The following is a 115,343-nucleotide window of genomic DNA, read 5'->3' as shown; positions in this document are numbered from 1 at the left end:
ACACCATGCCGTCGGCCAGCCCCTCCTCGACCATCAGGGTGCCGAAGTAGTTCACGTCCGAGACCACGTCGTACGCCAGCTCCACGGACACACCTCGGTGGGCGCGGAGCGCGGCGTACCGCTCGGCGAAACGCTCGCGCAGCTCGGAGGTCGCCGGGTCGATGAGCTGGGCCTTGACGAGATCGATGCCGAGGTCCGCCGCCTTCTTGCGGATCTGGTCCACCGGGCCGAGCAACGTCAGCTCGCAGACACCGCGCCGCAGCAGCACCTCGGCGGCGTGCAGTACGCGCTCCTCGGTGCCCTCGGGCAGCACGACGCGACGCTTGTCCGAGCGGGCCTGCTCCAGGAGCTTGTGCTCGAACATCATCGGCGTGACGCGGTCGCTGCTCGGTGCCGAGACCCGGCTGAGGAGGCCGCCGGTGTCCACGTACCGCTCGAAGAGGCCGAGGGCGGTCTCCGCCTTACGGGGCGTCGCCGCGCTCAACTTGCCTTCCATGCCGAAGAGTTCGGCCGCCGTCGGAAAGCTGTTGCCGGCCACCGAGACGACCGGGGTACCGGGCGCGAGCCGCGCGGCCAGGGTGAGGACGTCGTCGCTGGGGCGCTCGTCCAGGGTGAGCAGGACGCCCGCGATGGGCGGGGTGCCGGCGCTGTGCGCCGCGAGGGCGCCCACGACGAGGTCGGCGCGGTCTCCGGGGGTGACGACCAGGCAGCCCGGGGTCAGGGCGCCGAGGAAGTTCGGCAGCATCGCGCCGCCGAACACGAAGTTCAGCGCGTCGCGCGCGAGCCCCGAGTCGTCGCCGAGCAGGACCCTGCCGCCGAGCGCGTGGGTGATCTGGGCGACCGTCGGCGCGGCCAGCGCGGGCTCGTCCGGCAGCACGTAACAGGGCACCGGGAGGCGGGAGTCGAGGCCCGCGTGGATCTCCGCGCGGTCCAGCGGGGCCACCCGGTTCACCACCATCGCGAGGACGTCGCAGCCCAGATGGTCGTACGCCCGGAACGCGTTACGGGTCTCCGCCTGCACCGACTCCGCGGTCTGCTCACGGCCGCCCACGACGGGGATGACCGAGGCGCCGAACTCGTTCGCCAGCCGGGCGTTGAGGGACAGCTCGTCCGGGAACTGCGTGTCCGCGTAATCAGTGCCGAGGACCAGGACCACGTCGTAGTCGCGCGCCACCCGGTGGAAGCGGTCCACCAGCTCCGAGACCAGCTCGTCGGTGCCCTGCTCGGCCTGGAGCGCGGACGCCTCGTGGTAGTCCATGCCGTAGACCGTCGCCGGGTCCTGGGCGAGCCGGTAGCGGGCCCGCAGGAGTTCGAAGAGGCGGTCGGGATTGTCATGGACCAGCGGGCGGAACACCCCCACCCGGTCGACCTGTCGGGTCAGGAGTTCCATCACTCCCAGCTCGACGACCTGGCGCCCGTCGCCCCGGTCGATCCCGGTCACGTACACGCTGCGCGTCACGTGTGCTCTCCGTTTCCTCACTGGTCAAAATCAGCCGCTATCGTGGGCGTGGTGCGTGCCCTCTTGACAATACCTCTGAGCATGGTTAGGGCACCCGTCCCGGCGGGGCGGGAAATCGCTGTCCGGGAACCGGTCGGCAAGGGCCACTCAGATCCCTCGTGAAACAATCGGACCGGCTCACACGTACCGACAGCGCACGACAGTTCACAAGTACCGACAGCCCTTACGTACCAAGCAGCGAGCAGGAGAAACAGCACGATGCGTATCGGAGTTCTCACCGCAGGCGGCGACTGCCCGGGGCTGAACGCAGTGATCCGGTCGGTCGTGCACCGAGCCGTCGCGCACTACGGCGACGAGGTGATCGGCTTCGAGGACGGCTACGCGGGACTGCTCGACGGCCGCTTCCGCAACCTCGACCTGGACGCGGTCAGCGGCATCCTCGCCCGCGGCGGCACCATCCTCGGCTCCTCCCGCCTCCAGCGCGACCGGCTGCGCGAGGCCTGCGAGGGGGCCGAGGACGAGATGCGCGAGTTCGGCATCGACGCGCTCATCCCGATCGGCGGCGAGGGCACGCTCACGGCCGCCCGGATGCTCTCGGACGTCGGCCTGCCGGTCGTCGGCGTACCGAAGACCATCGACAACGACATCTCGTCCACCGACCGCACCTTCGGCTTCGACACCGCGGTCGGCGTCGCCACGGAGGCGATGGACCGGCTCAAGACCACCGCCGAGTCGCACCAGCGCGTCATGGTCGTCGAGGTCATGGGCCGCCACGCCGGCTGGATCGCCCTCGAGTCCGGCATGGCCGCCGGCGCCCACGGCATCTGCCTGCCCGAGCGCGCCTTCGACCCCGGCGACCTGGTCAAGATGGTCGAGGAGCGCTTCGCCCGCGGCAAGAAGTTCGCGGTCCTGTGCGTGGCCGAGGGCGCGCATCCCGCCGAGGGCACCATGGACTACGGCCACGGCGAGATCGACCAGTTCGGCCACGAGCGCTTCCAGGGCATCGGCACGGCGCTCGCGTACGAACTGGAGCGGCGGCTCGGCAAGGAAGCCAAGCCGGTCATTCTCGGCCACGTCCAGCGCGGCGGCACCCCGACGGCGTACGACCGCGTGCTCGCCACCCGCTTCGGCTGGCACGCCGTCGAAGCCGCCCACCGGGGCGAGTTCGGGCGGATGACGGCGCTTCGGGGCACGGAGATCGAGATGGTGCCGCTCGCGGAAGCGGTCACGGAGCTGAAGAGGGTGCCGAAGGACCGGATGGACGAGGCGGAGTCGGTGTTCTAGAGCGGGGTTCTGGAGCGGGCTCTGCTCATGGGGCGTGGCGCTGGACGGTGGACCAGAAGTGGTCGACGACCTGGTCCAGGTAGTTCCGGGCCGCGCCCGCTTCGACCGCGACGGTTCCGTTGCCCCAGCTCATGGTGGGCGCCATCTGCAGCTGGTACTCCGTGTACAGCGACTCGAGCACGTCCTCCACGAGCCGCCGGTCCAGCGGTAACAGCTTGCTGACGGGACGTACGTACGCCTGCCAGCGTGTGGAGCACGCGTTGCGCAGCAACTCGGCGAGCTTCGGGCGGCGTCCGCTGACGGTGACGAGATCCGGCAGCGCGAGGCCGAGCATCTCGGCGAGGGCCGCGGACGCACGCTCGTTGCCGCGCCACTCGTTTCTCTCCTCCATCCGCAGATACACGGCGAGTTCGAGCCCGACGGCCTGCGCGACATCCTCCGCCGGGATACCGCGCGCGAGCCGGAACTCCCGCAACGTCTGTGGCGCGCCGATGAGTTCGGCAGGCGAGCACCACAACACGCCCGCGAGCGCCACGAGTTCGGCGTTGCCGGGCGCCGCGACGCCTCTCTCCCAGGCGGCGACGAGGTCGGGTGTCACATAGGGCAGTCCGTACGAGGTCTGCATCCCGTACGCGACGTGTTCTGGTCCCATACCGAGCGCGGTGCGGAGTCTGCGGGCGGCGGGAGCGTTGAAGGGAGGGATGGGCTCAGGGGAGGGGGGTGGCGACTGGTGCACATGCACAACGTAGGGGTGCGGGACGGTGGTGACTACGGTCTGTTCGGCCAGGCTCACGGATTGTCGGATTCTACGGTTTCGGAAGTCCGTCCGATCCTGTCCGATACGTGTCCGAGCTGGCCGAAGATCATCTGGCGAGCGCTCGCTCCCGGCCAGGAGGATGGCGTCGTACGTGCCCGTGCTCGCGGGCAGCACAAGGGTGGAAGGGCGGCACCGGTATGAGCAGCATCGACGGCCACATTCGCGAGCGGCTCCTGGCGCCGAACTTCTGGCATCTGGCCACGGTCGCCCCGGACGGCACACCGCAGGTTTCGCCCATGTGGGCGGACATCGAGGACTCGTACGTCATGGTCAACACGTCGATCGGCCGCGTAAAGATCGACAACTTGCGGCGCAATCCGAACGTTTCGCTGTCCCACCATGACGCCGAGAACCCTTACGACCGCGTGGAGATCCGGGGCCGGGTCGTACGTTTCGTCGAGGGCGAGGTGGCTGAGCGGGCCATGGACCGGCTGGCGCAGAAGTACATCGGCGAGGACCGGTATCCGTGGCTGCTGCCCGGGGAGCAGCGGGTGATGCTGCTGATCGAACCGACGCGGGTGCGGCATGTGGTGGGGGTGGAGAAGTTCCGGCCTGGGGTGCTGCCGGAGGGGTCCGCCTGAGGGCTGCTCGACTCCCGAACCACCGACGACGAACCACTGATGGCAGATTCAGGCCGGGGCGCCCTACTCACGGCGGGAGGCGCCGAGCCGGGCGCGCAGGGTGGCGGCGAAGTTTTCGGCGCGGGCCAGTTGGATGGGCAGGCCCCCAATTGCGCGGTGGGTGTTGGGGTTGACGACCGGTATGTCGACAGAAACTCATCGGCTGCCCGGGCGAGGTCGACGTCGCCGCCGCGCAGGGCCGAGACCTTCCGGCCGGCTGCCGTCATGCGAGCGACTTCGCGGTGATGTACCGGATGACGTGCCGGAGTCGCGCTTCGGTCGGAGCGCTGGATCTCGTGTGCTCGGCCTTGATCGTCTCCGGTTCATGTAGGAGCCCGGTCGTCTTCGGGAGTTGCCGCCGACGGATCCACCGCGATGATCTCCCGCCACACCTCCCGTAGCTCCACCAGCCCGGCGACCGGCTCCGGATGAGCCAGCAGGTCATACAGCGGCCTTGCGAACCGGTCCGACGGTCGGCGCTCACCCATCGCCGCCCGCAGCGTGCGCACCGCCTCGTCCGCGTCACCGCAGCCAGCCAGAGCCAGCGCCCTGACCTCGGCCAATCGGAACACCGACGGTCTCGCAACGTCAGGCGACAAGGGCTGTTCCAGAGCCGCTAGGGCCGATTCTGGAGACCCACCTAAGCGCTCACCTGGCGCTGTCTCCGCGCGGTCAGCGATCCATCGCAGCAACTCAACCTCCGGCAGTGCCCCGCCCTGACGCAGCTCTGCACGCGCTTCCTCCCACGACCCCCGGAACAACAACGCCCTCCCCAGCGAGAAATGGGCCACGGCGAAGTCGGGGTTGATCTCGATCGCCCGCCGCAAGGCGGCCTCAGCCTCGACGAACCGCCCCACCTCATACAGCGCGCTCCCCAGCCAACGAAGCGCTTGGGTATAGGCGGGGTTGATCTCGATCGCCCGCCGCAAGGCTGCCTCGGCCTCGACGAACCGCCCCAACTGGAACAGCGTGACCCCGAGGTTGTTGTGGGCCACGGCGTAGTCGGCGTTGATCTCGATCGCCCGCCGCAAGGCTGCCTCGGCCTCGGCGAACCGCCCCAACTGGAACAGCGTGAACCCGAGGTTGTTGTGGGTGGTGGCGTCGTCGGGGTTGATCTCGATCGCCCGCCGCAAGGCTGCCTCGGCCTCGGCGAACCGCCCCAACTTGCATAGCGAGTCCCCGAGGCTGTTGTGGGTGGTGGCGTCGTCGGGGTTGAGGCGAGCCGCTTCGCGGTAGGAGAGGACGGCTTCCTCATGATCCCCGCGCCCGGCCTCTCTAGCGCCTTGTCGTCTGCTGGCCAGGCTTTTGAGTCGGTTCGCTTCGCAATAGGCGCTTTGAGCCTCTCCATGGCGACCCAGGCTGGTGAGTATATCGCCGACATCTTGGTGGATTTGTGGATCATTGGAGCCCAGGCGGATCACGTCACGGTAGGCAGTGATGGCCGCCTCGTGTCGGCCGAGTTGACGAAAGAGATTCCCCAGCCCTTCATGCGCTTCGGCATAGTCGGGGTTGAGGCGGATCGCTTCTTGGTAGCTGGTGATGGCCTCTTCATGGTGGTGGGAGGAGGCGAGTTTGTGTGCTTGCTCGGTCAGCGCGCGGGCGTACAGGAATGCCTGCTGCTGGTGCTCATGTTGGGTGGTGCGAGTTGCGGGGTGATCGGCTCCCACAGTCTGTGTCTGGTCGGCGAGTAGCTCCTCTAGGTCGGCCAATGCTGCAGCGGTGTCACCTACCGCGACTCGCCGTCGTGCCAGTTCATGTCGGGTCGAGAAGCTGTCAGGGTGGCGAGGCCCCAGGATCCGTAGTTCATCAGTCCGGAGATGTTCGAGGGCCGCGATCACCTCTGCGTCGCTCTCATGGAGGAGTGCCAGCGTGTAGCGGTCGGTCAGGACATGTGGGTGGTCTGGTCCCAGGACTCTGATGTCATCGGCCAGCAGTTCCTCGAACATGGCGACCGCGGCGGCGCGATCTCCAGCTGCCTGCAGTGCCTGCGCCAGCCCAAAGCGTGTTGAGAGTGTCTCGTGGTGTAGGGCGCCCATGACTCGCGTGTTGTCCGCCAGCAGGCTCTTGAGCTCAGCTACAGCCCGGTCTGTGTCCCCAGCATGCACCCGGCAATTAGCTAGTTCGTAACGAGTAACCAAGGTATCAAGGTGATCTGGCCCGAGTACTCGCAGCATGTCGGTCAGCAACTCCTCGAAAGCTGCCACCGCTCCAGCCTCGTCTCCCGATCGGCCTCGCCAGTACGTCGCCCTCAGCCGAAGCTCAAGAGTGCTGTGATGGTCAGGACCGAAAATCTCTTCGGTTGTGATGTGGAGCTGAGTGAATTCAGCAACGGCGGATGCGGGTTGCAGAGCCTCACCGATGCTGTTTGCACCCTTGAATAGAAGGGTGTGGATTTTGTTGTTGCGTTGCCAGAGGGCGGTGCCGGTGGTTTCACGTAGGGCGGTGGTGTTGGCGCGGAGGATGGCACCGAGTTCATCGCTTTCGATGTCTGGCCATGCCTCCCGGAGTGCGTCGGCGGCAAGGTAGGCGGTGTCGAGTTGTTGATCGGGGGTGAGGGCTTCGTAGGTGGCGCGTTGGATGAGTTGGTGCACGCGGATCTCGCGATGGGTGGCCTCGTCGTTATGGGTGATGAGGTTGAATCCGTGCAGCACCCGTAGCCCTCTCCGAACCAGGTCAGGAGTGTCGACGGCCAGGCGGACCAGGACAGGCGGGCTGGTGAGGACGCTATAGGAGATGCCGTTGGGGTCCAGGACCGACAGCAGTTCCAGGAGCGGCCGCGCCATCCCGGCGGGGTGGGCGGTGTCGGCACGGTCGATGGACAGCGCCCAGGTTCTGGCGACGATCTGTTCGTGGTCGTCGGGAAGGCTGCCAGGCTTCACGCCCTCGAGCGTCTGCTCGGCGAGCAAGGCCCGGTAGGCGGCGATCGCGATCCCGTCGTCAATGAGGTAGGCGGCAGCCTGCGCAAGAGCCAGCGGCAGAAACCCCAGATCAGCCGCGAGGCCGTCGATCTGCTCAGTTGGCTCGGCCCGGTGGTGGGAGGTGAGCCGGTCGGTGAGGTAGGCGCGGGCTTCTGCCGGGGTGTAGGTGTCGATCGAGACGAGACGCCGGCCTTGTCCGGCTAGGGCGGCGTCGCGGCGGCGGGTGGTGGCCAGCACTCGCCCCCGCGCATCGGTGGGCGGCCACAGCTTCGACACGTCCTTGGGGTCCTGGATGTCGTCGAGGACCACCAGCCAGGAGCGTCCGGTGGTGGTGGTCCAGGTCAGGAAGTGGGAAGCGTCGGCCGGTGGGTCGGTGCCAGCGCATCCGGGAAGACCCAGAGTGGTGGCGGCCTGGGCGTAGGCGTCGATGATTGCTTGGCGGGAGGAGGCTGTCACCCACACCACGACCGCCGCCGTTCGGCTGGCTAGGGCGCGGCGGGCGTGGGCGGCGGCCAGCTGAGTTTTTCCGACCCCGCCCATTCCCGACAGCACTCCCGACCCCCCACTGTGGTGGGTGCTGCCGGTGAGAACGGCTGTCTGCCCGGCGGCCAGAGCGGTCTCCAGCCTGCGGGAGACCTCGCGTTCCTGGAAGCAGTCCGCTGCCAGCGGCAGTACTCCCACCAGCACTGGTTCATCCTTGTCTACGGCCTGGTGAACTCCGGATCCGGTCGAGCCGGTAACGGATCCGGCTACGAAGGGTGTGGCAGCACCAATCTGACAGCGGACGGATCCACCGCCGGATCATGGGCCAGGACCGGGAGATCAGCGTCCGCTACAGAGCTGGAAGAGCTGGCCATCTGGACTTTGGCCAGACGGTAGGAGGCCAGGACAGACTGCCCGTCAGTGAGCGAGGCGTAGAAGCGGGCGGCGAACGCGAGTGCGGCCGCATCACCGATGCTGTCGGTCATCCCCACCGCCAACGGGACCACCCGCACCAACTCCTGCAGGTGCGCCAGGGACTTGCACGCGTTCAACACCACCAACTGCGGCGGGTCATCGACCGCCTGCATCGCCTGGGCGAACACCTCTGCCGCCAGCAGGTGGCCGCCGCCGCGCCGGTCCGCGCCGGTCTCGAACTCCAGGAACCCCTCATCGGCGTGCCCGGAGAAACTAACTACTTGCGGCACCACCCGGGTCAGCCCGTCCAGCAGATCCCCAAACGTCGCCGCCGGCAGGTGCTCGATCGTCACCGCATCGCGATGTAGCGCCGCCCTCACCCCCGCGCGTACCCGCCGGACCTCCTCACCCACCCGGAGATCCCCATACGAGGACGCCGTCAGATACAGCACCCGCAAACCCTTAAAACTCACACCAGCCCCCCATCCCGGACCGCCCCCGGCCTTTCTCGACCACCGGTCAGGAGCCGGAACCCCGTTCTGCCTCCCTCATACCCACATACGCCACCGTTGAGCAGGCCACTTCCCCGTCCAGGTCCCTGCCGGGGGACGTCTGGGGAGGAAATTTCAGCTTCATTCCGGGCGGAAGCTGGTCGACGTCCCTCGTTAAAGCTGGGGAACTGCCTCGCGACCGGGCCAGCGCGCGGCTTGCCCCGGAGAGCTCTACTGCCCGGCCACCTCCGGAAGGCTGGTCGTCTCGTGCACGGTGCCGACTTCGACTTCACCGGGTGAGGCTTTCGGCCGTACACGCCCCAATCCCTCAGACGGCTGTGGTCGGCTCTCTGAGCTGAGCTGAGCTGAGCTGAGCTGAGCTGAGCTGAGCAGGTTCGGGGACTGGAAACGGGGCGCAAGTCACCGCGCCAGCCCTGACCCTGCTCACAGTAGGTGGTCGGCTTTTCCAGCCTTGATGTCCCGGATGAGGGTGCGGAGGGCTTCGCGGGTGTCGGTGAGGTAGTGGTCTTCTTGGCCGGCCAGGGCTATGTAGGCGTTGCCTTGGGGGTCGGTGCCTATGCGGAAGCAGTTGTTTCCTTCGGCGCAGAAGGGCTCTTCCCAGGTGATCTCGGGCATGGTGGCTCTCCTCAGAGCTGGCGGACGATGGTCTGGATGAGGTCGCGCGAGTCCTTCGGGCTCAGCGTGTGGGCATGCCACCAGTCCATGTGAGCCCGGTACTTGGCGAGTTGGGCCTCGGAGTGGGTGAACTCGCCGCCATGCGCGGAGTCCAGGTGGACGGTGTCCAGCTGGGGTACGGCGCCCTCGGCGTACAGCACCGCGTGCCCAGCACCGGGGAACGCCCCGGCCTCGACGGGAAGTACGCGCACCTCGACGTTCTCCCGCTCGGATGCCTCGCACACGTGCAGCAACTGCTCGCGGGCCGCGCGGCGCCCGCCGAATTGCATGCGCAGGGCCCACTCGTGGACGTAAGCGACGTACTCGACGGGCTGATCGTTGTCGAGTACCTGCTGCCGTCGCATGCGCTGTACTACGCGGAGCTCGACCTCTGACTTGGGCAGCGGCGGTAGCGCGGCGGCGAAGATGGCGCGGGCGTACTCGCCGAGTTGCAGCAGGCCGGGGATGTGCACGGTCTGATAGCTCCGCAGTCGCGAGGCGAACCACTCCAACTCGGCGACGTCCAGAAGCCCTTGGGGCAGGGAACCCCTGAACTGCTCCCACCAGCCCCGCTTGCGTACGTCGGCCATGGCGACCAGTGCGTCGACATACCCCTCGTCCGCGCAGTCGTAGTTGCTGGCGAGCATCCGGATCCGTTCGGGCGAGGTGGCACGGATACCCGACTCCATGTTGGACACCTTCGTGCGGTCCAGCCCGAGCAGCCCTGCAGCGTACTCCGTGGTCCGGCCGGCCGCGAGCCGCATCTTGCGCAGCTCAGCGCCCAGCCGCTTCTGACGTTCCGTCGGCGCTGGCCGTGTCGGCATCGACACCTTCTTCCCCGATTGATCGGGCTCAGTCTGCACCTTGCGCTGCGCACCGGTCCACCTCATGAGGGGCAATGCTTCGAAGTCAGTGGCACGCGTGCCACTGAAAGCTCTACAGTCGGTGACGAGTCGCTTACGGCCCGACGTAGTCGGAAGCGCGTCGCGCGAGCCTGCCCAGGTTCTCCTTCCCTGGGGGGGGGCTCGCGTTAGGGAGACGTGCCGCCGGTCGGGTCGAGACGTCGAGGTCCGTCAATTCACCGAGTTCTCAAGGGAGTTCCGTATGTCCGCAACAGCCGTCTCCGTCTGCTCCGTCGTCGACGACGTGTCGGTGGCAACCCCGTCACCGTCACCCGACACCCTCGCGTACAGCCTCACGCTTCCCGCCGATCTGACCAGCCCTCGCATCGCTCGGGCGACGACCAGGGCGGTCCTCCAGTTGCATCGGCTGGAGGACGTGACGGATGCGGCGGTGCAGGTGGTGGGTGAACTGGCCGCGTGTGCTTGCCGGTTCACGTCGGGGGCCGAGGTGTATCTGTCGCTGCGTTGTCGGGAGGAGGCATTGCGGGTGATCTTCTACGACGGGCATCCGCGGCATACGCATCATCGGCTGGCGGCGGCTTGTGATGCGCGGCGGCGGGCGGCGTTGCGGGTGTTGGGGTGCGTGGTGCGGGCTTGTGAGGGGGAGTGGGGGTTCGGGGAAGCTCGGGAGCCTGGGGGTGGGACTCGGATGTGGGCGGTTTTGCCTTGGCGGGGGGCTCGGGGGTATGCGGGGGTGGGGGATGAGGTGGGGTGAGATGCGAGCCGGGGGCTATTCCTGTTCTTCGGCCCAGATGCGGGCTTGGGTGGCTTCGGTGGGGGCGTTGGCTCGGGTGAAGGCTTCGGCGGCCTGGAGCCAGCAGGCGCGGGCGTCGGAGGGACGGTGGGCAACCTCGTGGGCGAAGGCCAGGTTGTGGAGGGTCTGGCCTGCCCCGTACCAGTCCTCGAACTCCCGGAAGATCTCCAGGGCTTTGTCGTACGCCTCGACCGCCTCCTCCACCCGGCCCGCCTCCCGCAGGGCAATGCCGAGGTTGGTCCACGCGGCGCCCTCGCCGTGGCGGTCCCCGGCCGCCTGGAACAGGTCGCGGGCGTGGGTGTGGGCGTCGATCGCCTCCTCCGCCCGGCCCGCCTTCTGCAGGGCGAGGCCGAGGTTGGTCCACGCGTCGGCCTCGCGGTGGCGGTCCCCGGCCACCTGGTACAGATCGCGGGCGTGGGTGTGGGCGTCGACCGCCTCCTCCGCCCGGCCCGCCTCCTGCAGGGCGAGGCCGAGGTTGTTCCACGCACTGCCCTCGCCGTGGCGGTCCCCGACCGCCCGGAACAGGTCGCGGGCGCGGGTGTGGGCGTCGAGCGCCTCCTCCGCTCGGCCCGTCTGCCGCAGGGCGATGCCGAGGTTGGTCCACGCGATGCCCTCGCCGAGGCGGTCCCCGGCGCGGTGGGCGGCCTCCCGGGCGGCCCGGCCGACGGTGATCCAGTCGTCGAAGGACCGCCGCCAGGACAGGTACCGCGCCAGGCATTCGGCCAGCCACACCGCCGCATCCGCGTGCCGCTCCTCTCCGGCCCACTGCGCCGCCGCCACCAGCCCGGCCCGCTCCCCGTCCAGCCACCCCAGCGCCTGCGCCCGGTCGGTGAACCGCTCCGGCACCGGCATCCCGGGCAGCCACCGCAACCGGTCATCGGCGGCATCCGCCCACCGGTAGTAGAACTCCAGCACCCGCCCCCGCGCTGCCTCCCCCTCCTCCCTGAAGCCCGCATCCCCCGCCACCACACCCACCCCGAACGCCCGCACCAAGTCATGCAACCGCCACCGCACACCGGAAGCCGAGCCCTCGCCGCCCTGGACCGGCGTAACCAGATGGGTGGCAGCGAGGTCCTCCAGAAGGCCCAGGGCGGCCCCCATGTCGAGGCCGGCCAGGGCAGCCACGGCCTCGGCGCCCGTTTCCGTACCGGGGGCGAGGGCGAGCAGGCGCAGCAGTCGGGCCTGGTCGGGTGGGAGACGGCGGTATGAGGTCTCCAGGACCGGGCGGAGCACGAGCGAGCGGCCGTACAGGTCGGTGCCGCGGCTGCCGTTGTCGAGTACGGCGGTGGGGTCGGCGGCCTCCTTGATCTCGGTCACCAGCGAGGCGATGTCGCGATGGCGGCGTCGGCGCAGCATGGCGGCGGCGATCTGGAGGGCGAGGGGCAAGTGGCCGCAGAGGGAGGCCAGTTCGTGGAGGGCGTCCTGTTCCCGGGACGGGCGGTCGTCGCGTTCGTCGGCATCGTGGAGGGCGCGGGTCACGAGGGCGGCGGAGTCGTCCGGGGCGAGTGTTTCGAGGTCGATGAGGCGTACGGGGAGGGAGTCCGGGCGGTCTCGGGAGGTGATCAACACCCGGTGGTGGTCCGTCCCGGGCAGCAGAGGGAGGAACTGGGACGGGTCCGAGGTGTTGTCCAGGATCAGCAGCGTCCGATCCTGCCGCTCGGCGAGGAGGGCGCGGTACGTGTCGTACTGACGCGCCGTCGTCTGTGGCAGATCCGGGCCACGTACGCCGACGGCGTCGAGGAGGGCGAGGACGGCCTGGTCGGCGGTGACGGGGGCGTCGTCGTAGCCGCGCAGGTCGACGAAGAGCGTGCCGCCGGGGAACCAGCCCTTCGCGCAGGCCTGGTGGGCGGCCTCCACCGCCAGTGCCGTCTTGCCGATGCCACCCATGCCGGTGACGGCGAAGATGAGGAGAGGGAGCGCGGCGGCTCCGTCCGGGGCGGGTTCGAGGTGGGGGAGCAGGCGGTCCATTTCCGCCGATCGGCCGGTGAAGCCGAGGGGGCGGGGCGGGAGGGTGGTGGTCGCGGTGGGTACCGGGCCGTGGGACTGCTGCGGCGTACTGGTTCCGTGGTACGGGCCTTCGCCTGGGCTACTGTCCGTCGCCTTGCGGTGGTTGGCCGACCGACTTGGCGGTGAAGGGGCCGGGGAAGGTGCTCCCCCGGAAGTCGATGTGGTCTCCGCCGTACGTGGGGGCGTCCGTGGAGCTGCGAAAAGGACGCTCCCGGGGGTCGGAGTCACGAGGCTGCGAGGCAGTCGCCTTCGGTTGCAGCTCGTGGAGTACAGCGACTGCCGCCCTGGCCGCGTTCGCGGCGGCCCGGGGCTGTGAACCCCCGGCGTCTTCAGTCGACTTGTCTGGGTTGGCCTTGTCGCTGATGCCTCGGATGATCAGGGCGCTCTCGCCCGCGAGATGCGCGGCGTGGGCGACTCCGGCTCCCTCCATCTCGATGGCGACGGCGTCGTTGTAGCTCGTCCGGATGTGTCGGGCGAACTCGGATTCGCTGTCTGCGAGGACGACGTCCCCGACGGCGATCGGCTTGAAGTGGGCCTTGTCGCCGAGCGCGTCCTTGGCCGCCTGCTCCAGGCGGTGCGGCGCGCGCCATGCCTCTGGGCGGTACAGGAAGCCGTCAGGAGTCTGCTTGCCTCCGTGGATGGCGTACACCTTGCTCGCGACCACCACGTCGCCGATCTGAATGTCGTCCTTCAAACCGCCTGCAACGCCGACGAAGAACACGGCTTCGGGTTCGAGCCACGACAGCACGCGCTCGGTGAGCGAGGCAGCGGTGAGCGTCCCTTCACCCATGTTGACCAGGGCGATCCGCCAGGGCGTACCGGGGAGCCGGCCGAGCCTGGCGCGTGTTCCCCGCCGGTGTTCCCGCTTCTCGACATCCGTGAGGTGCTTGAGTACGGCTTCGTATTCGAGGGACAGCGCGGTGAGGATCGCCACGGTGGGCATTGTCTCTGGCACGCTCTCAACGGTACTGCCAAGTTGCCTGTCCAGAGCGTGTGTTGGGCGAGGTGAGTGCGGCGTACCGTGATGTCACGCGATGTTCGGAGGCGGCACGGGGGACGGCGCGATGACGAACGAGTACGACGGGGACCACCTCGACTTCCGGGGAGTCAAGGTCACCGGTCCCTTCACCGCTAAGGCGGAGTACCACAAGCACGGGCCCGCGCCCACCGCACTGGACGCCCTGCCCGCGAGGGCGGTCGGTTTCACCGGCCGGGACGACGAACTGCGTGCGCTGCTGGACGCGTTCGACCCGTCCGCGCCCGAGAGACCGACCGCCGTGTTGGTCGCGGCGGTGTCCGGGCTCGGCGGCATCGGCAAGACGGCGCTCGCGGTGGAGGCGGCGCACGAGGCGTGCGGGAGGGGCTGGTTCACGGGCGGGGTGCTCTTCATGGACCTGCACGGGTACGACGACGATCCCGTCACGGCGGACCAGGCGCTGGAGGCCTTGCTGCGTGCGCTGGGTACGGCTCCGGAGCACATCCCGGCCACCGCGGACGAACGGGCCGCGCTCTACCGTTCGACCCTTGCCGAGCGTGCCCGGAAGCGGGGCGCGGTGCTGATCCTGGCGGACAACGCGTCCTCACCGGAGCAGGTGCGCCCCCTGCTTCCCGGCGACAAACGGCACCGTCTACTCGTCACCTCTCGCCACAAGTTGCCCCAACTGGGCGCGCGGCTCCTGCCGTTGGACGAGCTGACGCCGGAGGAGGCGTACGCCCTGCTCGACCGCGCCCTGCGGACCGCTGACCCGTCCGACAGCCGAGTCGCCGACGGGGCCGAGGCAGCCGCGGAACTCGCCTCCCGCTGCGGGCATCTGCCGCTGGCCCTCCAGATCGCGGCTGCTCTGCTGGTGCTGGCCCGGGACAAGCCCGTAGCCGAACTCGTCGCCGAACTCACCGAGTTCCGCGACCGTCTCACCCACCTCGACGATGGCGAGCGGAGTGTCCGCGCCGCCTTCGACCTGTCATACCGACGTCTGCCACCCGAGCAGGCCCGCCTGCTCCGCCTGCTGTCCCTTGCCCCGGGGCCTGACGTGAGCACCGAGGTCGTCACCGTCCTGGCCGAGGCAGACGCGCCGCCGAGCCGTGCCTTGGACGCGCTGACGCGGACCCATCTCGTCGAGCGGGGGAACGGGCGGGGGAGGTGGCGGTTGCATGACTTGGTGCGGGCGTTCGGGGCGGGTGTGGCGGCGGGGGATACGGGCTTCAGGGAGGAGGGAGAGGCGGCGCGGGACCGGGTGCTGGAGTTCTACTACCGGTGGGCGGAGGCCGCCGATGACCGGTTGCGGTGGCTGCCGGGGATGCCGGAGCCGGAGCGGTTCACGGACCGGGCGCAAGCGCTGGAGTGGCTGGACGGGGAGCGGGCCGGGCTGGTGGCGGCGGTGCAGTGGGCAGGGGAGGAGCGGTACGCGGACACGGCGGTGCGGCTGGCCGAATGCCTGGCGGAGTACCTGTCCTGGCGGCGGTCCTTCGACGACTGGATCACCGTGAGCCGGGCCGCCCGGGAGGCTGCCCACCGCGCCGGGGACCGCCACCGCGAGGCCGGGGCGTGGACCAACCTCGGCAGCGCCCTGCGGCAGGCGGGCCGGGCGGAGGAGGCGATCGACGCCCTCACCCGCGCCCGCGACCTGTTCCGGGCGGCCGGGGACCGCCTCCGCGAGGGCGTCGCGTGGGCCAGCCTCGGCCTCGCGCTGCGGGAGGTGGGCTGGGTGGGGGAGGCGGTCGAGGCCCTCACCCGCACCCGCGACCTGTTCCGGGCGGCCGGGGACCGCCTCCGCGAGGGCGACGCGTGGACCAGCCTCGGCGTCGCGCTGTGGGAGGTGGACCGGGTGGGGGAGGCGGTCGAGGCCCACACCCGCGCCCGCGACCTGTTCCAGGCGGCCGGGGACCGCTACCGCGAGGGCATGGCGTGGACCAACCTCGGCGTCGCGCTGCGGAAGGCGGGCCGGGCGGGGGAGGCGGTCGAGGCGTTCGGCAAGGCCCTGGAGATCTTCCGGGAGTTCGAGGACTGGTACGGGGCAGGCCAGACCCTCCACAGCCTGGCCCTCGCCCACGAGGTTGCCCACCGCCCCTCTAACGCCCGAGCCTGCTGGCTCCAGGCCGCCGAAGCCTTCACCCGGGCCAACGCCCCCGACCGAGCCACCCAAGCCCGCAACTCCGCCGACAGAACGGACAAGGATCCGGACCCCACCCCCATCACCCCTTAACAGCCCCACCCAAAGCAAACCCCCCACCCAACCGCCGCGCCACCAGCACATACAACAAAATCACCGGCGTCGAGTAAATAACCGAGAACGCAGCCAACTGCCCATAAACCACCGTCCCCCGATTCCCGAAGAAGTCATTGATGCTCACCGAAGCCGGCATCTGATCCGGACTCAGCAGCAGCATGAACGGCACAAAGAAGTTCCCCCACATCATCACGAACGAGAAGACCGTCACCACCCCCACACCCGGCCCCATAAGCGGCAGCACAATCCGCAGCAACGACTGGAAGCTGGACGCCCCGTCCGTCCAGGCCGCCTCTTCCAGCTCCTTCGGCACCCCGTCCATAAAATTCTTCATCAGCCAAATGGCAAAAGGCAATTGAGAAGCCGCGAAGAAGAAGATCGTGCCCTGCATGGTGTCGATCAGTTCCACCTGCACGAACAAGGCGTACACCGGAACCATGATCGCCGTGATCGGCAGACTCGTCGCGAAGAGAATCGTCAGCAGGAACGGCCGGTTGAGCCGGGACCGAAACCGTGACAGCGGGTAGGCCGCCAGAGCCGCGCAGACGACCGTCAGCAGGGTCGCCCCGCCGCACAGGATCAGGCTGTTGAGCAGGGGCGTGAAGGTGATGTCGGGTTCGAGTACGGCGTCGAAGTTGTCCAGGGTGACGCCGTCGGGGATCTTCACCTGCAGTCCGGCGTCCGGGTCCAGGGCGGAGAGGACCACCCAGGCCAGCGGCAGGACGAAGGCGGCCGCTACGACGAGGAGGCCGACGTCGGCGGCGTAACGGCGGTTGGCGCGGCGGGACTTGAGGGTCGGAGCCACGGGCATCTCAGACCTCCGTCCGCAGCAGTCGCAGATAGACGACCGAGAACAGCGAACCGACCACGAGAAGCAAGAGCGCCACGGCAGTCCCGTACCCGATCATGCTTTTCTGGAAGGCCTGTTCGTACATGAAGAGGGGGAGGGTCTGGCTGCGGTTTCCCGGTCCGCCTCTCGTCATGACCCAGATCAGGCCGAAGACCGACAGCGTCTGGAGCGTGTTGAGCATCAGGTTCGTACCGATGGAACGTCTGATCATCGGGAGCGTGATGTGCCACATGCGGCGCCAGCCGCCCGCCCCGTCGACCTCCGCGGCTTCCGTGATCTCCTTCGGGATCTCATTCAGCGCCGCCGAGTACACCAGCATCGAGAAAGCCGTGCCCCGCCATACGTTGGCGAAGGAGACGGCCAGGATCGGAAGCGTGAAAAGCCAGTTCTGGGACGGGAGATGCAGCCAGTCCAGAATGGCGTTCAACGTGCCTTCGCGGCGGAAGAAGGCGTACAGGAGGAAGCCTGCCACGACTTCCGGCAGTACCCAGGCCGTGATCACGATGCCGCCCGTGAGCGTACGAACGGGCTTTGACGCGCGCTGCATGAGCGAGGCGAGAGCCAGCCCCAGCGTGTTCTGGCCGATCAGGGAACTCAGGACCGTGAACACCAGCGTCAGCCATACGGCGTTGATGAATGCCTCGTCCTGGAATGCCTCACGGAAGTTGTCGAAGCCTACGAACGACGACTCCGCCTGGCCGGTGAGCTGGAGGTCCGTGAAGGCGATGTAGGCGCAGTACGCGATGGGGCCCGCGAGGAAGAGGGCCAGGAGGACGACGGCGGGGGAGACGGGGAGGGCGCGGGTGAGTGCGCGGCGCAGGGAGCGGCTCTTCGGCGTGGGCGGTGGGGCGGCCGGTCCCGGCGCGGTTTTGGCGACGCCGGGACCGGCCGGGGGCGCGGCGGTCATGAACGGCTGCTCACTTCTCGCTCAACCTCCTCGCTCAACTCCCGCTTCTCGCTCACTTCTTGATCACTTGGTTGTCCGTGGCCGACTTGAGCTCCTCGTCGTAGGCTTTCGCCGCCTCCTCCACCGAACTGTCGCCCGTCGTCACGCCCTCCATGGCTTCCTGGATCGCCGTCGAGACCTTCGGATACGCGGGGTAGGCGGGCCGGTAGTGCGTGACCGAGACGAGGTCGGTGAAGAACTTGATGCCGGGCTGCGCCTTCACGTACTCCGGGTCCTCGGCGACGTCCTTCCGCACCGAGATGCCGGAGTTGGAGATGTACCACTTCTGGGCGTTCGCCTTCGTCTGCATCGTCTCGATGAACTTGAAGGCGAGGTCGGGGTTGGCCGCCTTGGACGGGATCGACCAGGTCCAGCCGCCCGACATGCTCACCTTGCCGGGGGCCTGGCCGTGCTGGGTCGGCATGGCCGCGAGGCCCAACTTCTCCGACCACTCCGGCCATTCGTGGCCGCTGCCCTCCAGCCAGTCCTGCGGGAGCCAGGAGCCGTCGAGGTTGATGCCGAGCTTGCCCTCGGGGAGGAACTCGCCGCGGACCCGGGTCGCGATGTTCGGGTCGAGGGCGTCCGACACGTCGGGGCCGAGCTTCTCCTTGTAGACGGTCTCCACGAAGGTGAGGGCGTCCTTGAAGGCCTGGCTGCCGGTGATCCACTTCTTGGAGGCGGTGTCGTAGAGGGGGTCTTCGTCTTCGCTCGCCGAGTTGCCCGTCCCGTACAGGAGCATTTCGAAGCCCTGCATGGCGGAGGCTTCGCCTGCCGGCTTGCCCGTGTAGACGTTGAGCGGGATGACGCCGGGGACCTTCTGCTTGATGGTCCGGGCGGCTTCGAGGACGTCGTCCCACGTCTTCGGCTGCCAGTTCTCCGGCAGGCCCGCCTTCTTGAAGATTCCCTTGTCGAACCAGAGGCCCCGGGTGTCGGTCCCGTCCGGTACGCCGTACGTCTTGCCGTCCTCGGCCTTGGCCGCCGCCTTGGCCGTGTCGATGAACTGGTCCCAGTCCTTCCACTTCTCCAGGTACGGGTCGAGGGGCTTCAAGTACCCGCTCGTGATGTCCGAGTTGATGAGGAACGTGTCCTCGTACACCAGGTCCGGGGCCGTCTTGGGGGAGCGGAGCATCTGCTGGAGCTTCGTGTAGTACTCCGAGTCCGGCGCCTTGATCGGGACGAGCTTGACCTTCTTGCCCGGGTTCGCCTTCTCGAACTGCTTCTTCATGTCGGCTAAGTAGGTGTCCAGGACCTTGATCGAGTTGTCCGTGGACTGTTTGAAGGAGACCTCGATGGTGTCCGGATCGCTTCCAGAGCCGCCGCCGCAGGCAGAGAGAGCGGTGGCGGCGAGCAGAGTTGCGAGGAGGAGAGGAGCGGCGGTGGGGCGCACGGGCACGACCTCCTACTGGCCGACGTCGTTGTGGCCGAGTTTGGCTGCATCGTGAACGTAAGAGCGGTGGTCTGGTCAGGTCAATGACCTTGCAGCGGCTTGGACTTGGGCTTGGCACGGACATCCCCGCGGTGTCTCCAGCCTGCGGCGCACGCTTAAGGTACTGCCGAGTCGCCTGACCAGCAGGGACGTCGGGTGCCGAGAAGGGGGACAGAGACGTGCCGGGACAAGACATCACCACAGGCCAGTTGCTGATCGCCGAGTACGAGAGCGTGAAGGACGAGCAGAAGGCGCGGATCGGGTTCCGCGACAACCTGCTGTACGTCACCCTCGCGGTCGTCGCCGCCGTCATCGCCGCGGCCGCCCAGGCCAAGCAGGCGTCGATGCTGCTCGCGCTGCCGCCGGTGTGTGTCGTTCTCGGGTGGACCTACCTCGTGAACGACGAGAAGATCTCGGCGATCGGAGCCTACGTACGGGGCGAGTTGGGGCCTCGGCTGGCCCAACTCGCCGGTGCTGAAGGCGCCTTCGGCTGGGAGACCGCCCACCGCGTTGACTCTCGTAGGGCCTCCCGCAAAGCCATCCAGTGCGGGATCGATCTACTCGCCTTCTGCGTCGTGCCGTTGGCGGGGCTCGTCGTGTATTGGGCCGGTGGTCAGGTCACCGGGGGCCTGCTGGCGGTGTCCGTGCTGGAGGCGCTCGCTGTCGCGGGGCTGGGTTCCCAGTTCCTGGTGTACGCAGGGGTGTTCACCTCTGCATGACGGTACGCCGATAGCCGTCGAGCGATCCGGGAGCGATCCGGACCGGAGGCCGCCGCCGTGCCAACCGCCACTCGCCGCCTACCCCTTGATCCACCGATACTGCAACTCCGGCCTCCCCACCTGCCCGTACTGAGGATTCCGTCCCGCCCGCCCCGCATCCACCAGATGCTCCAGATACCGCCGGGCAGTGATCCGGGATATCCCGACCGCCTCCGCCACGCCCGCCGCGGTCAGCCCCTCCGTGGAGTCCCGCAGCGCCCGGGTCACCCGCTCCAGCGTTGGCCCGCTCAGCCCTTTCGGGAGCTCCGCGGGCCCCGGTGCGCGGAGGGTCGCGAGCGCCCGGTCCACCTCGTCCTGGCCGCTGGCCTCGCCGGCCGCCGCGTGGAACTCCGCGTACCGCACGAGTCGGTCCCGCAGGGTGGCGAAGGTGAACGGCTTCAGGACGTACTGCACGACGCCCAGCGAGACGCCCTCCCGTACGACCGTGAGGTCCCGCGCGGAGGTGACCGCGATGACGTCCGCGTGATAGCCGGCGGCGCGGAGGGAGCGTGCGAGCTGCAGTCCGTGCGCGTCCGGGAGATGGAGATCGAGGAGCAGCAGATCCACCGGCATCCGGTCCAGCGCCCGCCGCGCCTCCGCCCCGGTGTGCGCCTTGCCCACCGCGATGAAACCGGGCACGCGTCCCACGTACATGACATGCGCGTCGGCCGCGACAGGGTCGTCCTCGACGACCAGGACGCGGATGTCCTTGGAGGGCGTGCTCATGCGGTGCCTCCGTGGCTCATACGGTGCCTCCGTGCGGGGTGGGCTGGGGAATCGGCTCTTACTCGGCGTGGACCTTATCCCCCTTGTCCGAAATTCGCCCCTCGGGAGCCTGCCCCAATTCCGCCGTCGGCAGCGGCAGCCGCACCTCGAACTCCGCCCCGCCCCCCTCCGCATCCGCCACGGTCAGCGTCCCGTCATGACGGCTGACGGCCTGCCGTACGAGCGCCAGTCCGAGCCCTCGGCCGCCCGGACCCGCCGGTTTCGTGGACCAGCCGCGCTCGAAGACCGCCTCCGCGTGGGCCGGGTCCACGCCGTCCCCGGTGTCGGTGACCCGCAGGACAAGAACCGCCTCGTCGGCGAGCGCGGTGACCGTGACACGGGCGCCGACCGAGCCCTGTGCCGCGTCCACCGCGTTGTCGATCAGGTTGCCGAGCACCGTGACCAGGTCACGGGCGGGGAGCGAGTCCGGGAGCAGGCCGTCGTCGATGCTGCTGTCCTCGGAGACGACCAGCTCGACGCCCCGCTCGTTCGCCTGGGCCGCCTTGCCCAGCAGCAGGGCCGCGAGTACCGGCTCGCTCACCGCCGCGACCACCTGGTCCGTCAGCGCCTGGGCCAGTTCCAGCTCGGCCGTGGCGAAGTCGACGGCCTCCTCCGCGCGGCCCAGCTCGATCAGGGAGACCACCGTGTGCAGCCGGTTCGCTGCCTCGTGCGCCTGCGAGCGGAGCGCCTGAGTGAAGCCGCGCTCCGAGTCCAACTCTCCCATCAGGGACTGGAGTTCGGTCACATCGCGAAGGGTTACGACCGTGCCGCGGCGTTCGCCGCCCGACACCGGCGAGGTGTTCATCACGAGCACCCGCGAGGCGGTGAGATGCACTTCGTCCACGCGCGGCTCCGTCGACAGCAGCGCCCCCGTCAGCTGGGCGGGCAGCCCGAGGTCCGCCACCGAGCGGCCGACCACATCGCCGGTCACCCCGAGCAGTTCGCGCCCGCCGTCGTTGATCAACGCCACCTTGAACTGCCCGTCGAGCATCAGCAGCCCCTCGCGCACGGCATGCAGCGCGGCCTGGTGATAGTCGTGCATCCGGCTGAGCTCGCCCGCGTTCATCCCGTGCGTGGAGCGCCGCAGCCGGGCATTGATCACGTACGTACCCACGGCGCCCAGCGCCAGCGCGCCCACAGCGACGCCGAACAGCGCCGTCACCTGGTCCTGCACCCGCTCGCTTATGGCGTCGACCCGGATGCCCGCGCTGACCAGGCCGACGATGCGGCCGTTGTCGTAGATCGGCGTGACGGCCCGTACGGACGGGCCGAGCGTGCCCGTGTACACCTCCGTGAACGGCTCGCCCCTGAGGGCAAGCTCCGTGTGGCCGAGGAAGGGCCGGCCGATCTGGTCCGGGTCGGGGTGCGTCCAGCGGATGGCCTTCGTGTTCATGATCGTGACGAAGTCGACCTGCGCATGGCGCCGCACCTCGTTCGCATACGGCTGGAGAGTCGCCGACGGATCGGGAGTGCGGATGGCCTCCCGTACGGAAGGCGAGTCCGATACGGAACTGGCCACGCCCAGGGCCTGACGGCGCGCCGCGTCCTCGGCCTGGCGGCGGTCGCTGACGTACGTGAACAGGGCGCAACCGGCCACCACGACGGCGACGAGGACTGCCTGCATGGCGAAGAGCTGGCCCGCCAGGCTGCGGGGCCGGGGGATACGCATGGAATCAGTCTGCCTTGTGTCATCCACGTGAACTCAATGAACGGAAGGGTGACCGGCCTCACAGCCCACGGGATAGTCACCGCAACCCCCGGACGTGAGCCGCACGCCGGTGATGCGACGATGACGTCAAGGAGGCAGCCGTGACGAGTACGGCAGCTACCAAGCCCGCTGGCAAGCGGGACCGCACCCACTATCTCTACATCGCGGTGATCATCTCGGTGGTGCTCGGCATCACCGTCGGACTGGTCACCCCCGACTTCGCGGTCCAGCTGAAGCCGATCGGCACCGGCTTCGTGAACCTGATCAAGATGATGATCTCGCCGATCATCTTCTGCACCATCGTGCTGGGCATCGGCTCGGTACGGAAGGCAGCGAAGGTCGGCGCGGTAGGTGGCATCGCACTCGCCTACTTCACGGTGATGTCGCTGGTCGCGCTCGGTATCGGCCTGGTCGTTGGCAACATCATCGACCCGGGTACGGGCCTTGCCGTCACCGACTCGGTCAAGGAGACCGGCCAGGCGCAGGTCACCGAGGCCAAGAGCACCGAGGAGTTCCTGCTCGGCATCATCCCGACCACGATCGTCTCCGCCTTCACCGGCGGCGAGGTCCTGCAGACCCTCCTCATCGCACTGCTCGCCGGCTTCGCGCTGCAGGCCATGGGCGACACCGGTCAGCCGATCCTGCGCGGGATCGAGCACATCCAGCGCCTCGTCTTCCGCATCCTCGCCATGGTGATGTGGGCCGCCCCGATCGGTGCCTTCGGCGCCATCGCCGCGGTCACCGGCTCCGCCGGTCTCGACGCGCTCAAGAGCCTCGCCGTGCTGATGCTCGGCTTCTACACCACCTGCTTCCTCTTCGTCTTCATCGTGCTGGCCGCGCTGCTGCGCGTGGTGTCGGGCCTCAACATCTTCACGTTCTTCAAGTACCTGGGCCGCGAGTTCCTGCTGATCCTGTCCACCTCCTCCTCCGAGTCCGCGCTGCCGCGGCTCATCGCGAAGATGGAGCACATGGGCGTCAGCAAGCCCGTCGTCGGCATCACCGTTCCGACCGGCTACTCCTTCAACCTCGACGGCACCATGATCTACATGACCATGGCGTCCCTCTTCATCGCCGACGCCATGGGTACGCCGATGTCGATCGGCGAGCAGATTCCGCTGCTGCTGTTCCTGCTGGTCGCCTCGAAGGGCGCGGCGGGTGTCACCGGGGCCGGTCTCGCCACCCTGGCCGGCGGTCTGTCTTCTCACAAGCCTGCGCTGGTCGACGGCATCGGTCTGATCGTCGGTATCGACCGGTTCATGAGTGAGGCGCGTGCGCTGACGAACTTCGCGGGTAACGCGGTGGCTACGGTGCTGATCGGTACGTGGACGAAGGAGATCGACCGGGGGCGGGTCGATCAGGTGCTGGCCGGCCAGCTGCCGTTCGATGAGAAGACGCTTCTCGATGACCACGCGGCTCCCGCCGGGGACGAGGTGGCTTCTCGCGAGGGCGAGGAGAAGGAGCTCGCCAAGGCGTAGTCGCTCCGCGGGTTCGCCGCCGTAGGGCTGCGGGTTGGCACCCGGCTGCGGGTTCGTTGTGGCTGGTCGCGCAGTTCCCCGCGCCCCTAAAGGAAGGCCTGCGGCCTCCTTTAGGGGCTGCGCCCCGAAGGTGCGCAGCCCAACCGACCAGGCGCGGGGCCCCTCCGAAAAGCCACAAGAAACCCGCTAGACCCCCGGGCGGCTGAATGTCTCCCCCTCGCCAGCCGTCCGGTTCACAAGCTCAGCCCGGCCATCCCACCCGGTGGCCGGGCTGAGCCCTTGTTGTCACTGGCCCAACTCACTTCGCCGGAAAAGCCTTTGACCTCTCCCTTCTCAAGTCCCAGGCTGGGAAGCCGCAAATGTTGCGGGACTGTACGGAGGTACGCATGGGGGACGAATCGGTGGTTGTCGGTACGGAGGGCGCAGAGGACACGGAGGAGCCGTACTCGTTGGACGAGATTGACGGTCTCTTCCACGAGTTCCTTCTGGCGGTCGCTCGGCCCAGGCGCAGGGAGGGCTACCGTGATCTCACCAAGCGGCTCCGGGCGCATCTGGGTGCGACCCCTGGGGATCAGCCGGTGGTCAAGGCCGCTTACCCCACGTACGAACTCCCGAATGTCCATCTGGCCCTGGAGCGCTGGTTCGCCGTCGAGGGGCGGACGCACGAGCTGATCGGGATGACCGGCTCGGAGAGCCGCGGTGATCTCACGCTGGGCGAGATCCTCGAATCGGCGAACCTGTACGACCGGTTCGTGGTCGGAGCCGTCGACTACGCGCATCTGCCGGTCTCCCCGGACGACGAACTCGCCTGTGTCTCCTTCGGTTTCTACCTCGGGCAGGAGGGCGACGAGCGGTTCGCGCTGCTGCTGCGCGGCCCTGCGGACGAGTACGGACGCAACAAGGTCGAGCTCGAAGTCCTCGCCCCCGACAAGGCGTTCGCGGACCGGCTGCTCGCCGACATCGACGCGCTGATGCTCGAGCACAACATCTTCCGCGGGCAGATCCTCTCCTTCGAGGGCTCGGAGTTCGACAACGGACTCGGACCGTTCCGCTTCCACCGCCGTCCCGCGCTGACCCGCGAGGAGATCGTGCTGCCGCCCGGTCTTCTGGAGCGGGTGGAGCGGCAGGTCGTCGGGGTGGCCCGGCGCCGCGAACGGCTGCGCGCGGCGGGCCAGCATCTGCGCCGAGGACTGCTCCTGTACGGGCCGCCCGGCACCGGCAAGACCCACACCATCCGCTACCTGCTCTCCCACCTTCCGGAGTTCACGGCCGTCGTCCTCTCCGGTACGAGCATGGGGGCGATCGGCCCCGCGTGCCGGCTCGCCCGGATGCTCCAGCCCGCCCTCGTGGTCCTCGAGGACGTCGACCTGGTCGCCGAGGCCCGCGACTTCGAGGGCGGCGCCCAGCCCCTGCTCTTCCAGGTGCTGAACGAGATGGACGGCCTCGGCGACGACGCCGACGTGGCCTTCCTGCTCACCACCAACCGGGCCGACCTCCTCGAACCGGCCCTCGTCCAGCGCCCCGGCCGCGTCGACCTCGCCGTCGAGATCCCGCTCCCGGACGCCGACGGCCGCGCCCGGCTCCTCAGCCTGTACGGAGCCGGCCTCGACCTCGGCGAGGACATCACCGAGGAGATCGTCACCCGCACCGAGGGCGTGTCGGCCTCCTTCACCAAGGAGCTCATACGCCGCGCCGTACTGATCTCGGCGGAACGCGACGCGGACCACACGTCTACCGCCGACCTCCGGGCGGCGGTAGACGAACTCCTCTCCGACCGCGACCGCCTGACCCGCCGCCTCCTGGGCGTCAAGCACCCGGATGACGAGGCTGACCAGGGCGACGAGGACTGGCGCGTCGAGGAGGGCGACGACTAGGCCGGTGCCGCCCGGTGGGCGTTTGCCTTGACGTCGGCGTCAAGGCTTACGTTCGTAGGCATGCGAATCGGCGAGCTGGCCGCAAGGGCCGGGACCACGACGCGGACGCTGCGTTACTACGAGTCGCGCGGGCTGCTGCCCGCGCGGCGTGGCAGCAACGGATACCGGACGTACGACGAGGACGACCTGAAGCTGCTCCGGCAGATCAGGACCTTGCAGGACTTCGGGTTCGAGCTGGAGGAGACACGCCCCTTCGTTGAGTGTCTGCGGGCCGGGCACCCGGAGGGTGACGTGTGCCCCGCGTCGCTCGCCGTGTACCGGCGCAAGCTCGGTGAACTGGACGCGCTGATCGGCGAGTTGCAGGCCGTACGAGCGCAGGTCGGCGAGCAGCTGCTGAAGGCGGAGGCGGCGCGCGACGAGCTGGCGGCCGGGGCGGAGGTTCCGGGCGGCCCGGAACCCGTATGCGAACTGGGAGGGCGGACGCGGTGATCAAGGCAGCGGGCGTGGCCGAAGTGACGGACGCGGACTTCGAGGCGGAGGTGATCGGGGCGGAGCTGCCCGTACTGGTGGAGTTCACGGCCGACTGGTGCCCACCGTGCCGGCAGATCGCGCCGGTACTGAGCGCCGTCGCCTCCGAGGAGGGCGACCGGCTCAAGGTGGTCCAGCTGGACGTGGACACGAACCCGGAGATCACGAACGCGTACGGGGTGCTGTCGATGCCCACGCTCATGGTGTTCCGGGGCGGCGAGCCGGTGAAGTCCATGGTGGGAGCCAGGTCGAAGCGACGACTCCTGGAGGAACTGTCCGACGTGCTGTGACCAGCAGGCGAACAGGACAGGCGAACAAGAAATCCCCCGCGGGAATTGCCCGCAGGGGATTTCTTTGCGTATATTGAATGGTTCGCGACTTCACTCGAATTAGGTCGCGGAGAAGTTCAGTAGGCACAGTATATCGGGCCGGGAGTGGAATTGTCAAACAACGATTTTCCGGACGATGAATTCCGCCGTGAGCAGGAATTCATCGACGGGTTGTACGCGCGCGTCGACGCCCTGCGCGGCGGCACCGAGACCGCGTTGGCGGACGCACTTGCACAGGGCCACACGCCGCAGCAGGCGCGCCTGGAGCGGGACATCCTGGTCGCCGAGCGCTCGGGGCTGCTCGCCGCGCTGAACGCGGTGGACGGTTCCCTCTGCTTTGGCCGAATCGACCTCACCAACGGAATCCACCACCACATCGGCCGTATCGGAATCCGCGCCGACGACACCGAGCACACCCCGATTCTGATCGACTGGCGGGCTCCGGTCGCCCGCCCGTTCTACCTCGCCACCGGCCATACGCCCATGGGCCTGCGCCGCCGCCGGCACATCACCACCGAGGGCCGTGCCGTCACCGCCCTGCACGACGAGATCCTCGACCTGGGCGACCAGGAGCGCACCGGGCACGAGGACCCGAGCGGCGACGCCGTGCTGCTCGCCGCCCTCAACTCCGCGCGCACCGGCCGTATGGGCGACATCGTGCGGACGATCCAGGCCGAGCAGGACCGCATCATCCGCGCCCCGCACCGCGGGGTCCTCGTGGTCGAGGGCGGCCCGGGTACCGGCAAGACGGCCGTGGCGCTGCACCGCGCCGCGTATCTCCTGTACGAACACCGGGAGTTGCTCGCCAAACGGGCCGTACTGATCGTCGGCCCGAACCCGGCGTTCCTCGGCTACATCGGCGAGGTCCTGCCCTCGCTCGGCGAGACGGGCGTACTGCTCGCGACCGTCGGCGAGCTGTTCCCCGGCGTGCACGCGACCGCGACCGACAGCCCCGAGGCCGCCGCCGTGAAGGGCCGCGCCGACATGGCGGACGTCCTGGCCGCCGTCGTACGCGACCGGGAGGCCCTGCCCGACCCGGTGATCGGCATCGAGCACGACCGGGACATCCTGCTGCTCGACGACGGTCTGGTGCGCGTCGCCCGTGAGCGCACCCGTGAGGCGCTGCTGCCGCACAACGCCGCCCGCGAGATCTTCGAGGGCCACATCCTCAACATCCTCACCGACATGGTCGCCGAGCGGATCGGCACGGATCCGTACGACGGCTCGAACCTGCTCGACGTCAGCGACATCACCCAGATCCGCGACGAGCTGGCCGAGAACCCCGAAGTCTGGTCGGCCATCAACCAGTTGTGGCCGCGCCTCACCCCGCAGCGGCTCGTCGCGGACTTCCTCGCCGAGCCCGACGGTTACGTCTCCGAGGCGGATGCCGACGCCATCCGGCGCCCGGTGACGCGCGCCTGGACCACCTCCGACGTGCCCCTTCTCGACGAGGCCGCCGAACTCCTCGGCGAGGACGACCGGCCGGCGCGGGCCGCGGCCGAGCGGGAACGCGAGGAGCAAGTGGCGTACGCGCAGAGCGTGCTGGACATCTCGTACGCCTCACGGACCTACGAGTTCGAGGACAAGGAGGAGGATGACCCCGAGGCGGGTGAGGTCCTCTCCGCGCACGACATCATCGACGCCGAGCGGATGGCCGAGCGGCACGAGGAGGACGACCACCGCAGCGCCGCCGAACGGGCCGCGGCCGACCGGACCTGGACGTTCGGGCACATCATCGTGGACGAGGCGCAGGAGTTGTCGCCGATGGCGTGGCGGCTGCTGATGCGGCGAAGCCCGACGCGCTCGATGACGCTGGTCGGGGATCCGGCGCAGACGGCCGACGCGGCGGGCGTCGGCTCCTGGTCCGGCATCCTCCACCCGTACGTCCAGGACCGCTGGGAGCACAGCCGGCTCGCCGTCAACTACCGCACTCCGTCCGAGGTCATGGACGTCGCGGCGGCCGTGGTGCGCGCCGAGCAGCCCGGCTTCGAGCCGCCGAGTTCGGTGCGGTCGACGGGCGTACGGCCCTGGGCGCGGGCCACTGACGACCTGCCCGGAGCCGTGGCGAAGGCGGTCGCCGAACTGACCCCGGAGGAGGGGCGGCTGGCGGTGATCGCGCCCCGCGATCTGCACCGGTCGCTGGCCGCGCGCCTTGACGGCGTCACGGCGGGCGAGGAACCCGACCTGACGCAGTCGGTCGTACTCCTCGATCCGCGCCAGGCCAAGGGCCTGGAGTTCGACTCGGTGCTGGTGGTGGAGCCGTCGCGGTACGGCACGAGCGATCTGTACGTGGCGCTGACCCGGGCCACGCAGCGGCTCGGAGTCCTGCACACGAGTCCGCTGCCGAAGGGGCTTAAGCAGGCCTGAGTGGTAGTCGTAGGGTGTGAGCCGACCGTCTTCGTTGTCCTGCCGCCGTCGTGGGGCAGCGAAGACGGAGCTGGGCGACTAAACCGGATGTTATTCCCGTCGAGGGTCGCGGAACTGCCTCGCCAGACCGCTGGCGTGGGCCGCCCCGTTCTCCACATCGTCGGGGTGGACGATGACATCCGGAATGTCCATGTAGTGCATCAGGGGACGCACGGGAACCTTCAGGCTCCGACCCATTCGGGTGGGAGGACAGGGGAACGTGCCCTTCCTGACCATGTGATACGCGGCGGACTCGGGGATTCCGAGTGCCTCTGCTGCGGCGGGCATTCCGATGAAGGGTGGAAGGAAATCCGAGATGTAATAATAGTGGCTCGGCCCGAATGGATTGCTGCGAGCCAGCATGGGTGCTTTGGCGGCGCGAGCCGTGATGTCCGGTCGACGGCCAGCGCGGATGTCTTCGTGAAATCGCGTGACGGAATTCATGCAGTTGTTTTTGTGAAACAAGGCTCCATTCCGTTCGCCTCGGAGCTGCTCAGCAACAGCAGGGTTGCGAAAGTCTGCGCCGTGGATGAGCGATGACGCTTTGAGTCCTGACAATTCTGGGAAGCCGTCCTCGTTGAGGAAGTCCTCTGGACGCTCGAAGACGGTTTCGCGCGTCTGGTCTGTGGCTCGCTGGTATGCGGCCCGGATTGCCGTCTTCCTCATGACCGCGGGTACGCGACGTGGGGGGACGCCGCGAACTGTTTCCGTCCAGGTGGCGAGCCCTGCCTCGAACATGTCGGAACGTACGTCGGACAGGTCGACGTACAGGTCCCGGGAAATCCGCAGTGAGCGCCCACGGAGCGAAGATATGACGCAATCCAGTACGATCATTCGCCACTTGTCGTCGCCGCGCATGTCATAAAGCCGACCCATGGCCACCATGGATTCCCACAAGCGAGTCGGTTTGGGCTCTCCTTCCATCATGATGGCCTTGGCGCGAAGGCGCTCATATGTCGGATGACGCATGATCTCGCAGTGCTCAGCATCGCCCGCATGGACGCAGAGCTGTTCCTCGTTGCAGATTCGGAAGACGTACTGAGTGACGCAATCGAAAGAATCAGACATGACGTTGCTCCAATACCTGATCACTTGGAATGGGCAAGCAGATCATGCGGTTGGAGCGAACGTGTTAAGCCTGCAATATCGAAATTGGCTGAAATGTGCTCGAAAGTGCAAGCTTGAAAATGGGGCGGAGCCTGAATCTGACCGGCAGGGATTATATGGCGTCGCCTATTTTCGTTCAGGCCGGCCGCAGCCACACCGTAGAAAGCGGTGGCAACGTAAGCCGGATGCTCGCAGGGCGCCCGTGCCAGCCCTGTGCGTCCGGCTTCAGCGGGTCGGGGGTGGTGACGTCGCTGCCGCCGTACCCACCCGCGTCCGTGTTCAGGCACTCGTGCCACGCGGGGACGTCGGCCGGAACCCCGATCCGGTATTCGTGCCGGACCACCGGCGAGAAGTGGGACACCACCAGCAACGGCGAGCCCGCCGCGTCAAAGCGCAGGAACGCGAACACGTTGTCCTCCGCCGCGTCACCCGTGACCCAGGAGAACCCGGAAGGATCCGTATCGCGTTCCCAGAGGGCCGGAGTCCGCCGGTAGACCGAGTTCAGGTCGCGGACAAGGTCCCGTACACCCCGGTGCTCCGCCTCCGCCCCGTACGCCGGATCCAGCAGCCACCAGTCCGGCCCATGCGCCTCCGACCACTCCGCCCCTTGCGCGAACTCCTGCCCCATGAAGAGGAGTTGCTTGCCGGGGTGCGCCCACATGAAGCCCAGATACGCCCGGTGGTTCGCCCGCTGCTGCCACCAGTCGCCCGGCATCTTCGACACCAACGACCGCTTGCCGTGCACGACCTCGTCGTGCGAGATGGGAAGGACGTAGTTCTCGCTGTACGCGTACACCATCGAGAACGTCATCTCGTTGTGGTGGTACTTCCGGTGCACCGGCTCCTTTGACACATAGCCGAGCGAGTCGTGCATCCAGCCCATGTTCCACTTCAGCCCGAAGCCGAGACCGCCGAAGCCGCCGGGCCCGATGTGGTCGGTGGCGCGGGTGACGCCGTCCCAGGCGGTGGATTCCTCGGCGATGGTGACGACGCCGGGCACCCGCCGGTACACGGTGGCGTTCATCTCTTGGAGGAAGGCGACGGCGTCGAGGTTCTCGCGGCCGCCGTGGACGTTCGGCGTCCACTGCCCGTGCTCGCGGGAGTAGTCCAGGTACAGCATGGAGGCCACGGCATCGACCCGCAGGCCGTCGATGTGGAACTCCTCGCACCAGTACACGGCGTTGGCGACGAGGAAGTTGCGTACCTCGCGACGGCCGTAGTCGAACTCCAGGGTGCCCCAGTCGGGGTGCGCGGCCCGCAGGGGGTCTTCGTGTTCGTACAGGGGGCGGCCGTCGAATTCGGCCAGGGCCCAGTCGTCGCGGGGGAAGTGGGCGGGGACCCAGTCCATGATGACGCCGATGCCGGCCTGGTGCAGGGCGTCGACGAGGTACTTGAAGTCGTCGGGGGTGCCCAGGCGGGCGGTGGGGGCGTAGAAGCCGGTGACCTGGTAGCCCCAGGAGCCGCCGAAGGGGTGCTCGGCGACCGGCATCAGCTCGACGTGGGTGAAGCCCAACTCGGAGACGTAGGCGGGGAGTTGCTCGGCGAGCTGGCGATACGTCAGGCCGGGGCGCCAGGACGCGAGATGGACCTCGTACACCGACATCGGCGACTCATGGGCGGGCCGGGCCGCCCGGCGGGACAGCCACTCCTCGTCCTGCCACTCGTGGTGCGAGGCGGTGATGACGGAGGACGTCTTGGGCGGTTCCTCGGTACGCCGCGCCATCGGATCGGCCCGCATCGTCTTCGAACCGTCGGGCCGCGTGATCTCGAACTTGTAGAGCTCGCCCTCGCCGAGCCCCGGCACGAACAGCTCCCACACCCCGGACGAGCCCAGCGACCGCATCGGATACGCCGTGGCCTCCCAGAAGTTGAACGACCCTGCCAGCCGCACCCCGCGCGCGTTCGGCGCCCACACCGTGAAGCGGGTGCCACTCACCCCGTGGTGCTCCATCGGCTCCGCGCCGAGCGCCTTCCACAACTGCTCATGGCGCCCCTCACCGAACAGATGCAGATCGAGGTCGCCGATGGCGGGCAGGAAACGGTACGGGTCCTCGACATCCTGGACGGTGTCCTCGTACTCCACCAGCAGCCGGTACGCCGGCACCTCCCGCAGCGGCAGCACCGCGGAGAAGAAGCCCTCCCCGTCGTCGTGCAGCTCGGACCGCAGCTCGTCCGTCACCACGGTCACCGAGCGCGCGTACGGGCGCAGCGCCCGGAAGACCACACCGTCTGCCACCGGATGCGCCCCGAGCACCGAATGCGGATCATGGTGCGCCCCGCCCAGCAGCCGCTCCCGGTCACCGCGATCGAGTACGGCCAGGGGGCGCACCTCGGCACCGGGCGGCACCGCAGCCGCCGCACCGGGCGGCTCGGTCGGGGCCCCCGCGGGCCGCGCGTCCTCCCCCGGGGCGGACTGAGGGCTGACACCTGGCTTGGGTACCTCGTTCATGGCCTTGGCCTTCGTGCTCTTCGGCTGCTGGTCGGCTGGGTCCGGGCGGGATGTCACAGGCGGTGTCTCCTCGGCGGGGTGAGGTGGGGCGGTTCAGGGAGCCGCGAGACCGCCGGCCAGTCGGTGCACCGCGGCCAGCGGTACGGGCAGCCAGTCGGGCCGGTGCCGGGCCTCGTACACGACCTCGTAGATCGCCTTGTCCGTCTCGTACGCCCGCAGCAGTACGGGCTCGGAGCGCGGGTCACGCCCGCTGACCTCGGCGTATCCGGCGCAGTACGCGGACCGGCAGCGATCGGCCCAGTCCGACACCAGCGGCTCGTGGGAGTGCGCGGCGTAGTCGAAGGACCGGAGCATGCCCGCGACGTCGCGGGCGGTCGGCTGGGGCAGCCGGCGCTCGGTGAGCGGCTTCGACGGCTCGCCCTCGAAGTCGATCAGCGACCAGTCTCCGGCCGGGGCCCGCAGGCACTGCCCGAGGTGCAGATCGCCGTGTATCCGCTGCGCGGTCCAGGTCTCGCCCTCCGCCGCCAGCTCGGCGAGCGCCTCGAACGCGGACCGCAGCCCGGGTGCGTACGGACGCAGCGCGGGCACCGCCTGGACCGCCGCCTCCAGCCGCTCGATCATGCTGTCGACGAGCGTCTCCATCTGCGTGTGGCCCAGCGTGACCGTCGGCAGCGCACGGGCCAGCGCCGTGTGCACCTCGGCGGTGGCCCGCCCCAGCGCCCGCGCCTCGCCGGTGAAGTCCTCGCCCTTGGCCAGCTCGCGCAGCGCGAGATCCCAGCCGTCCGTGGCCCCGCGCACAAAGCGCTGCAGCACACCGAGGACGTACGTATCGCCGTCCAGGTCCCCGATCATCCAGCCGGCCGGCGCGGGCACCCGCGGGCAGTGCTCGCGGGCCAGCGCCATCGGCAGCTCCAGATCCGGGTTGACGCCGGGCAGGATGCGGCGCAGCAGCTTCAGAATGAACGTATCTCCGTAGACGATCGAGGAGTTGGACTGCTCGGCCGTCACCACCCGTGGCACCAGATCGTCCCGAAGCTCCTGCCGGGTGTCGCGCTCGAAGCGCAGCGCGCCGACCTGCGTCCTCGTCCGCAGCGCCTCCAGGAGCAGATCGGCGGCGCGCGGGTCGTGCAGCGCCTCGTACACCGTCCGCCCGGCCAGTGGCCCCTCTTCCGGGTGGCCGATCAGCGCGGGCGCCAGCCGTGGCGGAAGCGTCTCGCGCACGCCGATCAGGAGCTGGTAGCAGTCGCTGGGATGTGGCTGGGCGCCGTGGGAGGCAGTGAGCGGCTGATGGGCGCGTACGAGCAGATGCAGCAGCCCCAGCTTCGCGTTCCATGGCAGCAGCTCGACCGCCGCGACCAGCGAGAAACCGGTCACCGGGCGCCCTTTGCCCGCGAACCACCGCTGCCTCGGCAGCCACTCACGCAACAACGGATCCAGGGACGCGAGGAGACCCGGGCTCGTCGTGGCGGGGCGGGTGACGGCTTCCGACATGGCGTCGCGTCCTTTCCCCTGTTTCTTCGGGTCGCCTCCGGGGCGCGCCGGTGCGCGGGGTGTTACTGATGCGTGCCCAGGGCGGGGCGGTGAAAACCGCCCCCGCCTGTCGTTTTCGTGCAGTTCCCCGCGCCCTTCGCGGACTCCGATGGCGGGGTCCGCGCGGGGCACGGGTCTACGTTTCTACGCCATCTGTTCTACGTCCTCTGTTCTACGCCATGTCCTTGCGTAGGCGGAACCAGTAGAAGCCGTGGCCCGCGAGGGTGAGGAGGTAGGGCAGGTCGCCGATGGCGGGGAAGCGGACGCCGCCGATGAGTTCGACGGGGTGGCGGCCGTTGAAGGCTTGCAGGTCGAGTTCGGTGGGCTGGGCGAAGCGGGAGAAGTTGTGCACGCACAGCACCAGGTCGTCTTGGTATTCGCGCAGGAACGCGATGACGGCGGGGTTGGTGGAGGGCAGTTCGGTGTAGGTGCCGAGGCCGAAGGCGGGGTTCTGTTTGCGGATCTCGATCATGCGGCGGGTCCAGTGGAGCAGGCTGGAGGGGCTGCTCATGGAGGCTTCGACGTTGGTGACCTGGTAGCCGTAGACCGGGTCCATGATCGTGGGGAGGTACAACCGTCCGGGGTCGCAGGAGGAGAAGCCGGCGTTGCGGTCGGGGGTCCATTGCATGGGGGTGCGCACGGCGTCGCGGTCGCCGAGCCAGATGTTGTCGCCCATGCCGATCTCGTCGCCGTAGTACAGGATCGGCGAGCCGGGGAGAGACAGGAGCAGGGCGGTGAAGAGTTCGATCTGGTTGCGGTCGTTGTCCAGCAGGGGGGCCAGGCGGCGGCGGATGCCGATGTTGGCGCGCATGCGGGGGTCTTTGGCGTATTCGGCCCACATGTAGTCGCGTTCTTCGTCGGTGACCATCTCCAGGGTGAGTTCGTCGTGGTTGCGCAGGAAGATGCCCCACTGGCAGCCGGACGGGATGGCGGGGGTTTTGGCCAGGATCTCGGAGACCGGGTAGCGGGACTCGCGGCGCACCGCCATGAAGATGCGGGGCATGACGGGGAAGTGGAAGGCCATGTGGCATTCGTCGCCGCCGACGCTGTAGTCGCCGAAGTAGTCGACGACGTCCTCGGGCCACTGGTTGGCCTCGGCCAGCAGCACCGTGTCCGGATAGTGCTCGTCGATCTCCTTGCGCACCCTCTTGAGGAACTCATGGGTCTGCGGGAGGTTCTCGCAGTTGGTGCCCTCCTGCTGGTACAGGTACGGCACCGCGTCGAGACGGAAGCCGTCGATGCCCAGGTCCAGCCAGAACCTGAGCCCGGAGATCATCTCCTCCTGGACGGCAGGGTTCTCGTAGTTCAGGTCCGGCTGGTGGGAGAAGAAGCGGTGCCAGTAGTACTGCTTGCGGACCGGGTCGAAGGTCCAGTTGGAGGCCTCGGTGTCGACGAAGATGATCCGGGCGTCCTGGTACTGCTTGTCGTCGTCCGCCCACACGTAGTAGTCGCCGTACGGGCCGTCGGGATTGCTCCTCGACTCCTGGAACCAGGGGTGCTGGTCGCTGGTGTGGTTCATGACGAAGTCGATGATCACGCGCATGCCCCGCTGATGCGCGGCGTCCACGAACTCGACGAAGTCGGCCAGGTCCCCGAAGTCGGGCAGCACGGCGGTGTAGTCGGAGACGTCGTAGCCGCCGTCCCTGAGGGGTGATTTGAAGAAGGGCGGCAGCCAGAGGCAGTCGACGCCGAGCCACTGCAGATAGTCCAGCTTGGCGGTGAGGCCTTTGAGGTCGCCGATGCCGTCGCCGTTGCTGTCCTGGAAGGAGCGGACGAGGACTTCGTAGAACACCGCGCGTTTGAACCACTCCGGATCGCGGTCCTTGGCGGGGGTGTCTTCGAACGTGTCCTGAACGGGCTCGTTGACGATCATGGTGTGGGTGACCCTCCGATCGGTGAGGACGGTCGCAGAACCTTGAAGATGTGCGCCGGCTGCCTGCCGGGCTCGAGGCGCACATAGTTGGCACTGCCCCAGTGGTAGGTGGCGCCGGTGAGCTCGTCGCGCACCGGGACGGTCTCGTGCCAGTCCAGGCCGAGTCGCCGCATGTCCAACGAGACCGTGGCCTCCTGGGTGTGGTGCGGATCCAGGTTCGCCACCACGAGCACGATGTCCGTCCCCGCCCGTTTGCTGAACACCAGCACCTCCTCCTTGTCCGCCTGGTGGAAGGAGAGATCCCGCAGCTGGCGCAGGGCCGGGCTGGCACGCCGGATCTCGTTGAGCCGGGTGATGAGGGGGCTGATGCTACGGCCCTCGCGCTCAGCCAACTCCCAGTCTCGCGGACGGAGTTGGTACTTCTCCGAGTTCAGGTACTCTTCGCTGCCCTCCCGCACCGGGGTGTTCTCACACAGCTCGAAGCCGCTGTAGATGCCCCAGGTGGGGGAGAGGGTGGCGGCCAGCACCGCCCGCACCTCGAACGCCGGCCGGCCGCCGTGCTGCAGATAGGCGTGCAGGATGTCCGGGGTGTTCGCGAAGAAGTTCGGCCGCATGTAGCTCGCGGCTTCGCCGGACAGCTCGGTCAGGTACTCGGTCAGCTCCTGTTTGGTGTTGCGCCAGGTGAAGTAGGTGTACGACTGCTGGAAGCCGATCTGCGCCAGGGTGTGCATCATCGCCGGCCGGGTGAACGCCTCCGCCAGGAAGATCACATCCGGGTCGGTGCGGCCGATGTCCGCCAGCACCCGCTCCCAGAAGACGACCGGTTTGGTGTGCGGGTTGTCCACGCGGAAGATCCGTACCCCGTGGGCCATCCAGAACCGCAGCACCCGCAGCGTCTCCGCGATCAGGCCGTCCATGTCGGCGTCGAAGGCGATGGGGTAGATGTCCTGGTACTTCTTCGGCGGGTTCTCCGCGTACGCGATGGTGCCGTCCGGGCGGTGATGGAACCACTGCGGGTGCTTGTCCACCCAGGGGTGGTCCGGGGAGCACTGCAGCGCGAAGTCCAGCGCGATCTCCATCCCCAGCTCGCCGGCCTTCGCGACGAAGTCGTCGAAGTCGTCCAGGGTGCCCAGGTCGGGGTGGACGGCGTCGTGGCCGCCGGCCGGGGAGCCGATCGCCCACGGCACGCCCACGTCGTGCGGGCCCGCGTTCAGGGTGTTGTTGGGGCCCTTACGGAACGTGGTGCCGATCGGGTGGATGGGCGGCAGGTAGACCACGTCGAAGCCCATCGCGGCGATCGCCGGCAGCCGCCGGGCGGCCGTTTGGAAGGTGCCGCTGACCGTGGGCTTGCCCGTCTCCACGACGGCGCCCTCCGAACGCGGGAAGAACTCGTACCACGAGCCGTACAACGCCCGCTCCCGCTCCACCAGCAACGGCAACTGCTCGGAGGACGAGACGAATTCGCGCAGCGGATGGCGGGCCAGGACGTGGTCCACGTCCGGGGTCAGGGCGGCGGCGAGGCGGGCTGCGGCGGGCCGAGCGGTGTCGCGCAGGGCGTCCGCGGCGGCGAGGATCGTGTCACGGCGACCCCGGCTCTCCGGAACTCCGGCGGCGGCCCGCTCGTACAGCTGCGCGCCCTCCTCCAGGACCAGCTCCGTGTCCATCCCCGCCGGGATCTTGATCTGCGCGTGATGACGCCACGTGCTGATCGGGTCGCCCCAGGCCTCCACGGTGTAGGTCCAGCGGCCCTCCTTCGCTGCGGAGACGGTGGCGCCCCAGCGGTCCGTACCGGGCGTCAGCTCCCGCATGGGGGTCCAGGGACCGGCCTGGCCCTCCGGGTCCCGCAGGACGACGTTGGCGGCGACCGCGTCGTGGCCCTCCCGGAACACCGTCGCCGAGATCTCGAACGCCTCGCCCACGACGGCCTTGGCGGGGCGGCGCCCGCAGGCCACGAGGGGGCGGACGTCCAGGACGGGGATACGTCCGATGAGGGGGCCGTCGCCGGGGGGCGCGGTGTTCGGTGCGGTGACGTGCGGTGGCGCGGTGGCCGGTGTCGTGACGTCCGGTGCCGCGGCATCTGATGTCGTGGTGTCCAGGGGTGTGGCTTCTGTGGGTTCGGCCTGGGCCAAAGGCTCGGCTTGTGGCGACTCGGGTTTCGGCGGCGCGGTCTTCGCCGATTTGGCCTTCGCTGATTTGGCCTTCGCCGTCGTGGCCTTAGCGGTCTTCGCTGCTTTCGCAGGCTTGGCGGCCTTGGCAGCTTTCGTAGCCTTCGTGGCTTTGGCGGGTGTGGCCTTGGCGGGTGTGGCTTTCGCCCGTTTGGCTGCCGTCTTCTTCGCGGGCGTGGCCTTGGCGGCCTTCACCGGTTTGGCCGCTGCCTTCTTCGTGGGTGAGGCCTCCGCCGCCTTCGCGGGGGAGGTCTCGGCCTTGGCGGGCTTTTCGGCCGCTGCCTGGTCCGGCTTCTCGGCCGCCGCCTGCTGCGGAGGACCGGCTTTCGCCCCGTTTGCGGGAGGCGTGGTGGCGCTGTGCGTCGGAGGTGATGACGAGTGGTGCGTGGCGGGCATGACCGCTCCTGTCCGCGTCAACGTTGGTGGGCGGATGGGGGTGTGGGGAGGTGGGTCCTGCTGGGCGTACGGGGGAGCCTTCCCACCCTAATCGGGTGGGCAATCCGGCACGTTGTTAACTACTCGCGCGTATCTCCGCACACACGAACGGCCCCGTCCAGTGATACATGGCGGACGAGGCCGGTCGGTGAATGCGCAACTACTTAGGGGTTGCTGACCTGCAAGAGCTTGTTCGGCGAGCCGAGGCCAGCGGTGGATATCTTCCCGGACGCCGCCTGCGCGACAAGCGCCTTGCTCACGTCGGCCGGACTCGCCGTGGCGTGATCGGCGAGGTACAGCGCCGCCGCGCCCGCGGTATGGGGCGACGCCATCGACGTACCGGAGAAGGTGGCTTTCGCCGTGTCGCTCGCGTTCGACGCGGAGGTGACGTCCACGCCGGGGGCGAACAGGTCGAGCCGTGCGCCCCAGTTCGAGAAGCTCGCCCGCGCGTCCGCCGGGTCGCTCGCGCCGACCGTGACCGCTTCCTGGACCCGGGCCGGCGAGTACAGGCTGGCCGGCAGTCCGTCGTTGCCGGCCGCGACCGCGTACGTCACGCCGGACGCGATGGAGTTGCGTACGGCGGCGTCGAGTTGGGCGTTCGCGAAGCCGCCCAGGCTCATGTTGGCGACGGCGGGCTTCTGGGCGTTCTTGGTCACCCAGTCGATGCCCGCGATCACCTGGGCCGTGGTGCCCGCACCCTCGTTGTCGAGTACGCGGACCCCGACGACCTTCGCCTTCTTCGCCACGCCGTACGTCGTGCCGGCGATCGTGCCCGCCACATGCGTGCCGTGCCCCTGGCCGTCCTGCGCGGTGGCGTCATTGTCGACGAAGTCCCAGCCGGAGCTCGCCCGGCCGCCGAAGTCCTGGTGCGTGGTGCGGATTCCGGTGTCGATGACGTACGCCGTCACACCCTGGCCCGCGGACTCCGGCCATGTGTAGCTCTTGTCCAGCGGCAGGTTCGGCTGGTCGATGCGGTCGAGGCCCCACGGCGGGTTCTTCTGGGTGTGATCGAGAGTGACTCTGGTGTCCTGCGTGACCGCGGCCACGCGTGAGTCGGCGGCCAGCCGCTTGGCCTGCTGCTCGTCGACCTTCACCGCATAGCCATTGATCGCGGTGCTGTAGGTGTGGCTGATTTTCGCCCCATACTTTTCGACGAGGCCCTTACCCGCGTTCGACGGGGCCTTCGTTCCGCCCTTGAGTGTGACGATGTAGCTGCCACTGACGGAGCCGGGGGCGTCGGCGCCGAGTATCTGCCCCAGTGGGGCGGCCTGTGCGGGCAGGGTGGTGGCCGAAAGCACCGCGGCCGTAACGACCGCGGTGAGGCCTCCTGCCCAGGACAGACGCCTTTTGTGCGTCACTGCCATGTGTGAGTTCCCCTCCTCAACTCGACGTACTCCGACCGCATTTGCGCGGTGCCCTGACAGGTGCAGGTCGGATCGCCTCTGGCAGCCTCTCGTGCGCTGTGACGTGCCACAAGGCCGCGTGCCGTGGCGGAATCGGCCATATCTCGCGTGCTTTACGTGTGAAGGTTGCGGCGATTTCCAGCCGGGTTCTGTACGACGAGATGCTGGGGCGGTGCCCTCTGTAGCTCCGGCGCGGGAGGAGCGCCCCGTTAGGGGCGCGGGGCTGTGACATTTGCGGCTCCGCCGCGGGGCGCGACCAGCCACAGCGGACCCGCAGACGAAGAACTGCGCTCCTCGCGGAGCGACCGGCGCCGTGGTTACGGCGGCACCGCCCCGCTACCGTCATGGGTGACAAAAGGCGCGCACGCGTAAGCATGTGCGCACCGCTGCCGCGTAGGCCCCCGTGAAGGTGGAAGCTCGTGAAGGCCATCCGCAGGTTCACCGTGCGTCCCGTACTCCCCGAAGCCCTTCACCCGCTCAGTGATCTGGCGCGCAATCTGCGCTGGTCCTGGCATGCCGAGACCCGTGATCTCTTCCAGTCCGTGGACCCCGAGCGCTGGGCCGCCTCCGAGAACGATCCCGTACGCCTCCTCGGGAACGTCTCGCCCGGACGGCTCGCCGAGCTGGCCGAGGACCGGCGCTTCCTGCGGCGGCTCGCCGCGGCGGCCGACGACCTGAAGGACTACGTCACCGGCGACCGCTGGTACCAGACCCAGGCCCAGTCGTCCGAACTGCCCGCCGCCATCGCCTACTTCTCACCCGAGTTCGGCATCACGGCCGCGCTGCCCCAGTACTCCGGCGGCCTCGGCATCCTCGCCGGGGACCACCTCAAGGCGGCCAGCGATCTCGGCGTACCCCTGATCGGTGTCGGACTCCTCTACCGGCACGGTTACTTCCGGCAGACGCTGTCGCGGGACGGCTGGCAGCAGGAGCACTATCCGGTCCTCGACCCGAACGAACTCCCGCTGTCGCTGCTGCGCGAGGAGGACGGCACGCCCTCGCAGGTCTCCCTGGCCCTGCCCGGCGAGAAATCGCTCCGGGCCCGTATCTGGGTGGCGCAGGTCGGCCGGGTTCCGCTGCTGCTGCTCGACTCGGACGTCGAGGAGAACGACCTCGGCGAGCGCGGCGTGACGGACCGGCTGTACGGCGGCGGCAGCGAGCATCGGCTGCTCCAGGAGATGCTGCTGGGGATCGGCGGGGTGCGTGCGGTCCGTACGTACTGCCGGCTGACCGGGCACGCGAGGCCGGAGGTCTTCCATACGAACGAAGGGCATGCCGGGTTCCTCGGTCTTGAACGTATTCACGAACTCTCTTATGACGACCTGGACTTCGACGCCGCGCTGGAGGCAGTCCGCGCCGGCACCGTCTTCACGACCCACACCCCCGTGCCCGCCGGAATCGACCGCTTCGACCGGGAGCTGCTGGCCCGGCACTTCGGCCCCGACGCGGAGCTTCCGCGGATCGAGGTGGAGCGGATTCTCCAGCTCGGGATGGAGACGTATCCGGGGGGCGAACCGAACCTCTTCAACATGGCGGTGATGGGCCTGCGGCTCGGCCAGCGCGCCAACGGGGTGTCGTTGCTGCACGGGCACGTCAGCCGGGAGATGTTCTCCGGGCTCTGGCCGGGCTTCGACCCCGACGAGGTGCCGATCACCTCCGTGACGAACGGGGTGCACGCGCCCACCTGGGTGGCGCCCGAGGTCTTCCGCCTCGGCGCCCGCCAGATCGGCGCGCAGCGCACGGAGGACGCCCTGACGGTCGGCGCCTCGGACCGCTGGGACGCCGTGGCGGAGATCCCCGACCAGGACATCTGGGAGTTGCGCCGAGTGCTGCGCGAGCAGCTGGTCACGGAGGTACGGGAGCGGCTGCACGCGTCCTGGCGCCAGCGCGGCGCAGGCACGGCCGAACTCGGCTGGATCGACGGCGTACTGGACCCGGACGTCCTGACGATCGGCTTCGCGCGCCGAGTCCCCTCGTACAAGCGCCTGACGCTGATGCTCCGCGACCGCGACCGTCTGCTGGACCTGCTGCTGCACCCGGAGCGCCCCATCCAGATCGTGGTGGCGGGCAAGGCGCACCCGGCGGACGACGGCGGCAAGCGCCTCATCCAGGAACTGGTGCGTTTCGCGGACGACCCGCGCGTACGCCACCGGCTCGTGTTCCTCCCGGACTACGGCATGGCGATGGCGCAGAAGCTCTACCCCGGCTGCGACATCTGGCTCAACAACCCGCTGCGCCCCCTGGAGGCCTGCGGCACGTCCGGCATGAAGGCGGCGCTGAACGGCTGCCTGAACCTGTCTGTCCTGGACGGCTGGTGGGACGAATGGTTCCAGCCGGACTTCGGCTGGGCGATCCCCACGGCGGACGGCACGGAGGCGACGGACGAGGACCGCCGCGACGACCTGGAGGCGTCGGCGCTGTACGAGCTGCTGGAACAGCGCGTGGCCCCCCGCTTCTACGACCGCGGCCCCGCCGGCCTCCCCGACCGCTGGATCGAAATGGTCCGCCAGACCCTGACCCTGCTCGGCCCGAAGGTCCTGGCCGGCCGCATGGTCCGCGAGTACGTGGAACGCCTCTACGCCCCCGCAGCCCGCGCCCACCGCTCCATGGACCCCTCCTCCGCCCGCGAGTTGGCGACGTGGAAGTCCCGCATCCGCACGGCATGGCCACGCGTAACGGTCGACCACGTGGAGACATCGGCAGCCACGACGACGGCAGAACTAGGCACAACCATGTCCCTACGCGTCCAAGTGGGCCTGGGCGACCTGGCCCCCGACGACGTCGAGGTCCAGGCGGTCTCAGGCCGAGTAGACGCGGAGGACCGCATCACGGACGGCACAGCGATCCCCCTCAAACCAGCAGGCGGCCCGGATCAGGAGGGCCACTGGCACTACGAGGGCCCCCTCTCCCTGGACCGCACAGGCCCCTTCGGCTACACGGTCCGCATCCTGCCTACGCACCGACTGCTCGCGTCGAGCGCAGAGTTGGGGCTGGTGGCTGTGCCTTCGGAGGAGTTGGTGGAGGCGGCGGGGGTTTTGATGCGGTGAACGGGGATGCCTCGGCTTGTGGTTGAGCGGCGGGCTGGCGCGCCGTGCGGCGCGGCGGCCGACGCTGCGGGCCCCAGGTAGGCGATCCGGGAATTGTGACACTTGCCCCGGCAAGTGTCACAATTCCCGGACCAACCCCCTGCACGGGGATGCTTTGCCGACAACATCGGGAGCTTCCCGCCCCCTGCGTTCCTTCACTCCTCGCTCCACACCGCGATCTCCCCTCCGGGCGTGCAGATAACTCGCCTTCTCCTCGGCCCGACGAGTCCCCAGGCCTCATAATCGTCATCGGGCTGGACAGTCAGCTTCACGCCGCTCTCGAATTCCAACCCAAGCTCCCCGGAATTTCCCACCTCGGCCTGAGAAATCACGTCACGGGCCAGTCGGACGAGATAGGGAGCCACAATGTCCGGCGTACACGGATCGAAAGCCACACGATCCCCGCCCGGAACGTGGAGAACCGCCTCGCCCTCGACGCGCAGTTCACAATCCCCACTGGTCAGGATGGTGAGAGCCGCGTCAAAGCAGACGCGGATGACTGCTTCACCTCGGAGGTTCAGATTCATCGGACATCCTCGAAGTAGAGCGCCAGCGCCTCGCGAGGTTTTCCAGAGACTCCTCGATGGTCTCGCCCTGCGAGGTGACCTCCACCTGGAGACAGCGGGCCACGTACCACCCGCCCTCATGGGTAACCGTGGCGGTCAGACGCGGTACTTCAGCCGTCATGCCGTCAGCTTCACATGCCCCGAGACCGCCGGACAGCGGCGCCATCCCTGCTGCCACCCGCAGCCGCGTACTGAGGTTGACCTGACGGAAGCCGCTCCGTCCTGTGTTTACACGCGAAGCCCGTCGAGTTTTCTCTCTGTTCCCTTGCAATTCACCTGACCTCGAAGGTGAATTCCAGCCTTTCCTTCGCATGGCTGAATAGCCACCCATTCATGTCGCATATTAACGGGACAACCTGCCCTGAGTGATGTGGATCACACTTGACGGTGTGAATTGTTGTGCGTTTATGTTCCGTCTCGAATCTGTGGGGAATTTGTGACGCCAGGGTGGGGATCGTGGGCGCAGAGGTGGGGGTCAGACAGGCGCGCGTTCGGGGCAGACGTCTGCGCCGTTTCGCGGCTGTTGCGACGGCGTGGTCTGTTCTTTGTTCGGTAACCGTGCTGTTGTCCTCGGCGTCGCCCGCTGCGGCCTCGCCTGCGAAGGCGCCGCTGCTGAGCGCCTCGCAGCGTGCGGCTGCCGCCGGGGAGCCCGTGGAAGACACTGCTCAACGCACCGAGTATTCGCGGACGATGACGAACCCGGACGGGACGTTCACGCTGACGCAGTCGACGGAACCTCAGCGGACCCGTACAACCGACGGATCGTGGCGGGACATCGATGCCACTCTGGCGCGTCGGGCCGATGGCAGCGTGGGGCCGAAGTCCGCTGTGGTCGATCTGGCCTTCTCCGGCGGCGGAGACGGCGGCGAAATGATTCGGCTGGGGCAGGGCGGGCGGTCGTTCGCGCTCGGCTGGCCGGGCCGTCTGCCCGAGCCCACGCTGGAGGCGGATACCGCCACGTACGCCGAAGTCCTGCCGGGCGTGGATCTGCAGCTGACCGCCACGGCCGAGGGCTACCGGCAGGTGCTGGTGGTCAAGTCGTCCGAAGCTGCGGGAAGTTCGGAGCTGGAACAGCTGCGTTTCAGCGCAGCAGGTAACGGCCTTGAGGTCGTGCCGGGCGCCGGCGGTGGTCTGCGGGCCGTCGACGAGGACGGCAACGCCGTGTTCAACGGTCCCGCCGGTCAGATGTGGGACTCCGCTGGGGGCCAGGACACCGGTGTGCAGGCCCAGTTGCTGCGTTCTGCCGGTGCGGCAGAAGACCCCGAAGCCGCCGCCGGGCAGGACCCCGCACAGCCCGGTGCGGGCGACGCCAGCGCCGTACTGCCGGTCCAGGTCGAGCCCGGCACCGTCACAGTGAAGCCCGACCTCGATCTGCTGCGCGGCGCGAAGACCGTCTATCCCGTCTACATCGATCCACCTGTCGGCCTCGGCCGCTCGGAGCGTACGAAGATCTCCTCGGACGGCGACCGGTTCTGGCAGTTCAACGGCAGCATGGGCGTGGGCCGGTGCGGCAGCGCGGACGGCTTCTACTGCGGTGCGAACTACGTCGACCGCATGCTTTTCGAATTCGGGCCGGGCAAGCTGAGCGGTAAGTACGTACTCGACGCGACGTTCCGCGCGTACGAGACGTGGTCGTTCAACTGCGATGCCAAGTGGCTCAACCTGGTGCGCACCAACAACATCTCCGAGGGCACCCGATGGCCGGGCCCGTCCACTATCGACCACATGGGGGACCGGCTCGTTTCCGCCGGGCGAGGGGACAACTGCAGCCCGGACCAGCCGGACAAGTGGATCGAGTTCAACGACGATCCGGCACAGCCGGAGGAGAATCTGACCTCGACCGTACGGGCCTTCGCCGACGGCAAGTTCTCCCGGCTGACGCTGATGCTGTGGGCCAAGGACGAGCGCGATCCGCGAGCGTGGAAGCGGTTCGACGACAACGCCGAGCTTCAGGTCACGTACGTGCCCCGGCCGGGTGTGCCGACGAACGTGGGCCTTATCCCCGGCGACGGCCAGACCGCGTACTGCGAGAAGTCGTCCACCAAGCCACTGATCGTCACGCGACTGGATCCCATGGTTCAGGCGCGCGTACAGACCAAGGTCCAGCCGGGCAAGGGTGAGGAAAAGGGTTCGCTGCAGGCCGAGTTCATCGTCGAGAACAAACAGGGCAGTACGTGGAAGACGGCATGGTCCGATTTCCGCCCCCGGGATGCCGGCTGGGATCCCGACGGCACGCTGGAGAAAGTGCGCACCAACGACCGTGCGGACGGGGGGATTTATCGGTACCGGGCGCGTACGCAGTCGCACTGGGCCTACGGCGGCAAGAGCGGTGATCTTTACTCGGCGTATTCGTCATGGTGTTACTTCAACGTCGACTCCACCGCGCCGAAGGCACCGCAGATCACCAGCGGCGGTCCGTACACCGTGTGCACGACCAATCTGTGTGAGGGGCACGGCGGTCCGGGAGTGGCCGGTTCGTTCACCTTCAAGCCGAACAGTGCTGACAGGGATATTTCCGGTTACCGCTGGCGGTTGCTGACGAGTTCGGCAGCGAACACCAGGCAAGTCACGGGTTCGACCGCCACGGTGCCCAATGTGACTCCACCGCTGTCGGGAACCCAGACGCTTTCCGTGGAGGCCAAGGACGTACGCAACCGATGGGGCGCCCCGGCGGAGTTCACGTTCAAGGTGTCCCCGGCTCAGGCCGAGACGGGACGCTGGCACTTCGACGACGCGACGCGCGACGCGAGTGCTCGTAGTGCCCAGGACACCGCCACCGTCGGTGACCGGCATCCCGCCGCACTCACCAACGCCGGTGTGGGCTGGTCCACCATGGCCCGCCGCGGCGACGCCGATCAGTCGCTCTGGCTGAACGACACGAGCAACTCCAGTCAGCAGACCGGCTACGCCACCACCTCCACACCCGTGGTCAATACGAAGGACTCGTACACCGTCTCCGCCTGGGCGTACCTCACGAACACCGACGAGACGCGAGTCGTCCTGTCGGAGGCGTCCGGAACTCTGGGGCAGGCGCTGGGACTGTCGTACTCGCCGGGTGACAAAAGGTGGGGATTCAGTCGCTCGGCCACGGACGTCGACAGCCCGGTGTGGGTCCGGTCGCCTTCCGAGCAGCCTGCCGTGCCGCATGTGTGGACTCATCTCGTGGGCGTGTTCAAGACCGAAGGCGATGACGGCATCCCCGACACGGATCCGAAGAACGACACCGTTCAGCTGTTTGTGAATGGCCGTCCGCAGGGCGAGCCGATCAACCTGTACGCCCGGTCGTCCGCGTATCAGGCGTGGACGGCGACCGGAGGACTGAGGATCGGACGCTCGCCCGGTGGCCAGTACTTCCACGGCCGCGTGGACGAGGTCGCCGTGTGGCAACGTGCGCTTGCTCCCGAGGAGATCACCGCGGAGGCGCGAGCCCTCCAGGACAACCAGCCGGCCAACGAACTGGTGGCCCAGTGGGACGCGACATCCGCCACTGGAACGGAAATCGGTGAGCAGACCTCCTACCCGCGACCCGCGATGAAGCTGTCCGGCACGGGCGCCGTCCTGAACGAAGACGACAACGCCCTGGCCCTGGACGGCACGGCAGGCTACGCATCGGCGGCGGGCCCCGTCATCGACGAGAGCGGATCGTTCACGGTCTCGGCGAGTGTGCAGGTGGACGCCGAAAAGCTCAAGGCCAAATCGGTCGGATACCGCGCACAGGTGGCGGGTCAGCGGACCGGTGGGGAGTCGTCCTGGGCGCTGTGGCTGGTCAAGCCCGCGGACGACGTCTACCAGTGGAAGTTCACCCGGACCGCCCTCGGGACCGACGGCAAGGTCACCCAGACCGCCGAGGTACCCGGCGGGGATCTCGCGGAGACCGACACCTGGGTGCAGCTGACCGGCGTTTTCGACGCCCAAGAGGACAGCGACTCCGGCAGCGGAAGGCTTCACCTCTACGTGGGCCAGGACCCGCAACCCGACATCGACACGGCCGACTTCACCGCGGCCCAGCAGGGCAGCGGTGAACTCGCCATGGGCCGTGGCGCCGTCGGCGGATCCACGGGCAACCACCTCCTCGGAAACCTCGGAGATCTGCGGGTGTGGACCGGAGCGATGACCTCGGACCAGGTCCGCTCCCAGGTCATGGCCGACCCGGACACCACCTGAGCATCTGACCTCCGCCCTCCGCTCCAGACCTTCGAACTCACCGACCCGTGCGGGCCGCCTCGCCTGCCCATGCCTGAGCGCACCGTCATCCACGGTTGCGCAGGAGAAAACGCGATGAACCTGTTCAGGACCGCGAGACCCGCGCGTCGTACTGTCATGAGCCGTTCAGGACGGTGGTCCCGCCGGGCAGCCACCCTTACGGGTCTGGCCGTACTGTCCGGGGTGCTGACCCCCGTGGCCTTCGCGGCGGATCCCGAACCGCTGGGCAAGCCGCGACTGTCGGATCCGCGCTCGGCGAAGGTCACCCCCCTCACGGCGAAGGCCAACAAGAAGGCCGCCGACACGGTGGCGCGCGCGGAGGCGGCGGACCGTACGGCCGCCGACCGCGCCGGCAAAGACCGGCAACGGAAGGTCAGTTGGCCGACCGCTGGACAGGCCACCGTGACGCTGCCCGCGAAGGGCTCCGCCAAGGCCTCGCCCGGCTCGCTGCCGATCACCGTCGCCAAGTCGGCCCAGGGCAAGGCCACGGACTCGGTCACCGTCAAGGTCCTCGACCAGAAGGCGACCGACAAGCTGGGCGTACGAGGCGTTGTGCTCCAGGTCGCCGGAGATCCCGGAACAGCTCAACTCACCCTGGACTACGAGGCCTTCGCGTCGGCGTACGGCGGTGACTGGGCCGGGCGTCTGCAACTGCTGCGTCTGCCGGACTGCGCTCTCACGGACCAGGCCGCACCGAAGTGCCGTACGCGCGAAACCCTGGACTTCACCAACGACCGTACGGCGCAGGAGCTTTCGGCGCCGGTCACCCTCGCGGCCCAGAACACCCCGACCGTCCTCGCCCTGGCCGCAGGCACCCAGTCCGGCGGCGGCGACTACAAAGCGACCCCGCTGTCGTCGTCCTCTACCTGGGACGCGGGCGGCTCGTCCGGCAACTTCACCTGGTCGTACCCGCTGCGCGTACCGCCGCCCGCGGCCGGCCCCAAGCCCGACCTGTCGATCTCGTACGACTCCGGCAGCCTCGACGGACAGACGGCCACAACCAACAACCAGGGCACGGCGATCGGCGCAGGCTTCGACATCACCTCCTCGTACGTCGAGCGCAAGTACGGCTCGTGCGACGACGACGGGCAGAACGAGAAGTACGACCTGTGCTGGAAGTACGACAACGCCTCGCTCGTGCTCAACGGCAAGGCCACCGAGCTGGTCAAGGACGACACCAGCGGCAAGTGGCGGCTGAAGAACGACGACGCCTCCACGGTCACGCACTCCACGGGCGCCGACAACGGTGACGACAACGGCGAGCACTGGACCGTCACCACCGGAGACGGCACCAAGTACGTCTTCGGCCGGAACAAGCTCGATGGCGCCGGGACTGACGACCGCACCAACTCCGTCTGGACCGTGCCGGTCTTCGGCGATGACGCGGGCGAGCCCGGATACGCGGACGGCACCAGCTTCTCCGGGCGCGACAAGAAGCAGGCCTGGCGCTGGAATCTCGACTACGTCGAGGACACCCACGCCAACGCCATGACCTACTGGTACGCAGCCGAGACCAACAACTATGACAAGCTCGGCGACGACACCACCGGCACCGGCTACATCCGCGGCGGCTACCTCAAGGAGATCCGCTACGGTCAGCGCGCCGGCGCCCTGTTCTCCGGCTCCCCGGCCGCCTCCGACAAGGTCGTCTTCTCGTACGCCGAACGCTGTCTGGCCTCCGGCACGGGGTGCGACGCGCTGACGAAGGACACCCGCGACAACTGGCCGGACGTGCCCTTCGACGCCGTGTGCAAGGACGGCGACAAGTGCACCGGCAATGTCGGCGCGTCCTTCTTCACGCGCAAGCGGATGACCGGCATCACCACGTACGCGTGGAACGCCGCGTCCACCGCCACGGACAAGTTCGAGGCGATCGACGCCTGGACGCTGACCCAGAAGTACCTCGACCCGGGTGACACCGGCGACTCCTCCGACCAGTCGCTGTGGCTGGACCAGATCAAGCACACCGGCAAACGCGGCACCGATCTCGCCCTGGACCCCGTGAAGTTCGGCCACGAGTTCCGCGCGAACCGTGTCGACGGCCAGAGCGACGACATCCTGCCGCTCAACCGGCCGCGCATGAAGACCGTCACCTCGGAGACGGGCGCGCAGACCATCGTCAGCTACGCGGACCCGGACTGCACGGCCGCGGGGGCGAAGCCCAAGCTCGACGAGAACACCAAGCGCTGCTACCCGGTCTACTGGTCGCCGAACGGTGAGAAGAACCCGGTCCTCGACTGGTTCCAGAAGTACCCGGTCACCTCCGTGTCCACGACTGATCCGCACGGCGGCGGGGAGGCGGTGCAGCACGCCTACCAATACTCCGGCGGCGGTGCCTGGCACTACAACGAGGACCCCTTCACCCCCGCGAAGGAGCGCACCTGGTCCGTGTGGCGTGGCTTCGGCAGGGTCACCCACCTCACCGGGGCGCCGAACGGCCCGCAGTCGAAGACTGTCAGCGTCTATCTGCGCGGCATGAACGGCGACCGCGTCCTCGGCTCGGACGGCAAGACCCCGGACAAGGACAAACGCAAGGCGGTGAAGGTCCCCGGCATCAAGGCCGTGGAGATCACCGACTCCGACCAGTACGCGGGCTTCACCCGGGAATCGGTGACCTACAACGGAGCCGCCGAGGTCTCCGGCACGGTCAACGACCCCTGGTCCAAGAAGACGGCCACCCAGCACAAGTCGTACGCGGACACCGAGGCGTACTACGTGCGCACCGGCGCCACCCACACCCGTACGAGCATCACCAGCAAGCTCGACCCGTACGACCGGGTCCGCACGGTCAGGACGACCTTCGACGACTACGGCATGGCCGAGACCGTCGACGACCAAGGCGACAACGCGGTGGCGGGAGACGAGAAGTGCAGCCGCACCTGGTACGCCCGTAACGCCGACAAGGGCATCAACTCCCTTGTCTCCCGTACCCGCGTCACCGGCAAGGCCTGCTCGGTCACGGACGACGCACTGGACCTGCCGGCCGATGCGAGCCGCCCCGGCGATGTCGTCTCCGACACCGCCACCGCCTACGACTCCACCACCTGGAGCGCGTCGCAGACCCCGATCAAGGGCGAGCCCAGGTGGACCGGTCGGGTCAGGCAGTACACCGAGGCGAACGGCCCCGTCTGGCAGAAGGTGTCGACCAGCACGTACGACAGCCTGGGCCGGATCCTGACGGTCAAGGACACCAACGACCTGACGACGGCGAAGACGGAGTACGTTCCCGCGGCGACCGGTCCGCTGACGTCGACCGGCGTCAGCGACGCCAAGGCGTACAAGACGACCACCGTGGTGGACTTCGCGACCGGCTCGCCGACCAAGGTCACCGACCCGAACGGCAAGATCACCGAGACCACGTACGACAGCCTCGGCCGCACCACCCAGGTGTGGCTGCCCAACCGGCTGCGCGTCCTGGACGCCAAGCCCAACCACGTCTACGGCTACCACGTCACCAGCAGCGGCATGTCCTGGGTGTCCACCGGGGCGACCAAGGGCGACGGCTCCGGCTACAACACCACCTACGAGTTCTACGACTCCCTCCTCCGCCCCCGCCAGGTGCAGACCCCGAGCCCGGTCGGCGGCAGGCTGATCGCGCTGACCCTGTACGACTCCCGTGGCCTGGCCGTGGGCACGCGCGCTGACATCTGGGACGAGACGTCCGCCCCCTCCACCAAACCCGTAGAGGTGGACGGCGGTCAGGCGCCGATCGAGACCAACACCACCTACGACGGCGCGGGCCGCCCCGTCACGGTCACCACCAAGACCCACAGCGTCACGCGTTGGTCGACCACCAGCACCTACACCGGCGACACGGTCGCCACCTCCGCCCCGAAGGGCGGCCAGGCCGTCGCGGTCGTCACGAACGCGATCGGCCAGACCACCGAGCGCCGCGAGTACGGCGGCCCGCAGCCCACCGGCACCGATTACACGACGACCGGCTACACCTACACCCCGGCTGGCCAGCAGAAGACGATCATGGGTCCGGACAAGGCCGTGTGGTCGTACACGTACGACCTGTTCGGCCGTCAGGACACGGCGAGCGACCCCGACAAGGGCAGGACGACCACCGGTTACGACAGCCTCGACCGGGTCGAGTGGACGCTCGACTCCGAGAACAAGAGGCTGCTCTACGGGTACGACGAGCTGAACCGCAAGACCGGCATGTGGCAGACCGAGAAGACGGACGCCAACAAGCTCGCCGCCTGGACGTACGACTCCCTCGCCAAGGGACAGCAGGACACCGCGGTGCGCTACGAGGGCGGCGCGACCGGCAAGGCGTACACCCAGAGGGTCACCAAGTACGACAACCTCTACCACGCCACCGGCAGTGAGCTGGCCCTGCCGGACAGCGATCCTCTGGTCGTGGCGGGGGTTCCGAAGAAGCTGTCGTTCAGCAGCACATACAGACTGGACGGCACGCTGGCGGGGGCCACGGAGCCCGGAGTCGGCGGCCTGGACACCGAGACGGTGGAGTACAAGTACAACGCGACCGGACAGGTGCTGACGTCCAACGGCAAGTCGGGTTACCTGCTCGGGGCTGTCTACTCTCCGCAAGGCGATACGCGTCAGCTCACGGTCGGCACGTCCTCCATCAGCTCGGACAAGAAGGCGTATCTCAACTACGACTACGAGGCGGGCACCCGCCGCCTGACCCGCTCCTACGTCACCGACGACGTGCACGGCTATATGCCGCAGGAGTTGAAGTTCACGCAGGACGACGCGGGCAACGTCACGTCGATCTTCGACGGCACCACGCAGGGTGGTACCACCAAGGCCGACTACCAGTGCTTCTCGTACGACGGTCACAGCCGTCTGACGGAGGCATGGACGCCGAAGAACGCGGACTGTGCGGCGTCAGGTCGCACGGCGGGCAACGTGGACGGTCAGGCGCCGTACTGGACGTCATACAAGTACACCGAGGCCGGGCAGCGTGCGAGTGAGACGCAGCACGGTCTGGGGAGCCGGCAGGGCCAGGACACCCAGCGCACCTACACCTACCCCGGGTCGGGCGCTGCCCAGCCGCACGCGCTGAAGGAGGTGTCCACGACCGGTGACGGTACGAGAACCGAGGCCTTCACCTACGACAAGACGGGCAACACCAAGGCGCGTACGGCCACGACGTCGCACCAGTTCTTCCGGGCGGGCTTCAAGCTGACCTCCGGCAAGGAGGTCCTGTCCCAGCGGGCCCGGCTGGTGATGCGCGAGGACGGCGACCTGGCGCTCTACGACCGCGAAACAGGGAAGCAGGCCTGGCACACCAACACCGCCGGGCACGCGGGCGCTTGGGCCACGATGCAGGAGGACGGCAACTTCGTCGTCTACGACAAGGACAACAACCCCCTGTGGGACAGCAAGACCTGGGGCTCGGGCCACTTCGCCACGCTCCAGGACACCGGAGTCTTCGTCGTCTACAACAAGGACTGGGAGCCGCAGTGGAGCGCGGGGGTGTGGCTGGGCTCAGAGCCCGTCACCTCCGGCACCCAGCAGCACACCTGGAACGCCGAGGGCAAGCTCGCCACGACCACGAACGCCAAGGGCGCGCAGACGAGTTACCTGTACGACGCTAACGGCGAGCTCTTGATCCGCCGGGCGGTGGGTGACGGGGACACGGTCCTCTACCTCGGGGGGACCGAAGTCCGCCTGACGACGAAGGGCACGGCGAAGGCCCTGTCCGGCACGCGGTATTACACGGCGGCGGGCCAGACGATCGCGGTCCGCACGGCGACGGCCGGCACGGCGGGTTCGAAGCTGAACTTCCTGGCGGCGGACCATCACGGCACGTCGAGCATCGCGCTGGACGCAACGACGTACGCGGTCACGAAGCGGTACACGACGCCGTTCGGTGCGCCGCGAGGCGAGGAGAGCGCCAACTGGCCGGACGACAAGGCGTTCTTGGGTAAGCCGGCCGACGTCGGCACCGGGCTGACCCACATCGGTGCGCGTGAGTACGACCCCGCCCTCGGGCAGTTCCTCAGCGTCGACCCGGTGCTGGCCGCCGACCAGCACCAGTCCCTCAACGGCTACAGCTACGCCAACAACACCCCGATCACCCAGTCCGACCCGACCGGCCTCTTCTGCGACGGCTGCAGCATGGGCAACCCCGACACGGCCTGGACACCGGACAACGGCCCTGGCTGCACGCACTATGCCTGCTACGACCGTGGCGGAAACGTCCAGTACCAGGTCCGCCCGGGCGGGGGCGGCGGGGGTCGTGGGACAGCCTCCACTGGCAGCTCCGGCCACACTGCCAGCAACAGCGGCGGTAGCAAGAGTGGAAACGGCTCAGGGGTTGTCCTGAAAAAGGGGCCGGGGGACAACGACACGGGATGTGGTTCCTGGGGGTTCCTCTCTGGAGTCTGCTCCAGTGTTGGAGAGACGTTCTATGGAGCTGTAAGCAATGCCCCGTACATGGCTGAGTACGCCGGCTGGATCTTCGACGGCGACTGCAGAGATGGGGGCGGGCCAGGGTCGCCTGGGTGTGACTACGGGGCTCAATTCGACGCATGGGCGGCCGGCCATGGCTACAACACGTCCAGCGACGCTTACCAGGTGCCGAGTGCCCTTGCCGCCATCTTCTCCCATAGGCCGAGTTTTCGTGGCAAGGGTGCTGCGGGGTGCAAGTGTTTCCTCGCCGGCACCAACGTCCTGATGGCCAACGGCACCACCAAGGACATCGAGGACGTCGAAGTCGGCGACGAGGTCCAGGCCACCGACCCCGAAACCGGCGAGACAGGCCCACGCAAGGTCACCCACCTGATCGTCACGGAGGACGACAAGCACTTCAACAAGCTGTCCATCGCCACCGAGGACGGCGTCGAAGAACTGACGGCAACTTACGAGCACCCCTTCTGGTCACCGTCCGAGAACGCCTGGATCGAGGCCGGTGACCTGCTCTCCGGCATGACCCTGCTCACCGACGACGGCGACACGGTCCTCGTCACCGGCAACCAGGCCTTCACAAAGCACGCCCGCACCTACAACCTCACCGTCGATGACCTCCACACGTACTATGTGCTGGCGGGCGAGACACCTGTACTCGTTCATAACAGCAACTGCGGTGGGCGTTGGAAATTGGGCGAAGATTATTCCAAGCCCAACAAGAATGGCGTCGCGCCATCCTTGTCCACCATGCGTAAGCGATTTTGGAAGAACGAAGCGGCGGAGCCGGGCGCCGCAGACCAATACGGTGCCGCGAACATCGGTCGTATGAAGCGGGGATCGGCGCCACAGCGGCAGCGCTCGGACGGGTCGTGGGAATCAATGGAGCTGAGTCATGAACCTATTCCCGAGCGCGATGGCGGTATGTTGCTAACACCGCGATGGCCAGAGGATCATGCAATTATGGATCCCGGCGGATACCGTAGGCTCCCACCCGGTTACTAACGCTGCGGGCGGGTGTGGCGCCAGTGCCCTCTGGCGCCGCGCCCAAGCGTGCTGCTCAAGTAGGGACGATCTAGGAGGCTTCAAGTGAGCACAAGTGGGGCGCAGGCGGCGGCCTTCTTCCGTGAGATCGTTCAGACTCGTACCATTTGGTGGGTTCGAGATGACGACGGCAGTCCGACGCCGGTTTCAAGTTCTGGGCGACCGGCATTTCCCTATTGGTCATCGGAGGCCCGTGCGCAGCGCGCCGCTCAGATATGGGGTCCTCAATTTCGTGCTGTTTCAATGCCGCTGGATCATTGGCGAAATGCGGCTTTGCCGGATCTAGCCAAGGATGACTTCCGGGTAGGGATTAATTGGAGTGGGCAGCACCTGACTGGATGGGACTTCACTGTCAAGGAAGTGCTCAATCGTCTCATTCATGCGCTTGGTGAACCACCATACGACCGGTAGATTCAGTTGAGTGGCAGCGCTCGGGCGCAGCTTGAATCGTCCTCTTAAGAGCGATCAGAAGCCCCACCGAAATTTGTTTTGGTTGGATGCTGACGCCAGTAGTCGACGGCAACGGCGGCGAACACCGGGGTGTTCGCCGCCGTTGTGAGGCGTCTGTCAGAGGTGGTTGAGGGCGTTGCCGAGTGCGGTCATGGCTTCGCGTTGGAGGCGGAGTGTGACGGACGTGGGCGTAGACGCTGGCGGTGGCGCCGACGTGTGCGTGGCCCAACAACTCCCGGCGTGCGCCCCGAAGGCGTATCCCGTTGTGCTATCCGGCACCGACTCGGGCGTGGACCGTCTTGCCGATGTGTCGGCGCGGACTCCAGGTGAGTTCTGTAGTCAGCGCTCGCACGATGGTCAGGCCCCGTCCTTGTTCCTCTGCCACCTTCTGCGGTACCGCCTCGGTGAAGTTCGGGAACTGCGGGACTGGGTCCGAGACCTCGATCAACAGTGAGCCGTCCGTGAAGTGCGTGAGGCGTAGCCACAGTTCATGCCCGGGGTGCCTGGCGTGGCGTACGGCGTTGGCCACGAGTTCCGATGTGATCAGTGCGGCGTCTTCGGTGTCTCCTTCCCAGTCCCAGAGCGTCAGCCGGCGTCGTGTGTGGAGACGGGCCAAGCGCACGGTGGCGGACAGCATGGGATAGCTCAGAGCCCATTCGTTCTGCGGGGGTGTGACGGCGGCCGTGGTCGTCGTCGGCTCGGCTGTGCTCATCTCGTGCCCTTCCCGGAGCGCCCTTGTGCGTGAGGTGCGCATGATTGAGGTCACCGCGGGTGCGCCAGTAGGCACCCTGCGTAGCGGCTCAGGAGCAGCGTGACGTCCCGGGATCGCCCGCAGAACACGTTTCGCAGAATTCTGCTGACTGGATTTCGTGAAACAACACCCCGCCACGGCAGTTGTGTTGGCAGAATCGACGAAGACTCCGACTCCCCGGGCAACGCGTGTCGTCGGCGCGCAACGTTCCCCGGATCCCTCGAAGTCGCTGCCCCAGGAGGACGCATTGAACGAAGCCATCGAGTCCGCTACGCCCGCTCTGTGCCGACTCCAACTCGGCGTCGAACTACGGCGGTTGCGTACGGACAAGGGCCTGGCGGCTGCGCAGGTGGCGCGACGGCTCTACTGGGCGCCGTCCAAGCTCACGCGACTGGAGACCGGGGACAACGGCGTTGTCGCACCCTCGGACGTCATAGCGCTGTGCGACCTCTACAGCGCCTCGCCCGAAGAACGAGCGGTGCTCGAGGGATACGCCGTAGTCACCAAGACCAAGAAGGACTGGTGGCAGTCACCGTCCTACCGGCCCGTCATCCCGCCCGGCTTCAAGGCGTTCCTGGGCTTGGAAGCGATCGCCACCCAACTTCGCACGTACGAAGCAGAGTTCGTGCCGGGACTACTGCAGACCGAAGCGTACGTACGGGTCATCCACGAGCGTGCCATGGCCGGACTCGGGTCCGACGAGATCGACCGGCTCGTCGAAGTACGGCTCACCCGCCAGGAGGTGCTGCGGCGCACACAGTCTCCGCTGAAGCTCACCGCGATCGTGAACGAGTCCGTCCTGCGGCGGCGGGTGGGTAACGGGCAGGTCATGCGGGGGCAGTTGGAGCACATCGCCGAGCTGGCCGAAGGGCTGCCGAACGTACGGGTCCAGGTCGTACCCTTCGAGGTTGGCGCTCATCCAGGGATGAACGGGTCCTTCGCCGTCCTGCACTTCAGGGAACCGCTGAAACCGATCGTGTACCTGGAGAACATGGCCGCCGCCGGCGTTACCCGCAAGGAAGACGACGTCGAGCGATACGAGGAAGCCTTCAGCGACCTCCAGGCAACCGCTCCAGGACACCGCGAGTCCCTGACTCTGATCCACAACGCCATCAAGGAGTTCTGATCCCCATGCACATCCCAGCCCCCGAACTGACCGAAGCCCGCTGGTTCACCTCCAGCTACAGCAACGACCAAGGGGGGAATTGCGTCGAGGTCGCCGACCTCACCTCGACCTCCTACGCAAGCGTGGCCGTTCGCGATTCCAAGGCGCCGGACGGGCCCGTGCTGCTAATAGGTCCGCCGGTGTTCCGGGCCTTCGTGCGAGCGCTCACGTGAGGCGAGCCCGACGGGTGTTGTGGAAGATGGCGTGGCGGTGGGGCTGTGGGGTGTTGTCGCACGGCGTGAGCACTTGTCTCCATCGTGTTCACATGCCGCTCGTTTGAGCGCCTGAAGGGCATAGGCGCCTCGTGTGTTCACTGATTCTGCGAACACCTCCCCGGCCCTCGCTTGATCCCTGCATCCTCAGCTGTTGTCGGCGGCTCGCCTGCTGATGTGTTCCCGCAGCAGGTTCACCGCCAGGTCATGGCCGTACTCCGCAGCCATGTGCATCGGCGTGTGCCCATCGGGATCCGAGAGTTCCGGATCGGCGCCGAAGGCCAGCAGCACTGCAGTGGTGTGCACGGTCAGGGGGCGGCCACTCTGCAAGGCGCCGTCGCCCTCCGCATCGATGGCATGGGTCAGCAGGGTCATGCTGGCGAACACCTCGTTGGGATCCGCCCCGTCGGTCAGTAGCTGGGCCAACGTCTTGGCGTCCTCGTTCTCAACCGCATGATGAGCTGGCGTCCAGTAGTCGCGCACGGAGGCATTCAACTGTCGCCGCACCACGTCCACCAGCGAATTTCGGCACCGTCAGCCAATTTGCGGCATAAGGTCTGTCCACCATGACCGAATACACCACTTACGGCACCAGCACGCACAGCCCGAGCGAGTTGGCTCAGCTTGTCACCTGTCGCCTCGGGCTGGTCTTCACCGAGCGCGACAGTTACTTCCGAGGCGTCTACTACACAGCCGACCACTCCGATGGGCGCGTGCAGATCCAGCCCAACTCCATTCCGGGCGACGATGACGAAGACGAGCTCTACGCGTCAGAACACCCGAGGAGCCGCGTGTTGTTGCTGACTACAAGCTTGGCTCCCGCCCTGCATACAGGCTTGGACTCCATCGACGGGCTCGTCCGGCTCTAGACCTCGTCACCCCCGTGCAACCGCCGCAACACCGCCCCGCACCTTCGTGCATACGCATGTTGCAGCCCCCGCGTCGCCGGCCCGCCTGCCCGCGCGTACCACTTTGCCGCGCGGCTGAAGGCCCTGACCGTCAGCCAGACCGTGCCGTCGCCTGTCATTTCGACCAGGAACGCTTCCTCGCCGGATTCGGGGTGGCCGGGGAGGGTGCCGTAGGCCCAGCCGGCTTGGCGGGGTTCTTCTACCGTCCAGACGATTCGGCAGGGGGCCTTGATCAAGCCGGCGAGGGTGACCGTCAGTTCTACACCGGGGGCCGCCTTGGGGGCTTCGGTGGTGATGCCTACGCCCATTGCTCGGTGGAGTTCCCAGGTGAGGACTGCCTGGGATGAGGCCTCGAAGACCTTGCGGCCCTCGCCGATGCGGGTTCTGACGTGTAGGGGGTGGTAGCCGGGCGGGGTGCGGTTCTCGCGGGTCGCGCCCACGTCGTCGTACGTGAAGGGCGTTTCCGTGGAGGGCATGGGGAGCAGCGTAGGGCAGCCCCCGGAACGCCTTCTTTTCGGGGGCTGCCCATGTGTGTGCGGTGAACGGCTGGGTGTCAGCTGATCAGTTCACGTTTACGGCGGCCCAGGCCGCCTGGACCGCCTTGTACTCCGTGCTCGTTGCGCCGTACAGGTCGCTTGCCGCGCTCAGCGTCGCGGTGCGGGCGCCCGCGTACTTCGTCGTCGACGTCATGTACTCGGTCAGCGCCTTGTACCAGATCTGGACCGCCTTGTCGCGGCCGATGCCGGTGATGGTGGAGCCGTTGGAGGTGGGGGAGTCGTAGGTGACTCCGTTGATCGTCTTGGTGCCGCTGCCCTCGCTCAGCAGGTAGAAGAAGTGGTTCGCCGGGCCCGAGGAGTGGTGGACGTCCATGCCGCCGAGGCTGGAGGACCAGGCGTCGGCCGAGTCGCCGTCCTTGCTGGGCTTGTCCATGTAGCGCAGCGGCGTGCCGTCGCCGTTGATGTCGATCTTCTCGCCGATCAGGTAGTCGCCCACGTCCTTCGAGTTGTCCGCGTAGAACTCCACCGCCGCGCCGAAGATGTCGGACGTCGCCTCGTTCAACCCGCCTGACTCACCGCTGTAGTTGAGGCCCGCGGTGTTGGAGGTGACGCCGTGTGTCATCTCGTGGGCCGCCACGTCGATCGACGTCAGCGGCTTCGCGTTGCCCGCGCCGTCGCCGTAGGTCATGCAGAAGCAGCCGTCGGACCAGAAGGCGTTGACGTACGCGTTGCCGTAGTGGACGCGGGAGTAGGCGGCCTTGCCGTCGTTCTTGATGCCGCTGCGGCCGAGGACGTTCTTGTAGAAGTCCCAGGTGACCTGCGCGCCGAAGTGCGCGTCGACGGCGGCGGTCTGGGCGTCGGAGGCCGCGCCCGTGCCCCAGGTGTCGTCGGCGTCGGTGAAGAGGGTGCCGGTGCCGGACGTACCGCGATTGAGGTTGTACGTCTTGCTGGCGCCCCGGGTCGGGTCGTTGAGCTGGTACGTCGAGCCCGACTGTGAGGTGCCGATGGTGACGTCGCCGCTGTACTGGCTGTGGCCCGTACCGGTCTGGATCGCCTCCCACTCGTACAGCTTCTCGCCCGTGGTGGCGTCCGTGATGACGTGCAGTTCCTGCGGGGTGCCGTCGTGCTGGAAGCCGCCGACGACCGTCTCGTACGCGAGGGCCGGCTTGCCGCTCGCGGCCCAGATGACCTTACGGGGCGCCTTGTCAGCCGCGGACTTCTTGCTGCCCTCGGCCTGCGCCGCCTTCAACGCCTGCTTCTCCGCAGCGGACTTGGCGATGTCGGGCGTGACGTCGGTGACCTTGATGTCGGCCTTCGTCGCCCTCGTCACGCCCTCCGTCTTCCCGGACTTGGCCTCGTGGATCACCAAGTCGCCGCCGAGGACGGGGAGTCCGTCGTACGTCCGCTCGTAGCGGGTGTGCGTCGTGCCGTCGGCGTCCTTGACGACGTCTCTGACGACCAGCTTTTCCTTGGCGCCGAGGCCTATCTCGTCCGCCGTTTCGGTGGTCGCCGCGTCGGCCTTCTTGATCAGGCTTGTGCGGGCTGCTGGGGTCAACTGGACGGGGGCGGCCGCGAGTTGCGTGCCGGTGGAGCCGGACGGCTCGGCGGGGGACTGGGCGGTGGCGCCGGTGGTCAGACCGGCGGTGAGGAGGGCTCCGGCCGCGACGGCGGTGGCTATGGCCAGAGTGGTGCGCTTGTGACGCGCGTAGAGGGGGGTCACACAAGCTCCTTTGTGGGGGGTCTCGGCAGGCGTGGGCGGCCTGTCGGACGGGTGAAGGGGCGGTGCGGGTTTGCCTGCGGCAGCTGTGCGGGAGTGTCGCGTGAGGTGAAGAGTGCCAGGTGGGGCGTGTGCATGTCAGTGGGGTGAACGGATGTTGGCCGGAAATCGTCCAGCCTCCGTTCGCCTACCGGGGTGGGGAGTTGGGTTCGCGGGCGCGTGCGGGTTCGTCGTGGCTTGTCGCGCCCCGCGGCGGAGCCGCATATGTCACAGCCCCGCGCCCCTAAAGGGCGCCCCGCCCCCGGCGGCGGAGGGGAACCCGTCCTGCACTCAGCCCAGAATGCCCCGGTCGTACCCCACCGCCACCGCCGCAGCCCGGTCCTTTACCCCCAACTTGGCGTACAGGTGCGTCAGATGCGTCTTGACCGTCGCCTCGCTGATGAAGAGGACTCGGGCGATCTCTCGGTTTGAGGTGCCCTTGGCTACCAGGGTCAGGACCTCGCGTTCGCGGGTTGAGAGGGGCTCGCCTGCGGGGGTTCGGACTGCTGAGACCAGGCGGGATGCCACCGCTGGAGACAGGACCGTACGGCCCTCTGCCGCTGCGCGGACCGCGGTGAAGAGGTCGTCTCTCGGGGCGTCCTTGAGGAGGTAGCCCGTCGCGCCCGCTTCGATCGCGGGGAGGGTGTCGGTGTCCGTGTCGTACGTCGTCAGGACCAGGATTCTGGCGCGGGCGCCCTGGCGGGTCAGCTCGGCGATGGCCTCTACGCCGTTGCCGCCGGGCATGCGGAGGTCCATCAACACGACGTCGGGGTCCAGGGATTGGGCCAGGGTTACGGCTTCCACGCCGTTCGCCGCCTCGCCCAGCACCGTGAATCCCGGTGCCGATTCGAACATGCCGCGCAGACCGTCCCGTACGACGGGATGGTCGTCGACGATGAGGAGCGTGATGGTGGCGTCATCGGTCATGGCGCACCAACGGTACGCGAGCCGACACCGCCGTACCGTGCCCTGGTTCGGACTCCACCGTCAGTGAGCCCGCGATGCGTTCGGCGCGGGCGCGCATGCCGTCGAGGCCGAAGCCGCCGTGGCCGTTGCGGGAGGGGAGCGTCAGGGGGTCGAAACCGCGGCCGTCGTCCCGTACGTCGAGGACGACCTCGTCGCCCATGAAGGAGAGGGTGACGCCGAGGCGGCCGGCTTGGGCGTGCCGGGAGGCGTTGGACAGGGCCTCCTGGGCGATGCGCAGCAGGGTCGCCGAGACCTCCTCGTGCAGGTGCTCGGCGGTGCCTGTGGTCGTGAACTCGGCGCGTACGCCCGTCCGTTCGGCCCATTCGGCGACCGTCTTCTTCAGCGCCTGGGGCAGCCCGTCGTGCTCCAGGGCCACGGGCGCGAGGTTCTGTACGGAGCGGCGGGCCTCGCCGAGGCTGTGGCGGGCCAGGGCGGAGGCGCGGTCGAGGTGGGTGCGGGCTGTCGGCAGGTCGGGGGCGTTCGCGACGACCTGGAGCTGGGCGATGATGCCGGTCAGGCCCTGGGCGATGGTGTCGTGGATCTCGGCGGCCAGCCGGCGTCGTTCGTCGGCGACGCCCGCTTCCCTTGCCTGGACGAGGAGTTGGGCGTGGAGGGCGGCGTTCTCGTCGAGGGCTTGCTGCAACGCCGCGTTGGTGCGCTCGAGTTCGGCGATGGTCTCGGCCTTGGCGCGGGCGCGCTCGTCCTCCTGCTCCATGAGGTGGGCGACCACCATATGCAGGCCGGCATTGGCGCCCAGGAGCCCGATGAACGCGATCAACTGGGTCAGGTTCTTCGGCGGCAGCCCGCCGGACTGCGAGCCGGCCAGGGTGATCGCGCTGGCGAACAGTCCCAGCCGCCGCCACCTGGCCGGGAGGAGTTCGTCGGCGTCCATGAGGCCGGTGACGGCGTAGAACCCGAAGAACGGGTTGATCCAGGTGAGTGCGAAGGCGATCGCCCAGCGGACGACGAAGTACGCCGTCCCTGCCCGGGAGGGGGTCCGGCCGCGGTGGGTCGAGTGGGTGCGGGTGCGCTGCCACCACAGCTGGAGGGCGATCGCGGCGACGACCAGGGCCCCGGCGGCGTACCACTCGACGGGGCCGTCCATCAGCTCGACGGTGACGGCCGACAGGACGACACCGATGCCGAGCAGCCCGTAAGGCCCCCAGGTGCGCAACTGCTCCCAGCGCCGGTCGAGTTGCGAGTGCACCATGGTCATCCCCCCAGTCTGCACGGCCGGTCGCCTACTCCCACCGGAACCAGCGCGCGGCCGCGGCCGTGAGCAGCACCGTCCAGCCGACGAGCACCCCCAGGTGGTCCCAGCCCGGCCAGTCCCCCGCCGCCGCCTCGTTCAGGGCCTGGGCCGCCGCGCCGAACGGGGTGAACTCGACGATGCGGGCGAGGAGGTCCGGCATCGTCTGCACCGGCATCCAGACACCCGCGCAGAACATGCTCGGGAAGAACACCGCGGTACCGACGGCCGTCGCCGCCTTCGAGGTGCGGGCCAGCGCTGACAGCAGGGCGCCCATGGCGAGGGCGACCGCCACGGCGAGCAGTAGCGCCAGTACGTATCCGAAGGGCTGGCGCGGCAGGGTCACGTCGAACACGATCCGGCCCACCGAGAGCGCCAGCAGCGCGGACAGTACAGCGGCGGCTCCGTGCAGTCCCATGTGCGCGGACAGTAACGCGCTCGGGCGCACGGGGGTCGTCGACATACGGCGCAGGATGCCGCGTTCGCGGTAGCCGGTGATGCCCGGTGGCAGGGACTGCAGACCGGCCACGATCATGCCGAGCAGCACCGTCACCGGTACGTACGTGTCGACGATCCGTAGGCCGCCGAGGTCGTCCTGGGTGGTGCGGAACGCCGGGATGCTGCCGAGGATCACCAGAAGCAGGGTGGGGAACGCCAGGATCCAGAAGTGCGCCCCGGGTTCGCGGCCGAAGAGCCGGGCCTCGGCCTTCAGTACGGCGGTGCTGCTCATCGTGCGACTCCTGTCAGGTCGAGGAACGCGTCGTCCAACGTGGCGTCGGTGACGCGGAGTTGATGGGCCGTGATGTGCTGCCGGGCGAGCAGCGTGATGACCGCGTTCACGGTCTCGTCGGTGCCGCCGAGCGTGATCCGGCCGTCCTTGCACTCGACGGAGGCCACGGCGGGCAGCGCGGCCAGTTCGCCTTCGTCGAGCGGGACCGACGGCGTGAAGCTGATGAGGGTGGCGTTCGTGGCCCGGGCTATCAGCCCGCGGGGTGTGTCCAGCGCGGCGATCCGGCCCTGGTCGATGACCGCGATCCGGTCGCAGAGGCGCTGTGCCTCCTCCATGAAGTGGGTGACGAGGAGGACGGTGACGCCGTTCGCGCGGATGTCCTCGATGAGTTCCCAGGTGTCGCGGCGGGCCCGCGGGTCGAGTCCGCTGGTCAGCTCGTCCAGCACGACGACCTTCGGATCGCCGATCAGCGCGAGCGCGATGAACAGGCGCTGCTTCTGGCCGCCGCTGAGTTTGCCGAAGCGGGCGTCCAACTTGCTGGTGAGGCCCAGGCGTTCGGCGAGCGGGCGCCAGTCGGCGGGGCTCGGGTAGAAGGCGGCGTACAGCTCCAGTGCCTCGCGGACGGTGAGTTTCTCCTGGAGTTCGCTCTCCTGGAGCTGGGCGCCGAGGACGCGGCTGACGGCGTCGTGGTCGGCGACGGGGTCGAGGCCGGTGACGCGTACGCGGCCGGCGTCCGGGATGCGCAGGCCCTCCACGCATTCGACGGTGGTCGTCTTGCCGGCCCCGTTCGGGCCGAGAATGCCGAAGATCTCCCCCTCCTCGACGGCGAAGGAGACCCCGTCGACGACGGCCCTCCCTCCGTACGACTTGCGCAATCCGGTGACTTCGATGACGGGTTCGCTGGTCATGCATCGAGGATCCCGGGCGGCAGGGTGCCGCACATCGGCCGTCTCGCTCGAAGGGGCATCAGCCGATCGGTTGATACGGCCCTACGACTCCGCAGGTCGAGCCGGTCCTAGGACTTCCGGACGAGTGTGGGACCGGCCGAAACTCGGTGGGCTCTGTCAGTGGCGATCCGTAGGCTCACTACTGATGGCCACCACACCCACAGCCCCCAATGACCAGGACCTCACGGACAAGGACCTCAAGGACTCCGAGGATCCCAAGGACCCGGACCTCGCCGGTCGCCGCGACGGCGACCGTTCCGTCGTACGGATTCTGCTGCGCCTGTGGCCGTACGTACGGCCCGTGCGGGCGCGGCTGTTCACGGCGGCGTTCGTCGCGATCCTCGCCTCGTGCATGGGGCTGGTGATCCCGCTCGTCCTGAAGTGGATCGTGGACGGTCCGGTGGCCGGCCGGGATCCGCGCGGGGTGTGGCTGGGGGCGCTGGTTCTGCTGGCGCTCGGGCTCGCCGAGGCGCTGCTGTTCGGGCTGCGGCGGTGGCTGGTGGCCCGGCCGCTGGCCGGTGTCGAGGCGTCGATGCGGGCGGATCTGTACCGGCATCTGCAACGGCTGCCGGTCGCCTTCCACGACCGCTGGCCCTCAGGTCAGCTGCTGTCGCGGGGCACGACGGATCTGATGCTGCTGCGTATGTTCCTGGCCTTTCCGTTGACGTTCCTGTTGGTCAACGGCGTGACCATCGTCGTCGGCGTGATCATCATGCTGTGGCAGGACTGGACGCTCGGGCTTGTGATCCTGGGGCCGGTCGTGCCCGTGATCGTCGTGTGCTCCGTCTTCGAGAAGCGGTACTCCGATGTGGCGCGGCTCGCGCAGGACCAGGTGGGCGATCTGACGACGGTCGTCGAGGAGAGCGTCCTCGGGATTCGGATCATCAAGGGGTTCGGGCGGCACCGCAGCCAGTCGCGGGCCTTCCGGGAACTGTCGGGGACGCTGCGTGGCACCGAGTTGCGCAAGGCCCGGCTGCTCGCCGCGATCTGGGCCGTCATCATGACGCTGCCCGAACTGGCCATCGGGGCGGCGCTGGTCCTCGGGACCGTGCAGGTCGCGGACGGTGCGCTGTCCGCGGGCACGCTCGTCGCCTTCCTCTCCACCGCGCTGGCGCTGCGCTGGCCGGTCGACTCCATCGGGTTCCTGCTGGCGATGACGCAGGAGGCGGCGACGGCGACGGAGCGGTACTTCGAGGTGATGGACGCGGAGCCGGAGAGTACGGGGAGTCCGAAGAGCGAGGGGAGTGGGGCACGCGACTCGGCGGTACGAGGTGTCGCTTTCCTTGGGTCGGGATCCGCCCCAGCGGCACGACTGCCCGCAGCTACGCGCGACGGCGGCCTCCAGTTCCACAGCGTCCAGTTCCGCTATCCCGACGCGCCCGCCGACGCTCCTCCCGTACTCGATCGGATCGACCTCCACATCCGCCCCGGCGAGTCCATGGCTCTCGTCGGCGCGACCGGCTCGGGCAAGACCACCCTCACCGCCCTCGTCCCCCGTCTCCATGAGGTGACGTCGGGCCGGATCACGCTGGACGGCGAGGACATCACAGCGATGCCCCGTGAGGAGCTGCGCTCCAAGGTCGCCGTGGCCTTCGAGGAGCCCACCCTGTTCTCGGCCTCCGTCGGGGAGAACGTCCTCATGGGCGCCCAACCCGACGCGGGGCAGCGGGAGTTGGAGCGGGCCCTCGCCATCGCCCAGGCCGACTTCACCCACGCCCTCCCGCACGGCACCGACACGCAGGTCGGCGAGCAGGGCCTCAGCCTTTCCGGCGGTCAGCGCCAACGGCTCGCGCTGGCCAGGGCAGTCGTGGGCCGCCCCCGCTTCCTCGTGCTCGACGACCCGCTGTCCGCCCTTGACGTGCACACGGAGGCCGCAGTCGAGGCCGCCCTGCGCCGCGTACTGGCCGAGACAACCGCCCTGATCGTGGCGCACCGCCCCTCCACAGTCCTGCTCGCCGACCGCGTGGCCCTGCTCTCCGAGGGCCGGATCGCCGCGACCGGCACCCACCACGAACTGCTGCGCACGAACGCCGAGTACGCCCGGCTGATGTCCGGCACGGAACACCCGGAGGCCGAACCCCCGGAAGCCGATCACAGGGAAGTCGGCGACCCGGAAGTCGGCCACCCGAAAGCGAACGCTGAGAGCGGCGCGTACGACGAGACCGGCGCGTACGGCCAGACCGTCGCGGAAAAGGAGGACCACCGATGACCGCGGCGCCCACGACCACCGCGCCGGACCAGGAACCGCGCAAGGACCAGCCCGCGGGCGACCCCCCGGAGGCCGCCGACGCCTTCGACCGCGACGCCCTCCCCACCCCACCGGGCGCGACCGCCGCCCTCCTGCGCTCGCTCCTCGCCCCGATGAAGGCGCGGGTCGCCCTCACCTCCCTGCTGCTCCTGCTCCAGCAGGCGGCGGTGCAGGCGGGGCCGCTGCTCGTGGCGTACGCCATCGACAGTGCCGTACCCGCGTTCCGCGACAACCGGCACGGGCCGCTGATCGCGGTCGCGGTCGGGTACCTGCTGTGCGCGCTGGCCTCCGGCGGGCTCCAGTACGCCTTCATCACCGCGTCCGCGCGCGTCAACCAGGACGTGCTGCTCGACCTGCGCGGCCGGATCTTCCGCCACGCCCAGGCGCTGAGCATCGACTTCCACGAGCGCTACACCTCGGGCCGCCTCATCTCCCGCTCCACCACGGACGTCGAGTCCCTGCGCGAACTGCTCGACGAGGGCTTGCAGGAACTCATCACCGTCATCATCTCCTTCGTCTACATCTCGGCGATGCTGCTCTGGCTCGACCTGGGCCTCGGGGCCGTGGCCGTGGCGTCGTTCGCGCCGCTCTACCTGTTCATCCGCCAGTACCGCCGCCGTGCTGGCCGCGTCTATGCCGTCCGCTCGACCGCGATCGCCGCCGTGATCGTGAAGTTTGCCGAGACGATGAACGGCATCCGGCCGGTACGGGCCTTCCGCCGCGAGGGCGCCAATGACAAGGAGTTCCGGGTCCTCAACCACCGGCACGAGCGCAAGAACGGCGACGCGCTGCTCGAAATGGCCCGCTACGTCGTCAAGTCCCGGCTGGTCGCCAACACGACGGTCGCGGGGATCGTGCTGTGGGGCGCGTACCGGGTGGCATCGGAGTCGCTGGCGCTCGGCGTACTGGCCGCCTCGGTCCTCTACCTGCGCCGCCTGTACGACCCCATCGACCGACTGGGCATGTTCCTCAACTCCTACCAGTCGGCCGCCGCCTCACTGGAGAAGATCGCCGGCCTGCTCGCCCAGACCCCCACCGTGCCCGAGCCCGCCGAGCCGAAGCCCCTGCCCGCGCTCGCTTCCGCACAGCCGGGCCGCGAGGTCGTCTTCGACGGCGTCCGGTTCGGCTACCGCACGGGCGGCGAGGTGCTGCCCCACTTCGACCTGACGCTGCTCGCCGGTCAGACCGTCGCCGTAGTCGGCTCGACGGGCGCGGGCAAGTCGACGCTCGCCAAACTCCTGGCCCGCTTCTACGACCCCACGGCAGGCCGCATCCTCCTGGATGGCGTCGACCTGCGCGAACTCTCCATGCCCGAACTGAGACGCGGCGTGGTGATGGTGACCCAGGAGGCCTTCCTCTTCTCCGGCACCGTCGCCGAGAACATCTCCATCGGCCGCCCCGACGCCACCCGCGAAGACATCGAACGCGCCGCCAAGGCCCTCGGCGCCCATGACTTCATCGCCGCCCTGCCCGACGGCTACGACACAGACGTACGCAAGAGGGGTGGCCGTATCTCGGCAGGCCAGCGCCAACTCGTCGCTTTCGCCCGGGCGTTGCTCGCCGACCCGGCGGTCCTGATCCTCGACGAGGCGACCAGCTCCCTGGACATCCCCGGTGAACGGGCCGTCCAGCGCGCCATGTCCACCGTCCTGAAGGGCCGCACAGCGGTCGTCATCGCGCACCGCCTGTCGACGGTGGAGATCGCCGACCGGGTGCTGGTGATGGAGCACGGGCGGATCGTCGAGGACGGCACGCCCGCCGAACTCGTCGCCGCGACCGGCAGGTTCGCGGACCTGCACCAGGCGTGGCGGGACAGCTTGGTCTAGGGGCGCGCTCTGGCGATGTGCCATGTCAGCGGTCGGTTGATGGCCGTCGGTCGATGGGGAGGGTGGGCAACGGGTGGGGCAGATCGATGCGTACGGGGATCCGGGTACGCCCGATTGCCGAAGTGGCGGCCGGTATTTGTGGTGGCTGGTCAGGGTGCAGCCCTGCCGGTCTGCCGGCGGGGCGCTGCTGGCCAGCGCGTGGATGTTGCTGATGGCGCTCGCGCCGTATCTGATGGCCCGCGCGATCGACGACGGTCTGGAGCCGGGCGACCGGGCCGCGCTGATCGGCTGGTCCGCGGCCCTGCTCGGCGTGGGGGCGTTCAACTCGTGGCTGGGCATCATCAGGCACCGCACGATGACCAAGCTCCGCATGGACGCCAACTTCCGCACGGTCAAGGTCGTAGTCGGGCACGCGGCCCGGCTGGGCGCAGCGCTGTCACGCCGGGCCGGGACCGGGGAGGTCGTCACGATCGGCGTCGGCGACGTGCAGACGATCAGCGGCTCCCTGACCGTGGTCGGCCCCGGAGTCGGCGCACTCGTCGCCTACGTGGCCATCGCCGGGCTGCTGCTGACGGTCTCGCCTCTCCTCGCCGGAGTCATCCTGCTCGGCATTCCGGTCATCGCCGTCATCGTCGGCCCGCTGCTCGGGCGGCTGCAGAGGACGGAGACCACGTACCGCGAACGGCAGAGCGTGCTGACAGCACGGATCGGCGACCTCGCGGGCGGACTGCGCGTCCTCAACGGCCTGGGCGGCAAAGGGCTGGTGGCCGACGCCTTCCACCGCGACTCGCAGCGACTGCGCGCCCAGGGCTACCGGGTCGGGGCCGTGACCAGCTGGCTCCAGGCACTCGGCATCGGGCTGCCGACGGTGTTCCTCGCCGTGGTGACCTGGCTGGCGGCCCGGCTGACGGCTCAAGGGCAGCTCAGCGTGGGCGAGTTGGTGTCGGTGTACGGCTATGTCGCCGTCCTGGTGCCGATGGTGGCGTTCTTCGTGGAGTGCGGCTACGGCATCAGCCGCGGACTGGTGTCCGCACGACGCGTCGCAGCCTTCCTCCGCCTGGAGCCGGCCCCCGACCACGGCACCCGGGACGCCCCCGCGGAACCCTCGCCGCTGCACGACCCGGAGTCCGGAGTACGCGTGGCACCCGGCCGGCTGACCGCGCTGGCCGGTGCCCGCCCCGCCGAGTCCGCGGCCGTGATCGACCGCCTCGGCCGGTACGTGGAGTCGGCGGCGACCTGGGGTGGCGTACGCCTCGACGAGATCCAACTGGCGCAGATCCGCGAGCGCATCCTCGTCGCGGACAACGAGGCGGACCTGTTCGCGGGAACACTGCGGGACCTGGTGTCCGGCAGCCGGGACCCCGCCGACGAGGACATCGCACGCGCCGTGCACACGGCCGTGGCCGACGACATCGTCCAAGGCCTGCCCGACGGACTCGACTCGTCCGTCGACGCCCAGGGCCGCAGCCTGTCCGGCGGCCAGCGCCAGCGCGTACGGCTCGTACGGGCGCTGTTGGCCGACCCCGAAGTGCTGCTCGCCGTCGAACCCACCTCGGCACTGGACGCCCACACCGAGGCAGCGGTCGCGGACCGGTTGCGGGCCGAGCGAGCGGGTCGTACGACCGTGGTGACCAGCACTTCGCCGCTCGTACTGGACCGGGCGGACACCGTGTTCTACCTGGTCGAGGGCAAGGTGGTGGCGAGCGGGAGCCATCGTCGGCTGCTTGATGAGGAGCCGGGATACCGGGCGCTGGTGGCTCGCGATGCGGACGAGGACGAGGACGGGGACCTGGATCTCGACGGAGAGGCGGCTGCGGACGCGGTCGGGGACTTGGATGCGGGTGTAGGGGAGGCCGTTCGGTGACTTCGGTGACTTCGAAGCAGTCCACCGGGCAGGACTCCGAGCAGCCCAGCGGTCAGCTGCCCATCGCCGAACCGGCCGATGTGCGGCGGGCGGCCGGGCGGCTGATCCGGGCCGACGGGCGCGCCTTCACCGCCGTGCTCGCGCTGAACTCGCTCGCCGCCGCCGTCGGACTCGTCGGCCCCTGGCTGCTCGGCCGCATCATCGACGAGGTCAGGGCGGGCGGCGGCGTCGGCGTCGTGGACCGGCTGGCACTCGCCATTCTGGTGTGCGCGCTGGCGCAGTTGCTGCTGGCGAGGTGGGCCCGGTATGTGGGGCACCGGTTCGGGGAGCGGACGCTGGCGCGGGTGCGCGAGCAGTTCGTCGAGCGGGCCCTTTCACTGCCCGCCTCGGTCGTGGAGCGGGCGGGCACGGGTGACCTGACCGCGCGGGGAACCGCCGATGTCGCCCAGGTGGGCACCACGCTGCGCGACGCCGGGCCTGAGCTGCTGATCTCCACGGTGCAGTGCCTGTTCATCCTCGGTGCGATCTTCTTCCTCGATCCGCTGCTCGGTGCCTGTGCGGTGCTCGGGCAGGTCGGCATTTGGTTCGTACTGCGCTGGTACCTGCGTCGGGCGCGTACCGCGTATCTCGCCGAGGGTGCCGCCACGTCGGAGGTCGCCGAGATCGTGGCGGCCACCGCCGCCGGGGCCCGTACGGTCGAAGCCTTCGGGCTTCAGGGGCGGCGGATCGCGGCGAGCCGGGATGCGCTCGAGACGTCCCGGCGCACCCGGATGTACACGCTGTACCTGCGCTCCGTGTTCTTCCTGGTCGTGGAGTTCTCGTACGTCGTTCCCGTGGCCGGGGTGCTGCTGGCGGGCAGCTTCCTGCATGAGCGGGGGCTGCTGAGCCTGGGTGCGGTGATCGCGGCGGCGCTGTATCTGCGTCAGATCGAGTCGCCGCTCGACACGATTCTGATGCGGCTCGAGCAGTTGCAGAGCAGTGGCGCCTCGTTCGCCCGCGTGGAGGGGTTGGGGCGGGCGCCGCAGGCTTCGACGGCGGCCTGTCCCACGCCGGAGGACGACCGGATCGATGTCACGGGGGTGCGGTACGCGTACGAGCGTGGGGGCGAGGTGTTGCGCGGGGTGGACCTGACGGTGCGGCCGGGGGAGCGGCTGGCGATCGTCGGGCCTTCCGGGGCGGGGAAGACGACGTTGAGCCGGCTGCTTGCGGGGATCGATGCGCCTAGTTCTGGGGCGGTGACTGTGGGCGGGGTGCCGGTTGCTGCGCTGGGGCCTGAGCAGTTGCGGCGGCAGGTGGTGCTGGTGACTCAGGAGCACCATGTGTTTCTCGGTACGGTCCGCGACAATCTGCTGATTGCCGAACCGGCTGCTGGTGACGGGGAGTTGTGGGCGGCTCTTGAGGCGGTGGGTGCGGGCTGGGTGTCCGAGCTGGCCTCCGGGCTCGACACCGAGTTGGGGCCCGACGGGCATCGGCCGGATGGGTCTCAGGCTCAGCAACTCGCCCTGGCGCGGGTGGTGTTGGCGGATCCGCACACTTTGATCCTCGACGAGGCGACTGCGCTTCTTGATCCGGCGACGGCTCGTCATACGGAGCATGCGTTGGCGGCCGTGCTGGCTGGGCGGACGGTCATTGCGATTGCCCATCGCCTGCATACCGCCCATGACGCGGATCGGGTTGCCGTTATGGAGGCGGGGTGTCTTACGGAGGTGGGGACGCACGACAGTTTGGTGGCGGCGGGTGGGGCGTATGCGGCGCTGTGGGGGTCCTGGCATGGGCAGGCGTCCGGCGGCTGAAGGTTGGGGAGGGTTTCCTTTCCCCAGCCCCGCCCCTTCCCGAAACTGGGGGCTCCGCCCCCAGACCCCGGCTGCCTCCGGCGGGGTGGGTGGCGTGCTCACCCGTGGATGTGTGGCTGCCTACTGGGGTGGGGAGTGACAGTCGTGTCGCGGCTGCGGGTGCGTTGTGGCTGGTCGCGCAGTTCCCCGCGCCCCTGAAGGGGCGCTCCCGGAACCGTCCGCCACGAAGCTCACCAGTCGCCATGCTCGCCAGCCGCCACGCACCAGCCCCCGACTACCCGCGGCTTTCCGCCGGTGGGAGGGGACGTGGGCCGGTGCGTCCTATGCCCGTCGCTTAGCTTCGGTCTGGGCATACCTGCGCCCTGTGTGAGCACGGGGTCGTATGCCCTGTTGGCGACGGGCTGACGCACCGGACCGCGGCCCCGCACCCACCAACCACCTAGGGGGCGCGGGGAACTGCGCGAGTAACCACGACGGACCGTCAGCCGCCCAACCGCCGGAGGCACCCCGCGCGGCTGCGCGACCAGCCACAACGAACCGTCAGCCGACAACGAACCCAACCGCCCAACCGCCGGAGGCACCCGTCACCCGACCACCTTCAACAACAGCACCGCCCGCCCCGGCACCGAAATCCCTACCCCCGCCCGATGCACCACCCCGGGCGCCACCCCCTGCTCCTCCAGCGACGTATCCACCACAACCTCATAACTCTCCGCCCACGGCGGCCCAGGCAGGACGAAGTCCACCGGCTGCTCCCCGGCGTGGAGGACAGCCAAGAAGCTGTCGTCCACGATCGGTCGGCCCTGCCCATCCCGGCCAGGGATATCGCGGCCGGAGAGATACATCGCGACCGTCGCGGACGGCGCGTACCAGTCCTGCTCCGTCATCTCCGTGCCGGCCGCCGTGAACCAGGCCAAGTCGCGCAGCCCGTCCGTCGAATGGGCCCGGCCCGAGAAGAACGCCCGCCGCCGCAGCACCGGGTGCTCATGCCGCAGGGCGATCAGACGCGACGTGAGGTCGAAGAGGGACCGCCACTCGGGGTCGTCCAGCAGCTCCCAGTCGACCCAGCTCAGCTCGTTGTCCTGGCAGTACGCGTTGTTGTTGCCCCGCTGCGTCCGGCCCAGCTCGTCGCCCGCGACCAGCATGGGCACGCCCGTCGAGAGCAGCAGAGTCGTCAGCAGGTTACGGAGCTGACGGCGCCGCAACGCACGTATGCCCACGTCATCCGTCTCCCCCTCCACACCCCCGTTCCAGGAACGGTTGTCGTCCGTGCCGTCCCGGTTGCCCTCGCCGTTCGCCGCGTTGTGCTTCTGCTCGTACGACACCAGGTCGCGGAGGGTGAAGCCGTCGTGGGCGGTGACGAAGTTGACGGACGCGTACGGGCGGCGGCCGCCCCAGGCGTACAGGTCGCTGGAGCCGGACAGGCGGTACCCCAGGTCGCGTACGTCCGGCAGGGCGCCCCGCCAGAAGTCCCGTACCGCATTCCGGTAGCGGTCGTTCCACTCCGTCCACAGCGGTGGAAACGCCCCGACCTGGTAGCCGCCCGAGCCCACGTCCCAGGGTTCCGCGATCAGCTTGACCCGCCGCAGCACCGGGTCCTGCGCGATGACCGCCAAGAACGGGGACAGCATGTCCACGTCGTGCATCGAGCGGGCCAGCGCCGCCGCCAGGTCGAAGCGGAAACCGTCCACGCCCATCTCCGTCACCCAATAGCGGAGCGAGTCCGTGATCAGGCGCAGGACGTGCGGCTGGACGACGTGCAGGGTGTTGCCGCAGCCCGTGTAGTCGGCGTACCGGCGCGCGTCGTCCTGGAGCCGGTAGTAGCCGCGGTTGTCGATGCCGCGGAGCGACAGCGTCGGGCCCAACTCGCTTGCCTCGGCCGTGTGGTTGTAGACCACGTCGAGGATGACCTCGATACCGGCGGCGTGCAGCGCGCGCACCATGCGCCGGAACTCGCCGACCTGCTGGCCCCTCGTCCCGGAGGCCGCGTACGCCGCGTGGGGCGCGAAGTAGCCGATGGAGTTGTAGCCCCAGTAGTTCTTCAGGCCCCGCCGCAGCAGATGGTCCTCGTGCGCGAACTGGTGCACCGGCAGGAGCTCGACCGCCGTCACGCCCAGTTTCACCAGGTGCTCGATCGCCGCCGGGTGCGCCAACCCCGCGTACGTACCCCGCAGTTCCTCGGGGATGTCCGGGTGCAGCCGGGTGAAGCCGCGTACATGCACCTCGTAGATCACCGAGTCCGCCCACGGCGTCTTCGGGCGGCGGTCGTCCGCCCATTCGTCGTCGGGTGCGTCATCGTGGACGACGACACCCTTCGGGACGTACGGCGCCGAATCCCGGTCGTCCCGCACGGTGTCGGCGACCTGCTGCTGGGGCCAGTCGCGGACGTGCCCGTACACCTCGGGCGGCAAGCTGAACTCGCCGTCCACGGCACGCGCGTACGGATCGAGGAGGAGCTTCGCCGGGTTCCAGCGGGCGCCCGTCCACGGGTCCCAGCGGCCGTGCACCCGGAATCCGTACCGCTGCCCCGGCCGCACGCCCGGCACGAAACCGTGCCAGATCTCATGGGTCAGCTCCGTCAGCGGCGCCCGCACCTCCACCCCCTCGTCGTCGAAGAGGCACAGCTCGACCGACTCCGCGCCGCCCGCCCACAGCGCGAAGTTGGTGCCCGCGACACCGTCGGGGCCGACCCGGAAGCGGGCCCCCAGCGGGGTCGGGGCACCTGGCCATACGGGCATGACGGGCGCCGTACGCGCCGCGCCGTTCAGCACGGCGGACGGGGCACGCCCCTCGGGAGCGGAAACGGGCAGCCCGTTGGCAGGGGCGCGGTCCTGCTCACCGGGCACCCCGTCGCCCGGCACGCGCTCCTCCTGCTGCTCAGCCTCCTGCTCGGGTGCGCTCGACACCTGTTCAACCTCCAGCGGCTCGGTTGAACGGCGCCAAGAAGAGCTCACGGCGTCCCTGCCATGTCGGCTCATCGTCGCGTCGTCCTTCCCACTGTTCTGCCCAGAGCGGGGCTCGCACTCACGTTTCCCCACGACCGGACAGATCGTTGAGTGCACGTGATGGATGCACACAGGCGCGCGCGACGCGCAGGGTCGGCACTGGCCGTCGTACTGACCTGGGCAGCGCTGCTGGCCACGACCTCGGCCTGCACGGCCAACGGGCTCGACAGCCTGCGCGGCAAGCCCCGCTCACCCGAGGAGGCGATCCACATCCGGCCCGACGCCGGTAGCAGACCCGTACGCCCCGACCAGGAGCTGGAGGTGGGGGTCACGTCCGGGCGCCTGGAGTCCGTGAAGGTCGCCAAGTCCCGGGGCGCGCGGGCATTTCGAGTGCCCGGGCGCATCGAAGCAGACGGCATGACCTGGCGGCCGGACGGCGACGGGAAGCTGGAGCCGGCCGCCGCGTACACCGTGCACGCGGTCGCCCTCGACGGGCACGGGCGGCGGCTGGTGCGGCACGCGAGGTTGCGGACGTACGGCCCGGGCGAGCGACTCATCGGACGCGTCACCCCGGAGCATCGGTCGACCGTCGGCACGGGAATGATCGTCTCGCTGGAGTTCAACCGCGAGATCCGGAACCGGGCGGCCGTCGAGCGAGTCATCCAGGTGCGGGCGCGTCCCGCCGTCGAGATCCGCCCGCACTGGTTCGGCAGGAACCGGCTGGACTTCCGGCCCGCGAAGTACTGGAAGCCGGGTACGAAGGTCACCGTCGCCCTGCGGCTGCGGCACGTCGAAGCCGCGCCCGGCGTGTACGGGCTCCGGAACCGGACGTACTCCTTCACCGTCGGCCGCGACCAGACCAGCGTCGTCGACGCTGCCGAGCACACCATGCGGGTACACCGCGACGGCGAACTCCTCGCCACCGTACCGATCACGGCGGGCGCCCCCAAGACGACGACGTACAACGGGAAAATGGTGGTCACCGAGAAGCTCGAGGTGACCCGGATGAACGGCGCCACGGTCGGCTTCGAAGACGCCGACGGCAAGGGCGAGTACGACATCCCGGACGTCCCGCACGCGATGCGGCTCACCGACTCCGGGACCTTCCTGCACGGCAACTACTGGGCGCGGGGCGTGTTCGGCAACGCCAATGTCAGCCACGGCTGTGTGGGCCTGCGCGATGTGAAGGGCGGCAGCTCCGCGAGCCCGGCGGGCTGGTTCTTCGACCGCAGCCTGATCGGTGACGTCGTCGAAGTCGTGCACAGCGACGACAAGATGGTCGCGCCAGACAACGGACTTGGCGGATGGAACATCTCATGGAAGGAGTGGAAGGCGGGCTCTGCCATGAATTAGGCGGACATGGGCTGGACATAAAAAGGACATAGGTGGGAGAACACGAGATCAATTTCAGCTGAACTTGGGACTGAATAGTGACAACTACGGGGAGCCACCGCTGCTGGTCATATGGTTGATTGGCGCGGTGCGCGCGTGCGACGCGCAGGAGTGCGGGCCCGGTTGACGGGCCGTGCGAGGGGAGAAGCAAGTTGAAGATCGGGCGACCGATATCGGGGGCGTCGGTTGGCGCACGGGGGCGCGGACGAACAGGGCGTACGGGGCTTCTGGCGCTGATACTCGGCCTGCTGCTGATCGCCGTGACGGCGTGCGGCGGCGGAGGGGGGTCCGACTCGAACTCGGGCTCCGACGGCGGCAAGAACGGGGACAAGGGCGGCTCTGACCAGGCCGAGTCCAGAACCTCGCAGGCGGTCGTGGCCATAGTGCCCAAGGACGGCGCCGACGATGTGGACACCAACGGCGCCCTGAAGATATCCGCGGCCAAAGGCAAGCTGACCGAGGTCAAGGTCGCGGACTCCAAGGGCAAGGCCGTCGAGGGCAAGATCACTGACGGCGGGGCGAGTTGGACGCCCACCTACCACCTGGCGTCGGACACGAAGTACAAGGTCCAGGCGACGGCCAAAGACTCCGAGGGCCGCGAGGCGACCGAAGAGTCCAGCTTCACGACACTGACCCCGAAGAACACCTTCATCGGCATCTTCACGCCCGAGGACGGTTCCAAGGTCGGCGTCGGAATGCCCTTCTCGCTCAACTTCAACCGGGGCATCACCAAGCCCGAGGACGTCGAGAAGGCCATCCGTATCAAGACGGAGCCCGCGGTGGAGGTCAAGGGCCACTGGTTCGGCAACGACCGGCTGGACTTCCGCCCGGAGAAATACTGGAAGCCCGGTACGAAGGTCACGGTCGACCTCAACCTGGACGGCGTCGAAGGCCGGCCCGGCGTTTACGGCGAGCAGGCCAAGACCGTGTCGTTCACCATCGGCCGCAGTCAGATATCCACCGTCGACGTCAAGTCCAAGAAGATGACGGTCAAGCGCGACGGCAAGGTCATCAAGACCATCCCGGTCACGACGGGCAAGCCGGGTTACGAGACCTGGAACGGCCAGATGGTCATCAGCGAACGCCACGAAATGACCCGTATGAACGGCGAAACGGTCGGCTACGGCGGCGAGTACGACATCAAGGACGTCTCGCACGCCATGCGCCTGTCGACCTCGGGCACCTTCATCCACGGCAACTACTGGGGCGGCGACGCCTTCGGCAACTACAACGCCAGCCACGGCTGCATCGGCCTGCGCGACCTGAAGGGCGGCAGCTCCTCGAGTCCGGCGGGCTGGTTCTTCGACCGCTCGATGGTCGGCGACGTGGTGATCGTGAAGAACTCCAAGGACCGGATCATCGACCCGGACAACGGGCTCAACGGCTGGAACATGCCGTGGGACAAGTGGTAGGAGACTCCGGACGTACGAGCCTGGAGTGACGGGTCCGGATTGGCTGTGACGGGGCCGGTGTGCTGTGACTGAGCACACCGGCCCCGTTGTCGTTAGTCCCCGTGCTGCATCTTCCCTCGGGGGGCGACCCCCCAGACCCCCCGATACGGTGCCTTCATGACTGTGCATCTCGAAGTCGCCGAAGGTGTCGGCACGATCCGTCTCGACCGTCCGCCCATGAACGCGCTGGACGTCGCCACGCAGGACAGGCTCAAGGAGCTCGCGGAGGAGGCCACGCGTCGCGAGGACGTGCGCGCGGTGGTCCTCTACGGCGGCGAGAAGGTGTTCGCGGCGGGCGCGGACATCAAGGAGATGCAGGCCATGGACCATACGGCGATGGTCGTACGGTCCCGGGCGCTGCAGGACTCCTTCACCGCCGTGACCCGTATCCCCAAGCCGGTGGTGGCCGCGGTCACCGGCTACGCGCTGGGCGGGGGCTGCGAGTTGGCGCTCTGTGCGGACTACCGCATCGCCGCGGACAACGCGAAGCTGGGCCAGCCGGAGATCCTGCTCGGGCTGATCCCCGGGGCGGGCGGTACCCAGCGGCTGTCCCGGCTGATCGGGCCCTCGCGCGCCAAGGACCTCATCTTCACCGGCCGTATGGTCAGGGCCGACGAGGCGCTCACACTCGGCCTGGTGGACCGGGTGGTGCCCGCCGCCGAGGTGTACGAGCAGGCGCACGCGTGGGCGGCGGGGCTCGCGAAGGGACCGGCGCTCGCGCTGCGCGCCGCCAAGGAGTCGGTGGACGTGGGCCTGGAGACGGACCTCGAGACCGGGCTCGCGGTGGAACGCAACTGGTTCGCGGGCCTGTTCGCGACGGAGGACCGGGAGCGGGGGATGCGGAGCTTTGTGGAGGAGGGGCCGGGGAAGGCCAAGTTCCTCTGACGGACCTGTCGGGTGATCAACTTGCTCTGATCAACTGGCAGTTGACGCCACGTCGTACGCCGGTGTCCCCCGATGGGGCGGTTTATATGAGCCTTGAGTCGAACTCGAGGTCGCCTGCTCGGGGGCCGTCGGCGATTGCCCTCAACTGGGCTGTCTTTGCAGGTCAATCGGTGCGCACTGTCTCGCGTACTACCCGTGGCATATGCCTTCCGGGTGGCTTGGAACGGAAGGTTCCCGGGGGCGTATTCCTCTGGAACGGCCCCGAAAGGCGTTCTGGGCGGCCATGATGGGGGCATGGCGGGGCTGGAGGGTATGGAACAGCCGCGGCGGCACGTGAGTGCGACCGCGGCGCGTTGGTCACCCGGAGTCGAGGACGAACGCGCACTGAAGGCACTGGAGTTGTACGGGAACCCCACACAGGCCGAGGTTCCGTTGCCGTCCCGCCCCGAGTCGGCGGCCACCGCGCGTCGGCTGACCCAGGTGGTCGTCCTGCGTGAATGGGGACTCTCCCCGAAGATCACCGAGGACGCCGTACTCCTGGTCTCCGAACTCGTCGGCAACGCCGTACGCCACACCGGCGCCCGCGTCTTCGGCCTCCGCATGCGCAGCCGCCGCGGCTGGATCCGCATCGAGGTCCGAGACCCGTCCCGCGGCCTGCCCTGCCTCATGCCCGTCCGCGACCTGGACGTCAGCGGCCGAGGCCTGACCCTGGTCGACAAACTCTCCGACCGCTGGGGAGTCGACCTCCTGCCTCGCGGCAAGACGACGTGGTTCGAGATCAGGGTGACGCCGGACCACCACTGACGGGTCCGCGCTGGGCTCCGCCCCGGACCTCAGTGCGGGGGCCAGCCCTCGCACCCCCGGTCCTCAATCGCCGGACGGGCTGTATTTCAGCGAGCCCCACGGGCGACTGCCCGGCTCACTGCGCAACGAGCAGCGCCTCCGCTCCGACCGGGCGGAACCCGGCCGCCTGAAACGCCCGTACGCTACGGGCGTTCCCGGCTGCCAACTGCGCCCAGACGGGTTCGCCCGCGCTGAGGTGCCGTGCCGCCGAGGCCAGCGCACGTCCCAGCCCCCGGTGCCGTACGGACTCCTCCACCTCGACCGCGACCTCGAGCCGCCCCGCCACCCCGCGCCCCAGGACGAGTACGCCACCGTCGGCCGCCCACACGCGCACCTCGTCACGCCGCTTGCGGGCGCGGGCGACCCGGGGATGGTCGGGGTCGCGAAGCTCGGACAGGGCGAGCGACGGCGGACCCGGCACGGGTGCGGCGACGGCCAGCAGATCGATGGTGTCCGTCGTACGGCCTGTACGGTCCATGAACGCCGCCAGAAACCGCGGATTCATGGCCGCGGCAAGCGCATCGCAGTCCAGCGACCGCAGCAGCGAACGCACCCACTCCGGATCCTCGTCCGTGAACACGACGGAATGCGCGGTGAAGGCGATGACACCCGCATCCCGCCGCCCATGCTGCGGCACAACGGTGACCCCGCCGTCCGCAGGCGGGAACTCCCCACGGGTCGCCGCATCGAGAATGCCCTGCAGCGTGTCAGTCATGAGGTCCCCTCTTCACCGGCTTCAGTCTCCACGCCTGGCAGGCCCCAGACTCCACCGCGGTGGTCGCCGCGATCCGTTCCCGGCCCGCCGGTTAATCTGACTTCCGACAGCAGGACTTGGTTGACAGCACACAGTACGAAGGGGCGGACCCGGTGGCGGACGTCGAGGAAGCACGTAAGCAGTTCCAGCGGATTGACACGGATGGCGATGGCTTCATCACCGCCGCCGAGTTCAAGACCGCCCTGGCCCAAGGCGGCGACTGGAACGTCACCGAGTCCGTGGCGGAGTCCGTGATCGCCGACCGGGACCTCAACGGCGACAAGCTCCTCTCGTTCGACGAGTTCTGGAACTACCTGGCCAAGTGAGCCGAGGATGGGGGCGGCGTCCGTCGGTTGGAAGAGAGGAACCCCAGCCGGCGCGCGGCTGGGGTTCCTCAAGGCGGCGGGTATCGGTCAGCAGGTGGAGTTGCCCACGCCGTAAACCGCTCGTCTACGCGTCGGCGGACCGCACCACATCGCGATCACCGTGGGTCAGGCGGGTCAGCGCTGCAGGGTGAGCAGGCCCGGCCGGTACGGCAGTTTCTGGTAGTCGGTGCCCCCCGGTGTGTTGGTGGGGAGGCCCTGGTAGAGGAACTGCAGGTTGCAGGGATCGATGGTCATGGTCTGGTCGGGGTTGTTGCGGATCAGGTCACCGTGGCTGACGCCCTGGGCCCAGGTGGAACCGCTGTTGGCCTGGCCCGCGAAGGGGCTGCTCTCGCTGCCGGCCTGGACGGTCCACGGACCGTTCAGGCTGGAGGCGGTGAACGAGCGGAAGTAGCGGTTCGAACCCTGCGCCTCAACGATCATGAGGTACTGGTTCTGGCCCTGGACCTTGTAGACCTCCGGCGCCTCGAACAGAAGGTCCCTGTTTGCTTCGCTCATGATCGTCGTGTACGAGGAGCCGAAGTTGCCCGGGAAGTTCCCGATCGGCAGGCTCGCTTGGTAGATCTTGCCGTTGTCACCGGCGAAGAACAGGTACATGTTCTGGTCGTCGGCGATCATGGTCGGGTCGAGCGGGGCGCCGTCATCGCCGGCGGGGAGGCTGCCGGTGAACAGCGGCTGCCGGGCGGACCAGCCGTTGGGGTTGGTGGGGTCGCTGGACGTGCGGTAGTAGAACGGCCACTGACCCCACTGGTCCACCATCACCCAGATGTTCTTGGGCGCGAAGTAGAACAGTTCGGGCGCCACCGCCACGGGCTCGTTCATCGCGGTCTGGCTGGCCGCCCCCATGTCCGACCAGTTCGTGAAGGGACTGAACGCCGTCGAGCCCCACTTCGTTCCGTCGGAGGTGGTCGCGTAGACCAGGTGCTTGCCGTTGTACTTCACGGTGGCGAAGTCCTTCAGCGCGACCTGCCCGTTCGCCGGCTCCGCCAGCGGACCCGTCGAGGTCCACCTGTAGGTCGACGGAAGAGCACACGCGTTGCTCGCCCCGGACAGGCCGGTCCACTTCTGGTTGGCGCCGCCGTGGCACGACCAGAGCTGCACCCCCGTGCCGTTGGCCTTACCCCAGCCCGAGACCTCCAGGCACAGCCCGGACCGCACGCCGACGATCGTGCCGTCGGGGTTCACCCGCCACTGCTGGTTCTCAGTGCCGGTGCACGTCCAGATCTGCACCGGGGTCCCGGGCGTGGTGCCGCCGTTCCGGGCATCCAGGCACTTGTTGCCGTACACGGTCAGCTGGTTGCTGTCCGTCAACGTCCACTGCTGGTTGGTTCCGCCGTGGCAGTCCCAGATGTGCACGTTCGCGCCGTCGGTCTGGCTGAAGCCCGACACATCGAGGCAGCGGCCGGAATCAACACCGCGCAAGTCGCCGGTGGTGGCCGCCTGAGCCGGGCTGGCGACGAGCAGCGCCGCCAACGCGGCCAAGGCCGCAACCGCGGCGGCGAGTACTGCAGAGGGATGTCTGTGGCTGAAACTACGTCTGTGCATAAGGACCTCGTCATCCTTGAGCATGCGGCTCCGGTTTGTCCCGTGAGGCTGTTCCGACGCCGGTGTGGTGCGGCCCTGAATGTTCGATATGCCGAACTAGGGTCGAAGTGTCGAGCGATTGGGATGATTGAGGTTCCGGTGAACAGCGTCAATACCTCTCGCACAATTCGCGAGCCGAAACATCCGCATTGAACCAGGAGGCTTCAACTTCCGTGGTTGTACGGGTCTTTGGCGTGAGGGGCGGGGCCGCGGAGCCAACCCCCTGAGACGCGACACCTATCGGACAAGGCCCGCCACGATCGTGGTGATGGTGCGTTCGACGACCGCGTCGCGCTGATCGCCGGGGAGGCCGGCGAGGGGCCCGTCAAGGATGAGCAGCGAGAGGCCGTGGACGGTCGACCAGGCGGCGACCTCGGCGGCGGGCCGGTTCTCCGGCCGCATCCGGCCCGTGGCCACGAGCGCGTCGAGCGTGTCGGAGAGCTCCACGAACGCCGCGAACTCCGGCCTGTCGTCGGGGGCTTCGAGGCCGGTGAAGGCGTCGGGCTCCTCCGTGGCCGTACGGCAGAAGGCGGTACGGAAGAGCCCCGGGTGCTCGATCGCAAACCGTACGTAACCACGCCCGATCGCCTCGGCCCTGCGCACGGCCTCCTCCCCGGGGTCGTCGAGCCGGGGTCGTGCGTTCAGGGTCTCGGTCATCGACGCGGCGAGCGCCTGCTGGCCACGGGCCTTCACGGCATGGAGGAGATCTCCCTGGCCGCTGAAGTGGCGGTATGCGGCGGTGGGTGACACGCCGACGCTGCGGGCCGCTTCGCGCAGGACGACCCGCTCGGGGCCGCCCTCGGCCGCGAGTTCCACGGCGGCCCCGATCAGCGCGTTACGGAGATCGCCGTGGTGGTAGCGGGACTTGCCGCCAGTGATCGCTCCCATGGCTCCATCCTGCCTGATGACTCCATCCTGCTCCGAAAGCCGAAGTTGACGCCGTTAACATCCTGTGCCATCGTCGATGTTAACAGCATAAACATCTGGGGGCGATCACCGTGTTTGATCGAATTTCCGAGCTGGCCCTGCACCGGGGCCGACTTCTACTGACACTGACCGTGGTGGCCGTGGTCGCGATGGGGGCCATCGGCTTCGGGGCGTTCGGCAAGCTGTTGGGCGGCGGCTTCGAGGATCCGAACGCGCCCTCGACCCGCGCCCAGGAGCTCATCGACGAGAAGTTCGGCGGCGAGACCAATCTGGTCCTGCTGGTGCGGGCCGACGACGGCGACCTCGGTTCCGCCGACGCCGAACGCGCGGGCCGCACCCTCACCTCGGAGCTCAACGGCGAGCCCACCGTGGCGAACGTGATCTCGTACTGGGACACCGGCGCCGCCACGCTGACCTCCCGGGACGGTGACGCGGCGCTGGTGCTGGCCCACGTCAAGGGCGACGACACCGAACAGGGCGACAACGCCTCGGCGCTCATCGACGAGTACACCGGCGATCGGAACGGGCTGAGTGTGCAGGCCGGCGGAAACGCCGCGGTCGGTGACGAAGTACCCACTCAGGTCGCCAAGGACCTCGCGCTGGCCGAGGCGATCGCCGTACCCCTGATCCTCATCCTGCTCGTGATCGCCTTCGGCAGCCTCGTCGCGGCACTGCTGCCCCTGGTCATCGGGCTGATCGCGATCGTCGGCACCTTCGCCGAGCTCTATGTGCTCGGCAGCATCACCAACGTGTCGGTGTTCTCGATCAACCTCACCACCGCCCTCGGTCTCGGCCTCGGCATCGACTACGCCCTGCTCATGATCAGCCGGTTCCGCGAGCACCTCGCGGAGGGCGCCGACGTTCCCGAGGCCCTCCGGCACACCGTACGGACGGCCGGGCGGACCATCGTCTTCTCGGCGGCGACCGTCGCCGCCGCACTCGCCGCCCTGCTGGTCTTCCCGCAGTTCTTCCTGCGCTCCTTCGCCTACGCGGGCATCGGCGTGGTGGTCATCGCCGCCGTCAGCGCCCTGCTCGTCGTCCCGGCGCTGCTCGCCGTGCTCGGCCACCGGGTCAACAGCGGCCGCCTGCCCTGGGCGCAGACCGTACGCAGCGCCGAGGCGCCCTTCTGGGGCCGGCTGGCCCGCACGGTCATGCGCAGGCCCGCGCTGACCGCACTTCCGGTCCTCGGGATCCTGCTGCTCGCCGCGAGTCCCCTGCTCGGCGTCACCTTCGGCACGCCGGACGAGCGAGTACTGCCGGAAAGCGCCCAGAGCCGGCAGGTCGCCACCGAAGTTCAGCGCGACTTCACCGGCAGCGACGAATCGGCGGTGCAGATCGTCACGACGGGGCCCGTGGCCGCGGACGGGCTGCGCTCGTACGCGACTGAGCTGTCGCGGCTCGACGGCGCCGTACGGGTCGAGACGTCCGCCGGCACCTTCAGCGAGGGCCGCGCCACCCCGCCAGGGCCTGCGAACGCCGCACTAGGTCGGCCCGACGCCCAGCGGATCACGGTCGTCACCGGCCTCACCCCCAAGTCGGACGAAGCCCAGGACCTGGTCAAGGACGTACGGGCAGTGGATCCGCCCGCCGGGACCGAGACACTGGTCGGCGGCACCGACGCGCGCCTCGTCGACTCCAAGGACTCGATCGCCGACCGGCTCCCGGCCGCCATCGCTCTCGTGGCGGTCACCACATTCGTACTGCTCTTCCTGTTCACCGGCAGCGTGGTGCAGCCACTGCGGGCGCTGGTCCTCAACGCCATCAGCCTCACCGCGGCCATCGGCGTGATGGTGTGGATCTTCCAGGACGGCCACCTGTCGTCGCTGCTCGGCTTCACGCCACAGCCGATGGACACCTCCATGACGGTGCTCATGTTCTGCATCGCCTTCGGTCTGTCCATGGACTACGAGGTCTTCGTGACCAGCCGGATCAAGGAACTGCACGACGCGGGCGCCGACACCGAGACCGCCGTCACCAGCGGGCTCTCGCACACCGGACGGATCGTGACCATGGCCGCCGGCCTGCTCGCGGTGAGCTTCTTCGCCTTCGGCACGGCCCAGGTCAGCTTCATCCAGATGTTCGGGCTCGGCAGCGGCCTGGCTATCCTGATCGACGCGGTGGCCGTACGCGGGGTACTGGTCCCTGCGGCCATGCGCCTCCTCGGCCGTACGGCCTGGTACTCGCCGAAGCCGCTGCGCGCGGTGCACGGCCGGCTGGGCCTCACCGAGGGCGCGCCCGCCGAGAAGGAGGAGCGGACGCCCGCCAAGGTCTGACCCTCTGTCGGCGTGCAGTTGACACAGGCGCTCGGCCGGGACTCCCGGCCGAGCGCCTGCATCAGGACGTCAGGACGCCGGGACGTCGGGACGCGGCACCAACTCTGAACCCTGTCGCATGAGTAGGCGGGTCAGCCGCCCTGGGCCCATTCCTTCAGTGCGGCTTTGCTGCTGAAGTCGGCCACGTTCTTGTCCAGCGGGTTGTCGGTGTACTGGTGGAAGCGCCACTTGGCCTGGATGCGGGGTTTGCCGGCAGTCACGTAATCGGCGATCCACAGGCCGTCGCCCGCGTACGAGGTGCTGTCGTGGTTCAACCAAAAATTCCGGTTGCAATACAGGATGGTGCGGTGATTGGGCCGCAGTTCCTTCACTTTCCGGATGAAGCGGTCCTTTTCCGAGTTGCTCGCACGCGTGCCCTCGCTCGTCGTTTCCCAGTCCACGGCGAGGATGTCGCCCGCCTTTTCCGGGGCCTTGCTGACGAAGTACTCGGCCTGGGCCGTGAGGTTGCCGGGCCAGAGGAAGTGGTAGAAGCCGACCACGCAGCCGGCGTCGCGGGCTCTCTTCGTCTGGGCAGCCAGCTTGGGGTTGGTGTACGTACGGCCCTCCGTCGCCTTGACGAAGACGAAGGACAGGCCATCGGTGTCGTACGAGGACGACTGATGGGAACTGACATCGATGCCGCGCAGCATGGGGGGATCCTCCGTGCGGTGGGGGAGAGGGAAGAGGGGGCCGGGAAAGCCGCAACTACCTTGGGTTTTCCCTTACTTCAGACGCCTCACCCTCGTATGGCTGTTCTGTCGAACGCAGGCGCAAAGCCTAAACTGCCCATCCACCGGCCGACGAAGGGACGTAACCGTGGCTCAGCGGTCAACCGAGGACGAGCCCATTGCCCTCAAGCCCGCCCTCGAATCGATGACCCGGCTCGTCGCCGCCGTCATCGTCCACGACAAGGCCACCAACCGCGTCGTCCTCCTCCAGCGCGGCCAGAACGCCAAGTTCGCCCAGGGCATGTGGGACCTCCCCGTCGGCAAGAGCGAACCCGGCGAACCCATCACCGAAACCGCCGTACGCGAGCTCTACGAGGAGACCGGCCTCACCGTGAAGCCGGAGTCGCTGAAGGTCGCCCACATCATCCACTGCGCCTGGGGCGTCGAAGCTCCCAACGGCTTCCTCACGGTCGTTTTCGCCGCCCATGAATGGTCTGGCGAACCCGAAAACCGAGAACCGCGCAAGCACGCCCAGGTGCGCTGGGTTGACGTCGAGGCCATCCCCGGCGAGTTCGTGAGATCCACCGCAAGTGCCCTCCACAGCTACCTCAAGGGTGGCCCTCAGGTGTTCCTGGACGGCTGGACGGTAGAGAAGGGGGCGAGCCCTCTCAGCACTCGATGATGTTCACCGCGAGTCCGCCCCGGGCGGTCTCCTTGTACTTCACGCTCATGTCGGCGCCGGTGTCCTTCATGGTCTTGATGACCTTGTCGAGGGAGACCTTGTGGGAGCCGTCACCGCGCATGGCCATCTTGGCGGCCGTGACCGCCTTCACGGCGGCCATGCCGTTGCGTTCGATGCAGGGGATCTGGACCAGGCCGCCGACCGGGTCGCAGGTCAGGCCGAGGTTGTGTTCCATACCGATCTCGGCGGCGTTCTCGACCTGTTCCGGGGAGCCGCCGAGGACTTCGGCCAGCGCACCGGCCGCCATCGAGCAGGCGGAGCCGACCTCGCCCTGGCAGCCGACCTCGGCGCCGGAGATGGAGGCGTTCTCCTTGAAGAGCATGCCGATGGCTCCGGCGGCGAGCAGGAAGCGGACGACTCCGTCTTCGTCGGCGCCGGGGACGAAGTTGAGGTAGTAGTGCAGGACGGCCGGGATGATGCCCGCCGCGCCGTTGGTGGGGGCGGTGACCACGCGGCCGCCCGCCGCGTTCTCCTCGTTCACGGCCATCGCGTAAAGGGTGATCCACTCCATGGCATGGGCCAACGGGTCGCCCTCCGCGCGGAGTTGGCGCGCGGAGACGGCGGCGCGGCGGCGGACCTTCAGGCCGCCTGGCAGGATGCCCTCGCGCGACATGCCGCGGGCCACGCACGCCTGCATCACCCGCCAGATCTCCAACAGGCCGGCCCGGATCTCGTCCTCGGTGCGCCAGGCCCGTTCGTTCTCCAGCATCAGGGCGGAGATCGACAGGCCAGTGTCCCGGGCCAGACGCAGCAGCTCGTCGCCCGTACGGAAGGGGTACTTGAGGACCGTGTCGTCGAGCTTGATGCGGTCGGCTCCCACCGCCTCCTCGTCCACGACGAAGCCGCCGCCCACCGAGTAGTACGTCCTCGTCAGGAGTTCGGCGCCGGCAGCGTCGTACGCCCAGAGCGTCATGCCGTTCGCGTGGTACGGCAGCGTCTTGCGGCGGTGCAGGACCAGGTCCTCGTCGAAGGAGAAGGGGATCTCCCGCTCGCCGAGCAGGTTCAGGGACTTCTCGGAGCGGATCGCGTCCACGCGTTCGTCCGCCGTCTCGACGTCCACGGTCCGCGGGGAGGCGCCTTCCAGGCCGAGCAGTACCGCCTTCGGGGTGCCGTGGCCGTGGCCGGTAGCGCCCAGGGAGCCGTACAACTCGGCGCGGATCGAGGCGGTCGGGGCCAGCAGGCCCTCGTTCTTCAGGCGGTGGGCGAACATGCGGGCCGCGCGCATCGGGCCGACCGTGTGGGAGCTGGACGGGCCGATGCCGATCGAGAAAAGGTCGAAGACCGAGATGGCCACGGTGACTCCTCAACTACAAGGTGGTGCATGGGGTGGGGCACCGCGCACGTACGTCCAGTGTGCGCGGTGCCCCGAAGAAAGCGCCCGAACAAGGCGCCCGGAACGTACGGACCTACTTCAGACCGGCGTACAGCGGGTGCTTGTCGGCCAGCGCGGACACCCTGGCCTTGAGCGACTCGGCGTCGTAGACGGGCTTCAGCGCCTCGGCGATGATGTCCGCGACCTCGGCGAAGTCCTCGGCCGTGAAGCCGCGGGTGGCGAGGGCGGGCGTACCGATCCTGAGGCCGGACGTCACCATCGGCGGGCGCGGGTCGTTCGGGACGGCGTTGCGGTTGACGGTGATACCGACCTCGTGGAGGCGGTCCTCGGCCTGCTGGCCGTCGAGCTCGGAGTGGCGCAGGTCGACCAGGACGAGGTGTACGTCCGTGCCGCCGGACAGTACCGAGACGCCGGCCGAGGTGACGTCGTCCCGCATCAGGCGCTCGGCGAGGATCCGCGCGCCGTCCAGCGTGCGCCGCTGGCGCTCCTTGAACTCCTCCGAGGCCGCGACCTTGAAGGAGACGGCCTTCGCGGCGATCACATGCTCCAGAGGACCGCCCTGCTGACCGGGGAAGACAGCCGAGTTGATCTTCTTCGCGAGTTCGGCCGTGGACAGGATCACGCCACCGCGCGGACCGCCCAGCGTCTTGTGGGTGGTGGTCGTGACGACATGCGCGTGCGGGACGGGGTTCGGGTGCAGACCCGCCGCGACCAGGCCCGCGAAGTGCGCCATGTCGACCATCAGGTACGCGCCGACCTCGTCCGCGATACGGCGGAAGGCGGCGAAGTCCAGCTGCCGCGGGTACGCCGACCAGCCCGCCACGATCAGCTTCGGCCGGGACTCCTTGGCCAGCTTCTCGACCTGGGCCATGTCGACCTGGCCGGTCGCGTCGTCCACGTGGTACGCGACGACGTTGTAGAGCTTGCCGGAGAAGTTGATCTTCATGCCGTGGGTCAGGTGCCCGCCGTGCGCCAGGTTCAGGCCCATGATCGTGTCGCCGGGCTTGAGCAGGGCGAACATCGCGGCCGCGTTGGCCTGGGCGCCCGAGTGCGGCTGCACGTTGGCGTGTTCGGCGCCGAAGAGCTCCTTGATCCGCTCGATGGCGATCCGCTCGACGACGTCTACGTGCTCACAACCGCCGTAGTAGCGGCGGCCCGGGTAGCCCTCGGCGTACTTGTTGGTGAGGACCGAGCCCTGGGCCTCCATGACCGCGACCGGAGCGAAGTTCTCCGAGGCGATCATCTCCAGGGTGGACTGCTGACGGTTCAGCTCGGCGTCGACGGCGGCGGCGACGTCCGGGTCGAGTTCGTGCAGGGGCTGGTTCAGAAGCGACATCAGTCAGGAGTCCTTCAGGAGGCGGAGTCGGAGCCGGAGAATTCGGTGTACTCGGCCGCGGAGAGCAGGTCCTTCGGCTCCTCGGCGATCCGTACCTTGAACAGCCAACCCCCCTCGAACGGGGCCGTGTTCACCAGCGCCGGGTCGTCCACGACGTCCTGGTTGATCTCGGTGACCTCACCGGTGACCGGCGAGTACAGATCGCTGACCGACTTCGTCGACTCCAGCTCACCGCAGGTCTCGCCCGCGGTCACCGTGTCGCCGACCTCGGGGAGCTGTACGTACACGACGTCGCCGAGCGCGTTCGCCGCGTACTCGGTGATGCCGACCGTCGAGACGCCGTCCTCGGCGACCGACAGCCACTCGTGCTCCTTGCTGTAGCGCAGCTGCTGGGGGATGCTCATGGCCTGAATTCTCCTGTACGCGGGGGAAGGGTGATGAACGGGTTGTCGTGCGTGACGGGACCGCGGATACGACACGAGACACGACACGCGGATACGAGACGGCACACGGGAACGTACGCCACGTCGGCGTGCCGCCGAACCGCGGGCGGGACTACTTCTGGCGCTTGTAGAACGGCAACGCCACGACCTCGTACGGCTCGTGACTGCCCCTGATGTCCACGCCGACACCCGGCATGCCGGGCGCGGAGTGCGCGGCGTCGACGTACGCCATCGCGATCGGCTTACCGAGGGTCGGCGAGGGCGCACCGGAGGTGACCTCGCCGACGACCTTGCCGTCGGCGACGACCGCGTACCCGGCGCGCGGGACGCGGCGGCCCTCGGCGACCAGGCCGACGAGGACGCGCGGCGGGTTCTTCTCAGCGCGCTCGGCGGCCTCGGCGAGCGCCTCGCGCCCCACGAAGTCGCCCTCCTTCTCGAACTTCACGACCCGCCCAAGCCCCGCGTCGAAGGGGGTGAGCGAGGTCGACAGCTCATGCCCGTACAGCGGCATGCCCGCCTCCAGGCGCAGCGTGTCCCGGCAGGACAGGCCGCAGGGGATGAGGCCCGCCGAGGATCCCGCCTCGGTCAGCGCCTGCCACAACTTCTCCGCGTCGGCCGGGGCGACGAACAGCTCGAAGCCGTCCTCGCCCGTGTAGCCGGTCCGCGCGATCAGGGCCGGGACGCCGGCGACCGTGCCGGGCAGACCCGCGTAGTACTTCAGGCCGTCCAGATCGGCGTCGGTGAGCGACTTGAGGATGGTGGGGGACTCGGGGCCTTGGATCGCGAGCAGCGCGTACGCGTCACGGTCGTCGCGTACGACGGCGTCGAAACCCCCACGAGCAGCGGCGCGCTCGGTCAGGGCGTCAAGGACCACCTGGGAGTTGGAGGCGTTGGCCACCACCATGTACTCGGTCTCTCCGAGCCGGTACACGATCAGGTCGTCGAGGATGCCGCCGTCCTCGCGGCAGATCATGGTGTAGCGGGCGCGGCCGACCTTGACGCTGCCGAGGTTCCCGACCAGCGCGTAGTCGAGCAGCGCGGCGGCCTCCGGTCCGGTGACGGTGATCTCGCCCATGTGGGAGAGGTCGAAGAGACCGGCCTTCGTACGGACGGCCAGGTGCTCGTCGCGCTCGGAGCCGTACCGCAGCGGCATGTCCCAGCCGGCGAAGTCGGTCATCGTGGCGCCGAGCGAACGATGCAGGGCATCGAGGGCTGTGCGGCGTGGAATGGTGCTGCTCATCGGACGGGCTCCCAAGGCATGACGGCGAGGTCGTTCCTCCCCATCTGTCATCGGAACCTGAGAGGTTCGCCATGACCTGTACGGTCAGTGGCTTGCACCGTGGGTGGAGCCGCCGCCCTGACTACCAGGAGACGACCCGCTTTTCAGATGTGCCTCGCCCGCGCGGTAACGGGGCCTGAGAGATTCAAGGGAGGGACTTGCTCCTTCGGCGCCCGGACACCCGTACACCTTCGTGTACACGTACCCGGAACTCTCCCGCGCGGATTCAAACGGCCGGTATGCAGTTGGCGCGCACATCATCGCACGCATCGGTGCGGCACGGCAGGGGGGTCATTCACAGCGGGCCCACAGGCGTTCACAGTGATCTGTGACGGGCCTGTGGCAGGGCAAGAACGAAAACGGAAGGCTGCGCGCATTACCTTCTCTTTACACTCGACGGGGATGGGTCTCCCGACCCGATGGGGAGGACGAACAGCGTGAACAGGACCACGGCTTACGCGACCGGTGCCGCCGTCGCACTGCCCAAGCAGCCCGCTGTCCCGGCTGCCCCGGCCAGGGAGGCGTGCGGCCCGTTCCCGGCGCCCGTCGTCCGTGATCTACGGGAGCGGGCGGGACGCAGTCCGCACGGCCTGCGCTTCGGCGCGGCTGATCTCGTCGTCGTCACGGGCCTGCCGGGCAGCGGCAAGTCGACCCTGATGCGCCGCGCCGTGACGGGCGTACGCATCGACTCGCAGGACACCCGCGACCGCTGGGACCAGCGCCTGTCCCGGTTTTTGCCGTACGCGGTCTACCGCCCTCTCGTGCGTGCCGCGCACTACGCGGGCCTGCGCCGCGCCCTGCGCTCCGGCGAGGGCGTCGTCGTGCACGACTGCGGCACCCAGGCCTGGGTACGCAACTGGATCGCCCGCGAGGCCCGCCGCCGCGGCGGCACGCTGCATCTGCTGCTCCTCGACGTCCCGCCGGACACGGCCCTGGACGGCCAGCGCGAGCGCGGCCGCGGCGTCTCCCGGTACGCCTTCGCCCGGCACCGCGCCGCGGTCGCGCGGCTGTTGCGCTCCGTGGAGAAGGGCGACCTGCCGGAGGGCTGCGGTTCGGCGGTCCTCATCGACCGGTCGGCGGCGGATGTGCTGCGGCGGATCGACTTCGGTGACGGGCGCTCCGCTGGGTGAGGCGGTTCTCCGCTGCGGGTGCGTTGTGGCTGGTCGCTCCCCCACTCTCGACTCCGCTCGAGCGGGGGGACCCCCATCGCGGCGGAGCCGCAAATGTCACAGCCCCGCGCCCCTAAGAGGCCTGCGGCCTCCTTAGGGGCGCGGTAACGAACCGGAGCTCGGGCAGTCGCTCTGGTGGGCGCTAGGGTTTTCCGGCGCAGCGGTTGCTGTGCCAGCAGTGGTTTTCGAGCAGGTGGTAGAGGCAGATGGACTTCCCCGCACAGGCGCACCCTCATCCCCATGTCGGCTGGCCCGGCAACGAGTTGGAGGAGGTGCTCGCCGCGTCCCTGGGCGCCCCGGCGGGGGCGTCGGCTGGGGCGCGGATCGTGGAGGTCCTCGGCCGGAGCTTCCTCTGGGTGCCCCTGCCGAACGGCGGTGGCCCGCACAGCGGTCCGCTGGACCTGCCCGCGATGGAGCTCGACGGACAGGCGTACGTCCCGGTCTTCAGCTCGGAACAGCAGCTCCGGCAGATCGCCGGCGACCACATGTCGTACACGATCGCGCCCGCCGTCGAGTTCGCACGCGGACTGCCGCCGCAGGTGGGCATCGCGGTGAACCCGGAAGGCACGGTCGGCGTCCCGCTCCCTCCGCCCGCCGTTGCCGAACTGTGCCGAGCCGGCCGCACCGAACTGGACGGTCCCGCAGGCGGCGGCCGAGTCCGCCTGTACGAGCCCGACTGGCAGCACGACCCGGTGGACTTCCTCAACGCCGCAGCGACCGAGTTCGAAGCCACCGGCACCGTAAGAACGGCCCGCCGCTGCCTGGCAGCCATCGAAACAGCGGACCCGGTCCTGTTCATAGGCGTAGAACTGACCTCCTGGGACCCGGAAGCCCGAGCCCGCCCCCTGGACGCCCTGGGCAGAGCCCTAACCCGAGCCCCATCCCCCTGGCCGGTAAACCTGGTCTTCCTGGAAGCAGCAGTAGACCCAGTAACCACGTGGCTACGAGAACGGGTCCGCCCCTTCTACCAAGCCCCGCTATAGCGGGCGCCCCGTCGGGGGCGCCCGCTAGGGGCGCGGGGAACTGCGCGACAAGCCACAACGGACCCGCAGCCCGCAATCAACAAGGAGCCCCGAGCTCAAATCGGCACTTACAGCGGAGGCCAGCTCACAACGGTTCAGCCAGCGCAGCGCATAAGCTGGTTTCATATCCGAGTCAACTTCACGAAGGGGCGGTACAGGTGAGCGCCAGCGGCATCGCGGCCGGGCAGGTCGAGCACATGCTGCGCCAGGTCACGCCCGGGCGTTACGACGCCTACGAGGCGCTCCTGCGGGCGCTCGCGACCCCCGGCGGTGGCCAGATCTGGATGCTGCTCTGGCACGGCCAGGCCGGCTCACCGGACGCCCAGTACGGAAACATGGAGGTGGAGGGCTTCAGCTACGCGCCCTGTGTCACCTCCGCCCAGGAGCTCTCGGCCAGCGGCTGGAACCGTTCGTACGAAGTCGTCGACGGCCTCGATGTGGCCCGCACCCTCTACCCCGATCACTACGGCCTGTGGCTGAATCCGCACGCCCCCGGCGGCGGCGTCGGCGTCCCCTGGCTCGACCTGCGCCGTATCGCCACCGGGATGGAGCGGCAGCCCGCAGGCCCGCTCCGGATGGCCGAGCCGAGCATCGAACTCCCGCAGTTCTACGCCCTCCTCGCGCAGAACGCGCATCGCACCGCCGCCGTGCGCTCGCTGCGCCGCGCCTGGGTGCAGCCCGCGCTCGGGGCGCCGTATCTGGCCATCGGCCTCGATGTGTACGACACGAGTCCGCCCGCCGTGGACTCGGTGCGGGCGATGATGCAGCAGTCGATCAGCGCCGTACCGGAAGGGCTGCCGGTGTCGACCGTCGCGATGTCCGACGAGTACGACCCGGTGGCCATGTGGATGCGGGCCATGACGCGCCCGTTCTACGACCGCGAGGCCCACGCGGCCCCCGCACAGGCACCGGTGGCGGGCGGCTACGGCTACCCGGATTCTTACTGACCTCTTGTTCAGGCCCTCTGGTCCTGCCGGGCTCGTACTGCCACCCTCGTACTGACGCTCCGTCGGACTCTGCCCGGCCCCCGGCTGATCCCGGCTGACGCGGGCTCACCCCGCCGGACCTGCTCCGTTCGGCTTCTGTTCGACCTCGATTCGACTTCGCATCCGGTTCGGGTTTATTGTCCCGATCTACGCGGGTAAACGCGGCGTGTGACTCTTGAGTATCAACTGTCCCGCGTCCGCACCCCGTTGCATACCGTTCGGATAACGGAAAGTCCCAGACAGCATCACGTTTAGGCATCCATTCACCGCCAGGTCTGGCAACAGATCGCTGAACCGTTGAAGACTCCGGCTTCGGGGGTGTTCGCCCCTGTGTACGACGGACTGATCACGCCGCTTACAAGCGGCATGTGGGGGCCGGCTACAGCCGGTTGAGAGGGGTCGCTGCCACGATGACGGCACCATTGCACGAGCCGACCGCGGAAGCGGCCCCGAGTGCTGCCGAGGAGGCGGTGCTCGCCGGCTCCGCCGAGGGCAAAGCCGTACAGGGGCGTTCCCTCGGCCGGATCGCCTGGGAGCGCCTCAAGCGCGACAAGCTGGCCCTGACGGGCGGCGTCGTCGTGCTCGTACTGATCGCGATCGCACTGCTCGCACCGGTGATCACCAACCTGGTCGGGCAGGACCCCGAGACGCACCACGAGGACCTGATCGACCCTCTCTTCTCGACCCCCAAGGGCTCCTGGGGCGGCATCAGCGCGGACCACCCCTTCGGCGTCGAACCGGTCAACGGGCGCGACGTGTTCGCCCGGATCGTCTACGGCGCCCGGATCTCGCTCCTGGTCGGCTTCCTGTCCGCCCTCGTCGCGGTGGTGCTCGGCACGATCCTGGGTGTGCTCGCCGGCTACTTCGGCGGCTGGCTGGACGCGATCATCAGCCGTGTGATGGACGGTCTGCTGGCGTTCCCTCAGCTGCTCTTCATCATCGCGCTGGTCTCGGTGATGCCGAATCAGATGCTGGGCCTCACCGGCACGGGCGTGCGCATCTTCGTGATGATCCTGGTGATCGGCTTCTTCGGCTGGCCCTATGTCGGACGCGTGGTGCGCGGCCAGACGCTCTCGCTGCGTGAGCGCGAGTACGTCGAGGCCGCCCGCAGTCTCGGCGCCGGGCGGGTGTACATCCTGTTCAAGGAACTGCTGCCCAACCTCGTCGCGCCCATCATCGTGTACACGACGATGATGATCCCGACCAACATCCTCACCGAAGCGGCGCTCAGCTTCCTGGGCGTGGGCGTCAAGCCGCCCACCGCCTCCTGGGGCCAGATGCTCTCGAGCGCGATCGACTACTACGACTCGGACCCCATGTACATGGTGATCCCGGGTCTGGCGATCTTCATCACCGTCCTTGCCTTCAACCTATTCGGCGACGGCGTGCGCGACGCGCTGGATCCGAAGGGTTCCCGCTGAACTGCCGTACCCCCAGGGCCCGTCATCTGTCGGCGGGCCGCTACACACACGGAGGATCCGAGTGATTACCCAACGCACCAAAGGGCGGCGTAAAAAGGCCGTGGCCGCCGCAGCCTTGGCCGCTGCGCTGCTGGCCACGGCGGCGTGCGGCGGCGGCGGCACCGACGACGGCGGGGAAGGCGGCGCGGCCGGCTTCGACGCCGCGAACAACAAGGTCGCCCAGGCTTCCGAGGCCGCGAAGGGCGGCGAGCTGAAGTTCGCCGGCGTCCAGGACGCCGACTCGTGGGACACCACGCGCGGCTACTACGGCTTCATGTGGAACTTCTCCCGCTACTACAGCCGTCAGCTGGTGACCAACAAGACGGAGCCCGGTGCCAAGGGCGCCGAGGTCACCCCGGACCTCGCCACCAGCACGGCGAAGATCACCAACGACGGCAAGACGTACACGTACACGCTGCGTGACGGGATCACCTGGGAGGACGGCAAGCCGATCACCTCCAAGGACATCAAGTACGGCATCGAGCGTGTGTGGGCGCAGGACGTGCTGTCCGGCGGTCCGGTCTACCTGAGGGACGTCCTCGACCCGAAGGGCGAGTACAAGGGCCCGTACAAGGACACGTCCCCGGACAAGCTGGGTCTGAAGGCGATCGAGACGCCCGACGACAAGACCATCGTCTTCAACCTGCCCGCGGCGAACTCCGACTTCGAGGAGATGCTCGCGCTGACCTCGGCGTCCCCGGTCCGCCAGGACAAGGACACCAAGTCGAAGTACGGTCTGAAGCCGTTCTCGTCCGGCCCGTACAAGTTCCAGTCGTACACGCCGAACAAGAAGCTGGTCCTGGTCCGCAACGAGAACTGGAAGCAGGCCTCGGACCCGGTCCGCAAGGCGTACCCGGACAAGATCTCGCTGACGCTGTTCACCAACGCCAATGACATGGACCAGCGTCTGATCAACGGCGACTACCACCTGGACGTCAACCAGACCGGTATGTCCCCGCAGGGCCGCACCACCGCCCTGAAGGAGCACAAGGGCAACCTGGACAACCCGGTCTCCGGCTACATCCGGTACGCGGTCTTCCCGCAGACGGTCAAGCCGTTCGACAACATCCACTGCCGCAACGCCGTGATCTACGGCGCCGACCACGAGTCGCTGCAGACCGCGCGCGGTGGCCCGGTCGCCGGTGGCGACATCGGCACCAACATGCTGCCGCCGTCCGTGCCGGGCTCCGAGGGCCAGAAGTACGACCCGTTCGAGATGGCCGGTAAGAACAAGAAGGGCAACGCCGCCAAGGCCAAGGAAGAGCTGAAGGCCTGCGGTCAGCCCAACGGCTTCAAGACCACCATCGCGGTCCGCAACAACAAGCCGGTCGAGGTGGCCACCGCCGAGTCGCTGCAGGCGTCGCTGAAGAAGGTCGGCATCACCGCCGAGATCGACCAGTTCGACGGTGCGCAGACCACCGGCATCATCGGCAGCCCTGAGAACGTGAAGAAGAAGGGCTACGGCATCATCATCATGGGCTGGGGCCCGGACTTCCCGTCCGTCCAGGGCTACGGTCTGCCGCTGTGGCACAGCAAGTACATCCTGGAGAGCGGTAACAACAACTTCGCGATGATCGAGGACAAGACCATCGACGGACTCTTCGACCAGTACGTCAAGGAGCTCGACGACGCGAAGAAGGAAACCATCGCCACGGAGATCAACCACAAGGTGATGGAGGGCGGTTACTACCTGCCCTTCGTCTTCGAGAAGTTCATCAACTGGCGCTCCAGCGACCTGGCGAACGTGTACACGACCGACGGCTACAGCGGTATGTACGACTTCGTGAACCTGGGCCTCAAGAAGTAATTCCGACCGGCGCACCCGCCATACGGCACGAAAGGCAGGTGAAGGCCGGCGCGGCGTAACCCGTGGGCCACCGGAAGACCTCCGGTGGCCCACGGTCCGCCGCCGGGCCGAGAGCAGTGCTCGCATACCTCTTCAGGCGGCTCTTCGCCGCCGCAGTGATGCTGGTGGTCATCATTCTGGTGGTCTTCTGCATCTTCTTCCTCGTCCCCAGGTGGGCGGGTGTGGACCCGGCCACGATGTTCGTGGGCAAGCAGGCCGACCCGCAGGCCATCGAGGACGTGCGCCAGAAGCTCGGCCTCGCCGATCCGATCCTTGTGCAGGTCTGGGAGTTCTTCAAAGGCCTCTTCGCGGGTCGCACCTACGCGGCTGGCGGCGACGTAACGGAATGCGCGGCGCCGTGCTTCGGCTACTCCTTCAAGAACGAGCAGGCCATCTGGCCGGTGCTCACCGACCGCTTCCCGGTCACGCTGGCCCTCGCGCTCGGTGCCGCCGTTCTGTGGCTGCTGTTCGGTGTCGCGGCGGGCGTGCTCTCCGCGCTCAAGCGCGGCTCCCTGTGGGACCGCGGCGCGATGGTCGTCGCCCTAGCCGGCGTCTCGCTCCCCATCTACTTCACCGGCCTGCTGTCGCTGGCGATCTTCAGCTACGGACTCGGCTGGCTCGACGCCCAATACGTCCCGATCGAGGAGAGCTTCGGCGGCTGGCTGGGCGGCATGATCCTGCCCTGGATCACTCTCGCCTTCCTCTATGCGGCGATGTACGCCCGTATCACCAGAGCGACGATGCTGGAGATCATGGGCGAGGACTACATCCGTACCGCCCGGGCCAAGGGCCTGCGCGAGCCGGTCGTCATAGGCAAGCACGCCATGCGCTCCACCATGACGCCGATCCTGACCATGCTCGGCATGGACCTCGGCGCCCTGATCGGCGGCGCGATCCTGACCGAGACCACGTTCAGCCTGCCGGGCCTCGGCGCCGCCGTGCTCAAGGCGATCAGCGACAAGGACCTCCCGGTGATCCTGGGCGTCACGCTGATCACCTCGCTCGCGGTGATCGTCGCCAACCTCGTCGTGGACATCCTGTACGCCGTGATCGACCCCCGAGTGAGGCTCGCATGACCGAACTCAGCAAGAGCGGGTCGGCGCTGGGCGAGCCCGTGAAGGACTCGCCCGCCCCGACCGCCTTCCTCGAAGTCCGCGACCTGAAGGTGCACTTCCCGACCGACGACGGACTGGTCAAGTCCGTCGACGGGCTGAGCTTCTCGCTGGAGAAGGGCAAGACCCTCGGCATCGTGGGCGAGTCCGGCTCCGGCAAGTCGGTGACCTCGCTCGGCATCATGGGCCTGCACACCACCGGCCAGTACGGCAAGCGCAAGGCGCAGATCTCCGGCGAGATCTGGCTGGACGGCACGGAACTGCTCACCGCCGACCCCGACCACGTACGCAAACTGCGTGGCCGCGAGATGGCGATGATCTTCCAGGACCCGCTGTCGGCGCTGCACCCGTACTACACGATCGGTCACCAGATCGTGGAGGCGTACCGCATCCACAACGACGTCGACAAGAAGACCGCGCGGCGGCGCGCGATCGAGATGCTCGACCGCGTGGGCATCCCGCAGCCGGACAAGCGCGTCGACGGCTACCCGCACGAGTTCTCCGGCGGTATGCGCCAGCGCGCGATGATCGCGATGTCGCTGGTCAACAACCCCGAGCTGCTCATCGCGGACGAGCCGACGACCGCCCTGGACGTGACCGTCCAGGCGCAGATCCTCGACCTCATCCGGGATCTGCAGAAGGAGTTCGGCTCCGCGGTCATCATCATCACCCACGACCTGGGCGTCGTCGCCGAGCTCTCCGACGACCTCCTGGTGATGTACGGCGGGCGCTGCGTCGAGCGCGGCCCGGCCGAGAAGGTCTTCTACGAGCCCCGGCACCCCTACACCTGGGGCCTGCTGGGCTCGATGCCGCGCCTCGACCGCGAACAGCAGGAGCGGCTCATCCCGGTCAAGGGCTCACCGCCCTCGCTGATCAACATCCCGTCGGGCTGCGCCTTCAACCCGCGCTGCCCGTACGCGGACGTCCCCAAGGACAACGTCACCCGCACGGTCCGCCCCGAGCTGACCGAGGTCGGCAGCAAGCACTGGGCCGCCTGCCATATGACGCAGGAGCAGCGGGAGCGTATCTGGACCGAAGAGATTGCGCCCAAGCTGTGAGTGAGAAACCCGAGGACGCGGCAGTGACCACATCCGCACAGAGCGACGGCGCGGGCCCGAAGCCGGCCGCGGGGACGACCCTCACCAAGGACGCCGCCCCCGGCGAGACCCTGCTGAAGGTGACCGGGCTCCAGAAGCACTTCCCGATCCGCAAGGGCCTGCTCCAGCGGCAGGTCGGCGCGGTGCGGGCGGTCGACGGCATCGACTTCGAGGTCAAGTCCGGCGAAACGCTCGGCGTCGTCGGCGAATCGGGCTGCGGCAAGTCGACGATGGGCCGGCTGATCACCCGGCTGCTCGAACCGACCGCGGGCACCGTGGAGTTCGAGGGCAGGGACATCACGCACCTCGGGGTCGGCGGTATGCGCCCGATGCGCCGTGACGTCCAGATGATCTTCCAGGACCCGTACTCGTCGCTGAACCCGCGCCACACGATCGGCACCATCGTCGGGGCCCCCTTCAAGCTCCAGGGCGTCACGCCCGAGGGCGGCATCAAGAAGGAGGTCCAGCGGCTGCTGTCGGTGGTCGGCCTCAACCCCGAGCACTACAACCGCTATCCGCACGAGTTCTCCGGCGGCCAGCGCCAGCGCATCGGCATCGCCCGCGCGCTCGCGCTCAACCCGAAGCTGGTCGTGGCGGACGAGCCGGTCTCCGCCCTGGACGTGTCCATCCAGGCGCAGGTCGTGAACCTGCTGGACGACCTCCAGCAGGAGCTGGGCCTGACGTACGTGATCATCGCGCACGACCTGTCCGTCGTACGCCATGTCTCGGACCGTATCGCGGTGATGTACCTCGGCAAGATCGTGGAGCTCGCGGACCGCGACTCGCTCTACAAGGCGCCGATGCACCCGTACACCAAGGCGCTGATGTCGGCCGTGCCCATCCCTGACCCCCGGCGCCGGGCCGCCAAGAGCGAGCGCATCCTGCTCAAGGGCGATGTGCCCTCGCCGATCTCGCCGCCGAGCGGCTGCCGCTTCCACACCCGGTGCTGGAAGGCCACGGAGATCTGCACGACCAAGGAGCCGCCGCTCCTCGAGCTGAAGCCCGGTCAGCAGGTGGCCTGCCACCACCCGGAGAACTTCGAGGATCAGGCCCCGCAGGACACCGTTCTGCTGACCGCCGCGAAGGAAGCGGCGGCGCTGGTGGCCGACGAGGTGCTCGCGGAGTCGGCGGAGACGTCGGCTGCGGTCGCGGCGCAGGTGGGGGAGACGTCGGGCGAGGAGCCCGGGGATTCCGGTACCGCCAAGGACTCCGGTACCGCTAAGGACTCCGGTACCGCCAAGGATTCCGGGGCCTCCAAGGAGTAGCTTCCGCGGCATGACAGAAAACGGGAGAGCGCGTGCGCGCTCTCCCGTTTTCTGTGTGCGCGGGGAGATGTCACGTGGCTGAAATCTCAAAAGCTACTGCTTAGTAGTTAGTTGTTGTACCGTTCAGGCATGTCAGAAGCAGCTCTCGTACAGGCAGCGATCGGCGACAGCGAGTTCGACCGCGACACCGCGGTCGCGCGCCGCGCACCCGGCGTCTACGACATCGACCTGTCCGCCGGATGGACGATCATCAACGCCGTCAACGGCGGTTACCTGCTGGCCGTTCTGGGCCGCGCCCTCGCGGACGCCCTGCCGCACGGCGACCCGTTCAGCATCTCCGCGCACTACCTGACCGCGTCCGAACCGGGTCCGGCGGTCGTCCGCACGGATGTCGTACGCACCGGCCGCACCCTGTCGACGGGTCAGGCCTCCCTCTTCCAGTACGACGACGCCGGCCGGGAAGTCGAGCGGATCCGAGTCCTCGCCTCCTATGGTGACCTGGACGCGCTCCCCGACGACGTACGCACCTCGGCGAAGCCGCCTGCGATTCCGCCGCTGGACCAGTGCTTCGGGCCCGCCGACTCGCCCGCTCCCGTCCCCGGCAGCTCCGCCATCACCGACCGGCTGATGCTCAAGCTCGACCCCTCCACGCTGGGCTGGGCTCTTGGTTCGCCGTCCGGCAAGGGGGAGATGCGGGCCTGGTTCGGGCTCGCCGACGGCCGGGACGCCGACCCCTTCTCGCTGCTTCTCGCGGTCGACGCGCTGCCGCCGACCGCCTTCGAACTGGGCCTGTCCGGCTGGGTTCCGACCGTCGAGCTGACCGTGCACATCCGCTGCCGTCCGGCGCTGGGTCCGCTGCGGGTCTCGATCACGACGCGCAACCTCGCCGGCGGTTTCCTGGAGGAGGACGCCGAAGTCTGGGACAGCGCGGACCGGCTGGTGGCGCAGTCGCGACAGCTTGCGCGGGTCAGGCTCTGACCTATTGCAGGTAGGCCTGTTGCACGCAGGCCTGTTGAACGCAGGGCGGCGAAAGGGCGCGTACGGCAGCTTCGTACGCGCCCTTCGTGTGCGTCCTGCTGAGGGGATGTCACCCCAACCAGTGTCGGCGGCCGACCGCGATCAGGCGCATGCGGCGGGTCGCCACCCGGAGGACCTGGTCCTGCTCCTCGGGGGACGCGTCCAGGAGGTTGGACGCGGTCATCAGCATCTGGTCGACGTACAGGCCTGCGAGCATCAGCAGGTCGTCGTCGCTCCAGCCTGCCGACTCCGGGTGCTCGGCCAGTGCGGTCCTCACCTCCTCGGTGAAGCGGGCGAGTTGCTCTGCGATCGCGGCCCGGACTTTCTGGACCCCGCCATTCCGTTCGCGGGCGATAAAGCGGATGTGGGCTGGGTACTCGCGTACGTGACGGGCGATCAGCTCGACGGCGCGCTCGATACGTTCGTCGCCGTCGCCGGCCGCTGACACCGTGCCGGCGATCATCGTGTGCAGGCTGCCCAGCGCCTCCTCGACCAGGGCCACCCCGAGATCGGCCGTCGAGGGGAAGTGCCGGTAGAAGGCGGTCGGGGCGACGCCCACGGCCCTGGTGACCTCGCGCAACCCCAGACTGCTGAGGCTCTGCTCCTCCAGCAGAGTCAGCGCGGCGTCCAGGAACGCCTGTCTCGTCTTCTGCTTCTGGGCCTGACGGACGCCGAGGGTGTGACTCATGCCATGCAGTTAACAACTGTTCTCTGTGATTTGGAAAGTCATGGACGGGCTAGACTCGCTAGTCAGTGAACAGCTGTAACTACAAGCGTTCACCGAACAGTGGTCTTCATCCAGCAACGCATACGACCCCACGACCACGGGAGGCATCCCATGCTGTTCCTCGTCGCGGCACTTCTGCTGCTGGGCGTCGTCCTGGGCACCGTGGCCCACGCGCCGCTCCCCTTCACTCTGGTCGCCGCTGCGGTCATCGGCGCCTGGCTGGCCGTCTTCGCGGTCCGCGAGCGTCACTCGCGCCGTCGCGAGAACACCAATTGACCACGTCCCTACGCTTGTTGGGAGCAGACCCATGCAACTGACCACCGCCGCGCCCCAGCGCCGTAACGCCGTCCGTCGCGACGCCGATGGCATGGCCGTGGCGTCCTTCATCCTGGGACTCGTGGGCCTTCTGGTCTTCAACATCTTCCTGGGCCCCATCGCCATAGTCCTGGCATCCGTGGCCCTCTACCGCAACACCACCCGCCCCGGCCGCGCCTACCTGGGCCTGGGCCTCGGCATCGCCGACCTCCTGGTCCTGGCGGCCTTCATGTCGGTGGACAACACCTTGTCGTGGAGCCTCGGCGGCTGACGGACCGGCCCGGCGGAGCCAGGGAACAGCGGGCTCTAGAATTGGGCCACCATGGCATACCTCGACCACGCCGCGACCACCCCGATGCTCCCGGAGGCGGTCGAGGCAATGACCGCGCAGCTGAGCGTCACCGGCAACGCCTCGTCCCTGCACGCGGCCGGCCGCCGCGCGCGGCGAACCGTCGAGGAAGCCCGCGAAACCCTGGCGGCAGCCCTCGGCGCACGTCCCAGCGAGGTGGTCTTCACCTCCGGCGGCACCGAGGCCGACAACCTCGCGGTCAAGGGCCTGTACTGGTCCCGCCGCGACGCCGACCCGGCCCGTACCCGGGTCCTGGCCAGCCCTGTCGAGCACCACGCCGTCCTTGACGCCGTGCACTGGCTCGGCGAACACGAGGGCGCCACGGTCGAGTACCTCCCGGTCGATCCGTACGGCCGCGTCCACCCCGAAGCCCTGCGCGAGGCCATCGCCCGTAACCCCGACGATGTGGCCCTCGCCACGATCATGTGGGCGAACAACGAGATCGGCACGGTGCTGCCGGTCCGCGAACTGGCCGATGTCGCCGCCGAGTTCGACATCCCCCTGCATGCCGACGCCGTCCAGGCCTTCGGCCAGGTCCCCGTCGACTTCGCCGACTCCGGACTCGCCGCGATGACGGTCTCGGGCCACAAGATCGGCGGCCCGTACGGCATCGGCGCTCTGCTCCTCGGCCGCGAGTACAGTCCCGTGCCCGTCCTGCACGGTGGTGGCCAGGAGCGTCACGTCCGCTCCGGGACGCTGGACGTGCCCGCCGTCGCCGCGTTCGCGGTCGCCGGGCGAACCGCGGCCGAGCAGCGCGAGTGGTTCGCACGGGAGATTGGCGCGCTGCGGGACGACCTGGTCGACGCTGTACGCAAGGCCGTCCCCGACGCCATCCTCGGCGGCGACCCGGCGAGTGAGGGCCGACTGCCCGCGAACGCCCACTTCACGTTCCCCGGCTGCGAGGGCGACTCCCTGCTGCTGCTCCTGGACGCTCAGGGCATCGAGTGCTCCACCGGCTCGGCGTGCACGGCGGGCGTGGCCCAGCCCAGCCACGTCCTCCTCGCCACCGGCACCGACCCGGACCTGGCCCGCGGCACCCTCCGCTTCTCCCTCGGCCATACCTCCACGGACGCGGACGTGGAGGCGGTCGCCAAGGCGATCGGACCGGCGGTGGAGCGGGCCAGGACGGCGGGGCTCAGCTGACGAAGTACGTGTTGACGGAACGTGACGTGCCCTATGCCTGCGTGCTGCGCGCCTCCCGCACCATCCGCATGTACTTCTGCCAGTCCCAGCCGTCCCCAGGATCCGTATGGGTCGCCTGCGGCACCTCGACGTGCCCGAGGATGTGCTTCCGGTCCACGGGTATCTTGTGCCGCGCGCATATCCGGGCGGTCAGCCGTGCCGAAGCGCGGTACATCTCGTCCGTGAAGTCCTCCGGACGCTCCACGAAGCCCTCGTGCTCAATGCCGATGCTCCGCTCGTTGTAGTCGCGGTTGCCCGCGTGGTACGCCACGTCCAGCTCACGGATCATCTGGGCGACGTGCCCGTCCTTGCGGAAGATGTAGTGCGCCGCCGCGCCGTGGGACGGGTTCTGGAACACCTTCACCGCCGAGTCGAAGCTGCCCTGGGTGACATGGATGATGACCATGTCGATCGAGTAGTCCGCGGGCCGGTCCGCCATCCGCCAGTTCGCCGACGAGGCGGCGACCCACTGGGCGCCCGCGAAGTCGACCTCCCCCTCCTTCCGCGGCTTGCGCATGCCAGGGATCTTCCACATGTCCCGGGCCATCCCCTCGCGCATGGCGCCGTCCTGCGTCAACTGGTCCCAGCCCAGAACGGCCCCGCCCACGGCAGCCGCGGCCCCACCGACGATCAGCGCCCGCCGGCCGATGGGCCGCCCGTCCTCCTTCTCCCGGCGGTGTCTGCGAGGGGACTCCTGCCGAGGCTCCGGCAGAGACTCCTCCCGGGAGTCCGCAGCCCGCAGACCTGACCACTGATTCGTCCAGTCCTCTCCCATGAAAGGGCCAACGGATACCCGGGGGCCCCGGTTCCCGGGGACCCGTACCCTGGAAGGGTTATGACTGAGATCTCACAGCGCCCCCTCCGCGTACTCGCCGCCATGTCCGGCGGTGTGGACTCCGCCGTCGCCGCCGCCCGAGCCGCGGAAGCAGGCCACGACGTGACCGGTGTCCACCTCGCCCTTTCGGCGAACCCGCAATCGTTCCGCACGGGGGCGCGTGGCTGCTGCACCATCGAGGACTCGCGCGACGCCCGCCGCGCCGCAGACGTGATCGGTATCCCGTTCTACGTCTGGGACCTCGCCGAGCGTTTCCGGGAGGACGTGGTCGAGGACTTCGTCGCCGAGTACGAGGCCGGACGCACCCCGAACCCCTGCCTGCGCTGCAACGAGAAGATCAAGTTCGCGGCCCTGCTCGACAAGGCCCTCGCCCTGGGCTTCGACGCCGTCTGCACCGGTCACTACGCCAAGGTGATCGTGAACGACGACGGCACGCGCGAGCTGCACCGCGCCTCCGACATGGCCAAGGACCAGTCGTACGTCCTCGGAGTCCTCGACGATCGCCAGCTCGCGCACGCCCTCTTCCCGCTCGGCGACACGGTCACGACGAAGGACGAGATCCGCGCCGAGGCCGAGCGCCGGGGCCTGGCCGTCGCCAAGAAGCCGGACTCGCACGACATCTGCTTCATCGCCGACGGCGACACCCAGGGCTTTCTGGCGAACCGGCTGGGCAAGTCGGAGGGCGACATCGTCGACGAGTCGGGCGACAAGCTGGGCACCCACGACGGCGCGTACGGCTTCACCATCGGCCAGCGCAAGGGGCTCCGCATCGGCACACCCGCCCCCGACGGCAAGCCGCGCTACGTCCTCGACATCTCCCCGGTGAACAACACGGTGACCGTCGGCCCCGCGGCCTCCCTGGACGTCCGCGCCCTCACGGCGATCAAGCCCCGCTGGTGCGGCGCGGCCCCCACCGGCCCCGGCACGTACACGGCCCAACTCCGCGCCCACGGAGGCGAGACGACGGTCACGGCCGAACTCGTCGACGACTCCCTGGAAGTCACCTTCACCGAGCCCGTCCGCGGCGTCGCCCCCGGCCAGGCGATCGTCCTGTACGACGGCACGCGCGTGGTGGGCTCGGCGACGATCGCGACTACGGTGCGGGCGACGACTGCGGTTGCTTGATCGGCCTGGTCGGTATGGCCGGCCTGTGGGCCTTGTCGGTCAGATGACTTCTACTTCGTAGAAGCACACGTGGTTCTTGATCTCCGCGACCTCCGGCTTCGGGTCCGGGTAGGTCCAGACGAAGTCGGGGGCGCCGGGGAGCGACCAGTAGGACGCGTCGCCCTTGAAGGGGCAGTGCGTGTGGGTGTCCGAGGGCGTCAGCAATTCGGTGCGTACGTCCTCGATGGGCAGGTAATAGCGCACGGGGAAGCCTGTTTCGCGCAGCAGCAGTGGGCGTGTACTCTCCGCGAGCACCTGTCCGTCGTGCACCACGCGTACGTGCTCGGTGCCTTGCTCGATGGCGATGCGGTGGCCTGCGGTCATGTTCCGGCTCCTCGGGTGGGGGTCTCACCGGGTGCAGCGCATGCCGCCGGCGGATTCTTCCCCTGACGTCGTCCGATCGGGAGTCCCTATGGGAGCCACGCGACTGACCCGCTACCGCAAGAGCCTTGCCCATCAAGTGACTTACGCGCTGAAGCACCCGGAGAAGGTGCCCCCGTATGCCCGCCGGGCCGCGCGAGATGCCTGGCTGCGGCTCCGGTATCGCGACCACATCGCGTACTACCGGGCCGTGATGGCCTCCGACGCCGCGCGCAGCACAGAGGCTGCGGTGGGCCACAATCCGTCACGCGAGCGGTGGGAGCAGCTCGGGCGGATGCAGTTCGACTACCTGGTGAAGCACGGGCTGAAGCCGCAGCACAGGATGCTGGAGATCGGCTGCGGGAATCTGCGCGCCGGGCGGCTGTTCATCGACTACCTGGAGAGCGGCAACTACTACGGGCTCGACATCTCGCCGGACATCCTGATCGCGGCCCAGGACACCCTCGTACGCGAAGGCCTCCAGGACAAGCTGCCCCATCTGACGCTCACGGACGATCTGACCTTCGCCTTCCTGCCCGACGCGTCCTTCGACGTGGTGCACGCGCACAGTGTGTTCTCGCATTCGCCGCCGGACGTCATCGAACAGTGTCTGGCCAATGTGGGCCGCGTACTCGCGCCCGGCGGATGGTTCGACTTCACCTTCGACCGGACCGAGGGCCGCGAACACCAGGTGCTGCACGAGGACTTCTACTACCGCACCGAGACTTTGGTTCAACTGGCCGCGAAACACGGCCTTTCGGCCACGTTCATGGACGACTGGGAGAAGCTGCCGCACGGTCAGTCGAAGCTCCGCGTGACGGCGATGTCAGAGGCGGCCAGTACGGTGAAGTCGTGAATATCTGCGTCTTCCTCTCGGCTGCCGAACTCGACGAGCGCTATACGCGCCCCGCCCGCGAGTTCGCCGAACTCATCGGCAAGGGCGGGCATGCCCTGGTGTGGGGTGGTTCGGATGTCGGGCTCATGAAGGTCGTCGCCGACGGGGTGCAGGAGGCGGGTGGGCGGCTGATAGGGGTCTCCGTTGAGTTCCTGGCGGCCAGGACGCGGCCGGGGGCCGACGAGATGGTCGTGGCGCGCGACCTCGCGGAGCGGAAGAGACTGCTTCTGGAGAAGGCCGATGCGGTGGTGATCATGGTCGGCGGGACCGGCACGCTGGACGAGGCGACGGAGATCCTGGAGCTGAAGAAGCACGGCCACACCACCAAGCCGGTGGTGCTGCTGAACACGGCGGGCTTCTACGACGGCCTCAAGGAGCAGTTCCGGCGCATGGAGGACGAGGGCTTCCTGCCGGTGCCGCTGACCGACCTGGTGTTCTTCGCCGAGGAGCCGGTGGGAGCGCTGGCGTACCTGGAGGAGTCGCTAGGCCAGCAGTGATGCGAGCATGGCGGGCATGGCTACACATGTGATCACCGGGGCCGGTTCCGGTATCGGCGCGGCCGTCGCCCGCCGTCTCCATGCACGCGGGGACGAACTCGTGCTGCACGCGCGCGACGCGGGCCGGGCGAAGGAGCTGGCCGCAGAGTTCCCGGGGGCGAAGACCCTGGTCGGCGACCTCGCGGACCCGGACCGGCTCTCCTGGGCGTTCTCGCACCAGACGCTGCCCGACCGGATCGACTCGCTCATGCATAGCGCGGGCGTCATCGACCTGGGCACGGTCGGCGAGCTGACCCCCAAGACCTGGCGCCACCAGCTGAACGTCAACCTGATCGCGCCCGCCGAGCTGACCCGGCACTTCCTGCCCCAACTCCGTGCTGCCCAGGGGCATGTGATCTTCGTCAACTCTGGCTCCGGCCTCAACGCCGGCCGCGAATGGTCCGCGTACGCCGCCTCCAAGCACGGTCTGAGGGCCCTCGCCAACTCGTTGCGAGAGGAGGAGCACGCGAACGGCGTTCGCGTCACCTCGATCTACCCGGGCCGTACGGCCAGCCCCATGCAGGCCAAGGTCCACCAGCAGGAGGGCAAGGAGTACGACCCGTCGAAGTGGATCGACCCCGAGTCGGTGGCGACGACGATCCTGATGGCCCTGGACCTGCCTCGGGACGCGGAGGTCCACGACCTGACGGTGCGGCCGGGGCGCTGACCGCGACATCCGGATTCCGTACGCTGCCGTTGTGAGCGAAAACAGCGTGTTCAGGCCCGGTCCCGCGACCGGGATCGGGTCGATGCCGGGCCAGGACGCCCGGGAGGCCGCCAAGACCGTGACCGGGACCCTTGAGGGGCCGGAGACAGGGATGCCGTATCTGGCGGAGCTGCCCGCCCGTGGGCCCGGGGCCGACATGATCGGGCGTACCGCCGGGATGCTGGTCGAGCTGTACGCGCGCGTGGAGCCCAGCGGGTGGCGGATCGGGGACCGGCCGGGGCGGGACACCCGGCGGGCCAGGGCCTGGCTCCGTCAGGACCTCGACGCGCTGGAGGAGTTCACGCAGGGGTACGAGGGGCCGCTGAAGGTGCAGGCGGTGGGGCCCTGGACGCTCGCGTCGGCGCTGGAGCTGAAGAACGGCCAGGCGGCGTTGTCCGACGCCGGTGCGTGCCGGGATCTCGCCGGATCGCTCGCCGAGGGACTGCGCGCCCACCTCGAGGACGTACGGCGGCGGGTGCCCGGCGCCGAGATCGTGCTGCAACTCGACGAGCCCTCGCTCGTCTCCGTCCTGCGCGGTCAGGTGAAGACCGCGAGCGGCTACCGCACCCACCGGTCCGTGGACCGCCAGGTCGCCGAGAGCACGCTGCGGGACGTGGCCGGAGTGCAGGACGAGGGGCCCGTGGTCGTGCACACCTGCGCCCCCGATGTCCCGTTCGCCCTGCTGCGGCGGGCGGGGGTTTCCGCGATCTCCTTCGACTTCGGGCTCCTCACCGAGCGTGACGACGACGTGATCGGGGAAGCAGTGGAAGGGGGCACGAAGCTGTTCGCGGGCATCGTGCCGGGCACGGACGGCCCATTGTCAGACCCTGCCGGTAGCGTCATGGGTGTCAGGACGCTGTGGCGCAGGCTGGGGCTGAATCCGGGGCTTCTCGCGGAGTCGGTCACGGTCACTCCGACGTGCGGACTCGCGGGTGCTTCACCCGAGTACGCGCGCCGGGCGCTCGCCCACTGCGTCCAGGCGGCGAGATCCCTCGCGGACAACCCAGAGTAACGGGAGGACGACACGGTGGCCGGCGACAAGGACGCACAGACTGGCTCGACTGCGGGGCCCGTGCCCGCCGAGGCACGGGAGAAGCACGCCCAGCTCGCGGAGCAGATCGAGGAGCACCGCTTCCGGTACTACGTGAACGACGCGCCGGTCATCAGCGACGCGGACTTCGACCGGCTGCTGCGCTCCCTGGAGGCCCTGGAGGACGAATATCCCGAGCTGCGCACCCCCGATTCGCCGACCCAGAAGGTCGCGGGGGCGTACGAGACGGACTTCACGGCCGTCCAGCACCGCGAGCGCATGCTGTCGCTGGACAACGCCTTCGACGAGGCGGAGCTGGCGGCCTGGGCCGAGCGCGTCGCGAAGGAGGTCGGCACGTCTGACCACCACTTCCTGTGCGAGCTGAAGGTGGACGGCCTCGCGGTCAACCTCACCTATGAGCACGGCCGCCTGACCCGCGCGGCGACCCGCGGCGACGGCCGCACGGGCGAGGACATCACACCGAACGTCCGGACGATCGCCGAGATCCCCGACCGCCTGAGGGGCGACCGCATCCCCGATCTCGTGGAGATCCGCGGCGAGGTCTACTTCCCGATGGAGAAATTCCAGGAGCTCAACGCCCGCCTGGTGGAAGCCGGAGACAAGCCCTTCGCCAACCCGCGCAACGCCGCCGCGGGTTCACTGCGCCAGAAGGACCCCCGCGTCACCGCCACCCGCCCGCTGCACATGGTCGTGCACGGCATCGGCGCCAGAGAGGGCTTCGACGGACTCGACCGGCTCTCACAGGCGTACGACCTGCTGCGCGAATGGGGCCTGCCGACGACCCCGTACAGCAAGGTCGTCGACGACCTCGACGGCGTACGGGAGTTCATCGCGTACTACGGCGAGAACCGCCACTCCGTGCAGCACGAGATCGACGGTGTCGTCGTCAAGCTCGACGAGATCCCCCTCCAGGGCCGCCTCGGCTCGACCTCGCGCGCCCCGCGCTGGGCGATCGCGTGGAAGTACGCGCCGGAGGAGGTCAACACCAAGCTGGTCAACATCCGTGTGGGCGTGGGTCGCACGGGCCGTGTCACTCCGTATGCGCAGGTGGAGCCGGTCACCGTGGCGGGCTCCGAGGTCGAGTTCGCGACGCTGCACAACCAGGACGTGGTCAAGGCCAAGGGCGTCCTCATCGGCGACACGGTGGTGCTGCGCAAGGCCGGTGACGTCATCCCGGAGATCCTCGGCCCCGTCGCCGATCTGCGCGACGGCAGCGAGCGGGAGTTCGTGATGCCCGCCGAGTGCCCCGAGTGCGGCACACCGCTGCGGCCGATGAAGGAGGGCGACGTCGACCTGCGCTGCCCCAACGCGCGTACGTGCCCTGCCCAGTTGCGCGAGCGCCTCTTCTACCTCGCGGGACGCAAGGCGCTCGACATCGAGAACTTCGGATACGTCGCCGCCGCCGCGCTCACCAAGCCTCTGGAGCCGGCCGAGCCGCCGCTGAAGGACGAAGGCGACCTCTTCGACCTCACCATCGAGCAGTTGCTGCCCATCAAGGCATACGTCCTCGACCAGGACAGCGGCCTGCCGAAGCGGGACCCGGAGACCGGTGAGGAGAAAGAGGCCTGGGTCTTCGCCAACAAGGAGGGCGGGCCGCGGAAGAACGCGCTGGCGATGCTCGAGAACATCGAGGCCGCCAAGCAGCGCCCGCTCGCCCGTATCCTCACCGGCTTGTCGATCCGTCACGTCGGACCGGTCGCGGCCGAGGCGCTGGCCCGCGAGTTCCGCTCTGTCGACCGTATCGAGCAGGCCACGGAGGAGGAGCTGGCCGCCACCGAGGGAGTCGGCGCGATCATCGCGGCCTCCCTGAAAGAGTGGTTCGCGGTGGACTGGCACCAGGAAATACTGCGCAAGTGGCGGGCCGCCGGTGTCCGGATGGCGGAAGAGAGTTCGGGCGAGGACGAAGGACCGCGCCCGCTCGAAGGACTCACCGTCGTCGTCACCGGAACGCTCGAACACCACACACGGGACGTCGCGAAAGAGGAACTCCAGAGCCGGGGTGCGAAAGTGACCGGATCGGTTTCGAAGAAGACGTCTTTCGTGGTCGTAGGTGACAATCCTGGATCGAAGTACGACAAGGCAATGCAGCTCAAAGTGCCTGTTCTGAACGAGGACGGCTTTGCCGTTCTGCTCGAACAAGGGCCGGAAGCAGCCGCTGAAGTCGCACTTCCGATCGAGGAGTAGGGATTGAAGGCCACCCGTTCGGCGCATACCAGATGCATGCGGGTGGCCTGGTCGCATTCGGGCAACCGTAGACGACCGGTGCCCGTAGAAGCCTTCTGCGGCCTACTGTTGAGATGTGCGCCTGCCGTGCCCAGCTGCGGTTGGGGCATCTTCCGCTCGTCAAGAGCGGGGGAAGAGTTTTCAGACGCGGTGCCGTTGAGGGTGTGTCGGGCATCGGGCCGCGTGGCGTGGGCACCGCCGGCTGTGAGAGGGACGGGAATGGAACCGACCGAGAGCGCCGCCCCGGACTCACGGCTGCGCCCACGCTGGGTGACCGGCGTGCGGAGATGGGGGGCGTCCCTGGGGGCCGTCGGCCAGCGAGCCGTGGGCGGGCAGCGCAATGGAGTGGACGGGCAGGCGCCGGGCACGGACGCGCGTGGACAGGGGCGCGGGCAGGGCCAGATGAGTGCCGGCTCCGGGCGCGGGAACCCCGGCACCCGCTCCGGGCTCGGGAGCTCCAACACCCGCCCCGCACTTGGGATGCCGGGCCAGGGGAGCACGGGTTCCGGGCTGGGAGCATCCAGCCAGGGAAGCGCCGGTGCCGGACATGGGCTGCCGGGACATGAATCCGAGCGGCACACGTACTGGCCCACTCTGCCCACCGCGGTCGTCGCGGCGGCCGGGTTCGTGCTCGGCGCGGGCTTCTTCCGGGGACTATCGGGGCACCAGGCGCTCTTTCCGTCCGGCTCCGTCGGCTGGTCGCTCGCCGTGCTGGTCGGCATCATCGTCGGTCATCTCGTGGCGCTCGGCCGCGCCCGCTGGTGGGGCGGCACGGGCTCCGGCGCGGCCCTCACGCTCGCCGTCCTGCTGCTGTACGGCTGGGTGCCCGCGGGCATGGTCAGCCTCACCGTCGTCGTGCTCGTCGGCATAGCCCGCCGGCACCGCTGGCGGCAGGGCGTGCTGCAGGGCGCGGTGGACATCCTCGGCATCGGCGGCGGCGCGCTGGTGCTCGCCGTGTTCGGCCGGGTCCCGTCCGTGGAGGAGCCCTGGAACCCGGAGAGCTGGACCGTCTACACCGCGCCCGAGGTGGTGTTGGTGGCCGTCGCGTACCTCGCTGTGACGCGCGCGCTCCTCTGGTACCTCCATGCGCCCCGTGCCGGAGTGCCGACCGTCGCCCGCACCGCCCTGGTCAGACACGGGCTCGTGGCCGTGGCGCTGCTCGGTATCGCCCCGCTGATCTGCGTCGTCGCCATGTCCCTCCCCGTACTGCTGCCGCTCTTCGCGATCCCCCTGATCGCGCTCGACTTCAGTCTGTGGATTGCCCGCGCCCGCGCTGAGGAACAACTGCGCGACCCGCTCACCGGGCTGCCCAACCGTCAGTGGCTCCTCGAACGGACCTGGACGGCGCTCGAGGACGCCGAGCGGATCGGTGCGCGTTCCGCACTGATGCTGATCGACCTGGATCGATTCCGGTCCGTGAATGACACGCTGGGGCATCTTGCGGGGGACCGGCTGCTGTTGCAGATCGCGGATCGGCTGCGGCTGGCGTTGCCGCGCGGGGCGGAGGCCGCGCGGCTCGGCGGTGACGAGTTCGCCGTACTGCTGCCGGTGGCTGATTCGACGACGTCCGCGACCCGGGTGGCTCGTAACCTCGTCGGCGCGCTCGGTTCGCCGCTGGACCTCGACGGGCTGACGCTCGTACTGGAGGCCAGTGCCGGGCTCGCCGTCTTCCCCGATCACGCGCTGGACGCGGAGGGGCTGTTGCGGCGGGCGGATGTCGCGATGTACCAGGCGAAGCGGGACCGTACGGGCGTGGAGGTGTACGAGTCCAAGCGGGACTCCAACACCCCCGACCGACTCGGCCTGTTGGGGGATCTGCGCCGGGCGCTGGATTCCGGGGACGTCGAGCTGCACTACCAGCCGAAGGTCCGCTTCGACGGGCAGGTGGCCGGGCTCGAGGCGCTCGTACGGTGGGTGCATCCCGAGCGGGGGAAGGTGCCGCCGGACGAGTTCATAGCGATCGCCGAGTCGTCCGGGCTGATGCCGCACCTCACGGAGTACGTGCTGGAGACGGCGCTCGGGCAGGTGG

General features: G+C 68.6%; 87 protein-coding genes and 2 riboswitches (2 of these 89 only partly in view). Of the genes, 47 read left to right on the top strand and 40 right to left on the bottom strand.

All coding sequences use genetic code 11. The features are described 5' to 3' along the window. Positions 1-1,459 carry the 5' portion of a phosphate acetyltransferase gene (pta, locus tag ACQEVY_RS14195; RefSeq protein WP_432948366.1) on the bottom strand. The gene continues 647 nt to the left of window position 1, outside the view, so only the first 1,459 of its 2,106 coding nucleotides appear in the window; its start codon is at positions 1,457-1,459; its stop codon lies beyond the left edge, outside the window. Between the two features lie 258 nt (positions 1,460-1,717). Here pta and ACQEVY_RS14190 point away from each other — a divergent pair, with 258 nt between their 5' ends. Then, positions 1,718-2,743 carry an ATP-dependent 6-phosphofructokinase gene (locus ACQEVY_RS14190; RefSeq protein WP_328768550.1) on the top strand — a complete coding sequence of 342 codons (1,026 nt, stop codon included), beginning with the start codon at positions 1,718-1,720 and terminating at the stop codon, positions 2,741-2,743. 25 nt (positions 2,744-2,768) lie between these two features. Here the strand turns inward: ACQEVY_RS14190 and ACQEVY_RS14185 are convergent, their stop codons facing one another. Further along, on the bottom strand, positions 2,769-3,395 hold the full coding sequence (locus ACQEVY_RS14185; protein WP_432948363.1) for a helix-turn-helix domain-containing protein: 627 nt from the start codon (positions 3,393-3,395) through the stop codon (positions 2,769-2,771). Between the two features lie 302 nt (positions 3,396-3,697). Between ACQEVY_RS14185 and ACQEVY_RS14180 the strand changes: the two genes are divergently transcribed. Further along, positions 3,698-4,141: a PPOX class F420-dependent oxidoreductase gene (locus ACQEVY_RS14180; RefSeq protein WP_432948361.1), complete on the top strand. Its 444-nt coding sequence runs from the start codon at positions 3,698-3,700 to the stop codon at positions 4,139-4,141. Positions 4,142-4,503: 362 nt separating this feature from the next. Here the strand turns inward: ACQEVY_RS14180 and ACQEVY_RS14175 are convergent, their stop codons facing one another. The 4 genes from ACQEVY_RS14175 to ACQEVY_RS14160 form a co-directional block, all read right to left on the bottom strand. Further along, the gene (locus ACQEVY_RS14175) at positions 4,504-7,785 is read right to left on the bottom strand and encodes a tetratricopeptide repeat protein (protein ID WP_432948359.1); all 3,282 of its coding nucleotides are present in this window, start codon (positions 7,783-7,785) and stop codon (positions 4,504-4,506) included. Positions 7,786-7,847: 62 nt separating this feature from the next. After that, entirely contained in the window at positions 7,848-8,375 is a 528-nt protein-coding gene (locus ACQEVY_RS14170) for a CHAT domain-containing protein (RefSeq protein ID WP_432955210.1), read from the bottom strand. A gap of 555 nt (positions 8,376-8,930) precedes the next feature. Then, positions 8,931-9,122: a hypothetical protein gene (locus tag ACQEVY_RS14165; RefSeq protein WP_328768543.1), complete on the bottom strand. Its 192-nt coding sequence runs from the start codon at positions 9,120-9,122 to the stop codon at positions 8,931-8,933. A gap of 11 nt (positions 9,123-9,133) precedes the next feature. Continuing rightward, positions 9,134-9,985 (bottom strand): helix-turn-helix domain-containing protein, encoded by an 852-nt coding sequence (locus ACQEVY_RS14160; protein WP_432948357.1) that lies wholly within the window; start codon positions 9,983-9,985, stop codon positions 9,134-9,136. Positions 9,986-10,265: 280 nt separating this feature from the next. Here ACQEVY_RS14160 and ACQEVY_RS14155 point away from each other — a divergent pair, with 280 nt between their 5' ends. Next, positions 10,266-10,778 carry an ATP-binding protein gene (locus ACQEVY_RS14155; protein WP_432948355.1) on the top strand — a complete coding sequence of 171 codons (513 nt, stop codon included), beginning with the start codon at positions 10,266-10,268 and terminating at the stop codon, positions 10,776-10,778. A 15-nt stretch (positions 10,779-10,793) separates the two neighbouring features. On the opposite strand, the gene ACQEVY_RS14150 is transcribed toward ACQEVY_RS14155, so the two are convergent. Beyond that, positions 10,794-12,785, bottom strand: a complete 1,992-nt coding sequence (locus tag ACQEVY_RS14150; protein WP_432948353.1) for a tetratricopeptide repeat protein — start codon at positions 12,783-12,785, stop codon at positions 10,794-10,796. A gap of 118 nt (positions 12,786-12,903) precedes the next feature. Continuing rightward, on the bottom strand, positions 12,904-13,779 hold the full coding sequence (locus ACQEVY_RS14145; RefSeq protein WP_432948351.1) for a nucleosidase: 876 nt from the start codon (positions 13,777-13,779) through the stop codon (positions 12,904-12,906). Positions 13,780-13,888: 109 nt separating this feature from the next. Between ACQEVY_RS14145 and ACQEVY_RS14140 the strand changes: the two genes are divergently transcribed. Further along, on the top strand, positions 13,889-16,027 hold the full coding sequence (locus ACQEVY_RS14140; protein ID WP_432948349.1) for a tetratricopeptide repeat protein: 2,139 nt from the start codon (positions 13,889-13,891) through the stop codon (positions 16,025-16,027). Here the strand turns inward: ACQEVY_RS14140 and ACQEVY_RS14135 are convergent. From ACQEVY_RS14135 to ACQEVY_RS14125, 3 genes are read right to left on the bottom strand one after another with little or no spacing between them, the layout of a single operon-like run. Next, positions 16,017-16,862, bottom strand: coding sequence for a carbohydrate ABC transporter permease (locus tag ACQEVY_RS14135; RefSeq protein ID WP_432948347.1), 846 nt, complete (start codon positions 16,860-16,862; stop codon positions 16,017-16,019). The two genes, ACQEVY_RS14140 and ACQEVY_RS14135, sit on opposite strands and share 11 nt — an antisense overlap. Position 16,863: 1 nt before the next feature. Further along, complete coding sequence (locus ACQEVY_RS14130) at positions 16,864-17,808, bottom strand: carbohydrate ABC transporter permease (protein ID WP_432948345.1); 945 nt, start codon at positions 17,806-17,808, stop codon at positions 16,864-16,866. Between the two features lie 52 nt (positions 17,809-17,860). Continuing rightward, positions 17,861-19,240 carry an extracellular solute-binding protein gene (locus tag ACQEVY_RS14125; protein ID WP_432948343.1) on the bottom strand — a complete coding sequence of 460 codons (1,380 nt, stop codon included), beginning with the start codon at positions 19,238-19,240 and terminating at the stop codon, positions 17,861-17,863. Positions 19,241-19,452: 212 nt separating this feature from the next. Here ACQEVY_RS14125 and ACQEVY_RS14120 point away from each other — a divergent pair, with 212 nt between their 5' ends. Beyond that, complete coding sequence (locus ACQEVY_RS14120; RefSeq protein ID WP_432948341.1) at positions 19,453-19,992, top strand: hypothetical protein; 540 nt, start codon at positions 19,453-19,455, stop codon at positions 19,990-19,992. Positions 19,993-20,070: 78 nt separating this feature from the next. Here the strand turns inward: ACQEVY_RS14120 and ACQEVY_RS14115 are convergent, their stop codons facing one another. Next, a complete protein-coding gene (locus tag ACQEVY_RS14115) occupies positions 20,071-20,757 on the bottom strand; it encodes a response regulator (protein WP_328768534.1) in 687 nt (228 codons plus the stop codon). A gap of 58 nt (positions 20,758-20,815) precedes the next feature. Next, complete coding sequence (locus tag ACQEVY_RS14110) at positions 20,816-22,465, bottom strand: ATP-binding protein (protein WP_432948339.1); 1,650 nt, start codon at positions 22,463-22,465, stop codon at positions 20,816-20,818. A gap of 140 nt (positions 22,466-22,605) precedes the next feature. Between ACQEVY_RS14110 and ACQEVY_RS14105 the strand changes: the two genes are divergently transcribed. The 5 genes from ACQEVY_RS14105 to ACQEVY_RS14085 all read left to right on the top strand — a co-directional run bounded on the left by ACQEVY_RS14105 (position 22,606) and on the right by ACQEVY_RS14085 (position 29,077). Further along, on the top strand, positions 22,606-23,979 hold the full coding sequence (locus ACQEVY_RS14105) for a cation:dicarboxylate symporter family transporter (RefSeq protein WP_432948337.1): 1,374 nt from the start codon (positions 22,606-22,608) through the stop codon (positions 23,977-23,979). Positions 23,980-24,365: 386 nt separating this feature from the next. Then, complete coding sequence (locus tag ACQEVY_RS14100) at positions 24,366-25,853, top strand: AAA family ATPase (protein WP_432948335.1); 1,488 nt, start codon at positions 24,366-24,368, stop codon at positions 25,851-25,853. A gap of 60 nt (positions 25,854-25,913) precedes the next feature. Continuing rightward, complete coding sequence (locus ACQEVY_RS14095; protein ID WP_432948333.1) at positions 25,914-26,342, top strand: MerR family transcriptional regulator; 429 nt, start codon at positions 25,914-25,916, stop codon at positions 26,340-26,342. Then, on the top strand, positions 26,315-26,671 hold the full coding sequence (gene trxA, locus ACQEVY_RS14090; protein WP_432948331.1) for a thioredoxin: 357 nt from the start codon (positions 26,315-26,317) through the stop codon (positions 26,669-26,671). Before ACQEVY_RS14095 ends, trxA begins: the two co-directional genes overlap by 28 nt. Before the next feature lie 132 nt (positions 26,672-26,803). After that, the gene (locus ACQEVY_RS14085; protein WP_432955208.1) at positions 26,804-29,077 is read left to right on the top strand and encodes a HelD family protein; all 2,274 of its coding nucleotides are present in this window, start codon (positions 26,804-26,806) and stop codon (positions 29,075-29,077) included. Positions 29,078-29,167: 90 nt separating this feature from the next. Here ACQEVY_RS14085 and ACQEVY_RS14080 read toward each other — a convergent pair whose 3' ends face one another. The 6 genes from ACQEVY_RS14080 to ACQEVY_RS14055 all read right to left on the bottom strand — a co-directional run bounded on the left by ACQEVY_RS14080 (position 29,168) and on the right by ACQEVY_RS14055 (position 40,039). Then, positions 29,168-30,184 (bottom strand): helix-turn-helix transcriptional regulator, encoded by a 1,017-nt coding sequence (locus ACQEVY_RS14080; protein WP_432948329.1) that lies wholly within the window; start codon positions 30,182-30,184, stop codon positions 29,168-29,170. Between the two features lie 175 nt (positions 30,185-30,359). Further along, entirely contained in the window at positions 30,360-32,729 is a 2,370-nt protein-coding gene (gene glgB, locus ACQEVY_RS14075; protein WP_432948327.1) for a 1,4-alpha-glucan branching enzyme, read from the bottom strand. Positions 32,730-32,765: 36 nt separating this feature from the next. Next, positions 32,766-34,163: a maltokinase N-terminal cap-like domain-containing protein gene (locus ACQEVY_RS14070; protein WP_432948325.1), complete on the bottom strand. Its 1,398-nt coding sequence runs from the start codon at positions 34,161-34,163 to the stop codon at positions 32,766-32,768. Between the two features lie 211 nt (positions 34,164-34,374). Next, positions 34,375-36,075, bottom strand: a complete 1,701-nt coding sequence (gene treS, locus ACQEVY_RS14065; RefSeq protein ID WP_432948323.1) for a maltose alpha-D-glucosyltransferase — start codon at positions 36,073-36,075, stop codon at positions 34,375-34,377. After that, complete coding sequence (locus ACQEVY_RS14060; RefSeq protein WP_432955206.1) at positions 36,072-38,171, bottom strand: maltotransferase domain-containing protein; 2,100 nt, start codon at positions 38,169-38,171, stop codon at positions 36,072-36,074. Before ACQEVY_RS14060 ends, treS begins: the two co-directional genes overlap by 4 nt. A 668-nt stretch (positions 38,172-38,839) precedes the next feature. Next, positions 38,840-40,039 (bottom strand): S8 family peptidase, encoded by a 1,200-nt coding sequence (locus ACQEVY_RS14055; RefSeq protein ID WP_432948321.1) that lies wholly within the window; start codon positions 40,037-40,039, stop codon positions 38,840-38,842. A gap of 458 nt (positions 40,040-40,497) precedes the next feature. On the opposite strand from ACQEVY_RS14055, the gene glgP reads away from it, so the two are divergent. After that, positions 40,498-43,125, top strand: a complete 2,628-nt coding sequence (glgP, locus tag ACQEVY_RS14050; protein WP_432948319.1) for an alpha-glucan family phosphorylase — start codon at positions 40,498-40,500, stop codon at positions 43,123-43,125. Positions 43,126-43,319: 194 nt separating this feature from the next. Here the strand turns inward: glgP and ACQEVY_RS14045 are convergent, their stop codons facing one another. Further along, positions 43,320-43,691, bottom strand: a complete 372-nt coding sequence (locus tag ACQEVY_RS14045; RefSeq protein WP_432948317.1) for a DUF6188 family protein — start codon at positions 43,689-43,691, stop codon at positions 43,320-43,322. Positions 43,692-44,420: 729 nt separating this feature from the next. On the opposite strand from ACQEVY_RS14045, the gene ACQEVY_RS14040 reads away from it, so the two are divergent. From ACQEVY_RS14040 to ACQEVY_RS14030, 3 genes are all read left to right on the top strand, one after another. Beyond that, positions 44,421-47,894 carry a LamG domain-containing protein gene (locus ACQEVY_RS14040; RefSeq protein ID WP_432948315.1) on the top strand — a complete coding sequence of 1,158 codons (3,474 nt, stop codon included), beginning with the start codon at positions 44,421-44,423 and terminating at the stop codon, positions 47,892-47,894. Positions 47,895-48,050: 156 nt separating this feature from the next. Then, positions 48,051-55,319, top strand: a complete 7,269-nt coding sequence (locus tag ACQEVY_RS14035) for a polymorphic toxin-type HINT domain-containing protein (protein WP_432948313.1) — start codon at positions 48,051-48,053, stop codon at positions 55,317-55,319. A gap of 84 nt (positions 55,320-55,403) precedes the next feature. Then, the gene (locus ACQEVY_RS14030; protein WP_432948311.1) at positions 55,404-55,769 is read left to right on the top strand and encodes a DUF2750 domain-containing protein; all 366 of its coding nucleotides are present in this window, start codon (positions 55,404-55,406) and stop codon (positions 55,767-55,769) included. Between the two features lie 307 nt (positions 55,770-56,076). Here ACQEVY_RS14030 and ACQEVY_RS14025 read toward each other — a convergent pair whose 3' ends face one another. Further along, positions 56,077-56,520, bottom strand: coding sequence for an ATP-binding protein (locus ACQEVY_RS14025; RefSeq protein WP_432948309.1), 444 nt, complete (start codon positions 56,518-56,520; stop codon positions 56,077-56,079). Between the two features lie 286 nt (positions 56,521-56,806). Here ACQEVY_RS14025 and ACQEVY_RS14020 point away from each other — a divergent pair, with 286 nt between their 5' ends. Beyond that, positions 56,807-57,685, top strand: a complete 879-nt coding sequence (locus ACQEVY_RS14020; protein WP_432948307.1) for a helix-turn-helix domain-containing protein — start codon at positions 56,807-56,809, stop codon at positions 57,683-57,685. 5 nt (positions 57,686-57,690) lie between these two features. After that, complete coding sequence (locus tag ACQEVY_RS14015) at positions 57,691-57,897, top strand: DUF397 domain-containing protein (RefSeq protein WP_432948305.1); 207 nt, start codon at positions 57,691-57,693, stop codon at positions 57,895-57,897. A 186-nt stretch (positions 57,898-58,083) separates the two neighbouring features. Here ACQEVY_RS14015 and ACQEVY_RS14010 read toward each other — a convergent pair whose 3' ends face one another. Continuing rightward, the gene (locus ACQEVY_RS14010) at positions 58,084-58,419 is read right to left on the bottom strand and encodes an ankyrin repeat domain-containing protein (RefSeq protein ID WP_432948303.1); all 336 of its coding nucleotides are present in this window, start codon (positions 58,417-58,419) and stop codon (positions 58,084-58,086) included. Between the two features lie 83 nt (positions 58,420-58,502). Between ACQEVY_RS14010 and ACQEVY_RS14005 the strand changes: the two genes are divergently transcribed. Further along, positions 58,503-58,805, top strand: a complete 303-nt coding sequence (locus ACQEVY_RS14005) for a hypothetical protein (RefSeq protein WP_432948301.1) — start codon at positions 58,503-58,505, stop codon at positions 58,803-58,805. Here the strand turns inward: ACQEVY_RS14005 and ACQEVY_RS14000 are convergent. The 6 genes from ACQEVY_RS14000 to ACQEVY_RS13975 all read right to left on the bottom strand — a co-directional run bounded on the left by ACQEVY_RS14000 (position 58,802) and on the right by ACQEVY_RS13975 (position 64,950). After that, positions 58,802-59,320, bottom strand: a complete 519-nt coding sequence (locus ACQEVY_RS14000; RefSeq protein ID WP_432948299.1) for a DUF1990 family protein — start codon at positions 59,318-59,320, stop codon at positions 58,802-58,804. The genes ACQEVY_RS14005 and ACQEVY_RS14000 overlap by 4 nt on opposite strands. A gap of 85 nt (positions 59,321-59,405) precedes the next feature. Further along, complete coding sequence (locus tag ACQEVY_RS13995) at positions 59,406-61,061, bottom strand: M4 family metallopeptidase (RefSeq protein WP_432948297.1); 1,656 nt, start codon at positions 61,059-61,061, stop codon at positions 59,406-59,408. Positions 61,062-61,388: 327 nt separating this feature from the next. Then, positions 61,389-62,024: a response regulator gene (locus ACQEVY_RS13990; RefSeq protein ID WP_432948295.1), complete on the bottom strand. Its 636-nt coding sequence runs from the start codon at positions 62,022-62,024 to the stop codon at positions 61,389-61,391. After that, positions 62,014-63,279: a sensor histidine kinase gene (locus ACQEVY_RS13985; protein ID WP_432948293.1), complete on the bottom strand. Its 1,266-nt coding sequence runs from the start codon at positions 63,277-63,279 to the stop codon at positions 62,014-62,016. Before ACQEVY_RS13985 ends, ACQEVY_RS13990 begins: the two co-directional genes overlap by 11 nt. Before the next feature lie 25 nt (positions 63,280-63,304). After that, entirely contained in the window at positions 63,305-64,042 is a 738-nt protein-coding gene (locus tag ACQEVY_RS13980) for an ABC transporter permease (protein ID WP_432948291.1), read from the bottom strand. Further along, positions 64,039-64,950 (bottom strand): ABC transporter ATP-binding protein, encoded by a 912-nt coding sequence (locus ACQEVY_RS13975; RefSeq protein WP_432948289.1) that lies wholly within the window; start codon positions 64,948-64,950, stop codon positions 64,039-64,041. The genes ACQEVY_RS13980 and ACQEVY_RS13975 overlap by 4 nt, the downstream gene beginning before the upstream one ends. Before the next feature lie 184 nt (positions 64,951-65,134). On the opposite strand from ACQEVY_RS13975, the gene ACQEVY_RS13970 reads away from it, so the two are divergent. The 4 genes from ACQEVY_RS13970 (at position 65,135) to ACQEVY_RS13955 (ending at position 72,720) form a co-directional block, all read left to right on the top strand. Next, positions 65,135-67,198: an ABC transporter ATP-binding protein gene (locus tag ACQEVY_RS13970; RefSeq protein ID WP_432948287.1), complete on the top strand. Its 2,064-nt coding sequence runs from the start codon at positions 65,135-65,137 to the stop codon at positions 67,196-67,198. Then, positions 67,195-69,063: an ABC transporter ATP-binding protein gene (locus ACQEVY_RS13965; protein ID WP_432948285.1), complete on the top strand. Its 1,869-nt coding sequence runs from the start codon at positions 67,195-67,197 to the stop codon at positions 69,061-69,063. The genes ACQEVY_RS13970 and ACQEVY_RS13965 overlap by 4 nt, the downstream gene beginning before the upstream one ends. Before the next feature lie 202 nt (positions 69,064-69,265). After that, a complete protein-coding gene (locus tag ACQEVY_RS13960; RefSeq protein ID WP_432955205.1) occupies positions 69,266-70,927 on the top strand; it encodes an ABC transporter ATP-binding protein in 1,662 nt (553 codons plus the stop codon). Then, a complete protein-coding gene (locus ACQEVY_RS13955) occupies positions 70,924-72,720 on the top strand; it encodes an ABC transporter ATP-binding protein (protein ID WP_432948283.1) in 1,797 nt (598 codons plus the stop codon). Before ACQEVY_RS13960 ends, ACQEVY_RS13955 begins: the two co-directional genes overlap by 4 nt. Positions 72,721-73,304: 584 nt before the next feature. Here ACQEVY_RS13955 and glgX read toward each other — a convergent pair. Next, positions 73,305-75,626, bottom strand: a complete 2,322-nt coding sequence (gene glgX, locus ACQEVY_RS13950) for a glycogen debranching protein GlgX (RefSeq protein WP_432948281.1) — start codon at positions 75,624-75,626, stop codon at positions 73,305-73,307. Between the two features lie 156 nt (positions 75,627-75,782). Here glgX and ACQEVY_RS13945 point away from each other — a divergent pair, with 156 nt between their 5' ends. The 4 genes from ACQEVY_RS13945 (at position 75,783) to ACQEVY_RS13930 (ending at position 80,197) form a co-directional block, all read left to right on the top strand. Continuing rightward, complete coding sequence (locus ACQEVY_RS13945) at positions 75,783-77,018, top strand: Ig-like domain-containing protein (RefSeq protein WP_432948279.1); 1,236 nt, start codon at positions 75,783-75,785, stop codon at positions 77,016-77,018. 191 nt (positions 77,019-77,209) lie between these two features. Continuing rightward, on the top strand, positions 77,210-78,469 hold the full coding sequence (locus tag ACQEVY_RS13940) for a L,D-transpeptidase (protein ID WP_432948277.1): 1,260 nt from the start codon (positions 77,210-77,212) through the stop codon (positions 78,467-78,469). A 156-nt stretch (positions 78,470-78,625) separates the two neighbouring features. Continuing rightward, positions 78,626-79,393 (top strand): enoyl-CoA hydratase/isomerase family protein, encoded by a 768-nt coding sequence (locus ACQEVY_RS13935; RefSeq protein ID WP_165339095.1) that lies wholly within the window; start codon positions 78,626-78,628, stop codon positions 79,391-79,393. A gap of 294 nt (positions 79,394-79,687) precedes the next feature. Beyond that, complete coding sequence (locus ACQEVY_RS13930; protein WP_432948274.1) at positions 79,688-80,197, top strand: ATP-binding protein; 510 nt, start codon at positions 79,688-79,690, stop codon at positions 80,195-80,197. Positions 80,198-80,312: 115 nt separating this feature from the next. On the opposite strand, the gene ACQEVY_RS13925 is transcribed toward ACQEVY_RS13930, so the two are convergent. After that, positions 80,313-80,951: a GNAT family N-acetyltransferase gene (locus ACQEVY_RS13925; RefSeq protein WP_432948272.1), complete on the bottom strand. Its 639-nt coding sequence runs from the start codon at positions 80,949-80,951 to the stop codon at positions 80,313-80,315. A 152-nt stretch (positions 80,952-81,103) separates the two neighbouring features. Here ACQEVY_RS13925 and ACQEVY_RS13920 point away from each other — a divergent pair, with 152 nt between their 5' ends. Beyond that, entirely contained in the window at positions 81,104-81,316 is a 213-nt protein-coding gene (locus ACQEVY_RS13920; RefSeq protein WP_432948270.1) for an EF-hand domain-containing protein, read from the top strand. Positions 81,317-81,490: 174 nt separating this feature from the next. Here the strand turns inward: ACQEVY_RS13920 and ACQEVY_RS13915 are convergent, their stop codons facing one another. Together ACQEVY_RS13915 and ACQEVY_RS13910 are read right to left on the bottom strand one after the other, a co-directional pair. Further along, complete coding sequence (locus ACQEVY_RS13915; RefSeq protein ID WP_432948268.1) at positions 81,491-82,918, bottom strand: non-reducing end alpha-L-arabinofuranosidase family hydrolase; 1,428 nt, start codon at positions 82,916-82,918, stop codon at positions 81,491-81,493. Positions 82,919-83,194: 276 nt separating this feature from the next. After that, entirely contained in the window at positions 83,195-83,845 is a 651-nt protein-coding gene (locus ACQEVY_RS13910) for a TetR/AcrR family transcriptional regulator (RefSeq protein ID WP_432948266.1), read from the bottom strand. 110 nt (positions 83,846-83,955) lie between these two features. Between ACQEVY_RS13910 and ACQEVY_RS13905 the strand changes: the two genes are divergently transcribed. Beyond that, entirely contained in the window at positions 83,956-86,157 is a 2,202-nt protein-coding gene (locus ACQEVY_RS13905) for an MMPL family transporter (protein ID WP_432948264.1), read from the top strand. Positions 86,158-86,288: 131 nt separating this feature from the next. Here ACQEVY_RS13905 and ACQEVY_RS13900 read toward each other — a convergent pair whose 3' ends face one another. Then, the gene (locus ACQEVY_RS13900; protein ID WP_432948262.1) at positions 86,289-86,846 is read right to left on the bottom strand and encodes a glycoside hydrolase family 25 protein; all 558 of its coding nucleotides are present in this window, start codon (positions 86,844-86,846) and stop codon (positions 86,289-86,291) included. 166 nt (positions 86,847-87,012) lie between these two features. On the opposite strand from ACQEVY_RS13900, the gene ACQEVY_RS13895 reads away from it, so the two are divergent. Then, positions 87,013-87,546: an NUDIX domain-containing protein gene (locus ACQEVY_RS13895; RefSeq protein ID WP_432948260.1), complete on the top strand. Its 534-nt coding sequence runs from the start codon at positions 87,013-87,015 to the stop codon at positions 87,544-87,546. Here ACQEVY_RS13895 and ACQEVY_RS13890 read toward each other — a convergent pair. The 4 genes from ACQEVY_RS13890 to gcvT form a co-directional block, all read right to left on the bottom strand. Beyond that, positions 87,533-88,900: an L-serine ammonia-lyase gene (locus ACQEVY_RS13890; RefSeq protein ID WP_432948258.1), complete on the bottom strand. Its 1,368-nt coding sequence runs from the start codon at positions 88,898-88,900 to the stop codon at positions 87,533-87,535. The genes ACQEVY_RS13895 and ACQEVY_RS13890 overlap by 14 nt on opposite strands. A 112-nt stretch (positions 88,901-89,012) precedes the next feature. Beyond that, positions 89,013-90,275, bottom strand: a complete 1,263-nt coding sequence (gene glyA / locus ACQEVY_RS13885) for a serine hydroxymethyltransferase (RefSeq protein ID WP_432948256.1) — start codon at positions 90,273-90,275, stop codon at positions 89,013-89,015. 14 nt (positions 90,276-90,289) lie between these two features. Continuing rightward, positions 90,290-90,679 carry a glycine cleavage system protein GcvH gene (gcvH, locus tag ACQEVY_RS13880; protein WP_328768496.1) on the bottom strand — a complete coding sequence of 130 codons (390 nt, stop codon included), beginning with the start codon at positions 90,677-90,679 and terminating at the stop codon, positions 90,290-90,292. Between the two features lie 151 nt (positions 90,680-90,830). Continuing rightward, a complete protein-coding gene (gene gcvT / locus ACQEVY_RS13875) occupies positions 90,831-91,958 on the bottom strand; it encodes a glycine cleavage system aminomethyltransferase GcvT (protein WP_432948254.1) in 1,128 nt (375 codons plus the stop codon). 34 nt (positions 91,959-91,992) lie between these two features. Beyond that, positions 91,993-92,111, bottom strand: a riboswitch (glycine riboswitch). Beyond that, positions 92,112-92,226, bottom strand: a riboswitch (glycine riboswitch). It lies immediately after the preceding riboswitch. 208 nt (positions 92,227-92,434) lie between these two features. Here gcvT and ACQEVY_RS13870 point away from each other — a divergent pair. The 9 genes from ACQEVY_RS13870 to ACQEVY_RS13830 all read left to right on the top strand — a co-directional run bounded on the left by ACQEVY_RS13870 (position 92,435) and on the right by ACQEVY_RS13830 (position 102,932). Next, positions 92,435-93,127: an AAA family ATPase gene (locus ACQEVY_RS13870; protein WP_432948252.1), complete on the top strand. Its 693-nt coding sequence runs from the start codon at positions 92,435-92,437 to the stop codon at positions 93,125-93,127. Positions 93,128-93,372: 245 nt separating this feature from the next. Further along, positions 93,373-94,149 (top strand): enhanced serine sensitivity protein SseB, encoded by a 777-nt coding sequence (locus tag ACQEVY_RS13865; RefSeq protein WP_432948250.1) that lies wholly within the window; start codon positions 93,373-93,375, stop codon positions 94,147-94,149. A gap of 197 nt (positions 94,150-94,346) precedes the next feature. Then, positions 94,347-95,135: an enhanced serine sensitivity protein SseB C-terminal domain-containing protein gene (locus tag ACQEVY_RS13860; RefSeq protein ID WP_432948248.1), complete on the top strand. Its 789-nt coding sequence runs from the start codon at positions 94,347-94,349 to the stop codon at positions 95,133-95,135. A 449-nt stretch (positions 95,136-95,584) separates the two neighbouring features. Beyond that, a complete protein-coding gene (locus tag ACQEVY_RS13855; protein ID WP_432948246.1) occupies positions 95,585-96,595 on the top strand; it encodes an ABC transporter permease in 1,011 nt (336 codons plus the stop codon). Positions 96,596-96,656: 61 nt separating this feature from the next. Further along, on the top strand, positions 96,657-98,441 hold the full coding sequence (locus ACQEVY_RS13850; protein ID WP_432948244.1) for an ABC transporter substrate-binding protein: 1,785 nt from the start codon (positions 96,657-96,659) through the stop codon (positions 98,439-98,441). 116 nt (positions 98,442-98,557) lie between these two features. After that, a complete protein-coding gene (locus ACQEVY_RS13845; RefSeq protein ID WP_432948242.1) occupies positions 98,558-99,556 on the top strand; it encodes an ABC transporter permease in 999 nt (332 codons plus the stop codon). Beyond that, positions 99,553-100,650: an ABC transporter ATP-binding protein gene (locus ACQEVY_RS13840; RefSeq protein WP_432948240.1), complete on the top strand. Its 1,098-nt coding sequence runs from the start codon at positions 99,553-99,555 to the stop codon at positions 100,648-100,650. The genes ACQEVY_RS13845 and ACQEVY_RS13840 overlap by 4 nt, the downstream gene beginning before the upstream one ends. Positions 100,651-100,673: 23 nt before the next feature. Further along, entirely contained in the window at positions 100,674-101,954 is a 1,281-nt protein-coding gene (locus tag ACQEVY_RS13835; protein WP_432948238.1) for an ABC transporter ATP-binding protein, read from the top strand. Positions 101,955-102,083: 129 nt separating this feature from the next. Beyond that, on the top strand, positions 102,084-102,932 hold the full coding sequence (locus tag ACQEVY_RS13830; protein WP_432948236.1) for a thioesterase family protein: 849 nt from the start codon (positions 102,084-102,086) through the stop codon (positions 102,930-102,932). Between the two features lie 109 nt (positions 102,933-103,041). On the opposite strand, the gene ACQEVY_RS13825 is transcribed toward ACQEVY_RS13830, so the two are convergent. After that, complete coding sequence (locus tag ACQEVY_RS13825; RefSeq protein ID WP_432948234.1) at positions 103,042-103,659, bottom strand: TetR family transcriptional regulator; 618 nt, start codon at positions 103,657-103,659, stop codon at positions 103,042-103,044. A gap of 150 nt (positions 103,660-103,809) precedes the next feature. Here ACQEVY_RS13825 and ACQEVY_RS13820 point away from each other — a divergent pair, with 150 nt between their 5' ends. Genes ACQEVY_RS13820 through ACQEVY_RS13810 form a run of 3 tightly spaced genes read left to right on the top strand, consistent with a single transcriptional unit; the run spans position 103,810 to position 105,505 of the window. Next, positions 103,810-103,974, top strand: coding sequence for a hypothetical protein (locus tag ACQEVY_RS13820; RefSeq protein WP_432948232.1), 165 nt, complete (start codon positions 103,810-103,812; stop codon positions 103,972-103,974). Between the two features lie 31 nt (positions 103,975-104,005). After that, positions 104,006-104,284, top strand: coding sequence for a DUF4190 domain-containing protein (locus ACQEVY_RS13815; protein WP_432948230.1), 279 nt, complete (start codon positions 104,006-104,008; stop codon positions 104,282-104,284). Between the two features lie 51 nt (positions 104,285-104,335). Further along, positions 104,336-105,505 (top strand): cysteine desulfurase family protein, encoded by a 1,170-nt coding sequence (locus ACQEVY_RS13810; protein WP_432948228.1) that lies wholly within the window; start codon positions 104,336-104,338, stop codon positions 105,503-105,505. Between the two features lie 31 nt (positions 105,506-105,536). Here the strand turns inward: ACQEVY_RS13810 and ACQEVY_RS13805 are convergent, their stop codons facing one another. Then, positions 105,537-106,319 carry an N-acetylmuramoyl-L-alanine amidase gene (locus tag ACQEVY_RS13805; protein ID WP_432948226.1) on the bottom strand — a complete coding sequence of 261 codons (783 nt, stop codon included), beginning with the start codon at positions 106,317-106,319 and terminating at the stop codon, positions 105,537-105,539. 60 nt (positions 106,320-106,379) lie between these two features. On the opposite strand from ACQEVY_RS13805, the gene mnmA reads away from it, so the two are divergent. Further along, positions 106,380-107,504: a tRNA 2-thiouridine(34) synthase MnmA gene (gene mnmA, locus ACQEVY_RS13800; protein WP_432948224.1), complete on the top strand. Its 1,125-nt coding sequence runs from the start codon at positions 106,380-106,382 to the stop codon at positions 107,502-107,504. 39 nt (positions 107,505-107,543) lie between these two features. On the opposite strand, the gene ACQEVY_RS13795 is transcribed toward mnmA, so the two are convergent. After that, the gene (locus ACQEVY_RS13795; RefSeq protein ID WP_432948222.1) at positions 107,544-107,867 is read right to left on the bottom strand and encodes a DUF427 domain-containing protein; all 324 of its coding nucleotides are present in this window, start codon (positions 107,865-107,867) and stop codon (positions 107,544-107,546) included. 88 nt (positions 107,868-107,955) lie between these two features. Here ACQEVY_RS13795 and ACQEVY_RS13790 point away from each other — a divergent pair, with 88 nt between their 5' ends. The 6 genes from ACQEVY_RS13790 to ACQEVY_RS13765 form a co-directional block, all read left to right on the top strand. Then, the gene (locus ACQEVY_RS13790) at positions 107,956-108,759 is read left to right on the top strand and encodes a class I SAM-dependent methyltransferase (RefSeq protein WP_432948220.1); all 804 of its coding nucleotides are present in this window, start codon (positions 107,956-107,958) and stop codon (positions 108,757-108,759) included. Next, on the top strand, positions 108,756-109,295 hold the full coding sequence (locus ACQEVY_RS13785; RefSeq protein WP_432948218.1) for a TIGR00730 family Rossman fold protein: 540 nt from the start codon (positions 108,756-108,758) through the stop codon (positions 109,293-109,295). The genes ACQEVY_RS13790 and ACQEVY_RS13785 overlap by 4 nt, the downstream gene beginning before the upstream one ends. Positions 109,296-109,302: 7 nt before the next feature. Beyond that, positions 109,303-110,001 carry an SDR family oxidoreductase gene (locus ACQEVY_RS13780; protein WP_432948216.1) on the top strand — a complete coding sequence of 233 codons (699 nt, stop codon included), beginning with the start codon at positions 109,303-109,305 and terminating at the stop codon, positions 109,999-110,001. A 31-nt stretch (positions 110,002-110,032) separates the two neighbouring features. Next, positions 110,033-111,052: a methionine synthase gene (locus ACQEVY_RS13775; RefSeq protein WP_432948214.1), complete on the top strand. Its 1,020-nt coding sequence runs from the start codon at positions 110,033-110,035 to the stop codon at positions 111,050-111,052. A gap of 15 nt (positions 111,053-111,067) precedes the next feature. Further along, the gene (gene ligA, locus ACQEVY_RS13770) at positions 111,068-113,275 is read left to right on the top strand and encodes an NAD-dependent DNA ligase LigA (RefSeq protein ID WP_432948212.1); all 2,208 of its coding nucleotides are present in this window, start codon (positions 111,068-111,070) and stop codon (positions 113,273-113,275) included. Between the two features lie 258 nt (positions 113,276-113,533). Then, a protein-coding gene (locus ACQEVY_RS13765; protein WP_432948210.1) for a putative bifunctional diguanylate cyclase/phosphodiesterase crosses the window boundary here: on the top strand, positions 113,534-115,343 show its 5' portion. Its footprint extends 596 nt past the window's final position; the window shows 1,810 of its 2,406 coding nt (coding positions 1-1,810); it begins with the start codon at positions 113,534-113,536; its stop codon lies beyond the right edge, outside the window.

This window comes from Streptomyces sp. CA-288835 (assembly GCF_050936385.1).
GTDB lineage: Bacteria > Actinomycetota > Actinomycetes > Streptomycetales > Streptomycetaceae > Streptomyces.
This window is presented reverse-complemented; position numbering and strand designations above follow the sequence as displayed.

Bases quoted from the DNA above. Each gene is read 5' to 3' on its own strand.
- glyA (WP_432948256.1), bottom strand. From the start codon at position 90,275: ATGTCGCTTCTGAACCAGCCCCTGCACGAACTCGACCCGGACGTCGCC.
- ACQEVY_RS14155 (WP_432948355.1), top strand. From the start codon at position 10,266: ATGTCCGCAACAGCCGTCTCCGTCTGCTCCGTCGTCGACGACGTGTCG.
- ACQEVY_RS13790 (WP_432948220.1), top strand. From the start codon at position 107,956: ATGGGAGCCACGCGACTGACCCGCTACCGCAAGAGCCTTGCCCATCAA.
- ACQEVY_RS13970 (WP_432948287.1), top strand. From the start codon at position 65,135: ATGGCCACCACACCCACAGCCCCCAATGACCAGGACCTCACGGACAAG.
- ACQEVY_RS13865 (WP_432948250.1), top strand. From the start codon at position 93,373: ATGGACTTCCCCGCACAGGCGCACCCTCATCCCCATGTCGGCTGGCCC.
- gcvH (WP_328768496.1), bottom strand. From the start codon at position 90,679: ATGAGCATCCCCCAGCAGCTGCGCTACAGCAAGGAGCACGAGTGGCTG.
- ACQEVY_RS14015 (WP_432948305.1), top strand. From the start codon at position 57,691: ATGCACATCCCAGCCCCCGAACTGACCGAAGCCCGCTGGTTCACCTCC.
- ACQEVY_RS14130 (WP_432948345.1), bottom strand. From the start codon at position 17,808: ATGACCGCCGCGCCCCCGGCCGGTCCCGGCGTCGCCAAAACCGCGCCG.
- ACQEVY_RS13780 (WP_432948216.1), top strand. From the start codon at position 109,303: ATGGCGGGCATGGCTACACATGTGATCACCGGGGCCGGTTCCGGTATC.
- ACQEVY_RS13915 (WP_432948268.1), bottom strand. From the start codon at position 82,918: ATGCACAGACGTAGTTTCAGCCACAGACATCCCTCTGCAGTACTCGCC.
- ACQEVY_RS13930 (WP_432948274.1), top strand. From the start codon at position 79,688: ATGGCGGGGCTGGAGGGTATGGAACAGCCGCGGCGGCACGTGAGTGCG.
- ACQEVY_RS13985 (WP_432948293.1), bottom strand. From the start codon at position 63,279: ATGACCATGGTGCACTCGCAACTCGACCGGCGCTGGGAGCAGTTGCGC.
- ACQEVY_RS14100 (WP_432948335.1), top strand. From the start codon at position 24,366: ATGGGGGACGAATCGGTGGTTGTCGGTACGGAGGGCGCAGAGGACACG.
- ACQEVY_RS13810 (WP_432948228.1), top strand. From the start codon at position 104,336: ATGGCATACCTCGACCACGCCGCGACCACCCCGATGCTCCCGGAGGCG.
- ACQEVY_RS14000 (WP_432948299.1), bottom strand. From the start codon at position 59,320: ATGCCCTCCACGGAAACGCCCTTCACGTACGACGACGTGGGCGCGACC.
- ACQEVY_RS13900 (WP_432948262.1), bottom strand. From the start codon at position 86,846: ATGCTGCGCGGCATCGATGTCAGTTCCCATCAGTCGTCCTCGTACGAC.
- ACQEVY_RS14115 (WP_328768534.1), bottom strand. From the start codon at position 20,757: ATGAGCACGCCCTCCAAGGACATCCGCGTCCTGGTCGTCGAGGACGAC.
- ACQEVY_RS13965 (WP_432948285.1), top strand. From the start codon at position 67,195: ATGACCGCGGCGCCCACGACCACCGCGCCGGACCAGGAACCGCGCAAG.
- ACQEVY_RS13975 (WP_432948289.1), bottom strand. From the start codon at position 64,950: ATGACCAGCGAACCCGTCATCGAAGTCACCGGATTGCGCAAGTCGTAC.
- ACQEVY_RS14040 (WP_432948315.1), top strand. From the start codon at position 44,421: ATGACGAACCCGGACGGGACGTTCACGCTGACGCAGTCGACGGAACCT.
- ACQEVY_RS14150 (WP_432948353.1), bottom strand. From the start codon at position 12,785: ATGGACCGCCTGCTCCCCCACCTCGAACCCGCCCCGGACGGAGCCGCC.
- ACQEVY_RS13925 (WP_432948272.1), bottom strand. From the start codon at position 80,951: ATGACTGACACGCTGCAGGGCATTCTCGATGCGGCGACCCGTGGGGAG.
- ACQEVY_RS13990 (WP_432948295.1), bottom strand. From the start codon at position 62,024: ATGACCGATGACGCCACCATCACGCTCCTCATCGTCGACGACCATCCC.
- ACQEVY_RS13825 (WP_432948234.1), bottom strand. From the start codon at position 103,659: ATGAGTCACACCCTCGGCGTCCGTCAGGCCCAGAAGCAGAAGACGAGA.
- ACQEVY_RS14135 (WP_432948347.1), bottom strand. From the start codon at position 16,862: ATGCCCGTGGCTCCGACCCTCAAGTCCCGCCGCGCCAACCGCCGTTAC.
- ACQEVY_RS14095 (WP_432948333.1), top strand. From the start codon at position 25,914: ATGCGAATCGGCGAGCTGGCCGCAAGGGCCGGGACCACGACGCGGACG.
- ACQEVY_RS14045 (WP_432948317.1), bottom strand. From the start codon at position 43,691: ATGAATCTGAACCTCCGAGGTGAAGCAGTCATCCGCGTCTGCTTTGAC.
- ACQEVY_RS14025 (WP_432948309.1), bottom strand. From the start codon at position 56,520: ATGAGCACAGCCGAGCCGACGACGACCACGGCCGCCGTCACACCCCCG.
- ACQEVY_RS13960 (WP_432955205.1), top strand. From the start codon at position 69,266: ATGTTGCTGATGGCGCTCGCGCCGTATCTGATGGCCCGCGCGATCGAC.
- ACQEVY_RS14035 (WP_432948313.1), top strand. From the start codon at position 48,051: ATGAGCCGTTCAGGACGGTGGTCCCGCCGGGCAGCCACCCTTACGGGT.
- ACQEVY_RS13795 (WP_432948222.1), bottom strand. From the start codon at position 107,867: ATGACCGCAGGCCACCGCATCGCCATCGAGCAAGGCACCGAGCACGTA.
- ACQEVY_RS14190 (WP_328768550.1), top strand. From the start codon at position 1,718: ATGCGTATCGGAGTTCTCACCGCAGGCGGCGACTGCCCGGGGCTGAAC.
- ACQEVY_RS13820 (WP_432948232.1), top strand. From the start codon at position 103,810: ATGCTGTTCCTCGTCGCGGCACTTCTGCTGCTGGGCGTCGTCCTGGGC.
- treS (WP_432948323.1), bottom strand. From the start codon at position 36,075: ATGATCGTCAACGAGCCCGTTCAGGACACGTTCGAAGACACCCCCGCC.
- ACQEVY_RS14160 (WP_432948357.1), bottom strand. From the start codon at position 9,985: ATGCCGACACGGCCAGCGCCGACGGAACGTCAGAAGCGGCTGGGCGCT.
- ACQEVY_RS13855 (WP_432948246.1), top strand. From the start codon at position 95,585: ATGACGGCACCATTGCACGAGCCGACCGCGGAAGCGGCCCCGAGTGCT.
- ACQEVY_RS13805 (WP_432948226.1), bottom strand. From the start codon at position 106,319: ATGGGAGAGGACTGGACGAATCAGTGGTCAGGTCTGCGGGCTGCGGAC.
- ACQEVY_RS14005 (WP_432948301.1), top strand. From the start codon at position 58,503: ATGACCGAATACACCACTTACGGCACCAGCACGCACAGCCCGAGCGAG.
- ACQEVY_RS14110 (WP_432948339.1), bottom strand. From the start codon at position 22,465: ATGCGTATCCCCCGGCCCCGCAGCCTGGCGGGCCAGCTCTTCGCCATG.
- ACQEVY_RS14140 (WP_432948349.1), top strand. From the start codon at position 13,889: ATGACGAACGAGTACGACGGGGACCACCTCGACTTCCGGGGAGTCAAG.
- ACQEVY_RS14185 (WP_432948363.1), bottom strand. From the start codon at position 3,395: ATGGGACCAGAACACGTCGCGTACGGGATGCAGACCTCGTACGGACTG.
- ACQEVY_RS13840 (WP_432948240.1), top strand. From the start codon at position 99,553: ATGACCGAACTCAGCAAGAGCGGGTCGGCGCTGGGCGAGCCCGTGAAG.
- ACQEVY_RS13815 (WP_432948230.1), top strand. From the start codon at position 104,006: ATGCAACTGACCACCGCCGCGCCCCAGCGCCGTAACGCCGTCCGTCGC.
- ACQEVY_RS14080 (WP_432948329.1), bottom strand. From the start codon at position 30,184: ATGTCTGATTCTTTCGATTGCGTCACTCAGTACGTCTTCCGAATCTGC.
- gcvT (WP_432948254.1), bottom strand. From the start codon at position 91,958: ATGAGCAGCACCATTCCACGCCGCACAGCCCTCGATGCCCTGCATCGT.
- ACQEVY_RS13830 (WP_432948236.1), top strand. From the start codon at position 102,084: ATGTCAGAAGCAGCTCTCGTACAGGCAGCGATCGGCGACAGCGAGTTC.
- ACQEVY_RS14180 (WP_432948361.1), top strand. From the start codon at position 3,698: ATGAGCAGCATCGACGGCCACATTCGCGAGCGGCTCCTGGCGCCGAAC.
- ACQEVY_RS13935 (WP_165339095.1), top strand. From the start codon at position 78,626: ATGACTGTGCATCTCGAAGTCGCCGAAGGTGTCGGCACGATCCGTCTC.
- ACQEVY_RS14055 (WP_432948321.1), bottom strand. From the start codon at position 40,039: ATGGCAGTGACGCACAAAAGGCGTCTGTCCTGGGCAGGAGGCCTCACC.
- ACQEVY_RS14070 (WP_432948325.1), bottom strand. From the start codon at position 34,163: ATGTCGGAAGCCGTCACCCGCCCCGCCACGACGAGCCCGGGTCTCCTC.
- ACQEVY_RS14165 (WP_328768543.1), bottom strand. From the start codon at position 9,122: ATGCCCGAGATCACCTGGGAAGAGCCCTTCTGCGCCGAAGGAAACAAC.
- ACQEVY_RS13980 (WP_432948291.1), bottom strand. From the start codon at position 64,042: ATGAGCAGCACCGCCGTACTGAAGGCCGAGGCCCGGCTCTTCGGCCGC.
- mnmA (WP_432948224.1), top strand. From the start codon at position 106,380: ATGACTGAGATCTCACAGCGCCCCCTCCGCGTACTCGCCGCCATGTCC.
- trxA (WP_432948331.1), top strand. From the start codon at position 26,315: ATGCGAACTGGGAGGGCGGACGCGGTGATCAAGGCAGCGGGCGTGGCC.
- ACQEVY_RS13910 (WP_432948266.1), bottom strand. From the start codon at position 83,845: ATGGGAGCGATCACTGGCGGCAAGTCCCGCTACCACCACGGCGATCTC.